Here is a 115,343-nt window from a genome sequence, read left to right as displayed (position 1 = left end):
AAGACGCATTAACCACATAGCCTCCCGGACACATACAGAATGAATATACACCTCTTCCATCCGGCAGTTTTGCAGTCAGCTTATAGGCTGCTGCCGGAAGAGATGCCTTTGCATCCCCATATTGGGAATGATCGATCAACTCCTGCGGGTGTTCTGCACGTACACCAACCGCAAAGGATTTTGCCTCCATCGGAACCTTTTTCTCGAAGAGCATCGCAAAGGTCTCCCGCGCACTGTGTCCCGGTGCCAGAACCAGCGTCTCCGTCTGTATTTCTTCTTTTTCTTTTTTCAGAAGATCTTCATATATGATCCCTCTGATCCGCCTTGTATTTTCTGTAAAAAGGACCTCTGTCATCTGTGTATGGAAATGGATTTCACCACCCCACACAAGGATTTTCTCCCGCATATTTCTGATCACAGTCCGTAGAATATCCGTTCCAATGTGTGGTTTATTCACATAAAGAATGTCTTTTGGTGCTCCGTTTTCCACGAAAATCTCCAGCACCTTACGATTGCGCCCCACCGGATCCTTGATCAGTGTATTTAGTTTTCCGTCTGAAAACGTCCCTGCTCCGCCTTCTCCAAACTGCACATTAGAATCCGGTTTCAGCACCCCCGTCTTCCAGAACTCCTCAACATCTTTCTGTCGCTCTTCTACCGGTGCCCCCTGTTCCAGAAGAACCGGCTGATACCCATATTCTGCAAGAAAATACGCACAGAAAAGTCCGGCAGGACCGCATCCGACAACTACCGGACGTGACTTCAATTTTTCGTTGCCTCCTGCCGGAAAAACATATGGCATTGCTTCATGGAGTTGCACATTGCCTGCACGCTTTTTTCGGGTAAGCATCTTCAAAAGCTGTTTTTCATTGTCCGCTTTTACATCCACAGTATAGACATAGAACAGCTCCGGCTTCTTTCTGGCATCCAGAGACTGCTTGATAATCTCATAGCTCTGTACCGCTTCTGTCCTGCACATCAGTGTGTGCACAATCTTTTTCTTCAAATCCTCTTCCGTATGCGTAACCGGAAGCTTCAGCTGACTGATTCTAAGCATTTGCCGCTCCTTTCCCTGCCAGATAACCACTGGTCCATGCCCACTGCAGATTGTAACCTCCGCAGATTCCATCTACATCCAGAATTTCTCCTGCAAAATAAAGTCCTTTTACAAGCTTCGACTCCATCGTGTCCGGATCAATCTCGCTTGTATCTACACCCCCCGCACAGATCTGCGCCTGTTCAAACGGATTTGTCTTATCAATATAAGTCCGGAAATGCTTACAGATCCGGCAAAGTCTTTCCAGATTCTCTTCACCAAGGTCATGCACCGGCATTGTTCCCGAAATTCCAATTCTCTTAAGCAGCGCACCGGCAAGCTTTTTGTGGAATAATCCATTAAAATACTGTTCCATCACAAAACCATCCAGCCTTATCTTCCGTTCCTTTAACATCTGCAAAAATTCTACATCTCCAAAATCCGGCATAAAATCCAGTTCTGCAAAAACTTCTTTCTTTTCATACAGACCTCTCGCCGCATAACGGCTGATCTGAAAGACCGGGATCCCGGAAATACCATAATCCGTAAGCTGCAGCTCGCCGATATCAGAAGCCGTTTCTGTCCCATCGATAAAAACCGTTACTTTTCCATGAGTACGCACGCCTGCAACTTGCCGGTACAGCTTTTCCCTGCACCGAAGCTGTACCAGAGCCGGGACAACCGGAACCAGCTTATGTCCCAGCATTTTTGCCAGGTCATATCCACTTCCGTCACTCCCTAGCTTTGCAGCTGCCTTTGATCCGGCCGCAAGGATCACAGCCTCACCAGAAATCATTCCTTTTTTCCCATCTTTTGAAAAACTGATCTGAAAACCATTTTTCTTTGGTATGATCCCAAATACGCGAACTCCGGTATGAATCCGGATCTTTGCCAGTTTCAGCGCAGACTCCAGTGCTTCCCTCACTGCCGAGGCTTGCTCAGACCAGGGATACAGATAGCCATTTTTATCCTTCGGATAAATTCCAAGATTTTTAAAAAAAGACGTTGTCTCAGGCTCAGAAAATTTTCCGATTGATTTCCATGCAAATCCGCTATTGTCGCTTCGATAGCAGGATGGATCCTGAAAACGATTGGTAAAGTTACATCTGCCATTACCCGTCGACAGTATTTTTCTGCCAATTATTTCATTCTGTTCCAGAAGCAGTACATCTGCGCCGTTCTGCGCCGCCGTAAGTGCAGCCATACTGCCAGCTGCTCCGCCGCCGATGATGATGACTCTTTTTTTCATTCTATAATTCCTTTACAATTCCTTTTTCATATAACTTCTGAAGAGACATTAAAATACCAAGTTTTGCATGCGCCCAGGTGAGACCTCCCTGAAAATATACTGCATACGGTTCTTTGATCGGTCCATCTGCACTCAGTTCGATGGACGATCCCTGTACAAATGCCCCTGCCGCCATAATCACATCACTGTCATATCCCGGCATTGCCCACGGTTCCGGTGTTACATAACTGTCAACCGGTGCTGCCGCCTGGATTCCCTGACAGAATGCAATTACACCTTCCGCACTTCCAAGTGTTACCGCCTGAATGATATCATGGCGTTCCTCTTTTCCGTCCGGTACAACTGCATAACCAAGCTTTTCATATACATTCGCCGCAAAAATAGCACCTTTTAATGCACCTGCAACAACAGTCGGTGCAAGGAAAAGTCCCTGATAAAACGACTGCATCACACCAAGTGAAGCACCCACTTCTTTTCCAAGTCCAGGAGAAGTAAGGCGGTAAGCACACTGCTCGATCAGATCCTTTCTTCCAGCCACATAGCCACCGATCGGGGCAAGTCCGCCGCCCGGATTCTTGATCAGGGAACCGACAACCAGATCCGCACCCACATCACTTGGCTCCTTTTCTTCTACGAATTCACCATAGCAGTTATCCACCATACAGATGACTTCCGGTTTGATCTTCTTGACAAATGCAATTGCTTCCCCAATTTGATCCACAGAAAAACTCGGTCTTGTCTGATATCCTTTGGAACGCTGAATCGTGATCAGCTTTGTTTTCTCGCCAATCGCTTTTTCAATCGAATCAAAGTCAAAGCTTCCGTCCGGCAGCAGGTCCACCTGGTTATAGATTACTCCATATTCTGCAAGGGAACCTGTGGATGGGCGGATTCCAATGACCTCTTCCAGTGTGTCATAAGGCTTTCCTGCGATGGAAAGCAGTTCATCACCAGGTCTTAAATTTGCAGAAAGTGTTAAAGCAAGTGCATGGGTTCCACAGGTAATCTGTGGTCTTACCAGCGCATCTTCGGTATGAAAGACATTTGCATACACCTTTTCCAGCGTATCTCTTCCGAAATCATTGTATCCATAGCCAGATGCATAGTTAAAGCATTCTGCATTCACCCTTGCTTCCTGCATGGCATGAATGACCTTCAGCTGGTTCAACTCTGCCATCTTATCGATCTTATCAAAACGTTCTTTCAGTGATTTTTCAATTTTTTCTCCAAAGTCATAAACTTCCGGTGAAATTCCGGTCTGTTCATATAATTTCTGTATTTTCTGACTGATATCCATTAGTCTGTAATCTCCTTTTCTTTCAGTATCGCAAGCATTGCTTGCAAAATCTTCTCTTCATCGTATCCGAATTCCTCTTTCTGGATCCAGTTCACATCCCGCTCTCTGCGGAACCAGGTCAATTGACGTTTTGCAAAATGACGGGTATCCCTTTTCAGGATCGTTACCGCTTCTTCAAGTGAATTCTTTCCATCCAGATAATCCAGAATTTCCTTATATCCAAGTCCCTGCATTGAAACCATTTCCCTTGTGCATCCTCTGATCTTTAAAGCAGTCACCTCATCTACAAGCCCCTGCTCCACCATCAGATCCACACGACGATCAATCCGCTCATACAAACGGCTACGCACATCATTCAGAACAAAATACGCAAACCGATACGGGGAATCCTTCTCCCGTTCTGCTTCATTATGTTCGGAAATCTTTGTTCCTGTCTCATGATAATATTCCAGAGCACGAATCACCCGTTTTACATTATTTGCATGAATTGCATCTGCCGATTTTGGATCCGCTTCCCGCAGCCTGTCATGGAGTGCCTGCGCACCATGCTCCTTTGCATACGTTTCCAGCTTCTTTCGATAGGCAGTGTTTTCTTCTCCCTTTTCAAAATCAATGTCATACAAAAGCGCCTGGATATAAAATCCCGTGCCACCTACAACAATCGGAATACGTCCTCTCTTATAGATCTCTACCATTGCATCTTTTGCCATCTTCTGAAAAACAGCTACATTAAATTCCTCTTCCGGATTAAGCACATCGATCAGATAATGTTTCACACCTTTCATCTCTTCCGGCAAAATCTTCGCGGAACCAATATCCATGTGCCGGTATACCTGCATCGAATCCGCCGAAATGATCTCTCCTCCAATTGCTTTTGCAAGGCCAATCGACGCAGCCGTCTTTCCGACAGCAGTTGGGCCTGTCAATATGATCAGTGGCTTTTTCTTCTCTGTCATCTGTGTCATGTTCTTCTCCTACACAATACGCTTAAATTTCTTTTCCAGTTCCCGCTTTGTCATCGCAATGATCGTTGGTCTGCCATGCGGACAATGATATGGATTATCCAGGGACAACAGTTCATTGATCAGTTCATCCATTTCTGCATAGGACAGCTTCATATTTCCTTTGACAGCCGCCTTGCAGGACATGGATGCAATCTTCTCATCAATCAGCTCTGGTTCCAAACTGGTCGATAACCCATCCGACAGGGAATCCAACATTTCAAGAAGCAGTTCCTTTTTGGCGATTCCAAACAGATTATCCGGAATTGCGCGAACTGCGTACTCGTCACCACCAAATGGCTCAATTTCAAACCCGATTGCCGTAAAGCGGTCTTTAAATGTCTCCAACACATCAATCTCCTGCATAGAAAGGCTCAGGATGATCGGTGGGCTCAAGTATTGTGAAGTATACTCTCTCTTCTTCATTCCTGCAAGGGTCCTTTCATAAAGGACTCTTTCATGTGCGGCATGCTGGTCTACAATATAGAGGCTGTCACGATACTGGATCAGCCAGTAGGTTTCAAAGACCTGTCCGATGATCCGGTATTCCTGTCTTGCCTCTTTCTTTAAAATCTGCTCTTCAAACAAATCTAACTGTTTTACTTTTTTTGCTTTCAAATCCTTCAAAAACAGATTTGACTCTGTTTTTTCCGGATCGCACTCTGTTTTTTCTTTGCTTTTATCAGAATGCGCTCTGTTTTCTATTCCTTTATTCTGGATATCTACAGCCGGATTTTCATCTAATGCAGCCATCTTTGACTCTTTAGCACCGATATTCTTCTCTTGCTCTCCTTTTGCTTCTGCAAGATGACTGGCATAAACCCGCTCTCTCATCTTCTGCATAAAATAATCCAGCTTTTCGTCACCGGTTGAGACTGTCTTTTCTGTACTTATCTGTGTCTGAAGTTCTGCTGACGGCATCTCTGACTGCGACCAGGATTCCGCTCGCTCTGCCCCCTCCTGAACGGAACTCTTTCGCATCTTGGGTAAAGTGCCATCTGTCCGATATGGATTCCCCGCATCTCTTATAACAGTTTTCTTTTCCTGTCTTTTTTCAGACATTCCCGGTACTTTGATCTCAGACATTTCCACTTCGGGAATCAACTCCGGCTCATGCAGACCCTTACTGATCGCCTCATAAAGCAGATTGTAAATCCCCTGCTGGTTACTGAACCTAAGTTCCATCTTGGATGGATGCACATTTACATCAATTTTTTCCGGATTGATCTCAATCTGGAATGCAACAAACGGATAACGATGCTGCATCGTAAAATCTTTGTATCCATCTTCAATCGCTTTTGCAAGAATACTGTTCCTTACATAACGCCCGTTGACAAAATAATTTTCAAAATTTCGATTTCCGCGGTTAATCACTGGCTTTCCCAGATATCCGGACAGCCTTACACCATCTTTTTCAAATTCCAGTGGGATCAGATTGTTCGCAATTTCCCGTCCGTAAATGTGGTAAATGACATCTTTCATCTTCCCGTTCCCGGAAGTATGCAGCTTTACCTGTCCATTGTTGATAAACCGGAAGGAAATATCCGGATGCGAAAGGGCAAGTCTGGTCAGCAGATCACTGATATGGCTTGCCTCTGTCATCGGCGTCTTCAGAAATTTGCGCCTGGCAGGTGTATTAAAAAACAGCTGACGCACCAGAAAGGTCGTCCCATCCGGCGCTCCGGTCTCCTCCGGCGTTCTTCCTTTTCCGCCTTCTATGATATATTTTGTCCCAAATACATCTTCTCTTGTCTTTGTGATCAGTTCCACTCTTGCAACTGCCGAAATACTCGACAACGCTTCTCCGCGGAACCCAAGAGAAGACAAATGTGTCAGATCCTCTGCACTGCGGATTTTGCTGGTCGAATGGCGCAGAAATGCATTTTCCACGTCCTGTTTCGCGATCCCACAACCATTATCCGTAATTCGTATCAGAGAAATCCCGCCCTCTTCAATCTCCACAGTCACCGCTGTAGATCCTGCGTCAATCGCATTTTCCACCAGCTCTTTCACAACAGAAGCCGGGCGTTCAATCACTTCCCCGGCTGCTATCTTATCAATTGTAATCTGATCCAGCAATTCTATATGCGGCATTCGATTCTTCTTTCCTTTCTCTTATGGATCAGCCTACCATCTGTTCCGCAGCTTATTCTGCAGCTGATACAGTTTGTTCATGGCATCCATTGGCGTCATATGGCTGACATCCAGTTCCTTTAACTCATTTAACACATCATCATCTTTTACAGTATCAAACAGAGAAAACTGTGTCAGATCCACCTCATCCAGCTTCTTCTGCGTTTTTTTCTTCGTCTCACTTCCCTGTACCGCAATATCCTTTACTTTTCCGGTAATATCCGCTGTCACCAGCTCTTCTACGATCTCTTTGGCGCGGTTAATGACCGGATCCGGCACTCCTGCAAGCTTTGCGACCTGGATACCATAACTCTTGTCTGCTCCACCCTTTACGATCTTACGCAGGAATACGATATCATCACCTTTTTCCTTGACCGCAATACAATAGTTGTTGACATTGCTAATCTTGCCTTCCAGCTCGGTAAGCTCATGATAGTGGGTTGCAAATAAGGTCTTTGCCCCAAGAAGCTTGCTGTTGCTGATATACTCGACAACCGCCCAAGCAATACTCAATCCATCAAAGGTACTGGTTCCTCTTCCGATCTCATCCAGGATCAGAAGGCTCTTGCTTGTCGCGTTTCGCAGAATATTTGCCACTTCGTTCATCTCCACCATGAAGGTACTCTGTCCGCTTGCCAGGTCATCTGACGCTCCCACACGGGTAAAAATGCGGTCCACAAGTCCAATATTTGCTGAAGACGCCGGCACAAAGGATCCCAGCTGTGCCATCAGTACGATCAGCGCAGCCTGACGCATATAGGTGGATTTTCCAGCCATGTTTGGTCCGGTAATGATGGAAATACGCTGTTTTTTATCATCCAGATAAGTATCGTTGGCAATAAACATATCATTCGGGATCATCTTTTCCACCACCGGATGTCGCCCATCACGAATGTCGATCACGCCCTTTTCATTGATCTTTGGCCGTACATAGTTGTTGCGCTCGGCAACCAGTGCAAGAGAAGCTATCACATCCAGCTTTGCAACTGCCTTTGCTGTTCTCTGTATCCTGGTTAACTCTGCTGCGATAGTATTTCTCACCTCACAGTAAAGCTCATATTCCAGTGCACAGAGTTTATCCTCTGCTCCCAGAATCGTATCTTCCAGCTCTTTCAGTTCTGGAATGATATAACGCTCCGCATTGGCAAGGGTCTGCTTTCTTGTATAATAATCCGGAACCAGATCTTTGAACGAATTGGTAACTTCCAGATAATAACCGAATACTTTATTATAACGGATCCGCAGGTTTTTAATCCCGGTCTTTTCCCGTTCCTTGGTCTCCAGATCAGCAAGCCAGTTCTTTCCTTCGGATTTTGCTTTTCGAAGACGATCCACTTCTTCATTATAACCGTCTTTGATGATTCCGCCTTCTTTCATGGCAAGCGGCGGTTCTTCCTGAATCGCCCGTCCAACCAGATCACAAAGTTCTTCCAGCGGATCCAGTTCTTCATAAATTTCTTTTAAAAGGTCACTCTCCATATCCTTTAATATGCATTTAACCGACGGGAGCATGGAAAGGGAACTCTGAAATGCAATCAGATCTCTTGGATTTGCTGACTGATAGGTGATTTTCCCGACCAGACGCTCCAGATCGTACACCGGATTCAAATATTCCCGGATTTCTTCTCTGCAAATAGCATTGTCCTTCAATTCCGCAACTGCATCCAGCCTTTTGACAATGGATTTCTTGTCGATCAACGGCTGTTCTACATATTTCCGAAGGGTTCTCGCCCCCATTGCCGTCTTTGTCTTATCCAGTACCCACAGAAGGGATCCTCTTTTCTGCTTTTCACGCAAAGTCTCAACCAACTCCAGATTACGCCTTGTAGCACTGTCCAGAACCATATAATTACCCGTTGCATAACGTGTCAGACGGCTCATATGAGACAGGGAATTCTTCTGCGTCTCTTCCAGATACTTTAAAAGCGCACCGGACGCGATCATCCCACATTCATAGTCCGAAAGTCCAATTCCTTCAAGAGAAGCCACCTTAAAATGTTCCTGCAAAGTTTCCCGGCAGAGCGCATCATCAAAATACCATGCTTCCAGTGAATAAATTGCCATATGCAGACGGTTTTTCAGATCATCCAAATCCAGTCCACTCATGTAAAATGCTTCATTGCAGACAATCTCAGACGGCATAAATTTGTAAAGCTCATCCATCAGTTTTGTCTGGGAATCCAGTTCTGTCACCAGATATTCCCCGGTTGTAACATCCGCAACCGAAAGTCCGTACCGGTCTGCCATATAGACAATACACATAATGTAATTGTTCTTTGTTTCATCCAGTCCCTGAGTATCCAGGTTGGTTCCAGGTGTTACTACACGGATAACTTCCCGTTTTACAATTCCTTTTGCTGTTTTCGGATCTTCTACCTGCTCACAGATTGCTACCTTATAGCCTTTGGATACCAGACGGTTCAGATAACTGTCAACTGCATGGTACGGGATTCCGCACATCGGTGCCCGTTCCTCCAGTCCGCAATTCTTTCCAGTCAGAGTAATTTCCAGCTCTTTGGATGCTGTGAGAGCATCGTCGAAGAACATTTCATAAAAATCTCCTAAGCGGTAAAAAAGGATACAATCCTTGTATTCCTCTTTTGTCTGCATATATTGCTTCATCATCGGTGTTAGTTCCCCAATCATATCAAAATCTCCTTATTTTACAAGGGTTTCAGCACTTTCTGTTTTTTTCTACACGGTTTTTACACGGTTTTCTAAACTTTCGTACTTTCTTCCCTAATAGCCTTTTGCATATTTATCCGCGTGTTTGTTATAATTATTCTCTTTTTTATCTGTCAGCCTACGAGAAAACCATCGTATCTTTGCTTCCTCGCAGGCTCAGTTATTTCCATTTGTAACTTCTAGGTATTTTACATTTTTTCTCGTATTTTATCAAATTCTTTATTCACAAAATTTTCCTCAAGGTGTGTATAATATTTCATCATTTTTATATGTTTATGCCCTATATAAGATTTACATCTTTCATACTCTCTTATATAGTTTTGTACAGTCCAAGGTTTCACTTTTCCAACCACATATAACTCCATCCACTCATCAAACCAATCATTTAACGTTTTTTTGCTGGCATCAGTCTGCAATCCTAGATTATATTATTCTAATATTTTTTCTCTCTTTTGTTTTACTTCTTCTAATCTTTTACTGGATGCATATATAGGTTTGTCATTTCCTTTAATATACACACGTGCTTGATAGGTTCCATTTCTCAGTTGAGTAATTCCTTTCCCCAACTCTTTCCCATTTAAGGCTTTAGCCATGATACTCATCCATCCTTTTTCTTCTTTCTAACAGACAGATGACTACCTATTTGCTTACCTGTTCCATCTTAACAAATTTTTAAATTCTTTTCAAGATAAGCTAAAAATTCAACATCTATCTGATAAGAAAATCTCATTTTATTTTTCGGTTCCCAGAATAACAAATAGTCCTTATTATCACTCCCTTCTGTTTGAATATGGCATAAAGCACAAAAATTGGAACCAGGTTCCAATTTTCGCACATAATCCTTTATTATTTTTATGTCATACCTTTTTCTGTACACAAATATATTAAGCCGAAACAAATCTAGCATTTATGCATACAAATCAAATATCTCCTGAATACAGTTTTTCATTACTTCATTGGGCAAATTTCTAATAAACTCTTGCTGCCACTCATTTCTTATTTCGTATTTATCCTGTAACACATATTTATCCATAGAATTTCCACATACTAAATTCTGCTCAACAATATCCGCAAGTTTCAGTAGCAGATCTTTATACTTCATTTCAAATACAAATTTATATTCTTCAAATCCAAACGCTTCCAGCAAATAAGTAATTCGCTCAAAATTATATAAATCCATTATTTTTTCATCACAAATTCTCTTTCGGTCTTCCAAACTACACATACCAAGGAATAACAGCCTTTGCTGTTCTGCACACTTTTCCATATCTTTCTCCATATTTGAACTACATTGTATCTAATCTTTGCTCTCTTGTTATGTTTATTATAGTCGAATATTCGGCAATATGTAAGGTAATTGAAAACCCTATAATTAAATATAGAACACGCATGAAAGAGGTGATACATTTGTTTACCTATGCCCCATTATGGCAGACATTAAAAGATAAAGGTATTTCTCAATATGAATTGATCAAAACCTACCATATAAGCACTGGAACTGTTTCAGATTGAACGCTGCCAGACGGACACCAACAGAAATCAAAATCGACTTCGCAGTCTTGCCAGTAACAAAATGTCAATAGTTTTTTAATCACTTTTTTCAAAAAGGCAAAAAAAATAGAACGTATAGATTATTTCCATACGCTCTATCTCACATTTCATATTAAATTTTTGAATTCTACAAACTGGAATTTCATGAATTATCGCTTGCCTTAAACTTGCTGACACAAATCATTTAGTTTCCAATCCACTCAAATAGAATTGATATAACAAATACACCAGAGAAAATATACCAATTAACAAATACGCCACATTTTCTTTTAAAGATACTAGATACGATGAGAATACAACAAAGCCAATAACCTTGATTACCGCTTTAATTTTTCGATTTTCAATCTTATCAATTTTACAACAGATAAAACGTACTCCAATAACCATAGGAGAAAATAAGATTGCAATCAAAATTAATATAATATTTTGCTTATTAAAAATAAGCTTTGATAACTGTTTTTTCTCATTATCCTTGATGTCCAAATACTGGTATAGCAATATAAGAGAGGCTTGGTCAGGAACACTTTTTCCCAATTCCCATTTCGAAATTGTCTGTCGCGTAACAAAGACAACATCAGCCAGTTGTTGTTGGGTTAAGCCCTTTTCAATTCTGGCTGATTTAATCAAATCTGATATTTCCATAGTTGTACTCCATTTATTATCTGTTTTTAATAGTGTCGCATAATGTTATTGCTAAACAAGCAACTATTACAAGAAAACTCATCTGATGTTTAATAACAACGCAAAATAGGCTAATTGCCAATAACATACCGATAAAAGCAATCATACTATACTTGTATATCCTAGGATGTTTTTGGGATAATGCATTCGATATTTTTACAATTACTGCTATCATAGGAATAATTAATACCCCCATAACACCAAATAAAATTCCAGTTGCAACAACACTCATTTTGTTTTTCTTTAATTCCTTCAACATAAAAAGAACCTCCTTTGTTTTTGATACTTTGATATTAAAAAAGAATTCTTTTTATGTCACGCAACGCTTGTGAAAACAGGCGCAACGGTAACGATTTTCATTCTGATCATCGAAAGCAAAATTCCGATTGAGATTTCACCTGTTTTAAGCAATTTAACAACTGTTATATTTTGTTATTAAATTCTCCGCAAACCCTTGAAAACACTGAATTTATCACAGGCGAGCTTTCCCTTATTGTTTCCCTTGTGTTATATCGTTCCACCAGTGTTTACGAACTCTGATAAGGGAAAATACAAGGGCACAAGAGGTCCGGTGGACCTCTGCTCTGTGCCGACCGAAGCGGCAGCGGAGACCAAAAAAATTATATAAAATAGTATAACATAAAATAAAAGTGACATGGTGAACTGATTGAAATGCTTCTGATTTTTGTAGCAAATAATTGATTGAACGATAAGGAGATAAGATACGATGAGAACAATATTTGCAGAATACAATCCCGGACGAAACAGCATTGATGTTTATACCTCTGTTGGCTATATGCTCCGCATTGACTGTTGGGAAGCTGAAAAGGACTTAAAAACCACATCAGGATCAGACTGTGCATTAAACGCACTCGCCATTGATGATCCTCTTGAATATGCAAGATTATATCTTGATGGAAATTTGCAGATGTGGGTAGATGCGGAAGACTCATTAGATATTTTTTAATTTTTAAACAAATACAACAGTTTAAATAACTATTAGCTACAATATTTCCGGAAAATTCATCATGGGATAAAGTTGGCTGGGTAATTTCAAATCTTTCCAAAAGTTTACACCCGCACTTTTCTCCATCCGACAGCATCTGTACAATTTCCAGCCGGTTCGCATCGCCCAAAGCCTTGCATATCAAAGCCACATCCATTGCATTCATATTGACACCTCACATTGATCATTGTCTATGTTCAATATAATATATACATAGATATTTGCCAATGTATGTGTTTTAAAAAAGAGAATCAAGTTTTTGATTCTCTTCATACATTCATTATAGCTTTTATCATCCATTTTATTTGCCCCAAACAGCCGCTGCATTTGACCTTACAAGCAGTTCTTCCACAGGCAGACCAATCGGACAAATATCATGACAAGATAACGACTTCCCGCATCCCTCAAAATATTTCTTCTTATATTCAGCAGAAATCTCATTCAAATGAGTGCTTTCCTGTTCTTCATTCAGAATCCGAAATGCGTTGACTGCAGCAACAGCGCCTGCGAAAGTCCCATTTGCAGAGAAGTTAGGACACACTTCAAGGCAGCAGCCACACATCAGGCAGCGTGCCGACTGGTATCTCGGTTCATGTGTCCACGAACTCATATAAGCTTCACTTTCAAGCCAAAGGTTCAGTTTTTTCAAATTTTCAAACAGATTTGACCGGTCAACGATCAAATCTCTTACAAGCGGAAATTTGCTTAAAGGTTCCAAGGTGATTGTAGAACCTTTTAACATATGTAGAAATGTAGAGCATGCCAGCCTCGGACGTTCGTTAATCAGCATGGCGCAAGCCCCACATTTTCGCACCATACAGCTACATTCCCAGCTGATGGGAGTAACTATAGTTCCTGAGTTATCTTTCAAAGGAGTTCTACTGTTCAATTCCTTTAGAACAGTGGCAACAGAGCTGTTTTTGCTTCCGTCAAACTCAAATTCCTGCCAATAACTGTCTGCTTTCTGACTCTCCTGCCGCCTGATTCTTATTTTATATACCAAGTGAATCACCGCCTTTCTGGAACAGGTACAAAGGAAATCTGTATCTGCTTTCCATCAAATCTGGCTACCGTTGTTTTAAGGTAATCATCGTCATTGCTCTTCGGATAATCCTCCCGCCAGTGTGCACCACGGCTTTCTTTTCTTGCAAGAGCACTCTTTAGAACTGCCATGCCAAGCAATGGAAGATTTCCTGTCAGCGCTTGTACCGTTTGAATCCCATTTAACAACGTATTCTCATTTCTGACAACGCCCATAGTCTCCTGCATCACTTTGTTTAATTGCTTTATTTCTGAAATTTGGGACGCTGGTGGAAAATCTATCTGTGTCGCACAAGATAGATCTACTACATCTGCCTGTTCGCATGCTGATTTTGCCGCAACACGTCCTCCGTATAACGCTCCTAACAGAGAATTTCCACCAAGACGGTTGGCACCATGATATTGGGCACAGCATTCTCCGGCAGCGTAAAGATTCTGAATCGGCGTTCTGTGCTGCTCATCCACCAGAATGCCTCCCATAAAATAGTGAATTCCCGGTAAAACAGACACCGGTTCCTTTCGTATATCTTTATGCAAATAGGTCATACAATCGTCTGCCAGACCAGATAGCTTATTTGAAATAATCTCCTCCGATATTTCCGTCATGTCAAGAAATACCTCTGATTCATGGCTGACCTTCCATATCTCTCTGGCGGTAATATCTCGTGGCATCAGATTTCCAAGCTCCGGGTATTTTTCCTCCATGAAATACCATTGTTTTTCATCTTTCATGGCAAACAACCTGCCACCTTCCCCTCTGGCCGCCTCGCTGATGAGCATGCGTTTTCCACCACATTTCACAGTTGTCGGATGGTACTGGATCATCTCGCCATTTGCCAGAGGAACACCAAGCCGGAACAATTCTGCGGTGACTTCTCCTGTATTGCTCAGCGAACCCGTTGTATTTCCAAACAATCCGTGCATACCACCGGTGGCAACAATAACCGCATCCCCCGGTAATTCCACAGTCTCCTGACTGTATTCATCCCTGATTACGCAGCCACAACAAATATTGCCACACAGACGAAGTGTTAGGAAAGAATGATGGCTGAACCGTTCTACCATACCAGATGCTTCTTTCCTGCGAACAGCGTCTATCATAGCTGTCATGATCTGCTTCCCGGTATCGCTCTGTGCAAAAGCAGTCCGTTTCTTTTTCTGCCCGCCAAAATTTCGCAGATCCACATCATCATAGCCACTCATGTTAAATTTAACTCCAAGTTTTAGCAGCCAGTGCACCAGCTCCGGTGCTGCCTGTGTCATTCCCCAAACTGCATTTGGATCTGCCAGACCACATGCTGCCTTTATTGTATCTGTAAAATGTTCTTCGGGACTGTCGTTTTCATCTTTTGTATTCAAAGCTGCGTTGATACCGCCCTCCGCCATAACAGACTGTGCCCGCTCTGACGGAAGGGAGGAAACCAGTTTTACATTGCATCCATTTTCCGCTGCCTGCAAAGCCGCTGAAAGTCCTGCCAGTCCAGCACCTATAATAACAATTGTCTTACTCATAGATATTGCCACCCAATATAATATAAAATAACCGCTCCCGCTATAAAAAGAAGAAGCACCGAAAGGATCAAATAAATATCGCTCCTTCGTTCTTTATAACTAATGATTCCCAGTGATACGAGCAATGGGCGTATATTGATAAAAATATGAACAAAGATTGCCGCTACGAACAAAAGCTGAGTTACCATCTTTACCGTTGTAAAAGGGAACAAAATATATGTCCCATTCTGCACCTTTCCAAACAAACCAATATGGAATAACAGCAGAATCAGTATTGCCATCCCACTGGCTCGTCTCGCCCAAAATATGGCGTTCTGTTTCAGATACATTTTTCCTGATTGCTTCGCTGTCTGTAAACTCTGAACTGTCAGGATGACACCAATCACCGTATGCACAACAAGAATACCAACACCAATCCATGCAAGAAGTTTTCCTGCACTACTTCCAACTCCGTTCAGCATAAAGCTGCCCATGATTCCATGAATCATAAAAATGAGAAGCATTAAAACAGACAAAATCGTATTCCATTTTCTCATAAATTCCCGCTCACCTCATTTCTTCGCTGTCCATGATCATATAGTCCATCTGTGTTAGCGTTGTAACGTCAATAAAATCATCCGATGCCAGGAATACATCATACTTTCCACTTACCACTCTTGATAGCATCATTGTGTTACTGTACTCTTTCAGATCTACGGAAAAACCGGCCTGTTTCAACCTGTCACAGAGTTTCTTAGCATAACTGACAAGCGGATAATCCGTCTCAGATACATATAACCGAAAACTAATGTCCGTTTTCATGAGATCTGTTTCATTTGTTTCCGAATCGTCCAGTGCCAATTCTTTTAATTTATTCCGGGTGTTCTCGTTGTCGAGACCATCTGACATCATATTAATACCGAGAACATAAGAGCCTTCCAACTGTGCGGCGGCTTGAGCCGCCTTTTTTGACTTCGGTGTTGCTCCTGTGACTGCATCAATCATAGAAGGCGGTGAGTGCAAAAGTGCACCGAAACCTGCAAGAAAAACAATTGTAACTGCTAACAGAATCAATTTCCGTTTCACATTGCCACCTCGTTTCTTATTTTTTCAAAATCCTCATTGCGTTCAAGACGGCAATTATGGTAACGCCTACATCACCAAATACAGCTTCCCACATTCCCGCAATACCAAAAGCGCCAAGAATCAGGAACACACTCTTAATCCCAAGAGCAATCACTATATTCTGCATGACAATCTGTTTTGTCGCTTTTGCTACTTCAATCGCGTCCACCAGCTTAGACGGTTCATCTGTCATCAGAACTACATCTGCTGCTTCAATAGCCGCATCCGAACCAAGCCCACCCATTGCAATACCAACATCTGCACGGGCAAGGACAGGAGCGTCATTGATACCATCACCAACAAAAGCCAATTTGCTTCCCGGTCTCTTTTTACTATCTAAAAGCTCAACCTTTTCCACTTTTTGGTCAGGAAGCAGCTGTGCATAATATTCATCCAACTGCAATTCTTCTGCAACGGACTTCCCAATTTTTTCATCATCACCGGTAAGCATGACTGTTTTTTCCACGCCGATATGTTTCAGGTCAGAAATTGCTTTTTTACTGTCCGGCTTCACTTCATCTGTTATCAAAATACATCCTGCATATTGACCATCTACAGCCAAATAAACTTTTGTACCTGCGTTTTCACAGGTTGTGTACTCTATACATTCTGTATCCATAAGTTTCGTATTGCCAGCAAAAACTTTCTTTTCCCCTGCCATTACACTGATTCCATATCCTGAAATTTCCTTATAATCAGAAATCACTGACTGATCAATTTCTTTTCCATAAGCAGCAAGAATGGATTTTGCAATAGGATGGTTAGAAAAACTCTCTGCCTCTGCCGCATACTCCAGAACCTGTTCTTTTGAAAATCCATTTGCAGGCAAAATATCCGTCACATTGAAAACACCTTTTGTAAGTGTTCCGGTTTTATCGAACACAATAACGCTGACATTATTAAGTGCCTCTAAATAATTGCTTCCTTTTACAAGAACACCTCGTTTAGATGCTGCACCAATGCCGCCGAAGAAAGTCAGCGGGATTGAAATAACCAATGCACATGGACAAGATACCACAAGGAAAACAAATCCTCTGCGAATCCACTCTGTCCAGCCTCCGCCAAGAATGATCGGTGGCAGAATCGCCAGAAAAGCTGCTAAGATTACAACCACAGGTGTATAATAACGTGCAAATGTAGTAATAAAATTTTCTGTTGGTGCTTTTCGGCTTGACGCATTTTCCACAAGATCAATAATCTTTGAAGCCGTAGATTCACCAAATGCTTTTGTTGTCTTAATCATTAAGACACCCGTCTGATTCATACAACCGGAAAGTGCTTCGTCTCCTTTATGAACACTTCTCGGAACTGATTCTCCTGTTAAGGCGCTTGTATCCAGCATAGAATCTCCATTCAATACCACACCGTCTAATGGAATTTTTTCACCAGGCTTTACAATAATAATCTCACCAATGGAGACATTTTCTGGAGATATGGTAATCAATTCCCCATTTCTTCTTACTGTAGCAGAATCTGGACGTATATCCATTAAGTCTGATATAGATTTTCTTGAACGCTTAACAGCCAATGACTGAAAAAATTCACCTACCTGATAGAATAGCATAACAGCAACTGCTTCTGGATATTCACCAATGACAAAAGCTCCAATCGTAGAAACACTCATCAAAAAATGTTCATCAAATACACGCCCCTTTGAAATGTTCCTCACAGCCTGCCATACAACATCTCCACCAAGAATAACATAAGAAACAATGAGAAAAGCTAACTCGATAGGCAGTGGCACTTTCGCAAAAACAGTCAATGCCATACCAATGGCATAGATTGCTGCACCAGTCGCTAAACGAACTGTCAACTTCTTATCCTCATTGTTATAGGATTCATTGGCCTCCTGCTTTTTTTCCGGTATATAAGATTCCTGTACAATTTCAGAAACTTCCACATCTGGCTCATGGCTATGAACAATCGTTTCAATCTGACTGGCTATCGTATCTGCGGCTGTCTGAGCAACATTGATTGTAAGCGTCTGCTTCATCAGATTTACCACTGAGGATTGCACTCCATCCAACTCTCCGACTTCTTTTTCAATTTTTGCGGAACAATTCGGACAGTCCAACCCTTTTAATAGAAATATGCGTTTCATGATAATCTCCTTATAATTTGTTTAATTGTTCAATTACTCAACTATAATATTAAAAAATATTATTTCTGCCAAAGATGCTCAAATCCCTTGTCAATAATCTCTTTCACATGATCATCTGCCAGCGAGTAGTAAACTATCTGTGCTTCTTTACGGAATTTTACCAGATTCGCTAGGCGTAATGCCTTTAACTGATGCGAAATTGCAGATTTTGTTACCCCCAGTAGCACTGCAAGATCACATACACACATCTCACTCTGTTCTAGAGCGTGTAAGATTTGTACTCTAGTTCCATCTCCAAATAGCTTAAACAAAGAAGCCAACTGGATATAATCATCTTTTGGCTGCATCTTGGATTTCACATCATTCACAATATCCTCATGAATTACATCGCAATTACAAATATAAGACGTTTTTGACATATATTCACCTCCAAATAATAATAGTTGAACAATTACTCAACTATCATTATACTTATTTTTAAATTTATGTCAATAAGCTGATGTTAGTTCCACATAAATTTTACAATTAAAACCAGCTCTTTATTCTTTTCTTAATCTTTTTTTCCCAATATACCGTTTTGGCTTTCTTGTCACACTTCCTGTAAATTCCGAGTTGTCTCTATCTTTATCTTTTAATTATACACAGGATTTGAATCTTTTTCTACTTATCTATAATCAAAAAATCCTCTTCCTTGTATTATAAAACCGCTTTCATAAAGTTTTTCTTCTTTTTCAGAATACCTGCGTATCACTACGAATATTCCGACTGTCAAAATCACTCCAAATACGATTCCTGCCAGAATTCCATTCGTCCCCATTCCATAACTCTCATTCAGATAATAAGATGGCAGGAAAGAAAGGATTGTTCCCACAACCGATGGCGGTATAAATCTTAGAAAATTCTTATAGCATAGGCACTTTACCATTTCCTTGTCTATCATTCCCAACATTCGCAAACTACAAACGACCCTGCTATTTTCTTCCTTCTCTGCCTGGATACGTGAATGAATTAACAGAAACTCAGCCATTATCATAAGCCCTATCACAAATGCCATCAAAAATAATAAAAATTGTCCTGATTTCTTTGCATCCTGGTATTTCTCCACTTTCGAAGACAATTCATAATACGTCTGCTCATCTTCATTCAACTGATTGCTTTCCTGCAGATATTCTTTTACTTCACATACTCCCGCATAAGAATCTTCCCAATTCTGAAACTGAAACAAGTTTGCGCTACCAGCACTACCTGTTATATCTGCACTTAATTTTTCGAAATCAGAATCGTTGATGATCAGTGTTTTATCTGCAAAGGTCGGATTTTGATTAAACAGTATCTTTACATCTGTTCCAACAGACTGCAGCTTTCTATCCCCGGGAATCGTTACAGTAGATACTGGCTGTATGTTATGTTCATACCCATCTTCCAGATTGTACTGAAACAAATTCAAAAACTCGCCTTCCTGAATCTGATAATCACATCCAAAATCCCGGTTTATTTCTGTCACAGGAAGGTAATTAAAAACATCATCTCTGATATAGGGAAGCTGAATGACCTGTTCTACAGTAACACCATTTTTCTCCAATATATGAAGGACATCCTGTACTGAAACCTGATTCATTCCATAGATTTCTGAGTACACCATGTCATAGGGAGAATAACTTTTTGCATCCTGTAGAAAAGCCGGATATAAAGTCACACATACCCCCGTAAGCATAACAGATACCGCTATTATGAGAGAGGCTAAAACATACCTACATCCCCATTCTTTCTTGTGTCTGCGGACAAATGACCATTCCACCAGATGAAACCTCATGTAGTTGGGTGCAAGTCTGCATAAGAACGTACCGATCTTTCCTGTTTTTTCTGCCCGATATTGTGCTTTTAGCAGGGTTCCGATTTTATCCAGCATAAGTCTCCCGGCATTCAGGATAAAGGCAACTGCCACCACTACTGTATATAGAACTGCTGTAAGCTTATATGCTTCCGGGCAAAACTGCCATTGCACTCCGTGAACATCTATTGCATAAATGATAACGGAAAAAAATAAAAATGACAGCACAGTTCCTGCCGCAAGTGCTATTGCTAATGCCAACACGGATATGATCACATTTTCAAAAAGTAAGTTTCTAAACGCTTCCTTCCGGCTCATGCCAAGAGAAAACATCACGCCGTATTCCTGTTTTCTTGATGCCAGAAATGCCTGACACGAAACAGGAAGAAAAAAAACCAGAAACACTGCAGACAGAAAAAATGGAAGATAAATGTTATTGGATATTGATGAATTTACAATCGACGCATTCATAAACGTCCTGTTTGTGGAAATAACTGCAAAACAACAGAATAATGCCGTTGCAGATAAATTGCATAGAAAGTACAATCGATATTTGTAAAAACCAGCTTTCAGCATCTTTCGGGAAATATCAAAAAAGGTCATCTTTTCCACCTCCCAAACCGCACAGCGTTTTCCATATATCTTCTCTGAAATTATCGGCAGTGTTCTCTTTCTTTACTTCTTTTTCCAGATTCCCATCCTGTAGAAAAAGTACCCGGTCACAAAAGGATGCCGTATAAGCATCATGTGTCACAAGCAGAAAGCTGATGCCAGACCGTTGATTCATCTGTTTCATACATCGCATCACATCCCCGGTGGTCTTTCGGTCAAGGCTTCCTGTTGGCTCATCTCCAAAAATAATATCCGGTTCATTGATCAGCGCCCTGCCAATCGCAACTCTCTGTTTCTGACCTCCCGATATTTCCGTAATTCCTTTGTCAGCTAATTTTTCAATGCCGAGCACATCCGCTATTCTTGAAAAACGCTCTTGCTGGATGTCTGCTTCTTTTCGTTCAAGAATGAGTGGTAACAATATATTTTCTTTTACCGTCAAACTCTCCAAAAGCTGGAAATCCTGAAAAATCATTCCCATATGCTTTCTGCGAAAAAATGCCTTCTCTTCTTCCGTAAGCTGTGAAAATGTTTCTCCTCCTATTACGATTTCTCCATCGTCCGGTGTGTCAACCCCGGTCAGCACATGGAGCAGAGTAGTCTTTCCACTGCCGGATGGTCCCATAATAGCAACCATTTCTCCTTTCATAACTTGCAGATTCACATTCTGCAAAATCCGCATAGTTTCTCCTGCAGTTTTATAACTTTTTGAAATATGATTTGCATTTAATACATACATCGAAGTTCCTCCTGATAATAAATTTTAAATTTGATTATCAGAAGTATTTAATCATCCATCCGAACCGATAGACTGCAAAGGGTAACTCCCGGTCTGAAAGAAAACTCACCTTGTCCGAGGTCTTTAAAGCCATCATATACCCAGAGCACCATTATTTCTATTTCACCGAAACATATACACTCATAGAAATGCAAACATATACTTTCGCTTATATCGTTTTCACTATTTGACTTTTCCAAGCATTCCATCTGCTGTATGACTATACTTTCCAAATCCCCTTCTGCATAATATCCACTCCAGAGTCGGAAATTTAGCGACAAAAGTAAAATCAACATGATGGAACTTAAAACCATAATAGCAGCAATTCTCTGTTTTTTTACTGAAATCATATGAATCAAACCCTATACTTCTGCTTTATCATCTGGAATTTATTTTAATAAATATTTTTCAAATGCTTTGTGCGTGTCAAAGTGAACCTCTTTGAAAAATAAAACGAGCCAAATAATAAAAGCCGGAATAGCCATATATGGTGTTAAAAAATAAGACAACACTGCTCCTACTAACATTATGCCAGCCCATGTAAAACACTGATTTTTTATATCACGAGAAATATGAGCTTTATCATACAATGCCTTTTCTTCTTTCGGTAATGAATTAAATCCCGAAACAAATTTAGCCGCTTTTTCTTTAAATATTGCAAATAACACTCCTATAATCACAAATGGAATAACCAAAACTCCACATAGCCAAAACCCTATATTCATAGTATATTCCTCCTTCACAAATACCGATTGAGATTTCACCTGTTTTAAGAAATTTAATAACTGTTATATTTTGTTATTAAATTCTCCGCAAACCATTGAAAACACTGGATTTGTCGCAGGTGAGCTTTCCCTTATTGTTTCCCTTGTGTTATATCGTCCCACCAGTGTTTACGAACTCTGATAAGGGAAAATACAAGGACACAAGAGGTCCGGTGGACCTCTGCTCTGTGCCGACCGAAGCGGCAGCGGAGACCAAAAAAATTATATAAAACAGTATAACACAAAATAAAAGTGACATGGTGAACTGATTGAAATGCTTCTGATTTTTGTAGCAAATAATTGATTGAACGATAAGGAGATAAGATACGATGAGAACAATATTTGCAGAATATAATCCCGGACGAAACAGCATTGATGTTTATACCAGTGCAGACTATATGCTTCGCATTGACTGCTGGGAAGCAGAAAAGAATTTGAGAACCACACCCGGATCAGATTGTGCATTAAACACACTTGCCATTGATGAACCACTAGAATATGCGAGACTGTATCTTGATGGGAATGTTTGATTACCGAATCTTCAATATTGATAATTCTTTCCATCTTCTCATTCCTCATATGATTCTCATTTTTACTAAAGTTAAAATCATTTCCTTTGTTTTCGATTATACAGTTCTGTATTGTTTCCTACTACTATTTTTCTAAAATAAATTATCACTATTTTGCAATTACATTTTTATCATTCTGCTATAAATGACGATCTGTATCTCTCGCACTATATATCAGTCGCCTTACTTCCATAACATTCCCGATAACCACATAATATACCACATAATTCCTCACATAAATCCGATAATATGGATACTCTCTCCTTTTTGCAGAACGATAAGGTTCAAACGCAAGAGGATTTTCCAGCCTTTTCAATATGGCACTTTCAATATCATCAACCAACCGATGTGCCGCATCTTCATTTTTCAAGACATTTGTAATGTAATTTACCGTACTTAGCAAATCAGTTTCAAATATTGGCAAGTAGCGAAGCTGATAAGATTTATTTTCCATGTATTGCACTCCTTGCATTTTTGAACACGCTTTCGTGAGAAAGTCTTTCATCGGTTCTCGCAGCCTGCCTGTCAGCTTCATCAAGCTTCATTTCGATATTATCAGTGAGGCTTGCATACTCTTCTAAACTTAAAACAACCATAGCTCCATATCCATTTTTAGTTAAATACACAGGATTTCCACTATTAACAAGAGTCTCAATTTCAGGAAATTTATTTCTGAGATCAGAAACTGGGCGAATTTGTATCATTTCCACCTCTCCTTTCACTTTTTGCTATCTTTATTTTATCCTAATTTTATCACAATTACAATAAACAGCAACACATTTCTCACAAATTCTACCATCCGCTTATACTGCATACTCATCAGTCATAACTATTTCTCTCAATATAATATTTTGCCGCTTCCTGTAAAGACATCCCTTTCTTTCTCGCTTTATCTCTCACACTGCTTACAGAGATACTTTTCATTCTACAAAGGGTTTTGTATAATAATATTCAACCGCCTCTACCCTACTCTTTTTTGTTCTCCACATGTAACCATAAACGCTCCTGACATTTATACCAAGATTGCGGCAGCAGTCACTCAAATCATGATAAATACTATCCCGGAATACAAATGTTCTGGAATCTATTTTTTGTCCTTCCTGCTTTTCAATACGATTGATATAAAATTTCAAAGCTTCTTCTCTGGATATTCCGTGCCGTTTTGCGTATGCCGACACATAAGATGCATTGCATCCAAATGCTCTGCAACATGATGTAAATGTAATATATTCCTGTCCGCAGAAATATATTTTTCTTTTATTATGATAATTCAAATAGCTGGAAAGCGCATGCCGCAGCAGAAAATGCTTTCTTTTTGCATATCGCCGGACGCAGATCGGTTTAATCTCATATGCCATGCAACATGCGGCGAAACTGTCATAAGTCACATGGTTATATGTAAAACGATTATATTTATAATACTGATAATAATGGCTGAGCGCCTCCTCTTTTGATATTTTATTTTTCTGCATATAAGTACATAGGGATTTATAGTTTATATTGTAATAATCGCAGCATTCTTTTAAATCTGTCCACCTCACTTTCCTCCTTTATTACAAAATATTGCAAAATGGTATAGAATCAAAAAATCCTTGCCGGACATCTCTGCCTGACAAGGATCTTTTTTTGATACTTTTTATTACTTCTTCTTTAAGAGGACATTTATTTGATTTATTCTCGAGAAACTTCTTACGCTTCTCTTTCCATTCCCATTCCTTCTGCAAGCTTCTTGCTGAAAGCGAGTACGACTGCACCAAGGATAGCTACAACCGCACCGATTCCGATGAAGAACGGTACTTCGTTTCCTTCTTTATAGAAGTTAACGAGGATCATGTTAAGAGCAGCTCCTACTGACTGAGACATTGACCATACTGTCATCATCTGTGTTACAAAGGCTTTTGGTGCTGCTACTGCTGTAATGGAGTAACCGATCGGGCATGTAAATCCTTCAGCAACCATCAGTACTGCATAGAACAACACGATCCACCATGCATTTACTTTTGCATCGCCTGGGTAGATGACATAAAGGAGTGCAATGATCATTGCGCCAAGTCCCCATAAAATCGTTCCGAATCCCATCTTTGTTGTTCCGAACGGCTGTTTCTTGCCAAGTTTTGTCCAAAGCATAGTAAGAATACTACCGAAGCAAACGGCAAAAATTGCCGGGATTGTCTGGAAGGAAGCTGCCGGAATTTCTACTCCGAAGATCACACGGTTTACTTTTTCTTCATAGAAGATAGCAAGGATTGAAATTGTCTGTGTCCAGATCAAAAGTGTAACGGCGTTACAAATAAATGGCGGAAGCAGGCAAAGTACTTTCTTTTTCTCATGCTTTTCTGTCTTCTTGCTTGAGTAGATGAAGACAAGATAAGCAAGCGGGATAAAGATGGAAATAGTACTTACTACGTTTGCAAAGGAAGATAAAAAGAGTTTGGTTTCCCACGACTCTTTTCATCTTAATTTCATCATTTTTCACATATAAAAAATGCTTAAGTCCCTTTTACAACACATGAAACTCCGGCTTTTCCTCCCCATATACACCCCAGAGCACCACTCCTCCAAGCACGATCGCCAGGCACAAAAGTCCTGAAAACATCACCACAAATGGCAGACAGATCTGACCACACAGTTGGAACGGCTGATCCCGGTAATCCCAGATCCCGATCTTCAGCCATTTATTACAGATAATCCCCGTCACAAATTCCAGGGATGTCAGGAAAAGCACTGCCCGGATAATCTGAATCCACATCGGCTCAGACCAGTGCATTACCTCGCCCTGAAAACTACAAAATGTCAATGTAACTCCCCCAAGCACAAACATGGTCCAATGAGAAAATCCACGAAACCAGATCTCGATCAGATAATAGATGCTTCCCCCTGCTGCTATCAGAAAGACTATCTCACTTACCCTTTTACTCACTCTTTTCACCATAAAAAACGCCCTCACTATGCAAATCTCTTACATAGCATGAGCGTTTCTTTTGGATTTTATCACAAATCATTGGATTTATTTACAGAGTTCTCCCATATAATAGAAACCTTTTGCCTCTTTTAAGTAAACTGTCACGATCTTACCGATCATGCTTTCATCTCCCGGGAAATGTACCAGGAGGTTGTTGCTCATTCGTCCTGTCACCAATGACGGATCATGATCGTTGACACTTTCTACCAGCACATCCTGTGTGGTTCCCTGATGTACAGAGCATACTTCCGCTGAAATCTGCTGCACCTCTTTTAAAAGGCGATCAAAACGGTCTTTTACCACGTCGTCAGGAACTTGATCTTCCATTGCTGCCGCAGGGGTTCCTGTTCTCTTGGAATAGATAAAAGTAAAGGCACTGTCATAACGCACCTGTCTTACAATATCCAGAGTATCCTGGAAATCTTCCTCTGTCTCCCCAGGGAATCCGACGATGATATCCGTTGTAAGGGAAATATCCGGCACTGCTTCGCGGATCTTTCTTACCACCTCAAGATAATGCTCCTTGGTGTAATGGCGGTTCATCTTCTGCAGGATCCTGCTGCTTCCTGACTGAACCGGAAGATGCAGATGCTTGCAGATTTTCTTGGAATGTGCCATTACATCAATCAGTTCATCTGACAAATCCTTTGGATGGGAAGTCATAAAGCGGATTCTCTCCAGTCCTTCAATCTTCTCAATCTCCTGAAGAAGCTGTGCAAATGTCATCGGCTCTTCCAGATTCTTTCCATAAGAGTTTACATTCTGACCAAGGAGCATAACTTCTACCACACCATCTGCCACAAGTCCTTCAATCTCGCGAATGATATCTTTTGGATTACGGCTTCTCTCACGTCCACGCACATACGGTACGATACAGTAGCTGCAGAAATTGTTACATCCGAACATGATGTTAACACCGGATTTGAAGGAAAATTTACGTTCGCTCGGAAGATCCTCCACAATCTTATCGGTATCCTTCCAGATATCGATCACCATTCTCTCAGATTCAAATCTTGTCACGATCAGTTCTGCAAATTTATAAATATTGTGAGTTCCAAAGATCAGGTCAACAAACCGATAGCTCTTCTTGATCTTCTCTACAACAGTCGGTTCCTGCATCATACATCCGCAGAGTCCGATGAACATATGCGGATTCTTTTTCTTCTTTGCACCAAGCTGTCCCAGACGTCCGTAAACACGCAGATTCGCATTTTCACGGACAGTACAGGTGTTGTAGATAACGAAGTCTGCTTTCTCTTCATCCGGCTCTTCCTTGTATCCGATCAGTTCCAGAACACCGACCAGCTTTTCGGAGTCACGAGCGTTCATCTGACAACCGAAAGTCGTCACGCAAAAAGTCAGATATCTTCCGATCTCCTGTGCTTTTTCGCTTACATACTTCCGCGCTTTGGCAATGTAATAGTACTGTCTCTCCGGCTCAGTGACCGGAGCTTCTTTGGTAAGATCTATTGCATCAAAATCAATATTATTCATATGTTATTAACCTCTCTATACAAACTGGTTCAGCCCTGCATCATATTCATAATCAATGGATGCCAGTTTCTCTGTCAGTTCTTTTTTCTCAATCTGCATCTCCTGGCAAAGAGTATCCAGATCTGCATAAAAATCCCGTAATTTTGTATTGACCACACTCAGAAGAATCATTGGATCCTTTGGTAAATCTGCCATGTTTTTATCCTCTTTTTCTAATAATCTCTCGTTTTCAACACGGTATTCCGGATATAATCAAAAGTTTTCTCTTCCCCGTCTGCCGCGAGCATATAGAGAAGTTCTTCCAGAAGTGCCCTGGTATCCTTATGCATCCAGTCCCCTGCAATACCGTGAAGATAATATTCAAGCGGTGACGTATCCGTATATTTATCTTTCATATAAATCTTGGATGCTGCGATCCGATCCATTAACATCTCGACCACATACTTTTTCGGCATCTTCATCCCGGTAAGCATTGGTTCCCCTTCCAGTCCGTAGTCAATCCAGTATTCATAATGATGTTTATTGCGCCCTTTATGGTGCAGCCATGCCGAAGAATAGCCCTTTTCTTCTCTTTCTGCGTTATTCGGACTCCGGTTTCCCTGGAAATACCTGCACCCAACCCAGAACTCCGCCGGAGAGTACTTCGACATATCATGCAAAAGTCCCTGTCTGTAAAGTCCTACCTTAAAGCAGTTCTTCATAACCAGATATTTGTGATGTGTTATGGTGCAAAAATGTTTCCAGATTTTCATTCTTTAGCCCGCCTTCCAACAAAAACTTTGATCGTTCGCTCCTCCAGCTGAACCTTCTTATCTTTTACCGGAACTGCTTCTTTTTCATCCAGGACTCCTTCTTTTGTCCCTGCCATGCACACCCATTCCATTCCTTTTGGAAGGGAAGGAAGTGCAAATGAATGAGAAAGCCAGTGCATATTATATGCAATATAAAAGTCCTTCTCTGTACTTTCTTCATGATAGAATACACCAAGCTGTCTGCTTGCACGCCCTGCCGGCATCTGCCACGCATCCTCCCCATGATAGGAAATCTGAGGGATTCCGCTTCTGCCCATCGTGTCTTCTGATTTTTTCGCTATCTGCTTCATACAGGCTTTACGAAGTGCAATCAGTCGACATACAAATGTATATAATTCTTCCTGTCTGGAAAGCTGGTTCCAGTCAAGCCATGATATCAGATTATCCTGACAGTATGCATTATTATTCCCTTTCTGGGTATTCATAAATTCATCCCCGGAAAGGATACACGGCATTCCCTGTGCAAATAAAAGTAAAAAGAACGCATTAAATATCTGATTCTTCCGTAACTCGTTAACCACCTTTTTCCGGCTGTTCCCTTCTGCCCCACAGTTCCAGCTGTAATTGTAATCCGGACCATCCAGATTATTCTCACCATTTGCTTCGTTGTGCTTTCCATCATAGGAAACTACATCACAGAGCGTAAATCCGTTGTGGCTTGCAATATAATTATACAGCTGTGTATCCTGATTCTTCAGCTGGCAGATCACATCCCGGATCATGCCCTCATCTCCCTTTAAGAAACGGCGCATCACATTCTGGAATCCGTCTTCTTTTTTGAGGATCTTACTTTTCGCAAGCACAGGATCCTTTGCAAGTTCATCCGGATTGCAGATATATGGATTCACAATAAATCCATCCACATGATACTGCATCACCCAGTAACGCAGGCAATCTAAAATCAGAGAAAACGTAGTTCCCTCTGTGAAAGGCATCTCAAGAATAACTTCAATCCCTGCAAGATGCATCTGACGAACAAGTGACTTCATCTCATTCACCGGATCTCCTGCTGCATATGATGCTTTTGGTGCAAAGAAATATGCTTTTCCATATCCCCAGTAATTCACATGCCTCTGATTCTCATCAAATTCATAAACCGGCATCAGATGGATCTGGTTAATCCCCAATTTTTGAAGATAGGGCAGTTTCTCCGTAACTCCGTCAAACGTTCCTTTGTGTGCGACTCCGGACGAACTGTGTTTTGTAAATCCACGGACATGAAGACTGTAGGCGATCACATCTTCCTTTTTCAGATGTGGAAATTGCGACTTTCCCCAGTCAAATGTATCTGTTACGATCCGGGTACGCAGTTTTCTCTTTTCCTTTCCCTTTGACACAGACCAGTGTTCTCTGCCTGAAAATGCTTTTCCATATGGATCCGGAACTATCTTTCCACCGATTTTATAACAATATTCATAATCTTCCGGTTGTTCCAGCACCACGGAGAGAAAGTGCAGATTTCCTGCCACATCAGAGTATGGCATCTCCTGTGAAAATGCTGAAGCCCTGGCACCTTTTTTATAAATGATCAGTTCACATGTCTGTCCTTCCGGAACTGCTACCGAAAAATTCGCTGTCTGTCCTTCCACAGTACATCCCTGTGGAAACGGAAATCCCACTGCTGTCTTCATATCCACTGTTCCCCCTGTTACTGCCATCCGTCAACTCCATACATATCTACATTCGAGGCATCAATAAAAAATACATCCAGATACGTTGTCTTTTCATAATCATCCCCGTTTAAAATAGCAAAACCGATTTTGGCCGATTCTTTTCCGAGTTTGATCGGTGATTGCGCACTTGTTCCGCGAATCAGGGAATCCGTCTTCTGAAGTTCTTTTTTCAGATCTGGAGAACCATCTACCCCGTAAATCTTTACATCAGTAAGACCGGCTGTTCTTGCTGCAACCAGTGCCCCAAGCGCAATCTGGTCGTTCCCGCACATTACTGCCGTAACATCCTTATTCTCTGCAAAAATCTTGTTAGCTGCTTCTCTTGCCTCGTTCAAATCTCCACTGACATCTGCTCTTCCTACAATCTCAAATCCCTTTCCGGCAATTGCTTCCTCAAAGCCTGTAATTCTCTCTACAATAGAATTCTGTGTAAGACCTTCAAGAATTACAATCTTTCCACCATCCGGACTCTGCTGTATCAGATCTTCTCCACAAAGCTGTCCGGCAGCTTTATTATCCGAACCAATAAAAGCTTCAATATAATCCGTATCCTTAACTTCCGTATCAATATTGATGATCTTAACATCGGCTTCCTTAAGCTCTTCCAGAGCAGGTGTGATCGCATCTCTTGATACCGGACACAGAAAAATGGCATCCAGTCCGTCTTTGATCATCTGATGGATCTGCTCGATCTGGGTGTCTACATTCAGTGCCGGATCTTTTGTCACCAGCGTACTTCCCTGTGCTTCGACTGCTTCTCTCAGTGCCTGCTCAAGTGTAATATAGTATGGATTTTCCATGGTAATACAACTAAATCCAAAACGATAGCTTTTTGCCTCTTCCTTGCTGTCATCGTCCTCTTCTGCTATTGCATTGTCCTGGCTTGTCCCAACATTCTTCTTACAGCCTGCAGTCATGCCAATACAGAGAACCATCACAAGAAAGATAGAAAAAATCTTTTTCTTCATATAGATAAACCTCCCTGAAACCTTTCTTTTATTGTATCTTTTTTACCGCTAATGTCAATACTTTTCCCCTTGCAAATATCCCCATACTCTGTTAGAGTGATAGTATCAGATTGAAAGGAGAACTGAACAATGGAAAAGGAACATAATCTGCTTGAATCCGATGTTGTCACACTGACACTTGATGACGATGTGGAAATCGAATGCGCCATTATCACAACTTTTAATATGGATTCTACCGAATACATTGCACTTCTTCCGCTTGATGAAGACGGTGGAAATGAGGACGGAGACGTATGGATCTATCGCTTTATCCGTGATACCACAGGCGGCTCCGATCATGATCTTCAGAATATCGAAGATGATGATGAGTATGACCGCGCTGCGGATAAGTTTGATGAATGGCTTGATACACAGGAATTTGAAGGCTTTGATATTGAAGAATAATTATTTTATTCTCTGACCTAAAAGCTCTTCCACAAAACGGGACGGTTTGATACTGTTCCCGTTTTTTTGTGTAATATAGGAAATACAGAGATTATTCTTCGCACGGGTTAATGCTACATAAAAAAGTCTTCTCTCTTCTTCAATCTCGTCTTTCTTTTCTGCCTTCTGATGCGGAATCTCACCCTCATTGGCATGGATCACAAATACATCCTCAAATTCCAGTCCTTTCGCTGAATGGATCGTCATCAGCTGTACCTTATTCTCCCGCTCTCCTTTGATCTTCCTTGCCTTTGCCTGCTGTTCTTCCAGCTCCTGCGTATATTTTGCAATATGGATTTCCCATTCATCATAGGATTTGAAGTTTTTACTCCTCTCCTCAAGCTCTGCCATCACATCCATCAGCTGCTTCCACGAAATCTGATGTTTTTCGGCATATTCCTTCAGAAAATCATCATATCCGATCTTTTTCCGGATATACTGGATTGCCGCATAAGGTGCCATATTCTTCATCATACGGACATCCACATCAAACTGGTCAATAATATCCAGCATCCAGTCCTTATCGCAATAAAATTTACGCAGATCCTCAAAATTTACCTGCCGGTTCTCCATACTGTTCCGTGCCAGATACCTGAGTGGTCGGTTACAGATTGTCAGGAAAAGCGACCTGTCCCGCTTTCCTGCTGCCAACTGCAGATATGCCATCATATCTTTTACAATAAAATGCCTGTAAAAATTTGTCACATAATCTCGCATTTCAAACGGGATACGGTGTTCGCTTAATATTTCCGAAATCATTCGCGCCTGGACTGCTGCCCGGAAAAGTACAGCAATTTCTCCCGGCTTTATTCCCTGGTCCAGTTTTTTCTGGATCTCTTCCGTTACATACTGCGCCTCTTCCTGTTCATCCAGGACTTCCTGCACATGAACATTCTGTCCTCTTCCCCGAAATGACTGTACACGCTTATAAAAACGGGTATCATTATGCAAAATCACTCTTGCCGCTGCTCCGGTAATAAATTCGGTAGAACGATAATTCACCGTCAGCGAAATGGTCCGAAGTGACGGGAATTCCTGCTTCATATAAAGCATCAGCTCCGGCTTTGCTCCACGAAATCCATAAATGGACTGATCATCATCCCCGACTACAAACAAATTGTACCTCGGTGCTGCAAGCATCCGGATCACTTCATACTGCACACGGTTGATATCCTGGAATTCATCGATCAGGATATACTGGAAACGCTTCTGCCATCCTTGCAGAATCTCCGGCTTTTTCCGGAAAAGTGCATAACACTGTACCAACATATCATCAAAATCAAATTTTTTCAGTTCTTTTTTCTGATGCTCATAGCTGCGGAACACTTCTGCAAACTCATCTTGTGTAAGATACTTACTGTGAAAATCTTTCAGATGACAAAGTCCGTTCTTTACCATGCCGACTTCCCGCAGAAGTTCTCTCACCAGTTCCTCTTCATCTTCTACCTCAGGTGTTGATTCGATATCGGTCTGGTCTAAGACCTCCTGTAAAAGTACAGAGGACTCTTTTTCAGGCATCAGATTATTCGCACCAATCCCATAGGCACATTTTAGAATCCCATAAAAAATACTGTGAAAGGTCCCAAACGTTACCGGATAATTTTTTCCGGCAGTCAGCCTTTCAAAACGTTCTTTCATTTCACGTGCTGCATATCTTGTAAAAGTAATTACAAGAATCTGATCCGGGCGTACTCCGCTCTCCTCAATCAGATAACGGGTACGTTCTGTGACAATAAGCGTCTTTCCCGAACCCGGAGGTGCCAGCACCATACACGGTCCATTCCCGTGCTTTATCGCTTCATCCTGTCCTCTGTTTAGTTTCATGAACTCCCCTTCTCATATGTAATACAACAGAACGGATTCCTCTTCCGCATTACGCGAAAAAAGAAATCCGTCCCCCATGCATACTTTTATATCTGTATATTATCTGCTTAATAATTCTATTGCATTCTTGATTCTTTCTACAGATTCTGCCTTACCAAGAACTTCCATGATCTCAGTCGCTCCACCCGGAGTATTCTGCTTTCCTGAAACTGCAGTTCTTACCGGCCACATCACATATCCGTTCTTATAACCTTTTTCTTCTGCAAATCCCTTCAGCAGCCCGAATAATGCGTCATTACTGTAATCATCCCATGCTTCCAGTCTTGGAAGAATTTCTTTTAATACTTCCAGAGAAGTCTCTTCGTTAGTCTTCATCTTCTTATGGCAATACATTGCAGTATCATATTCCGGAACAGCTTCAAAGAAATCAATCTGGTCTTTGATATCAGGAAGGATTTCGATACGGCTCTTGATCAGAGACGCAATCTTTTTCAGATCATAATCCTTTGTGATCACTTTCTTGATATACGGCTCTGCAAGTTCATAGAATTTATCAAAATCCATAGCCTTCAGATATTCCCCGTTCATCCACTTCAGCTTATTGATATCAAATACAGCCGGTGATTTGCTCATATGATGATAGTCAAATGCTTCAACAAGTTCCGGCAGTGAGAAGATCTCTCTGTTATCCTGCGGACACCATCCAAGAAGTGCCACATAATTTACAATTGCTTCACTTACAAATCCCTGATCCAGAAGATCTTCGTAAGAAGAATGTCCACATCTCTTGCTGAGCTTTTTGTGGTTCTCATCTGTAATCAGCGGGCAATGTACATAGACCGGTACTTCCCATCCAAATGCTTCGTAAAGACGGTTGTACTTCGGTGCTGAAGAAAGATATTCATTCCCTCGGACAACGTGTGTAATATTCATCAAATGATCATCAATAACGTTCGCAAAATTATAGGTCGGATATCCGTCTGATTTGATCAGGATCATATCATCCAGTTCCGCATTCGGAACGGTAATATCTCCATAAATTTCATCATGGAAAGTTGTGGTTCCCTCTGTCGGCATATTGATACGGACAACATATGGCTTTCCGGCTGCAAGGTTTGCTTCTATCTCTTCTTTACTCAGATGCAGACAATGCTTGTCATAATTCACAATCTGTGTTCCATCCTCTGATACAGAAGTCTTCAAAGATTCCAGACGTTCTTTATCACAGAAACAGTAGTATGCATCTCCCTGTTCAATTAACTGCTTAGCATACTTCATGTAAATTCCTGAAGCCTGTCTTTCACTCTGAACGTATGGTCCGACACCGCCATCTTTATCTGGGCCTTCATCATGAACAAGGCCTGTCTTCTCCAGTGTTCTGTAAATAATATCCAATGCACCTTCTACATATCTTTCCTGATCTGTATCTTCAATACGGAGCATAAAATCTCCGCCTTCATGTTTTGCGATCAGGTATGCATATAATGCAGTACGCAAATTACCGACATGCATTCTACCTGTCGGACTCGGTGCAAATCTTGTTCTGACTTTTTTCATTTTAGTGTTCCTCTCTTTAACTTCTGTTTTATTTTCACTGTGAAAATAAACTATTCACAGTTCTCTATGACATTCAAATATATGTTCATCTTTATAATACTAACACATTCCCTTTTTTACTTCAAGCATTCCGAAGCCACTATTTTTCCCGTTTTTCTGTATTTTGCGGTTTCTCAGCTCCAGGAACGATCTTTCGGACATACTTCATGGAATTCTGCTTCCACTCACTCTTCTGAAAAGCCTGGAAAAAGGTATCCACGACAAAAATTGCAAGAGAGATCACGCCTGCGATCTCCAATGTCTGGATCAGATAAAATTCGGACATCGCCTCGTTCCCGTCGATCAGATAATGAACCGTCTGGTACATCCCGTTTCCGGGAACAGTCGGAAGAACCCCGGCAATCAGAAACAACGTAACCGGTGTCTTATAAACTCTCGCAAAAATATGCGAAACAACCGCAGCTGCAACTGCTGAATATAAAGATGCCATCACATCTCCCCTGCCAAAATGTATTGCAAGCAGATAAACAAATCCACCAATTGCTCCTACAATACCAGCCTGAAGAACAAAGCGGCGCGGAACCTGAAGGAGAACCGCAAAACTGTAAATAGATAAAAACGCTCCAAATACCCGGATGATCATTTCAAAAACAGTACTGTTCATTTTTTGCTCTCCTTCCTGCTAAAAAATCTTTGCGCAAAGCGCCAGCCCAATACCAATTCCAATTGCAATCCCAAGTGCTTTTAAGAAAGCTTCCATCACTCTTGCACCACCGGAAAGATAATCCCCCCGCAAGGTATCCCTGACAGCATTGGTGATTGCCATTCCCGGTACAAGAGGCATGAAACTTCCTATCATAACAGTATCCATATTCATCTGATCACCCAGACCTTCTTTTAGAAGGCAGCAGGCAAACGCAACACCAAATCCTGCGAAAATATCCTGAATAAATGGGTGAAATTTCAGATCCTGTCCCGCTGATACAAAGGCAACAAGAAAAAGTCCTACAACGATGGCTGCCCCGGTATCTGCAATGGATCCACCAAAAAAAATTGTAAATCCCACACCAACCCCCATCATTGCCAGGTTAGTTGTCTTGCGGCTGAACTCGAACTGTTTTAACGTCGAAAGCTTCTCATATGCCTGCTCTAGTGTCAGATCATCTCCACAATACTGCCTGGAAATCTCATTAACATTTACGACGAGCTTTAGATTGGTATCCCGTTCTTCTACTCTCTTTGTAACAGTAACTGCCTTTTCGTTCTCCAGTTTGATCGTCGCGGAAATTCCGGTCATGATCACCAGAACTTCTGCCATCTCGATGTGATCCGCCGTCTTCAGTATATGATGCATGGTATCTTCCACACGATACGTTTCCGCTCCACTTCGCAGCATTATTTCACCGGCAAGCATCGCCGTTTTCAGTAATAATTGCGTATCCATGACTTTCTCCCTCTCACTTTTTCGGATTTATAACTGTCATGATACTATTTCCTATTCTAAAAATCAACCAAAAATTTTTCGTCCACAAAACAGTACAATCATTACCGTTCACAGTATCTGTGACAAATAATGTATAATCTTTCTGCAAAAACAGTTTTTCGCAAGGAAAAAGGCTTCCCGGTCTTATGACCGGAAAGCCCATCTTCCTGAATTAGAGTGAGAGTGTTTATAAAAAGGCAGATTTTATTAGTTAATATATCCGCTCTTTTTCAGTTCTTCCTCAGCTTTTGCGAGGTTTGCGTCTGATACACGGATGATTGGTCCTGTGCATCCCATTCCGCTTTCTGCGTAAATGCCGAGTTTCCACAGTACTTTAACTGCGTCTTCCAGATCCATAACTTCAATTCCAGGGATCTGTGCTGTTACGATTTCCTTCGGTGGCTCTTTAACTTCTTCTTCAGCCACTGCCGGTTTCTGTGATGCTTTATGTTCATCCAGGATTTCTTTTAATCCTGCTTTCTTAACAGCTGCAAATTCTTCTTTTGCTACCTCAAATACTTTTCCTCTTACCAGCTGCGCTGCGTAACGGATCGCATTTGCGATAACCGGTGCTCCGGATGCTCTGGATACGATCATAACAAGCTGTTCATATCCTTCTCCGATTCCAGGTCCGTATCCGAATCCTGTTGCTTCAAAGCTTCCACCTGTTGTGAAAGAAGAAAGCATCTTCACCATGATATTTCCGGTAAGGGAATCTGTTACCATGATGTCCGGGGATGCCTGAAGGACGTCATTTCCTCTCATAACGCATCCGCCATCTGCTCTTCCTGATTCTGCAAATTCGATCGGATACCCGTTCTCCTGCAGTTTCTTCAGAGCTTTCTCTGTCTGACGTGCACCGTCTACATTCAGGATACCAACGGTCGGATTCTTCTTACCACAAGCTTTTGCAGCGATGATTCCGTAGATCGCATTTTTGATCATTCCTTCAATACGGTCTGTGCTGGATGTTCCTGTTGTATTAGCGATGAACATTTCTTTTGCAGTTGCCGGTGTTACACAGCGTCCTACTGTAGATACACCGATCGGGAATGGGAAGTGCATGGTTACTGCTGCATCTACTTCTCCATTCTTCAGCATTTCTTCCATCTTATCATGACCTTCTTCATCGTTAGCCACTTTAACAGTTGTAACGCCTTCTGCTTCTAATGTTCCGATATAATATACATCAATTCCGTCTTTTGCCGCTTCAATTGCCGCTGCCATAGAGTTTTCTTCTCCATGTTCGCTTCCCATTCCGGTCAGTGCAACTTTCGGGCGCTTTCCGAAGCTTCCTGTCTCCAGTCCCTGCGCCATCTCCATAAAGGTGTCGGCAATCATTCTTTCAATTCCATTTGCCATTTTGTTTGTCCACCTTTCTTATTCTTCTGTTGCCATTAATGATGCTGCAAAATCTTTCATTGCTTTTGCGATCAGTCCTTTTACTTCTTCTTCTGATACGCCGCTGTTATCTTCTGCACCAGTATTTGCCTGGATTACGAAAGATACACCGTCGAAGAGGTTGGTCATACGTCCAAGGAACAGACTTCCTTTTCCGATGATCATGGCTTTATTGATCTTTCCTGCAAGGATATCTTCTCTTGCAAATCCGATGTACGGTACACCTGAAGGAATATGTCCCTGAGTCGGAGCCCATCCTGTCAGTCCGTGTTCTCCTGCAAAACTTGCAAGTTCTTTTCTATCAAGTTCGCCTCTCTTAACTGCGAGAGCTGCAATCATCTTGTAGTTAGCAAGCGGTACATCTCCAGCTCCTGCCGGTTTTGTGATATCCGGGTTCTGCATTTCCGGAGAGAATTTATCGATATCTGTGATCTTAAGTCCTGCTCTTTCCAGTGGATCAGCTACAAGGCTTCCGATTACGTTCTGCGGAGCACTTCCTGTTCCTACTGTATGGCGTCCAAGGATATCCAGGTTGATTTCCGGGTTTACGCCATCGTTTTCTGCGATGATTACACAGAATCCACCAAGGCAGTCTTCCAGGATCGGAAGGCCTTTCTTTACATGGTCTTTACCGTTCATACCAAGTTTTGCTGTACAACCACCAGCTGTTACAGCTACACATTTGTATGCGCCTGATTTTACGAGAGCTGCTGCTTCGATCAGTGCGTGAGATGGTCCGGCACAGAATCCACGTGAGTCAGAACCTGTTGCGTTCAGAAGTCCTGCAACTTCAGCTGCTGCTTTTGCGAAGTTACCGCCACCACGCTGGTTCATATCACCACAAGCTTCTTCTGCACAGTCGATGACATACTCAACGTCTGTCTTTTCGATTCCTGCGTTTCTTACACCATAGAGGAGGGCGAGCACGCTGGATGCCTTACTCATAATGTTTTCATGCATAACATGAGCTGAAAGGTTTGCATCAATGTCATGCGCTCTCTTTACACAGCCTACCAGTTTGTTTTCATGATACAGACCTTCAGCATGCTCTTCATTTACAAAATGTTCGATTTCTGAGATTTCAAATCCCTCGATTACTTTTTCTACGATATCATCTGTGATGATCGGATCTGCTGCAAATTTCTCCTTTGTAGCTGCTACAAATCCTTTCTCAAGCATAACAACTTCGAACATATCGCAAGCCTGAGCTAAAAGAAGGAATTCGTCTTCCGGCATGATTTCACCGTATTTTCCGTAACGCTCTGCGCCTTCTTTTACTTTGTCGTAGTATGGAAATTCAACCTGGGCAAGATCGTCCGGTGTTGCATTTCCGATATATACCTGATTCGGCCAATAATTTACACATGTTTCATATGACCGAAGATGATCTCTAAGTTCTTTTAAATATTCTGATTCCGGATTAACAACTCTTTCTGTTGTCTGTGTTGTTCCGTTGTAAACTACCATTTCCGGGGTATGTACAAGTACATATCCTGCTCCTTTAATTACACTGTTCATCGCTGGTTTCCACCTTTCCTGACATTCTCTTTTTACGAATGTCACCATCATTCATTTCTCCGTGATATGCGCGTATAATCTACCTGCCTGATTTAAAAGAATTTTGGCAGAATGCGCTAAACAAGCTTTTCATCAGAAGTGTATCACTGGCACACTTCTGATCTGCTAGGCAACTCACTAATGCAACACCAGCACGTTCCCGATATGCCTGGCAATAAAACAGGCGACAGGAAGAATCCTGCCGCCTGTACCTCTATCTCAGATATTCCGCTTTGAAGGTATACCTCTCTTTATCTTAGAGGTATTTGCAATATTCGTCGCGGATTGCTGACATTTCGTCTACGATATCATCAACATCAAGGACCATTTCCATCATGCCTACCTGTTCATCGTAAACAGCCGGGTCAAATTCTTCTTTTAACTCTGGTTCACATACGTGATAAGTTGTGAGTCCAAGCTGGACCCCTGTCAACGGACCTGCGAATGTCGGGTCTCCTGCTGTAACGGTTTCTGCAGCAAGTCCTGCTGCTTCTCCCTCAGCTGCGCCTACGATTACGACTACGTTTTCCGGGCCGTACTCCTCAGCAAATTCTTTTACCCTTTTCTGATTCTCCAGATCCATTGCGCCTGCGCTAGTTCAGACGAAACATTCTGTTGAAGAAAAAACTACATCTCCGCCAGCTGTCTTTACGCATTCTGCGATTGCTGGTCCCGGTACACCGTCACGGTCACCGATAATAACAACTTTTTTATCTTTTAAAATTGCCATGATGTCTTTTCCTCCTTCCTTTCTTTTAAAATTTTGTTTTGTTAATAGTTTTACACGCTTTACGCGATTATATATTGTGAGCACACAGACAGCTCTTTGCCGCCTGTGCGCGGCTCACCGAATTAAATTGGTTTAATGATTAGATATATTTCTTAATCATTGCTTCGATGCTTTCCTGTGTAGCATCATCTTTTACTACTTCTTCTACTTTTTCGCCATCTTTGTAAATAGCCATAACCGGAAGTCCAAGGATCTTCTGTCCGATAGCAAGACGACGAGCTTTTGTTGTATTCAGAGATGTGAATTTGATCTTATCTCCGTATTTATCTGCCATTTCGTGTACGAACGGCATCAGAGCCTGGCACGGAACACATCCATCACCAAAGAAATCTACGAATACATAACCTTCTGCTTTTAAGACTTCGTCTTCGAATGTTTTCTTATCTACTTCTAACATGTCAAATGTCCTCCTCACTCTATTAAAAAGTGTTTATTATTTTAATTCGTTAATATACTTTTCTGCCTGTGTAGCTGCGATTGCTCCATCAGCTGCAGCTGTAACAACCTGTCTTAAGCTCTTAACGCGGATATCGCCTGCTGCGAATACGCCTGGGATATTAGTGTGCATATCTGCATCTGTCGGAATATATCCTCTTTCATCCATCTCAAGACCTGTTCCTTCATAGATCTTTGAGTTTGGAAGTGTTCCGATAAATCCGAATACACCAAACATTCCGTCATCTTCATCAGCTACGATCTTAGTGAGTTCACCTGTTTTCACATTTTTAACAGTCATCTCAGAAAGGATTCCGTCACCGCCAACTTCTTCTACAACCGTATCCCACATAAAGTGAAGTTTTTCGTTCTTGAAAGCTTTTTCCTGGATGGATTTTGCTGCACGAAGCTCATCACGTCTGTGAATAATGGTAACTTTTCTTGCAAATTTTGTAAGGTACATAGCTTCTTCTACAGCAGAGTCTCCTCCACCTACTACGTATACTTCAAAATCTTCAAAGAAGTTTGCATCACAGGTAGCGCAGTAAGAAACGCCCTTGCCCATGAACTCTTTTTCACCTTTGCATCCGATCGGTCTTGCAAAAGCTCCGGTTGCGATGATAACCGTCTTTGACTGATATTCAGCCTTCGCACTCTTCAGTACTTTGATATCGCCGTCCAGGTGTACTTCGTTAATTACATCTGAGGCTCTCTCAACGCCGAATTTTTCACACTGCTGTGTCATTCTTGCGATAAGAGAAGGACCGCTTTCCCCTTCTACGATCTGTCCAGGATAATTTTCGATGTCATCTGTGATTGCGATCTGTCCGCCATCTTTACCTTTCTCAATAACCAGTGTTGAAAGACGGCTTCTTCCTGCGTACAGACCTGCAGCTAAGCCTGCAGGTCCCGCACCCAGGACGATCACGTCATAAACTTTGCTCATAACGTTCTCTCCTTTTTTAATAAAATTACATGACCTTCTAACTAAGATTTAGTTGTCAAAGATTGTCTGTCCGTCTACTTCTGTTGTAAGAGCTTTCAGAGCTTTTTCAACAAGGCCCTTACGAAGAGCATACTCTTCATCTTTTTCAAGAGCCGGATTTCCAAGTGGATGAGGAATAGCAATCGTAGGAACGATTCTGTTCGCACCAACTGTCATGGAAATCGGAGTTACTGTACACATATGAACTACCGGGAGTCCAGCTGCTTCAATTGCTTTTACCATTGTTGCACCGCAACGTGTACAGGTACCTCAAGTAGAGGTCATGATAACTGCGTCAACACCGTCTGCTATAAGTTTCTGAGCATATTCCTCAGCGAAAGCTTTTGCAGAAGCTACGGCTGTACCGTTACCAACTGTTGTATAGAATTTGTTGTGAAGTTTTCCGATAACGCCTTCTTTTTCGAATTCACGCATAACGTCTACAGGAAGTACACGGTCTGCATCTTCGTTTGCATATACCGGATCATATCCACCATGAGCTGTTTCGTATGTATCTTCTGTAAGATCCATAACGCCTGTGATGTCATATTCTCCGTAGTGAGAAGCATTTGAACTTTCGATGTGGTCCGGATTTCCTTTCGGAACGATTCCACCTGAAGTACAAAGTGCGATTGTAGCCTTGCTAAGATCTTTGATAGCTGGCTGTGGATCAACACGGTCGAATGTTGGCATTGGATACTCTGTCTCAAACGGCTTGTCTGCCAGTTTCTTAAGGAGCATCTTAACAGCTCTCTTAGATCCACGTTCTTTTTCGAAGAAGTTTACACGAACTCCGTTCGGCATGTAACCTTCCTGGCAAGAAGCACCGATTTTTTCGCCTTTAGCGATCTTAAGAGCAAGAGGAGCAAGTTTCTTAACTGCATCTCTCATACCAGCTGCGCTGTTCTTTGTAGATACTGTGTAAACTTTGTTCTTGAACATATCAGCACCTGGGTTTTCAACGTACATACCAGTTACTGCCGGGATTCCGAGTTCTTCCTGTACTGCATCACAGATAGTTCCGCATGCAACACCGTAACGTCCAGCATTGAAAGCAGGTCCAGCGATAAAGATATCAGGATTCTGGCTCTTAACCATTTCAAGAATATCAGCTTTTGCTTTGTCAAGGTTTTCATTGAAGTAAGAGTCACCGCAAACGATTGTAGCTACGATCTCTGCTTCTTCTCCAAACTGCTGTGTCAGAGCCTGTCCAGGTCCAACGATTTCGCCTACGCGAAGTTCAGCAGGATAATCAGCTTTTTCTTCTCCACCAATCTGAGCGAAGAACTGATTGATATAATGTACAACTTTAATTTTACTCATTATCTTTACGTCCTCCATTCCTAGCGTGCACTCAGATATCCAAATCCGGTTTCATTTGTAGCACCGGTAATGGCCTGAATTTCAACTTCGATTGTTCCATCTTCACGATGAGAATGTTCATTACCACCAGCAATGATTGTAACGAAATCTTCTGTTCCGATTACTTTATCCATCTTAGGAAGTACGATTACCTGGTTAGCATTTCCACCGGTTACAACTGCGTCTGCAGCCGGATCAGCATCTGCCAGTGACTGAGATTTTCCGTCACGTCCGGCATATTCGTCTGTAATGATTACAGTCTTAACGCCTTCAGCTTCGATCTTCTTGCAGTTCATGATAAGGTCAGTATCCGGGTTACCGAATCCTTCCTGAGATACGATAACTGCATCAAGGTCTAACAGACGGCACATCTTAGCTGTCCAGTCAGATGAACGCATCTTATCAGCAAGGTATACGTTTTCGTTTGTAAGAATCTGGCAAACGAAGTTGATTGTTTTTCCGTGTTCTTCGAACAGGTCATGTACAACCGGGTTGTTTTCATGAACATATGTTGGGTTCTTATCGCAAGCGGATACACAGTTACCAGATACGATAGCTCCGTCCATAACTTCTGTCGGGTTCATGATTGTAGAGAGTGTTCTCTTAGCATCAACACCGTATACATATGTGTCATGGAGAAGTCCCTGGCTCTGAAGCATCTGTACATAAGCAACTCTCGGAAGGTTCGGGAATTTTTCTTTTCCTTCCATGATTCCGTATGTTTCATAAACTTTTGTTTCATCAGGTGTAAGTTCACGAGCAAGTTCTCCAAGGTAAACTGCTACTCTGAATCCAGCAAGACGAACAGCTTTTTCATATTCATGCTGTTTGATTCCTTCAACTGGTTCGCAAACAACTACTAAGTTGTTAAGTTTAGAGAATGGTGTATATTCTGCACCCGGGCCAGACATATCGATGATACCTTCCTGGAATCCCACGATCTTACCAGCTGTTACAACAGCCATTCCTTTTAATGCATATGTCTTACCACTACCTACAGTGTCAACTTTTGCGATAACGCCTGGGAAGACTCCCCCTCTTCCTTCAACTTTAACACGTGGTTCAATAACATCTTTAACCGGAGTGATACGAACGCTTTCACCTGGTTTTGCGATATCAAATTTAACACCTTTGATTTTTTCGTCCTCGAGAACGATTGCCTTTACAGCTTCTTCGTCAACATAAAGAACACCATTTTCGATCTTTGATTCAGATGCGAACTGAATGTCGTTAATAAAAATGTGACCTACTTCTAATTTCACTGTAAATTCCCTCCTTTTTTGAATGTGTTTGTTGTATGCTCAAAAGTACACCAAACCGCATGTACTTCTACAGCCTTTTTTAGCGCCAGCTTTCCGCTGACGGCAGAGCACTTGAGATCAATGTGTAATCTACAAGCTGAAAGTCTGCATAAACCTGAGGTTTATAAAGATCAGACTTAAACTGAAATTTACCGCATGCCTGAATGGCGCTTGCAATGATCTGCATCGCCTGCGCATCCAGACCTTCCGGCGTTTCTGAGAGCATAACCGACTTATATGGAGTCTCATTCGGTTTTACGCTTCCGGACAGCGGATGTGTCAAAAGGCGGTATCCCTGAAAGATCATCTTCTGAACTTTTTTAAGTGTGTCCTCATAAGAAAGTTCTTCGTATTCCACATGATAATCTTCCCCCAGTTTTTCTTTTACCAGTGGATTATTTGTGATAATCATAAATCCAGTATTCATAGCCGCTTCTTCCTTTCGTCCCCTGTCCGTTTATGCGGTCTTTTTTGACTCCCTGTGTCTGAAATACTCCAGATATTTTTTTAACATATATCTGGTATCAAAAAAGGACGCCAAAACAACTTCTCTGTTTTAAACGTCCTTTCTGTCTCCTTGTAAATTCGGTAATTCCGGATTCAGAGTGTAGTACCTTTCCCGATCCTTTTGCCTGAAAGTTTCACCATTCAACGAGCTTTACTGCTCTACGGTTTGCATCTTCGGCGACCATTTATCAAATATCTTTATAAATGATTCTCTCGCAGGAAATATCAACCTACTATCTAATTGACTGCATCTTTTTATTCATTTTGCAGCATCTTTCTTGCTGACATGATTACTATAACACACATTTATACAAAATGCTAGTCTTTTTATAGATTTTTTTGTATATTTCTTATTGTTTTTTTCTATAACTATTTTTCAGTTATTATGTAAATTATCTATTTGCCTTTTTTCTGATTTGGCAGAAAATTATTATAGTAATCGTCATGCGTCTTCTTAACAAGACCACTGAGTGCTACCAGTGCAATCGCATTCGGGATAACCATCATACTGTTAAAGCAGTCTGCCATATTCCACACAAGTTCTACTTCCTGAAGCGATCCAAGCACTACACAGATACATACAATGATTGAGTAAATTTTAACAGCTTTTGCTCCAAACAGATAACGGATGTTTGCTTCACCGAAGAAATACCATCCGATGATCGTTGAGAATGCGAAGAATAACATACAGATCGCGATAAAGATCTCACCGAACTTACCATATAAAGTAGAGAAAGCATACTGGCTAAGTTCTGCGCCTGTAAAACCACTTGTTCTTGATCCTGTTGTAATAATAACAAGTGCTGTCAGGTTAAGAATTACGAATGTATCAATGAACACACCGATCATAGCTACAAAGCCCTGTTCAACCGGATGGTTTACTTTTGCTACTGCATGTGCGTGTGGTGTAGAACCCATACCAGCTTCATTGGAGAAGAGACCTCTTGCCACACCTTTCTGTACTGCAAGCTTCAAGGTTGCGCCCATTGCACCACCTGCTACTGCTGCCGGTTTAAACGCACCGATAATAATGTCATGGAATGCTGCCGGGATTGCTGTAACGTTTGCAAAAATTACGATCAAAGAACCTAATATATAAAATGCTGCCATGATCGGCACGATCAGTTCAGTAACTTTTGCGATTCGCTTCATACCACCTGTGAATACAAACAGGGAAACAACTGCTACAAAAATACCCATTGCAATCTTCGGAATTCCGAATGCAGTGTTCCATGATGCTGCGATCGAGTTAGACTGAACCGCATTGCCCATGAACCCAAGTGCAAAGATTATCAGGACTGCAAAAATAGCTGCCAGAACTTTTCCGAACGTTCCTTTAAATGCCGCTCGTATGTAATATACCGGACCACCTGTTACGGTTCCGTCATCACTGACCTGTTTGAACTTCTGAGCCATAACCGCTTCTGCAAAGATCGTTGACATTCCGAGGAATGCGCTGATCCACATCCAGAAGATTGCTCCCGGACCACCGACTGCAATTGCAGTTGCAGCTCCGGCGATATTACCGGTACCAACCTGAGCAGCGATCGCCGTTGCAAGTGCCTGGAAAGAAGACATTCCGTCTTTTCCGGCATCCCCTTTCTTACTAAAAAGACCTCCAAAGGTTCTGTTCCATCCATCTTTAAAACCACGGATCTGGATAAATCCAAGCTTAAATGTGAACAGCAAGCCAATACCTACAAGTGCTATGATCAGCACCGATCCTGTTAGGACATCATTTACCTTTAATACTAAATCGTTAATACTCATACATTAACCCTCCTTTTTAATAGACATCCCTTATAGTTTTTATCTGTTGAATCTATAATAACCTATTTATAGTTTTTATGCAATATTTTCAGTTAACTTATTTATTTTTTGTGTATTATCACCATGTTATTGCGATAACATAATAAATTTGCTCTAAATAAGTGCCTTTTTTCGCGCTTTTCTATGTTTGTCAAAAACTCAGTTTTCATATTTTTCGTCAAATTGTCTAATTAATGACGATTTAATATCTATACATTTCCATGGGATTTATAGATTCCTTCAGATGAACGCATTAATTCTTTACTATATTGATATTTCAAAGAAGTTAATTTCAGACCATGAAACATAAATAAAAAGCAGGAAACAATCTTCCGTCTTACCCGGAAATCTGCTTCCTGCTCTTCCATTCTGTTTATTCAGTTATTCTATACATTGATCTCTGCTTTTACACCAAGCAGCTCTTTATTTTCATCCAGGATCGGCCGGATCACATTCTCAAGGAATGCTTCGACCTGTTCTTTGGAACGTCCTACATATTTGGATGGATCCATTGTTTTCTGAAGATCTTCCAGACTCAGATTAAATGCATCATCTGACGCGATCAGTTCAAGAAGGTTGTTGTCCAGACCTTTTTCTTTAACATTCTTTCCTGCTTCCATTGAAAGTTCACGGATTCTTTCATGCAGTTCCTGACGGTCTCCACCAGCTTTTACTGCATCCATCATAATATTCTCTGTTGCCATGAACGGAAGTTCAGACATCAGACGTTTTTCAATTACTTTCGGATATACAACCAGTCCGTCAACGACATTCAGGCACAGATCCAGAATACCGTCAATCGCAAGAAAACCTTCCGGTACACTCAGGCGCTTGTTCGCAGAGTCATCCAGAGTACGTTCAAACCACTGTGTAGCAGAAGTGATCGCCGGGTTCAGTGCATCAATCATCACGTAACGGGACAGAGATGCGATTCGTTCGCTTCTCATTGGATTTCTCTTATATGCCATTGCAGAAGATCCGATCTGTGTCTTTTCAAACGGCTCTTCCACTTCTTTCAGATGCTGGAGAAGACGGATGTCATTGGAGAATTTGTGTGCACTTGCTGCAATTCCGGCAAGAACATTCACAACTCTTGTATCCACTTTACGGGAATAGGTCTGTCCGGATACCGGATAGCATGCTTCAAATCCCATCTTCTTAGCAATCATTGGATCGATCTTATCAATGGTCTCCTGATCTCCCTCAAACAGTTCCAGGAAGCTTGCCTGTGTACCGGTTGTTCCTTTTGATCCAAGAAGTTTCAGGCTTCCAAGCACATAATCAAGATCCGCAAGATCCATAGAAAATTCCTGCATCCACAGAGTTGCTCTCTTTCCAACCGTTGTCGGCTGTGCTGGCTGGAAATGAGTAAATGCAAGTGTCGGAAGATCTTTATACTGATCTGCGAACTTTGAAAGTTCATCCAGAACATTAACCAGCTTTTTCTTAACAAGTTTCAGAGCCTCTGCCATGATAATGATATCGGTATTATCACCTACATAACAGGAAGTTGCTCCCAGATGAATGATCCCTTTTGCTTTCGGGCACTGCTGTCCATATGCATATACATGAGACATCACATCATGGCGCACTACTTTTTCACGTGCTTTTGCGACATCATAATTGATATCCTCTGCATGCTCTTTCAGTTCTGCGATCTGTTCATCTGTAATATTGAGCCCCAGCTCTTTTTCTGTCTCTGCAAGTGCGATCCAGAGTTTTCTCCATGTCTTAAATTTCATGTCCGGAGAAAAAATATACTGCATCTCCTTGCTGGCATACCGCTCTGAAAGCGGACTTACATACTTGTCGTATCCCATAGTCTTATCCTCCCTATTCTTCTGACTCAAACGCGTGGGAAATATCTTTTCCCGGAACGCGCATCGGGTAATTTCCTGTAAAACATGCATCGCAGTATCCAAGATCTCCAACCATGTCTTTCAGCTTATCTATTTCCATATATCCAAGAGAATCTGCTCCGATCATTTCACGGATCTGCTCCGTTGTATGTGAATGAGCAATGAGCTGATCATTCGACGGTACATCTGTACCAAAATAACAAGGATGTAAAAACGGCGGCGAACTGATTCTTACATGAACTTCTTTTGCTCCTGCTTTCTTGAGCATCTTGATGATATTTGCACAGGTCGTTCCACGGACGATGGAATCATCTACCATGACAATACGCTTGCCCCGTACAACCTCTTCAATAACATTCAGTTTGATCTTCACACTGGACTCTCTCTGGCTCTGCTTCGGCTTGATAAAGGTTCTTCCTACATAACTGTTCTTGTGGAATGCCATACCGTAAGGGATTCCGGAATATTCCGAATATCCTTTTGCCGCAACCAGTCCGGAATCCGGCACACCGACAACCAGATCGGCCTCTACCGGATAAGACTGTGCAAGAGCCTTTCCTGCAACAATCCTTGCATGATATACATTGATGTTGTCGATCACGCTGTCCATACGTGCAAAATAAATGTACTCAAAAATACAACGTGCCTGCTTTTCAAGTGGAATCTGCATACTTTTGTCCGAAGATACTCCATGCTTTGTAAAGCTGACAATCTCTCCCGGTTCCACGTCACGGATAAAGTCTGCACCAACTGCTGCAAGGGCACAGCTTTCCGATGCCAGGAACCAGGTATTATCTCGCTTGCCGATACAGAGTGGTTTGAGACCAAATGGATCTCTCGCTCCAATCATCTTACGCGGGCTTGATACAACCAGTGCATATGCGCCTTCAATTTTCTTCATTGCATTCCTGACCGCATCCTCTGCCTTTGAAACCTTCAGACGCTCTCTTGCAATATGATAGGCAATCACTTCCGAATCAATCGTTGTCTGGAAGATTGCTCCGGTATATTCCAGTTCATGACGAAGCTCGATCGCATTCGTCAGATTACCATTATGGGCAATCACCAATGTACCTTTCACATAATTCAGAACCAGTGGTTGTGCATTTTCCGCACGAGTTCCCCCTGCTGTCGAATACCGCACATGTCCGACACCAAGGTTTCCCTTTAATTTGCCAAGTTCTTCCTCATCGAATACTTCATTGACAAGTCCTAGTCCCTTTCTGAAATGAACTTTCCGCTTGCCATAGGTATCTGTCACTGCAATTCCGCAGCTTTCCTGCCCTCTGTGCTGAAGGGCAAACAAACCATAGTACACTGACGGCGCAACATCGCCACCATCCATATCATAGGCACCGAATACACCACATTCTTCACCTAAACCAGTCTCTACTCTTTCAAGTTCGCTCATCGTTTTGTCTTCTCCTATTTGTTGTATCCGCTTAATTTTTACATAGAGAGTATAATACATGATTTTCCGAAAATCAATACACAGCCTTGAACTTTCTCCCGTACACTATGCTCTTCTGTACTCTTTTTTCCATTCTTCAAACAATTCCTTTGACGGTTCGATGTTGATATTTTCTCTCACTTTTTCTATCTTTTCTGTAAGTTTGTTGTCAATTTCCAAAAGGATTTCATTGCCCATGACCATCTTCTGATATTCATCCTGCGGCATGTATCTGGAACTTGCATACAGGTAACCTTCGAGCATTTTATTATCTTCACAGATCTTATACGCCTTCTCATACATTCTCGCCGACTCTTCATACAGAAATGCTCTCCCATATGCTCCGGCAAGGCACGCAGACACGCGACCATAAAAACGCTTATCTACTGAATCATCCTTTTCTCCGTTGACGATCGACATGTAAACCAGGATTGCCGATTCCAGTTCTCCACTTTCCATCAGCTTATCTGCTTTGTATTTCTGACGTTCTACTTCTTTCTGGTTCTTGAGTTTCTCCAGAACATTCTGGATGTGTGCCATTTCACCCGGTGTGTAGATTCTGGATTCATGTAGCACAAGAACCACAAATTTCTCCACGGAACCATGATTCCGGATCAGTTCCACCAGCTTTACTGCAAGATCCTGCATTTCCAGTTCATCTGCGATCCATCTGCAGAGCTGCTCATTCATGATCGTATAATCGATCAGATACAGATTGTTGCACAGATAATAACACAGCTCTTCCAGTGTACTGATCCTTGTATGGATCCTCGAAATTTCATAGGGATGTTTTGCCTTTTTCTTATGACAAAGAATTAAACTGCCCATTGCTGCCTCCTAATTCAATGATCTTCTCCAACCGAAATCCTGATGGCGCAAAAAATTCGCCAAATCCCATATCTTCAAAAATAATATGACAGGTCTTTTCATCCGAGAAGAATGTACTAATTTTCAGACGAAGCGCATAGTTTTTCCGGTCCGGCAAACCTTTCAAAGAAACCGACTCCACAAGATGCCTGCCGGTCACCAGAGAATCTACATGGATCTCAATATCCTCTGTATCACCAAGAAGCACCTCGATCTGTCTGTCTGATTCGTACCAGTGATTGCCCCAGGATACCAGTGGGTACCAGCCTTCTTCTCCATTCACGCGCATCCGCACGGAAATCTGCTCGGTCAGTTTTGTCTCATCCAGGTAGACTGGCGCATCTGACTGTTCCTCTTTTCTGCGCTGCGCTGTATAACACGCTCCTTTACTGTACAGATTATTTCCCATAAACGCACGGCGTCCGTTACAGAGAACGCGCAGAGAATTCGGATACCAGTTATTTTCAAATCCATCTCCTGTCAAAAAGACAGAAGAGATCATCTTCTTGTTGAATACACTCTGGATAAAACGTTTAAAATGCTCATCTGCCGCTTTTGCCTTCTCAACATGCAGCACCGGATAAACTGCTTCCAGTTCTTCCATACGTGCATCTGCCACCTTGTCCACCGTCACAAAGCTTTCTCTGCTTTTCTGCGAACTGTTCTTCAGTTCCCGCAACATATATGCCCGGATCACATCCTCGTCACAGTAAAAAAGTGCCGCTTCATACTGCCATAATTCTTTCGGCTGGTTAAACATATAATGACAGAAGCTTTCCTTGTAGTCCTGAACATAAATATTTTCCTTTGCCACTCCGAGTTTCTGTCCGATTCCCTTCAGCAGGACGCGGATGTCTTCGTTTTTCTCCGGGACTGTAAACGTGATGCTTTCAATTTCTTCAAATCCATTCAACGTGTACTTTACAAAATCCGCCAGCAGCTGGACGCCTTCATATTCCTGTCCGTCTACCTCAATTTTCCTATTGCCAAGCGCACACTCCCAGATCCCTTCCACGCAGATACTGTCCCTTACCGTAGACATCCTTCTTGCCTGTCTTCCGTAAGTCCAGGTCTCTTTATAATAGTTCATCACCAGAGGAATCTGATTGTTCTCTTTTTCAATTCCGGTATCCACCGTCTCCGGTTCCTGTGTTTTTTCATTATAATAACTGATCTGACACATCTTTGCATTGATGTCATATCCTATAATACTTCCATGTGTCATGAAGTATTTCCTCCTTTAGTAAGCAACAAAAATATCCTCAGCAAGCTGTTTTTCTGTTGCAAATTCCTTCATCGCGATTGCCAGTGCTTCATTCTTCAGTGATGTCATATCATTCAGTCTTCCAAATTTTCCGATTGGTCTCACCTCACGCGGCTTATAGTCACTTTTTTCCGTAACCGTCACCTTATCCTTATTCGTCTCTGTAAAATAATAACGCAGAGATTCATCACCAAACAAAATAAAGCTCTTGATATAAGTGTCTTCATATGCCGGAAGCAGTATTTCTTCCTGATAATTCATATTATCACTTTCGCCTTTCCGTATCTGGTAGGAAATTGCCACTTTGCTTCCAGGTTTTGCGTGATATTCAATCATCGTCTTATCATAAAGCTGCACTTCTCTGAGCCAGTTCTCCGGATACTTCAAATAGAAAGAAAAATACAGCTGTTTTTCACACATTTCGCGCAGGAATTCCCGTAGCATCGGTTCCAGTTCCTGATGCACTTCCCTGCTGGAATAATATTTTAGCAGGGCGATCTTACAGATATCCGGAAGATCTTCCTCTTTGCGGTATTCATTTGCGATGATTACAAAAATACATCCTTTTACCTGGCGTCCATTCACCACATATTCTCTTGAAACATAAGCAAGATATGCTCTCTTTAAACGGAAATACGTTCTTCCTTCATAATAATCCGCAAAAATTTCTTCCTCACCAAACATAGTTTCCGAGAAAAGCATCTGCGTAATGATTCTTTCTGAAAGCTTGTAGGTTGTAATATCATAATCTCTTGCCACATGCCAGAGTTTCTTCATATTACGGGTCGATCCACAATAATACTCAGCAAGATAAGACAGCGTCTGCTTATCATACTGATCTTTCAGAAACAGTTCAAAGCATAATGCCAGAAGAAAATCATCCTCCTCCGTACCTTCTTCACGCAGGCGCATACTGCACATTTTAAACACTTCTTTTTCATCTGTCATCTCCAGCCCGTGCTCTCTAAGCATATCCCAGGTCAGTTCTTTTTTCTCTTTCTTCCGTTCCTCTTCCTCATGCTCTTCCTGATATTTTTTGCAGATTTCCATATACCGGTTCTCATAGAACATCCTCATAGTCTCATATGGAATGGAATCAATGTAATGGCGGCCGTCTTTTGATTCCCAGACAATCCGTGCGTCTTTATTGTATAAATATACAATCACTCCATCCGCACTGTACTGTACCTTCTGACTGATCGTTCCGTCAGGCTCGATCACCATGACAAACGCCATGTTCTTTACCGTTGTCTTAATCTCATAAGCATGGCAGATATCATAAACTGCCCGAATTCTTTCTGGTGTCATATCCCGCTCAGTACAGCAGCGTTTGTAAATAATATGCAGAATATCATTGATCCTTCGATTCTCAAGCTGCATCCAGGCAAACCGCTCCATCTGCTCTCTGTAAGCACTGTAAAGCTCACTGCTTTCTTCCTCACAGTTAATCAGATTTGCATACAACACCGCTGCTTTTTTATATTCCAGTGTATTTCCATGCCGGAAGTAAAGTAATACGGATTTTGGAAACTGTCTGTCCAGATATTTGTCATCCACAGTCATCATATAATATTCAAAAAGCTGCGCAATCTTCAGATCTTCTTTTACTGCCAAGGCATACCACTTGAAGCATTCCGGTGTTGTCCGATTGCCACGGATCAGATGGGTACAAATTGCTGTCAGAATCTGTGGATCCGGGAAAATCCGATAAACCTTCCGCATCACAACATCCAGATTCTTATCATAAGTCCGCTGTTGGGATGCAAGATTCGCCATATAAAGCGCAATTTCCTTTGTCAGAACTCCGTGCTTCTGCGCAAAATTGAGAATCTGTACTTCAAATGCCGAGAGCTTTTTCAGACAGGTTGGCTTCTCCAGAAAACACCGGTATGCCTGCCAGTACAGAATTACCTGGTTCGCACCGTTGCTGCAGTGGCGTTCCAGAACCTGTAATTTTTTGCTGTAGTTTTTATATTCCGGATCAATGTCAATCAGCATACACACAAGCTCCCATGAAGTTGGTTCTTTCATATATGCCTTATTCAGTTCTTCAATTGCTTTGTTAACCTGGCTGCCTGATTTTCTCAAAAGCGCAGTCAGATACAGATAATACGATGAAATGACCGAATCCTTATTCACTGAGAAACGGCTGTAATTGTAATCATCCAGAATATCACTGGCCTTGTCCGGCTCCTTACAGAGCAGATTAAGATGTGCATCAAACAGTGGATAAACATCTCCGTCTTCTGAATATATATCCAGTCCCTTCAGTTTTTCTCTTGTTGCGTCCGCCCAGGCTGTCAGATCCTTTCCTTCCGCATTGCACGCAAGGAAATCCTTTATGATTGATGCAATCGTCTTATCTGCCACACGTCTGTTTTCTGCATGATCCTTGTGATTGGCCAACATTACCTCATAGGTCAGCGATTCATACGGACTTTCAAAAACAATCTGTCCATAATTATTTCCCGCATGAGCCTTTTCCGGATGAATGATATAACTGAAATCAAACAGATTTCCCACAAAATCGTCCGTTGTAAAGTTATCCCTTCCAATCTGGATAAAATCACCGCTCACATGCACCTTCACAGGCATAAATCCCCAAGTATTCTTTGTAAAATGAATAATCTCACGGGTTGCTTCTTTTAAATTGCGGAAGGTTCTCTGATTCCGTCCCATTGTCAGGAAAATACATTCTTTCTGTTTGATTCCGACCAGAAATTCTTCCATCGCCTGCTCACCGAGAGACCATTTCCTAATATTATCATAAAGTGCCTTTATCCTTGGCTCTTCATACTTTATCACGTCATAAAAATCGCGTGATCTGAAAAGGCGGTGTGCCTCAATAAAGTTCTCCATCGCCAGCCTTTTAAAATCACGGATATTCTGTACTCTTCCACAGGAAGTCTCGACTGATGGTTTTTCAATGATCGCAGTAAAGTTTACCTCAAATTCTCCACCATTACATACAATCGTAAACTTTCCCTGTTCAACATGCCCGGGAGCAAGTCCGCTTCCATCATAAGTAAAACGGAGCTCCACCGGGTTGCCCTCAAATCCCTGTTCTTCTAAATGTATACGAAAAGAAGAAGAATATACAAGTCCTCTGATATCTCCTTCTTTCCTGTTCTTCAAAATGAAACTTCCCTGGCAGGACTCTCCTTCCCCGATCGTCATCTCAAGATTCGTTACCGGCAGTACAATCTCCGGATGAACGGTTCGAAAATCTCCTTTGGAAAATTTTTTTATTTTATTCTTCAAGCTTGCCACCTACTTCTGCATTGCATTTTTTCAAAAAGACATTATAATAAATTATAGCATTATTCTGCATATCAGGCAATGCGGAATACCCGTTTTTTTTAATTCACAGATTTTTGTTATACACAAAGGAGAATACTATTTATGGAAGCAAAACCGCAGTTTCATGGAAGTGACACCGCTGCTGTCGCCGCATTTTATCATGTACCGGTGGACGAGATCGTCTGCTTTGGAGCCAATGTCAACCCACTTGGATTATCCAAAAACCTGAAAAAAGATCTTGCTGCACATCTGGATCTTCTCAGTAGTTATCCGGACCGAAATTACACTACTTTGAAAAAAGTGATTGCCGATTACTGCCAGATTTTACCGGAACATGTAATCGTCGGAAATGGTTCTACCGAGCTGATCTCTCTCCTGATCCAGACACGGAAACCACAAAAAACACTGGTTCTTGGACCAACTTATTCCGAGTATGGACGTGAACTGGATCTGGTGGGAAGTTCCATCCATACTTACCTGTTAAAAGAGTCAGATCAGTTCCATCTTGATATCCATGCCTTCTGCGAAGAAATCAGGAAAGGCTATGATCTGGTGATATTATGTAACCCGAACAATCCGACTTCGTCCGCTCTCAAAATGCCTGAGATCCAGACCATTCTGGACTGCTGCCGGGAGGCTGGCTCTTTCTTGATGATCGATGAGACTTACGTTGAATTCGCACCGGATATTAATGAAATTTCTTCCATGTCTCTGATTAGCAGTTTTGATAATCTGATGATTCTCCGTGGCGTATCCAAATTTTATGCCGCACCTGGTCTCCGCCTCGGCTACGGTGCAACCAGTAACAGCCAGTTTCTTCAGGATCTTCTGCTGATGCAGAACCCATGGAGTCTGAACAGCCTCGGCGCTTACGCTGGTGAGAAGATGCTCCAGGATCAGGAGTATATCCGGAAAACACGGGATCTGATCCTCTCCGAGCGAGACAAAATGTGCACTGAAATCTCCAAAATCAATGTGCTGACTGTGTATCCTGCTTATGCGAATTTTGTACTGGTAAAGATTGAAAAAGAGGGAGTTACTTCTGCGGATGTGTTTGAATTTCTGATCAAGCAGGGTCTGATGGTGAGAGACTGCTCCAGCTTCAAAGAACTGGGCGGGGAATACTTCCGGTTCTGCATTATGGCTCCGGAAGATAATAAGAGACTGCTTCAAGGAATACAGGATTTCTTTGCATAATGTTTCCTATCCCCACAAGAAGACCATTCACTAAATCACCAACTCTTATTTCTAAAAATTTTGAGCAGCACAGGATCCCGGCGCAAATGATATTGAATCGTTGCGACTAAGAGCACACAAAAATAGGGGTGGTGTCCGTGTTCACACGAACATCATCCCCTTTTTTGTACAAGTTTCGGAGTTGCCATGCATCCGTATGAAACTGCCAGTGACAGTTTCATAGGTGACGATCAATATCATTTGCGCCGGGATCCGTCCCTCTTCACACTATTCTTTCAAAATAAGCGCCACAAACACAAGATCTTCTTCCCCCGCATTCTTGATGCCATGTCCATTTCCGTCTGCGCAGAAAGTCACATCACCAACTTCTACCGGATATTCTTTGCCATTATCATTGTAAATGCCTGCCCCTTTTGTCAGATAGTAAGTCTCAGTCTCTCCATGATGCTCATGATATCCGATCTCACATCCAGGTTTTAACGTTACTTCATTGAACATCTTGCAGTACGCGCCGAGCTGTTCACCTTTGATCAGTTCTTCCTTCAGGATATAGCCTGCGCCACCCGCTACATTTTCTGCTTTGATTGGTTGTCTTTCTGATTTCTTTGTCATGACTCTTTTCCTCCTGTCTGATCAGATTTCTTTATCTGTCATTGTGACACGATTATTGAATTGCGTCAAGTGCCGCAGAAATATCTGCAATCAGATCCTCTTTATCTTCAAGTCCCAGACTGATACGAATCAGTTCTGCCGGAACTCCTGCTTCTTTTAACTGCTCATCATTCATCTGGCGATGTGTGGATGTTGCCGGGTTCAGGCAACAGGTTCTCGCATCTGCCACATGGGTTTCAATCGCTCCAAGCTTCAGATTCTGCATGAATACGGAAGCAGCTTCTCTTCCACCTTTCAATCCGAAAGATACCACTCCACAGCCCCCGTCTGGCATGTATTTCTTTGCTCTTTCATAGTATTTGTTAGATGGAAGTCCTGGATAATTGACATAAGCAACCTTTGGGTGCTGCTCCAGAAATTCTGCGACAGCCTGTCCGTTCTCCACGTGTCTTGGCATACGCACATGAAGAGATTCCAGTCCGAGATTCAGGATAAATGCATTCTGTGGTGCCTGGATCGATCCGAGATCACGCATCAACTGAGAAGTACATTTTGTGATAAATGCGCCTTCTTTTCCGAATTTCTCAGCATAGGTAATTCCATGATAGCTTTCATCCGGTGTGCAAAGTCCGGGATATTTATCTGCATGAGCCATCCAGTCAAATTTACCACTGTCTACGATTGCTCCACCGACTGCTGCTCCATGTCCATCCATATATTTTGTAGTCGAATGTGTCACAATATCTGCTCCCCATTCGATCGGATGACAGTTGACCGGTGTCGGGAAGGTATTATCCACGATCAGCGGTACACCATGCGCATGTGCAACCTTTGCAAAAAGCTCAATATCCAGAACAGTAAGTGCCGGATTGGCAATCGTCTCACCAAACATCAGCTTTGTATTTGGCTGGAATGCCGCATTTAATTCTTCTTCTGTTGCATCCGGAGAAACAAATGTTGCGTCAATTCCCATTTTCTTCATTGTCACACTGATCAGATTGAAGGTTCCACCATAAATCGAAGATGAAGCCACAATATGATCTCCTGCTTCACAGATATTGAACATAGCAAAGAAATTCGCTGCCTGTCCGGAAGAAGTCAACATTGCAGCTGTTCCGCCTTCCATCGCCGCGATCTTTGCCGCTACGTGGTCGTTAGTCGGATTCTGCAGACGGGTGTAGAAATATCCGGATGCCTCCAGATCAAATAATTTTCCCATATCTTCACTTGTATTGTATTTGAATGTCGTAGACTGAATGATCGGAACCTGTCTCGGCTCTCCATTTCCAGGTGTATATCCTCCCTGCACGCATTTTGTTCCCATATGATAAGTATTCATGAGAAAGTTCCTCCTTTTTCTTTTACACATTTCCTCTAATGTATATTCATTAAGTATGTTTTCTATTATAGCAGAAAACGGGAGATTTTGTTTAAAAATCTCCCGTTTGTTTTATATTTTTCGCAGAATATGCAGTTTTTCTTTTATTTTCCTCTTACGGTTTACATCTCCCACACGGGCTATACCCCTCTTTAATCAGTTCTTCTCTTGAACCAGTAAATGTTTTTTTATTTCCTTCTTTGATATCTTTTACTCCTGAACACTCCGGCGTATGGAACTTCTTTGTATTTTCATTCAACACATACGTCTTTTTCTCTGTATTTCCACTGGTTTTTCCCGTACCCGCTGACGCATCCTCATCGGAAAGCACTGCCTTTCCCGTTGCATAATCAATCGTAATTCCCGGCTGTACATTATAGACATACACATTAAATTTCACACCTTCTCCATGATCCTCCACTGATTCTGCTTCCATTAAAACTCCGGATGCAACCAGATTCTCCCCTTCAAATACCGGTGTGACACGATACATTACATGATTATCTGTCTCTTTGATGTAGTCGGCAACCATATTTTCAAATGGCAGCATTCCATCCACATTCATATAGCGGGTTCCTGTAATCAGATTCTTTTCGTTTGCATTTTCTGCCGTCAGCTGATAGCCTATCAGATGACAACGGTTGTAAAGATATTTTCCATCCACATTGTCAAATTTTATTGTCTGCCATCCGGACGGTTTCACCTGTCCAATCTTTCCTCTTTCCCCGGTCGGCATCAGATCTGTCCCAATGTTGGACGCGGCAACACCGCATCGTCCCAACTCATCCAGATCACTGTAGCTTTCATAAGACTGATCTGTCAGCTCATCTTCGGTAAAATCCGGTTCATTATCGTCAATCACTACATACGGTGTTCCGCTGTATACCGGAATATTATCCAATGTAGCGCTCACCGGATCCTGGCTGCCACCTGCTGTCGATTCATTTTCTCCGCTACCTGACTGTTTTTCAACTACTGCTGCCTGACTGTTTCCATATGATGCACTTTGCGCATCTGCTCCACCTGTGCCACACACTGTCAGAAACAATGCAAACGTCAGAAGCAGCACACCTCTCATTTTTCCAATTTTCTTCTTCATAGCAATCCCTGCCTGTTGTAAATTTCTTTTGTAATCTTCTCATGGGAGTAACCGGAAAAATCTTTTCTCTCTTCCAGTCTCCACTTGCTTAAATCTACCTCAAAAAATACATCTGCCGGATAATCCCGGTTCCATTTATACAGAACAATCTCTGTAATCTTCCCCTCATATCCAGCCAGATTCTCCCCCTCAACAAAACAGAAATCCTCTTCTTCTGCCTTTTCCAGAAAATTCCGGTCAACCTTCCACATTTTTTCATCCTCCAGGTACCCTGCGTCCTGTATTTTCTTCCCAGTCCCAGTTTCCTGGCATACCTCTTCTTTTGCTTTAAAGACTTCTTTAAAAAGCTTATCTGCCTCCGGCGCCATCCAGAGCACATTCCCTCTCGTCATCTCAAGAATATCCTCTGACACTATCCGGTCCCGGCTCACTCTCCTGCCATTAAAGCATATCCCCATCCGATTATCCACACATACAATAGTTTTCACACTACAAAACTCCTTCCCCGCAATTCCGACCAATATCCGAAATTCTCTACACAGCTTCACATTCTTTTGCCACTGTAGCGTCCGTCTCGTCCCTGCATTTTCCATAACACAAACAGGCAGAGAATCCAATCCCTGCCTGTCCGTATTCATAACATCTTATTCAACTTTCGCAATATCAATCAGTGTAAGCTGACGGATATCTGTATTTTCCAGACTTGTCACAAGTGCTCTTGCAGTATCCATAGCTGTCAGTACATTGACACCTGTCTCGATTGCATTACGACGGATTACAAATCCATCTCGTGCATGATCTGCTCCCTGTGGAGGAGTATCAATTACAAGGTCGATCTCGTGTCCAAGGATCAGATCCATCAGGTTCGGTGATTCCTGCTCAATCTTATTGACCGGAATTGCTTTTACGCCACCTTCTTTTAATGCATCAGCTGTACCGCGTGTTGCAAAGATGCGGTAGCCAAGTGCCTCAAATCTGCGTCCGATCTCGACAGCTTCTCCCTTATCCTCATCACGAACAGTCATGATCATGTTCTTATATTTTGGAAGGTTGATTCCAGCTCCAAGGAACGCTTTGTAAAGTGCCTCGTTAAATGTAGTTGCAATTCCCAGACACTCACCTGTAGATTTCATTTCCGGTCCAAGGCTGATATCTGCACCACGGATCTTCTCAAATGAGAATACCGGCATCTTGATTGCAATATAATCAGCTTCTTTCTGAAGTCCCGGTGTGTAACCCATTTCTCTGATCTTATGTCCGATGATTGCTCTTGTAGCAAGCGGAACGATCGGGATACCTGTTACCTTACTGATATAAGGAACGGTACGACTTGAACGTGGGTTTACTTCGATGACATAAACATCTTCGCCACATACGATGAACTGGATGTTGATCATACCAATTACGTGAAGGGCTTTTGCAAGACGCTTTGTATATTCTTCAATTTTACGCTTTGTCACTTCAGAAATGCTCTGCGCAGGATATACAGAAATACTGTCACCAGAATGGATTCCGGCACGCTCAATATGTTCCATAATACCAGGGATCAGAATGTCTGTTCCGTCACATACTGCATCGACCTCAATTTCTTTACCGACCAGATATTTATCAACCAGAATCGGGTGATCCTGTGCAATACGGTTGATGATTCCGATAAATTCATCAATATCATGATCGTTGATTGCAATCTGCATTCCCTGTCCGCCAAGTACATAAGAAGGACGAACCAGTACCGGATATCCGAGACGGTTGGCAACCTCTTTTGCTTCTTCAGCGGTAAATACTGTATCTCCCTTCGGACGTGGAATATTGCACTGTGCAAGGATCTCGTCAAAGAGCTCTCTGTCCTCTGCAGCATCTACATCTTCTGCGGAAGTTCCAAGAATCGGCACTCCCATCTTCATCAGGGATTCTGTTAATTTGATCGCAGTCTGTCCACCAAACTGAACAACTGCTCCGTCCGGTTTTTCCAGGTCTACAATGCTCTCTACATCTTCCGGAGTAAGTGGTTCGAAATACAGCTTATCTGCGATATCGAAATCGGTACTTACAGTTTCCGGGTTGTTATTTACGATAATAGTCTCGTATCCTTCTTTTGCAAATGCCCATGTACAATGTACAGAACAGAAGTCGAACTCGATACCCTGTCCGATACGGATCGGTCCTGATCCAAGTACTAGAACTTTCTTTTTGCCGGAAGTCTCTTCTACTTCGTTCTGGCTTCCGAATACAGAATAATAATATGGGGTCTCTGCCGCGAACTCAGCCGCACAGGTATCAACCATCTTGTATGCTGCAACGATTCCGTTTGCATGACGCATATCGTGGATTTCTCTCTCATCTTTTCCGGTCAGTCGTGCAATAACATTATCCGGGAATTCAATACGTTTTGCTTCTTTCAGAAGTTCCGGTGTGAGTTCCTGTGTCTTCAGAGCCTGTTCCATCTCAACAAGGATCGCAATCTTGTCGATGAACCATTTGTCGATCTTTGTGATCGCATGAATCTCGTCATAAGAGATTCCTTTGCGGAGTGCTTCTGCGATCATCCAGATTCTGCGGTCATCTACGATTTCCAGTTTTTCCAGAATTTCTTCTTTGGAAAGTGCTGAGAAATCATAAGAAAGCAGGCAGTCTACATGCTGCTCTAGAGAACGGATTGCTTTCATAAGAGCTCCTTCAAAGTTATCGCAAATACTCATAACTTCTCCGGTAGCTTTCATCTGTGTCGTCAACGTTCTCTTTGCACTGATAAATTTATCGAACGGAAGTCTCGGCATCTTAACAACACAGTAGTCAAGCATTGGCTCGAAGCTTGCATAAGTTTTCTTTGTAACTGCATTCTTGATCTCGTCCAGTGTATACCCAAGGGCAATCTTTGCAGCAACTTTTGCGATCGGGTATCCTGTCGCTTTGGAAGCCAGTGCAGAAGAACGGCTTACACGCGGGTTTACCTCAATTACACAATATTCAAAAGAGTCTGGATGTAATGCGTATTGTACGTTACATCCACCAGTAATATTCAGTTCTGTAATGATATTCAGTGCCGAAGTACGCAGCATCTGATATTCTTTATCTCCAAGAGTCTGGGAAGGTGCAACAACGATACTGTCACCGGTATGAACTCCGACCGGATCAATATTTTCCATATTACATACAGTAATACAGTTTCCGGCACTGTCTCGCATTACTTCGTACTCGATTTCTTTCCATCCTGCAATGCAGCGCTCTACAAGAACCTGTCCTACACGTGACAGACGGAGTCCGTTCTCAAGGATTTCTTCCAATTGTTCCTGATCATGTGCGATACCACCACCGCTTCCGCCGAGGGTATATGCCGGACGAAGAACAACAGGATATCCGATCTTATCTGCAAACGCAACACCATCTTCTATATTTTCAACGACCAGCGAAGCTGCAACCGGCTCACCGATCTTTTCCATGGTATCTTTAAATTCCAGACGGTCTTCTGCTTTCTTGATGGTTTCCGCCGTTGTACCGATCAGTCTCACATTATGTTCCTTAAGGAATCCTGCTTCTTCCAGTTCCATTGCAAGGTTCAGTCCGGCCTGGCCTCCAAGGGTAGGAAGTACGCTGTCCGGTTTTTCTTTAAGGATCAGCTGTTCTACAACTTCTACCGTAAGTGGTTCGATATAAACGCGGTCTGCAATATCTTTGTCCGTCATGATCGTTGCCGGGTTCGAATTCAGAAGTACAACTTCAAGTCCTTCTTCCTTCAGTGAACGGCATGCCTGTGTTCCGGCATAGTCAAATTCTGCTGCCTGTCCGATTACGATTGGACCGGAACCAATAACTAATACTTTCTTTATGTCTTTATTTCTTGGCATTATTTTGTTCCTCCCATCATATCCATAAATCTGTCAAACAAGTAACCAGAATCCTGTGGTCCCGGGCAAGCTTCCGGATGGAACTGTACTGTGAAAATATTCTTTCCAACGTATGACATTCCTTCGTTTGTATTGTCATTTACGTTCACAAATGCAGGTACTGCAACGCTTTCCGGAATGCTATCAGCATCTACAGCATAACCATGGTTCTGGGAAGAAATATAAACTCTTCCTGTCTGCAGATCTTTTACCGGATGATTTCCGCCCCTGTGTCCGTATTTCAACTTATAGGTCTTACCACCGTTGGCGAGTGCCATCAGCTGATGTCCCAGACAGATTGCAAAGATTGGGATCTCTGAATCGTATAATTTTCTGATTTCTTTAATAATGGAAGTGCAATCCGCCGGATCGCCAGGTCCGTTCGACAGCATGATACCGTCCGGATTTGCGGAAATGATCTCTTCTGCAGGTGTATTTGCCGGGTAAACGGTAACTTCACATCCACGATCATTTAAAGACCTTGCAATGTTGTTCTTAGCACCAAAGTCCATCAATGCAACTTTTGGTCCATTGCCTTCTAAGACATATTTTTCACTGCAAGTTACTTTGGAAACTACATCTCCTACTTTGTATGCATGAAGTTTCGGAAGTACCTCGTCCAGATTGTAATTTTCATTCGTTGTGATCATACCATTCATTGTACCCTTTTCGCGGAGGATTTTGGTAAGTGCTCTGGTATCAATTCCTGCAATTCCCGGAATATCCTGTTCTTTCAGGAAATCCTGAATTGTACCTTCACAACGGAAGTTGCTTGGCATTCTGGACAATTCTCTTACAATATAACCATCCGGCCACGCCTTCTTGGACTCCATATCCGGTGTAATACCATAGTTTCCGATCAGCGGATATGTCATGACAACGGCCTGTCCGGCGTAAGAAGGGTCTGTCAGCACCTCTAAGTATCCAGTCATTGAAGTATTGAATACAATCTCACTAATCATATCTTTTGTTGAGCCGATGCTTGTGCCTTCAAACACAGTTCCGTCTTCTAAAATTAGAAACGCTTTCATATGTTCACCTTATCCCTTCGTAATACTCTTTTATTCTCAAAAAAGGGGCACTCTTGGAGTCTTTTCAATTCCAGAGCGCCCACACTTTCTCAAATTGTAAAAAGTTTACCATATCTGGTTACAGATTTCAATACCTATTTTTTATGTTTATTTTAAAGTGTAATTTTTTTAAAAAAGAGTTGCTTTTATTCAAAAATTTGATATAATATAATTCGTGACTGCGAAAGCAGTACGAATGCTGGAATAGCTCAGTCGGTAGAGCACTTCACTCGTAATGAAGGGGTCGTCGGTTCAAGTCCGATTTCCAGCTTAGTGATCAGAGAAAAAGGGAGTGCCTGTTTATCAGACATTCCCTTTTTGTATCCGGCAGAAATGCCTGTGATACCTTCACTGACTGTCCTATCGACCGGACATCTGTTTTTCCTGTTCTTCGATCATTTTCTTGACCATATAACCTCCGACAGATCCGTTCTGTCTTGAAGTTAAGTCTCCGTTGTACCCGTCTGATAACGGTACTCCCAGTTCGCTTGCAACCTCGTATTTAAATTTGTCCAGTGCACCTTTTGCTTCTGGCACGGCTGCTCTGTTTGATGAACGACTTGCCATATTCATTTCCTCCTTTTTTGTAACATTTTGTTTTGTGTTACGCTCCTAGTATATGGAGAATAAATTCAGATTACACTGGGAGGTTTTGTTAATTTTAGCATTTTTTATTTTGCAGTAATCTGCACCAGATGAGTATGAAACATTTTAAACTGAAGCATGACGCATTTGGTATTCTTTGCATAAAAGCAGACTTTGGGAGAAAACTTAGATCATAATATAAAATCCAAGTCAGGACAATTCTGCAATTCTGGATACACCTACATAAATTTCGGAAATTTTATACCATGTACGGTAATCAACAGTTCCGGTTACCGGAAGCCCGAACACCGACTGGAATTTTCTGACGGACGATGCTGTTGCCGGACCATAAATACCGTCAACTGTGATTTTCGGAATTGCCGGGTATGCACCGGCAATGACATTTAGCTGTTCCTGCATTTGCCGGACTTTTGTACCAGAAGAGCCCTGGGAAAGGGTATACCCTGGCCATGAAGACGGAATGCCTGAAATTTCTTCAGCGGTATTGATGTAAATATCATCTCCGTAATAATAGCGGAGGATTTCCGACGGAGAATACCCCTGATCACCAAGTGCTTTAGAACCCCATTGGGTCATCCAGTTCGGACACTGAACCTGTCTTCCGTCACAGTATTGTGTCAGAATCGGCTGCCTTACATTCGGTCTGGAAAGATAATCTGCAAACAGTTCGTCCACCACTGTAGAAATGGAGTCAAAAACATTTCGTTCCGGAATCCATTTGTGATCAAAAGCCGTAGAAGATGTAATTGTGAAATCATAGCCCTGATTGCGATACCCTTTCGTTAACGGTCATTCGTGGTTGGGGACAAAAGTGGTCTAAATCCACTTTGAAACGAATCACCACTGTATCATCTGTAATATCAATCCGTTCAATCAGCTTATTTACCAGTACCCGTTTTGTTGCGACATCTGCATTCATAAAGATATCTTGCCACGTTGGCAAATTATGATATAAATTTTCCCAATCCTCCTGACTCACTGAAAGATTTTTTATATTTGTTTCCAATTCCTCAACAACTGTTTTCTGTTTCGATGCTTTGTCTTTTTGCTTTTCAATACTCTTTGCAAGGTCTTCCAACGATAATGGGTATGTACCTGTAATCGCATTTGGAATTGCATCATTCAGAATATCAATATTTTTTTCGATTTCCTGTAAGTTTCGTTTCTCACGTACAAGAATCTGTTCCTGTCGCTTCTTTTCAAAAGACTGATTCTCCAAAATCTGTTCAAATATATTTTCATCTTCCTGTAATCGTCCGACATACTCAGATAATTTTTTAAATACGATTGGTTCTATTTTATCCGCACGAATCTGCTTCATTTTTTCATGTGGAACACCTTGCCACACATTTTGGCACTTATAAATACTTTTCTGAGAACTTCTACGTTCCCCTGTTCCTTTAATTGTCCAATAATCATACTTTGTACCGTTAGTCAGTTTTCGCCCACAGTAACCACAATAGGCTACATCAATCAAAGCTAGATTCCCATCATTTCGGGAAATAATAGTTGCTTTTTCATTCCATGGCTGTTTTTGATATTTTGTTCTGCGTTTCTGACGACTTATTTGAACTTTTTCCCATAATTCAGGATTGATAATTGTAATCTCTTTATTTTGTTTTTCGGCAATAATCCAATCCTTTCTATCTAAACTATGTGACATCCCATTTTGGGTTTCCCGTCTTTTGTATGCAGTATATCCTGCATAAATAGGATTGGTAAGAATGCTTGTAATTGTTCCGCTTTTCCATACATCATTTGGTGCTAAATTTTTATATCTGCTATCATTATTTAAAGAAGATGCAATTTTTCCAGAGCCAAATTCTTTATAAAATGATAACTCATAGATATACTTTACCACTTCTGCTTGTTCTGGTGCAATAACCAGATGTTTCAATGCCCTTTGATGTTTGCTATATTCTCCCGAATACTCTAATTTATATCCATAAGGAGCTTTACCTCCCATAAATTTTCCCTGTTGCACAAGTTTTTGGGCAGTGTCCTTTACTCGCATACCAGTATCAGAACTGCTTTTTTCTGCCATTGCATATCGCATGGATAACATCAGCATTCCCGTGATTTCTCCAAGGTCAGGAGTCAGCAGTCCATCTTTAACGGTATAAACATCTACTCCAAACTGTTTTAAGGACATAATATACATTGGAATCTCTAACATTCTTCTTCCAAGTCGGTCATCTTTATAAGCTAACAAAATATCATATTCTTTGTTTTCTGCATCACGTAAAGCTTCTTGTAAAACATCTCTGTCAGCTACTGAATTTTTATAACCACTGTTACTTCCCTCAAAATATTCTTTTGAATCTAAAATCCACTCCTCATGTTTCTTCACTTCCTCGACAACAATCTTGCGCTGAATAGATAAATCCCCATCAGCTTCCAACTGTTGATCAGAACTTACACGGAGTAAAATTCGTACTATCTTTTTGGTATCTTCTTTCACATCTTTCATTTGATTCTCCTCCTCGATCTAAAAATAAGACCATCTGTATTACATTTTCTAAATTGTATTAATATGCATCTCCGTATCAGAACTGCTTTTTTCTGCCATTGCATATCGCATGGATAACATCAGCATTCCCGTGATATCTCCAAGGTCAAGAGTCAGCAGTCCATCTTTAACGGTATAAACATCTACTCCAAGCTGTTTTAAGGACATAATATTCATTGGAATCTCCAACATTCTTCTCCCCAGTCGGTCATCTTTATCTGACACTAAAATGTCATATTCTCTGTTTTCTGCATCACGCAAAGCTGCCTGTAAAACATTTATGTCGGTTACTGAATCTTTATCCCCCACGTTATTTCCTACAATATATTCTTTTGAGTCTAAAATCCAATTTTGATGTTTCTTTACCTCCTCTATAATAAGCTCACGCTGAATAGATAAACTTTCATCCATCTCTGACTGATAGGTTGAATTTGCACGAAGTAAAATTCTTACTGTTTTTTTAGTGTTTTCTTTCATATTTTTCATTTGATTATCCTCCTTAGATATCTGAGTACAGTAATCTGTATTTCTTTATAAATCTGTTACATTTTCTGTGTTGTCTGTTCCTTTAGAAGCGTTAACATAATTTGTTTTACTTCTTTCAACTGTGTTTCTTCCATCTCGCAATTGTTTTGTTTAGGAAAATCCAATATAACTTTAAAACCATTTGCTTCTGTTTCAAAACATTTACGTGACACGTTCTTCAATTTTGCCTCCATAAATATATTACTTGTTACATCTTTATTTTCAGCAGACTTGTCACATTCCTTAGATGTAAATGTGTTTATTATATGTTCTTTCCCAGAGTGATTAAAAGATGGGAATTTAGAAATTTCCTGTTTCATATAGGTACCTCCAATAAATTCATATTGTTGATGCCTTTATTTTTCGAGAAAAGTTTCCTCACGGAGAAAGACAATCTGAATAATCCGCTTCATCTTTTGAATCATCGTAAAAGTGAATACCATTCGGAATTTTTTAATCTTGTAATATATATCTATCTGAAATCACTTTGTTTTTTTCTTACGCTTAAAAGCAGTATCATAATATTCAAGTAAATTATTTTCGGGATTCAGACTAGTCTTTACATCCTTCCTGTCTGAACTGTAGTCAACGACCTCGTCATAGTCATCCTTTGAAAATTTATATTCATGATGTTTCATTATTTTTAATTCTTGTAATTTGTACCAATTTTGTCTTAATGCATTTAGCTGTCGATTAAAACGAATGGTTTTGGGATAAAAAGTAATACCAATAATTGGCTCTCTGCCATCAGAAAAGCTACGAAAAAACTGTCCACAGCAGTGGCAAAGATAAAAGTAATTACCATCCAGTAAAAAATCTTTATTTAAAATTCCACACACAGGACATATTTCAACGTCGATATACATTATTCTTTTCATACACACTCACTCTCCAATCGGAAAATATTTGTTGAATTTCTTTCTCGAGCTGTCGTTGCCTTCCTGAAAATTGACTTATAAACTCCATGAAGTCGGATTGCATTTCTGAAAAGAACGGATAAGATGCCAGTGAGTAAAATGACAACCACCCCCTTATCACTTGGCAAATTTTTCCTATCTTTTCTTTTTCACTAGAAATAGATTCGTCCAATAAAATGTCTTTTGCCTTTTTCTTCAGCGATTCAATCGCCTTAGGAGCAGGAAAACATTTTATCTCTCCATTTTGTTTACAGATTCTCCATCCCAGAAAAACAAATCCATCCGTAACTTTGCACAGGGCTGTTTTTCCTTTTGAGAGCTTCAACCCTCTGGTAGAAAGAAAATCATCAATTTCCGGAAGCAACTTTGCTCGCAGGACAAAAGTCGCATATACATTAGTAGTAAAGAGAAAATCATCAGCATAGCGTATAAGAATCCCCCGTACATCAGAACCAATAGGCACAATATCTGCACCGAAAGGCTCAGCATCTATGCCGAAAGGAACATCAATGCCCGAAAGGGCACTTTTGCGGTTACTAACGCCGCATAAAGCTTTCCATTGATAAAGTCTTTCTCGACAAACACCCTCAATACCATCCAATGTCCAATTGCATAAACAACTGGATACACTGCCACCTTGCGGTATTCCTTTCTTTGAGGTATGGTAAGAGTTATCTTTTATGAATCCTGATTTCAAAAACTTTCGAAGAAGTTCTGGCTTTATTGGAAAATTTTCCAATAACCATTCGTGACCAATGTTATCGAAACAAGATTCTATATCTGATTTCAATACATATTCACAATCAGGATTTTTAGATAAATACTCTGTTAGCTTTGACACTGCACTTTTAACACTACGTCCTTTTCGGAAACCATACGAATGTTCATCGGCATGTAATTCAACAATTGGCTCTATTGCGAATTTATAAAGAACTTGCATTGCACGATCTTTATAAGTCGGAATTCCAAGAGTTCGATACTTTCCATTTGGCTTTTTGATATAAACTCGTTTCAGTGGACGTGGTTTATATCCTCGTAAACGTAAACTGAAAATTGCATTGAATTTATCAGTATCCGTCAGCCATAGAACATTATCTACACCTGCTGTTTTTTTGCCTTTTCTTGAACATACATGCTTGACAGCACAGGCTCTTGCATAGAACGAGTGAAACATGAATTCGGTCAAAGTTTTCCATTTACGGGTGTTGCCTTGTACATAAGCGACGTAAATTCGTCTTTGCAGCTTTTTAACTGACTTTTCCGCAACAGCGAAATCAATTTCACTCCAACAGGTAGGTCTGTTAGTAGAAGCATACGTTTTAGCGTTCATTTTGCTATCTCCTTTCAAAAGTTCTACAAGTACGAAAATATGAGAGTAAATATTTTATGGCATAGTTACCACCTCCTTTGCTTGAGATATATTTAGTTGTAATTTCATAAGATGATTTTTCACATCTCATGTAATATAACCATTGAGATAAAAATGTTCACTTTAGAAACTTCTGGGTTGAGCATTTTATGGCATAGTTTTCCGACCCCCTTGGTCTGAGCTTTATTTAGTTGTAGTTTTATGAGATGTTTTGCATCTCATGTAATATATAACCCGAGAGATAAAAATGTTCACTTTAGGAACTACATCCGGGTTGAACATTTTATGGCATAATTTTCCGCCCCCTTTGCTTGAGATATATTTAGTTGTAGTTTTTAAGAGATGTTTTTGTATCTCTTGTTATATATAACCCTAGTAATAAAATTATTCACTTTAAGAACTGATTGATGTATAATGCAATTATCAAGAGTTTTGCAAATGCAAACAGGCTGATGCTTGAATATTTTAAGACATAGTTTGCCCCGCCCCTCTTGAGGGATATTTTTTGGTGTTTTGTAAGATATTTATTTTTTATATATACTCTATAAAGATTAAGTGGAAATCATTCACTTTAAGAACTTATCAGTGTTTACTGCAATTACGAAAGAAAGTTGAGGATATAATATGGACTGGACTGAATTTAATAAACGTTTTCCAACGGAAGAAAGTTGTAGAAACTATCTTTTCAAAAAGAAATGGACAGATGGCTTTTTTTGCCCTAAATGCGAATGTAAAAAATATTGGCTACTTGATCCATATAAATATAAATGTCAGCAATGTGGATATCAGTCAACAATAACTACAGGAACTGTTTTTGAGCATACACATTTATCTATGCGTCAATGGTTTGCCGCAATTGAATATGTCGGCTCATGTGGTAATTCTGCAACAGCTTCTGGTTTAAATACTGAATTGAAAAATATAGATTTGGAAATAGGAAGTAATCGTACTCGTTTGAATATAATGAAAACGATTAAACCTGAACTGTTTACACACGATAAGAAGCAAATAAATCGCCCGCTTCGTGGAAAGATTGATATATATGTTGATAAAAATACCAATATTATAACAGCAGTAGAGGTTTATGACGGAAAAATCGACCATATTCGTTTATGTGAATTACCAGAATATACGAAAAAATATTATGACGAATTCATTCTGAGTAATATCAAAAAAGGAAGTATTCTAAAACGTGCATGTGGACTTTATACCGTTAGTTCTCAAATAGACGGATATATTACAAAATTTCGCGGAATTGAAAGTTATAATGCAATTTATGCTCGAATGGTTTATGAACATTTTCAAACAGTAACACATGAGAAACCAAATGAATCGTCACATTACATTGAAAATTACTGTAACTATATCAACGCTTTTACGGATTCCATCAGTTTCGATGAACTATTTGACAATATGTTAAACTGCAAGCCTAGAAAAAATCCACGAAAAGCAATAATAAAACAAATTAGACTAACAAACGGCAGAATGGGAAAATAGCCATAGTGAGAGAAAGAATTACCATTGATTTTGCAAATTTTGTTATCTAATGCATATAATTCCCCCTAAAAAAGCGGAGAGCAAAAATCTCTCCGCCTGATATCTGATTAACATACCACTCATTATTTATTGCACCGTATCAACAGAATACACAGTTCCATCAATGGTTACAGACAACATTCCATCCTCTTGTTTCTCAAAGCTCATATCATGCCCTGTCGTATCATAAAGAATCCCTAAAATCTGTTCTATATCTTGTGTAGAAAATATAGCTTTTTTTCTTTTGTCTAGTTCCTGAGTTGAATAAATCCTGGATTTGACTCTTTTCATAAATAACATCTTCCTTTCCTGATGTAAATTGATTATATTCTCAATCATATAAATAGAAGGTATTTCAGAAAATTTATGAAAATCTGACATCTAAGGTGGCTGACTGGTTCATTGCACCATTTTACCAATAGACTGGTAAAAGAAATGGAGAAGACCTTTGTCCTCTCCAAAAACCTATACATCATTTAAACTGTATCATGATTTCTATATTTCTTCTTTTCTTTTTTGATTTACCAACATAAATACTTTGCTCTGTTCAATGCAGATATACTGTTGTTCTTCGCTTAAAGAACGGAATACTCGCAACAGCTCATTTTCCTGACGGGTAGAACATTCTTTTACTGAATGATCTAACAGATAATCTGTAGAAACATCAAAAAAATTTGCAAACATTTTCAATGTGGCAAAATCAGGTTCACGCACATTCTGGACATAACTCCCCAATGTAGATGGTGCAATGTTTAATTTCTTTGCAAGTTCTTTTTGGGTAATGTCTCTTTCTTCAATTAAAGCACGTAGGTTATCTCCAAAACTCATAGTATTCTTCCTCCATATTCCAATACTATATGAAGAACTCTTTCTATTTCTTATAATACGCAAATAGAGTTGACAATACTCATAATGCGTTTTAAACTTAGCTTATACATATACAGAGAAAGGAGGATTGCAATGTCTTACAGTAATCAAATGATAGTTCATGCCGTTGATACAATGGAAAGCTATTTGAATAATAAATTGCCTGAAACAAAGCTATGGGAACATTCATTTATCAAGAAGCAGATTGACAGGCGAGAATATCAGGAAAATTTCACTATTGAAGACCATATTCGTGGAATGGTTTATTCCATGTTAAGTTCAGGTGCTAAATGGGACAGAGTTGTTGATGGGATCGATGATTCAACCGGAAAAATCACTCCTATAGATGAACTGTTTCATAATTACAACATGGAATATATTTTATCCAGTTCATCTGATTTCTTTACTGAAAGAATAAAGGAAATCTGTGGAGCAACACAAAGTACAAGAAAGCAGATGGAGGCTTTAATTAAAAACAATATTCCATTATTGTCCAAGATTGAAAATCAGTATGGTAGTATTGATTCTTGTTATAAAAAATACATAGCCGAAGATTCTACTTTGAAAGGGTTAATTGAAAAACTGTCTTCTCCAGAATCCTTTTTCAAAATGAATCAAATGGGAGAAGCACTCAATGCGGAGTATTTAAGAAATGTTGGGTATGATATTGCAAAACCTGACAGACATATCCGACGAATTCTCGGAAGTAAAATCTTAGGCTGTTCAAAATATGAAACTGTTCCAATATATGAAGCTATGGATATTATCCAGTCAATAGCTGAACAAATGGGAAAGCATTGTGCAGAAGTTGACTATCTCCTCTGGATGTATTGTGCAAACGGATATGGAGAAGTTTGTACTGTAAGGAATCCTAAATGTGATATATGCGTAATTAGAAACATTTGTAATTCAGAAAGGACGATTTAAAATGGCAAGTTTATTTGAAAAAGGATTTAACAAATTCGCAGATATGGGGAACGCACTAAATAAAGAAGCAAACAAATTAGTTGGAAAAGAAGTTTTTGGAGAAATCAAAAAAATCGAAGAGCCAAAAGTTTTTCCACCATTTGAAAGCTATCCACCTTGTACTGTTGAAGAACCCGAACAATGGACTGCTCTTACAGGAAATAGCAAGCAGTTTGAGTTGGATGGAAATATAATTAACGTGTCACAAGAATTAGATACCTGTTTCCAGTATAAAGATTTATTCAAACAATCCGCTCAATATTATGCAAATCGCTTTGAATTTAGATATCATCAGTGTGTAAAAGATTATGATACACTATTACATTATTTTGAAGACATGTACATGGAAGGATTGGCTCCGATGTTGGAACGTGCATACAGTCTATTTCTTGTTTTTGGTGTCTTTAATGTTGATAAACAGACTTTTTATAATTATCAATTAGATACATACAATCGTGCTGTCACATCATACAGTACTATGTTGGGAATAACATTAGAAAAGAAACAATCCGCTGATTCCTTTGGAAACAAATTAGGCAATTCTGTTCGATTACAAGGTGGTGGGTTTGGATTAAAGGGTGCTGCAAAAGGAATCGCAAAAGCAGAAACTTTTAACTTTGGAATGAGTGCACTTGGAAAATTTGTCTCTCATCAGTTACAAATGTCTGATGAAGAAAAAGCACAAATTTTTTCTAAATTTAAAGAAGATGTATTTTTTAAAGAAGTTTATAACGACTATCTTTGCACATTCTTCTCAATGATTCAGTTTCTTGCTGATAATGGAATATTAAAACAAATATATACTAAAACTGGAAATGAATATAATACGATGATAAATAATTTGAAAAATCCTATGTTCCCGAAAGATAGAGTAGGACAGCTTCTTGCAGACATGATTTCCAAATATCCATTTGCTCAGGCTGAATATGAATTACTTATAAATGTTTATGGAGAAAATGACGAAACCAGAGAAATTATCAATTATTTTAATTTTTCAATGGATTAATGGAGGGATTGAATAAATTATGTCAAGACAAGAAGAATTGGAAAATCTTACAACTGCGTATTATTTAGAGGATACGCTACTAATTCTTAATCGTGATTTAAACGAACTTAACCATAATATTCCAAAAGCACCTAGACAGCCTTTGAAACCAACAGAACCTATGGAAATGACACCACAGAAAGTGCAACTAAAGCAATATCCACAAATTCAACCGCCATATATAAAAACACCGTCAAATTGGAAAAAGGGAATTCCCCTTTATATTATCGGTATAATAATTGGCTTAATAAAAGAATCCTTTATATTTATCGGAAGTGTAATAGCCATTTGTGGTATTGTATACTCACTTCGTTTACTATCTAAAGACCGTGCATGGGTTAAGCAACAAAAGAAAGAAGCTGTTGAAAATATAAGAAACTCTGCTGATTATCAGAAAAAGTGTAAAGAAATAGATTCTGAAAATGAGAAAAGACAGCTAGCTGAATCTAATCGGGTGCATGAGGAATATCTGAAAATGTATGAACGTTATAAAAGTGAATGCAAAGACTATAATAATGCGTTAGAACAGTATAAAAAGGACTATGACCATTACCAGACCTATACCATGGCTACATATAATAGCAAAAAAGAAGAACTAAAGAATGTAATTGCTCAAACCCATGATACATTAGAGGAAGTATATAAGAAAAATATTATCCCTGCACAATATCGTGGAATTGGGTCAGTTGCATATTTAGCAACTTTTATGGGAACTTCTGATTATGATTTAAAATTTGCAATAGAAAGATATGATCAGGACGTATCGCATCGCTATCAACAACAGCAAGTTGATATTGCAAATCAACAGTTGAACGCTATGCGTACTCAAACTCAAATATTGAACGATGTTCTGCAAAATCAGCATTATGCCACTTATCTTAATGAACAGGTACTTGATATTCAAGAACATGGAAATAAACTTTTAAGAAGTATCAGTAACTGGCAGAAAGCAGATATACTTATTAACGAACATAGATATCAAAAAAGACAGCAGGCAATTAAAAAGGCTAAACAATAGTATATCCCCCATAAAAGAAAACATCTCTTTTCCTTTATGGTTATTTCCATTCAAAAAATATCTGTAATCCAATGTGATTATGGATATTTTTTGCATATATCATAAAAGAAATTTAACCCACCGTTTCTTTTATGTTTTGGGTTGAACAGCAAATTATTACGAAATTATTAACGGATTTCAGAGGGGTTGAATGTAACATAGTATCATCTTACAATATAAATAATCAATCGACGTCGAAAGAGAAAACACAAAGGAGATGATTTCTATGAATGAAAACTTATTTTTGCTTTATAACCATTATGGAATAAAAGAAACTTTCACAGATTCGCAAATTATTTTCCATGCAGTTAATCGTTCCTATCGTGACTTTTGGCGACAGATACACTTTCATGGCAAGAATGTGTTTAATCAGGATACCAAAAACGAGTATAAATCAGAATTTTTTCTTTCTGAAAATCTGCCACGTTTGTTTGAATCAGAAACCCAACAGGATTTTGATAAAACACATTATGCTTTATGTAATACACTCATTCATATGTACGATGGAATATGCAAATGGTCATATGGCATTGCTCAAAGACTAATCAATCAGACACTTGTTCATCTGATAGTAATTGAGTCCAATCTCCAAACAAGATACTGGGATATCAATTCTGCAAGAAGATTTTTCCATGTACCTGTAGAAACATATACGTTACAAATGGCTACTGCTTACGGAAGAGATACTTACAAACATGTATTACATTTAAAATGTGCACCTCTTGAAGATGTAACCAACCACTACCATATGAACTACTATAATATTGAAAAAGTATTGCCTTTTGAGAAATGGGAGTTTCCAGAATATATAGAATATCAGACAGCATTACGAAAGACGATAGAAGAATCTTCCTATGCTGACCCTGTTGATTGGTGGTTTCAGGCGTTTGCAGAGGTTGCCGGTATAAGATTTACACACAGCTCAAGGAGTGAATGCAAATGATATACGGATACGCAAGATGTTCCACTAATGAGGATTTACAGGATATTGAACGACAGGTAAGAGAACTAAAACAGCAAGGTGCTACTGATGAAACAATCTACAAAGAATATGAAAGTGGAACAAAAACCAATCGTGCAGAATTAGATAAACTCTTAAATATCGTGCAATCAGGCGATACAATTATTGCTACTGAGGTCAGCCGATTTACACGAAGCACCATGCAATTATGCGAAATCATAGAATTTGTCAAAAAGAATCATATCAAATTGGTGCTTGGAACTTTTGAAGTAGACTGTAGCAAAGAACTTGATCCAATGACTGAGGGAATGTTAAAAATGATGGGTGTATTTGCAGAACTGGAACGTAACATGATAAGCCAACGTGTAAAAAGCGGAATGGAAAATGCCAAAGCAAAAGGTAAGACAATCGGAAGACCTGTAACAACCATTGATAATATTCCATCCGTTTTTTATCATTACTATCCTCAATACAAAAATAAAAAAATAAACAAATCTGAGTTAGCACGCCTTTGTTCTCTTTCAATCCCAACGGTGTACAAGTATTTGAAAATTATTGAAGAGCAAAATTAACATTATAGATGGTGTTGCACCCAGTTAATTCCATGAAAGAGAGGTTATTTTCATGCAGGTAAGTATTTATTCCAGACAGGCGATTGAAACGCTTATCAATGGAGATTTTCCGAAAAATTCAGCTGTTATCAGTTTTCTTGACCCATCCGATAATTATCACAATAAAAACTCTGCCCCAGTTGACTATAAAAATAAGGCAGAGCGAATATTTTATGTTGCCGTACATGATATTGATTTATCCGTTCTGCCTAAATTTAATTTGAGCTATGACAGCTATTTTCCTGAAGCTGACCAACTGGCAGAATTTATCTTTGATGCAAAAAATGACGGACTGGATATCATCTGTCAATGTGAATATGGAGAAAGCAGAAGTTCTGGCTGTGCGGCTGCCATTCTTGAATATTTCTACAAAACAGGAATTTCTGTTTTCACAGATTATAGATATTATCCGAATCAGGTCATCTATCACAAAGTTTTTGACGCTTTATCCAACTACCCAAAAAGAATGCATGTCCCTAAATGCTAACATCTTCCACATTCTTTCAGCTGAATGACTAATTCATTAAGAAAGATACTTTTGCAACCGTGAATGACCTTATACGAAGTGACCATTCGGTGTAAACCCGGTTCAGCGTAAAAGACATGATTGCCAGTACATTTGCCCGGATCGTATTTTCCGGCCAGGTTGCATAGATTTCACTGGAAGCAACATTTTTGATATAATCTTTATATTTTACATAATAATTCTGTGCGGTAGAATCGCGTGGTGAGCCATTGTGAACAACAATGTATTCCGGCACGACAACTCTGCTTAGCACAATCTCACCGGTTTCGTTTACCGGCTTGATCTCGTTTTCCGGGATTTTCGGCGGATACACACCGTACAGAGTATGTGCAGGAATCACAAAGATTTCCGGGGTCTGGTCTTCCGTGACAAGTGGACGCAGACGAATCTTCTGAATTGCCGTCACACCGGCCAGTATTTCCGTTCCTGCGATGTTGACCGGCTCGAATCCCGGAGCGTTTACTTCCAGGGTATATTCCGCATATGGCTGTTCTTCATTTGTTACATCCAGGCTATACTCCACAGGCGGTGCGTCAAGCTCAATGGTTTCACTTTGTCCGGAGCTATCGGTTGTCAGTTCTTCCAGTGTGTTTTCAGGAATACCTGTATAGGAAATACGGATTGACGCATCTGGAACGGGAAAAGAATCAATAGACGAAGTAATCTGTATCTGCAAATTTCCCCGATCAGAAGTCTGCATGGCTTTCAAAAATCTCATATCTGATATCCTCAAGGCTTTTTATACTGTCAGAAACATTATATGTAAAAAATGCCCGTGTTGTGCAAAAATGAAGGGTATGTTATGATGAAACATACAGATGAGTATTTGGAGGAATTAAATAGATTATGCGAAAAAAGATGCATCAAACAGGGAAATTTTTTTCGTTCATTCTTTTGGGACTTGGCTGTCTCTGTCTTATATCCGGAGGAATCCTGATCGGCAGACAAATGTCAGCCACTCCGAAAGCAGAGAGTTCCGCGCCGGAAGAAGTTCCTTATGAACAGGAAAAAATTACGGATGCAGAGGTTACCGGAGAATTCTACTATGAACAGCTTTCTGATGAAGAGCAAACGGTTTACCGGGAAATTCTTCAGGGTATCCAGGAAAATAAAAAAGAAATTTATCTGCATTGCAGCAACGCGAATACTGCAAATGAAGTATTTCAGAATGTGTTAAATGACAGACCGGAAATTTTCTGGTGTGATGGAAATGCGACTTCCACAGAATATTCTCAGTCCGAAGGACAGAGCCGATATGTAGTAATAGAGCCCAATTATCTTTATGAGGGAGAAGAAAAAGAACAACGGAATCAGGAGATTGAATCGGCAAGAACCTCCTGTCTTTCTGGCATTTCAGACCTTTCAGATGAATACGAAAAGATAAAATACATTTACACCTATCTCATAGATAACGTAGATTATGATCTTGATGCACCGGATAACCAGAATATTTACAGTGCTCTTGTCGGAAAAAGATCGGTTTGTGCCGGCTATGCAAAAAGCTGCCAGTATCTGCTGCAACAACTGGGTATTTACTGTATCTATGTAACCGGACAGACTACAGATCCAAATGGAGGCATCGCAGACCATGCATGGAATATTGTTCAGTGCAATGGTCAATATTATTATGTAGATGCAACCTGGGGAGATCCGATTTTTCTCGGCGAAGATAATGGCTATCAGATACCGAACCTGATTGCTTACGATTATCTCTGCTGCAGTGAAAAAGAGCTAGAAAAAACACATATGATCAGCACGGACTATGTATATCCATCATGTCAGTCTGAAAATCTGAACTATTATCAGCTGAACGGCATGTATTATGATACCTATGAGCCTGGTATGCTGCGAGAAGTGATCGACAGATCGATTGAGAGCCAGGAGGCTTATACGATATTTAAAATGTCAGATGATGCAGTCTATCAGGAGGTCGTGGATGAAATGCACGAAACCCTCATGGAAGAAGGTGCAGGATACCTGGGTGAGCTATATGGACTTTGGCAGGTTTCTTATTCATACAGTGAAGAAGCATCCCTTAACAAATTTATTATTTACTGGTTTTATGAATAAAAAGATAGTGGGCAGAACAATTTGCCCACTATCTTTTTATCTACAACGTCGTTTCCAGATTGTTTCCCGAAATGTATGCCGCAAGCTTTTCACCAAGCAGTTTATATTTTTCGCCTTCTAACAGTGGATCTTCCCTCAGGATTTCCCCCGATGCTTCTCCTGCTTTTTTCAGAAGCTCCGAATCCTGGAACACATCTCCGATCCGGAAATCCATTAATCCGCTTTGCCGGATTCCAAAAAGATCTCCTGGTCCCCGAAGCTTCAGATCTTCATTCGCAATAAAAAATCCATCATTGGATTTGTTCAGGATCTCAAGTCGTTTTTTTGTCTCTTTCGTCTTCGAACCACTCATAAAAATACAATAGGACTGGTGTCTGCCACGTCCTACACGCCCGCGGAGCTGATGAAGCTGTGCCAGCCCAAAACGCTCAGCATTCTCCACCATGATCACCGTAGCATTCGGCACATTGATACCAACCTCAATAACTGTTGTCGACACCAGGACCTGGATCTCATTCTTTGCAAATGCTCCCATGATCTCGTCTTTTTCTGCCTGTTTCATCCGCCCATGAAGCGCAGCGATCCGGATCTTGTCACCCATCTCACTTTGCAGAAGCTGCGCATAGTCAAGAACATTCTCTGCATCCATTGCCTCGCTCTCTTCTACCATCGGACAAATCACATAGCACTGTCTTCCTTCGGCGACCTGCTTCTGCATAAAGCGGTAAGCAGTCGGTCGGTAACTGGTATCCACCACACAGTTCTTGATTGGCAGACGGTTTGCCGGAAGTTCATCAATCACCGAAATATCCAGATCTCCATATAAAATGATTGCCAGTGTTCGAGGAATCGGTGTCGCACTCATTACAAGAATATGAGGAATTTGTCCTTTCCCGGCAAGTGCCTCTCTCTGACGGACACCAAATCGGTGCTGTTCATCGGTAACAACAAGTGCCAGATTCTGGTATTCCACCTTCTCCTGGATCAGTGCATGGGTTCCCAGAACAATCTGCACTTCTCCCGCAGCAATCCTCTGATAAGCTTCCCTTTTTTCCTTTGCTGTCATCGACCCGGTCAAGAGCTCGGTTTTCACCGGAATCTGATACTTTTCCAGCATCTCTATGACTGATTCGTAATGCTGCTTGGCCAGAACTTCTGTCGGAGCCATCATTGCGCCCTGATAACCGTTCAGTGCCGCCAGAAGAAGAGCCAGAAGCGCTACTATTGTCTTACCAGAGCCAACATCCCCCTGGATCAGGCGTGACATCACTAGCTTTCCGCACATCTCCTCCTGGATCTGTTCCCAGACTCTCTTCTGTGCTCCGGTCAGTTCATATGGCAGATTTGCAAGAAAGCGGTCGATTTCCGACCGCCTTTTTATCACAAATCCATTTTCGGCACGCTCATTTCGCTCCCTCGTCCTGCGAAGAGCAAGCGCGAAAACTAAAAATTCTTCAAATACAAGTCTCTCTCTTGCATGGTAAAATTCTGCCTTATCCAGTGGAAAATGTATCCCGCGGATCGCATAGTTATACTCAGCCAGATGATATCGAAGGCGCAGATCTTTCGGTAGATCATCAGAGACGAGATCCAGATATTCCATCGCACCTTTAACCGCTTTTGCTACCGCATTGTTCGTCATACCGGCAGTTAACGGATAAATTGGCTGAAGAGTTCCACACTTTTTATCGTAACTATCCGGTGGTGAAAATAACTCTGGATGCTCCATAATCAGCTGATCCTTTTTTGAAACTACCCGTCCTCTTATGATAACTGGCATTCCCTGCTTCAATGTATTACGCAGAAATGGCATACGAAACCAGATCACCTTCAAAGTACCAGTCAGATCTTTTACGTATGCTGTCGTAATCTGCATACGCTTTCCTCCTCCAACCTGTACTCTTCCGTATATCACACCTTTTACCGTGCTGATCTTTCCTTCTTCCAGCTCTCCTACGCTTACCGGCTCTTCATATACATCATATCCTCTGGGATAATAACGGAGCAGATCGCCGATGGTAAAAATTCCCATCTTGTGAAACAGTTCCTCGGTTTTTGCCCCGATTCCTTTCAGATTACGGATTTCTGACTGCTCATTCATAAGTCTATTCTACCGCCAACACATAGTAATAAATCGGCTGTCCGCCCATGTGTGCATCTACGTCCATATCCGGATATAATTCTTCAATCTCTGCTGTCAGCTTTTCTGCTTCTTCTTCGGAAACTTCTTCTCCATAATAGAGACTGATCAGTTCAGAATCATCATTTACCAGCTGTGCCAGCATGTCCTTTGTAGTACCATCGACAGACTTACCAACTGCAAGGATACCTGCATCACCAATTCCCATGATATCACCTTCATGGATTTCTTTATCATCGATGTGGGTATCACGGACAGCATAAGTCACCTGACCTGTCTTTACACATTTGATCGCTTCCAGCATCGTCTCTTCATTTGTATCCACATCTTCTTCTGCATTGTAATTCAGAACTGCTGTGATTCCCTGCGGAACGGTCTTTGTCGGAATTACGATAATATCCTTGTCTTCTGTCAGATCACGCGCCTGATTTGCAGCCATTACGATATTCTTATTATTCGGAAGAATGTAAATATAGTCTGCATTTACATGATCGATCGCTGTCAACATATCCTCCGTACTCGGGTTCATGGTCTGACCACCTTCGATAATGTAGTCCACGCCAAGTTCTTTGAAGATTTCATTTAATCCTTCTCCGATCGAAACAGCAATAAATCCGACCTTTTTACGTGGCTCTTTGGCTTTTTCTTTCTCTTTCTGGGCTGCTGCAAGCTTTTCTGCATCTTTGATCAGCTTTTCCTGATGCTCTTCACGCATATTATCAATCTTCATACGGGATAACTGTCCATAAGTAAGTGCTTTCTGGATTGCAAGTCCCGGATCATTCGTATGAACATGAATCTTAACAACGTCTTCATCAGCTACACATACGATAGAATCCCCAATGGATTCCAGATAAGCCTTAAATTCTACTTCATCCTTTTCTGTAAATTCTTTGTCCAGGAGAATAATAAATTCGGTACAGTAACCAAATTTGATATCCACTGTACTCTCATTTTCAACCTTTGTTGCATTAACAGCCGGAGAAGCCGGTGCAAGTGCACTATAGTCAATCTCTTTGTCGAGGAATGCATCATATGCCCCACGCAGCACCTCCAGAAGTCCCTGTCCGCCGGAATCTACAACACCTGCCTCCTTTAATACAGGAAGCATATCCGGAGTCTTTGCCAGAACAGTCTCTGCCTCTTCAATCAGCTTCGGGAGAAATTCTTCCAGATCATCTGTCTCCTCTGCAAGTGTCTGAGCCTTTTCAGCCACTCCTTTTGCAACGGTAAGAATCGTACCTTCCTTCGGCTTCATAACAGCCTTATATGCTGTCTCTTTTGCACGTACAGCTGCTCTTGCAAGTGCAGGTACATCAATTTCACTTTCCGTCTTGATGGATTTTGTGAATCCACGAAGCAGCTGAGAAAGAATAACACCGGAGTTACCTCTTGCACCACGGAGAGAACCGGATGAAATTGCCTTCGCAAGAGAAGCCATATCCATGCCTTCCAGTGCAGTTACTTCTTTTGCTGCCGCCATAATTGTCATAGACATATTGGTTCCTGTATCACCATCCGGTACAGGGAACACGTTCAGTTCATTGATATATTCCTTTTTTGCTTCTATATTCTGTGCGCCTGCAAGAAACATCTTCGCAAGCAGTTCTACATCGATACTCTTTGTTGCCACAACAAGTTCCTCCTTAATTAATCGATCACGCGGACGCCTTCGATATAGATGTTGATCTTATCGACGCTCATACCTGTAAATTCTTCAACTTTATACTTCACGTTGCTGATCAGATTGTCTGTTACTGCTGAAATACTTACTCCGTAAGCTACGACCACATGAAAATTAAGTGTAATCTTATTCTCATCAGAGATTCCGACCTGGATTCCCTTTGTAAGGCTTTCTTTTTTCAAAAGTTTTACCAGACCATCTTTCATGCTGACAGCTGCCATACCGACAATTCCAAAACATTCAACTGCTACAGATCCTGCATATTTTGCGATCACTTCCGGATCGATCGTGATGATTCCTAAATCAGTACTCATACTTCCCTTCATATGCCATCCTCCAATTCTCAAAATTCATATCAATAAATCTATTTTTAAACGTTGAAAATATTATACTCTATTTCCAATGCTTTTACAACCAATGCAGCCCGATAATCAGGCATGCTGACACCTGCCTGATTATACGGCAGCTCACTTAACAGTTCACTGTCGTACATTCGCCAAATACAGATCCAATCAGATTTTTGTGCGAGCACAAATCTGGACAATTCCGTATTTGTCTCATCGTATACGCAAAAAACCGAAGCTTAAAAGCTTCGGTTCTCATCATTCCGCTCAGATTAAGCTCTTTCAACGCGTCCGGATTTCAGGCAGCTTGTACATACGTACATTTTCTGTGTTCCGCCGTTTTCCGTTTTAACTCTAACGGATTTTACGTTAGATTTCCACATCTTAGATGATCTTCTATGAGAGTGACTTACGTTATTTCCGAAATGAGCACCCTTTTCACAAATAGCACATTTAGCCATGATTGCACCTCCTAACGATCTGAAATGTCCGCTTACAAATCTTGCAGACTCACAACAATAGTTATTTTAACAGAAACTTTTAACAATTGCAAGTGTTATTTTCACTTTTATGCATTTTTTGTTTCTTCATTATGTCCATAATAACCCTCATACTTCTGTGAGCCATAATATTTGTTATAATATCCCTTCTGGTTCTTACGCTCTACCTTGTTAAGGACAACGCCAAGAACGGACACTCCCGAATTTTCCAGCTGGTCTTTTACATTCTGCACCAGACGGTATTTGGTCTTACCTGCTTCGACAACAATGATCGCGCCATCACTCTGATGTCCGATGATTGCCGCATCAATAACAAGACCAAGCGGCGGACAGTCAATGATAATATAATCATAGACATTCTTCATGGACTCCAGCATACCGGTAAAACGTTTGGATTCCAGAAGCTCTGTCGGATTCGGAGCCTCCGGTCCGGAAAGAAGAATATGAAATTTCGGAATATTTGTCGCCATAATCACATCTGCAAGCACACACTGTCCGGAGAGGAAGTGTGACAGCCCTTTATCTGCACCGGTAATCTGAAGTTTCGATGCCATAACAGAATTCCTGATATCCGCATCAACAAGAATAACAGATTTTCCCATGTCTGCAATTGATTCTGCCAGCGCAACAGAAACAGAGCTTTTCCCCTCTCTCGGCACACAGCTTGTTACAAGAATGACTCTTTTATCATCTCCGCAAAACTGCAGATTGGTACGCAATGTCCGGATTGCTTCACGCACCCCGTAGCTTTTCTTTTCAATCGATAAATTAACCTTTTTCAACAAAACACCTGCTTTCTTCCCCACGCGGGGCTATCTGAATCTCTTTATCTGCTCTTCCATATCCGTCTTGGATTATCTACAAAAATCTCTTCCGCATAATCCTGTCCCATCTTTTTTCTGACGTAAGTGGCACACTTCCCGAGGTTCATCTTCCGCCCCTCCAGATTGTGTGCATCTGATCCTATAAAATCCACAAGATCATCTTTCATCAGGCCGGCACAGAACTTTTTAATCGTATGTCCTTCATATCCCAATACGGAATCTGCATTTATCTGGATCTGTGCTCCAAGTTTTTTCAGTTCCTGGATTCTCTCCGGTTCCTGACAGCAAAAATACCTTTCAACATGTGCAACGATCGGTCGATATCCCTTGGTGATCAGCTCATAAATGTAATTACGGACCGTGACAAAACTGTCATTGGTTGAAAACTCTGTCAAAACATATCTGCTTCCAAGCATCGTCGGCCGAAGCTTCTTATCAAGATGCCGGATCATCTGCTCATTCCGGTAATACTCGCAGCCAAGCCTCAGTCCAATTCCAACTTCTTCAGCATAATCGCGAAGTTCATGGTATACTCGGATCACCTTTTTCATGGAAGGCTCAAACATCTCCGGTCTGTAATGCGGAGTCGCAATGATATAACGTACTCCCTGCTCATAGGCATCCCGTATCATTGCTCTGGAAGTCTCCATATCCGGTGCTCCATCATCTACTCCCGGAAGAATATGACAATGAATATCTACCAACATCAAAACGTATCTCTCCTGTCAAAAAGAAAACGCCCCTCACGGTGACTCCCGCCACAAAGAAGCGTTTTCAACATATGTTTGTATTATCTAACAGCTTTCTTTTTAAGACCGAATGCTACTGCTACTGCTGCCAGTCCAAGTACTGCAACTGCTGATACAGCTGTTGCGCTTGTAGCCGGTGAAGTAGCTGTTCCTGTAGCGGATGTAAGAGTTGTCTTGTCAACAACAAATGCAACCGGTGACAGTGAACTAAATGTACCTGTTACTGTTCCATCTGCAACAGTTGTATCAATCTTCTCCCAAGCTGATGCTGATCTATTGTAATGCAGAATCTGAACTTTAGAAGAAGCTGTTACGCCTTTCATTACGAATGTGATCTTAAGTGGGAATTTAGCTCCTTCCGGCGCTGTAACTTCCTTAACATCAGCAACTGTCATATTCACATTAAAATCGCTCCCAATTACTTCTTTCAATTTTGCTTCAGTCTTAATGTCTGCAACTGCCTGTGTGTATTCTGCCGGGATCTCAGATGTGATAGAAACATTCACTGCATTACCATCTGTATCTGTTGCGCTGCTTACAGCTGTAACAACTGTAGAAGCTGCCGGGCTTGGTGCTGCAAATGCCGTCATTCCGATGCAGGATACCATAGCTGCAATAAGACCAACTGTCTTTAAGATTCTTGACTTCATTTTCTTTGACCTCCTCACATAGTTTATTTGATATTCGCTATATCAAGCTATACTATACTACAATTACATTATTTTGTAAAATATTTTTAATATTATTTTTTTTAATTCTTTATTGTCTACCAGATACTGCGCATGTCCGTCTTTCTCAATAATCTCACCCGGAACTTTCACGGTGTCCTCTGCAATCTTATAATCTGTCAGCTCTTCCATCTCATCCGCAGTCATGTTTGTTGTCATATAATCCTCCAATTTCTGGTACAGAGAAAGATACTCTGTTTCGCTTTGAATACTCTGCATCTTCTCGATCAGAGCATCCATAAACTGTGACTGACGTTCCATGCGCTGATTGTTACTGTCAAGGACTTCAATATCTCTTTTACGGACATATTTTTCAGCAAGTTCCCCATTAAGAGTAACTTCTGCACCTTTTTCAAATGCAGGATCAACAGCTGTATAATCTTCTGGCACGGTAAGAGTAATTCCTCCAACCGCATCGGTTGCTGCAACCAGCCCCTCCAGCGTCAGTGAAAAATAAGAATCTACATTCACGCCATACATAAGTTCTGATACCTTCTCAGATGTCAGACGGCAGCTCTCTTCTGCCCCGTCCCCATATGCGTACTGAAGTGCGATCTGCCCATTTTCCGTCATCAGCCTGTTACCTGTCACATCATAAATATCGATTCCCACCATAGAATCTCTGGAAATCTGAATGATCTGTGCCGTCTTCTCTTCTTTATTAAGGACCAGAAGATTCAGGCTGTCGCTCTGTCCGTTTTCTCCCGGGTTATTACCAAGATCTGCTTTTTCTTTCTTGTCAACACCCATGAACAGAACGGTCTTGATATCCGGGTTGAGTTTGTATTTCTTTCCGTCTTCTTCGATGATTCCGGACTGTGATTCCGTTTCGTCTGCACCCGCTTCTGCCGATGCCTCCTGTTTTTTCTGCGTACCGCTTTTCCCTTTTGTAACCGTATAAACGACACCTGCCAACAGCCCTGCGCAGATAATTGCAAGTATCACGATTACCAGATTTCTATTCTTCATTTGTCAGAACCGCCTCCACAAGAAGTCTATGGTTTGATTCTCCCGTCACACAGGTACTGAGCGACAGGATCCGGTCTTCTGTTCCTACGCTTTCGATATCACTGTAACGGCTTCTCAGGTCTCTGGAATCCTGAAGTGAATCCAGGAAAGCCTGTCTCTGGTCATCCATTACATAATTGAAAGAGTTGATCAGATGACGGTCATCATAAATAACTGCCGCGAAAATCCGGTAAGTCAGAACATGATCTGGTGTATAAATGATCACATTTGGATATTTTTCAATATATCCTTCTTCCAGATAACGATCCAGTGTATGAAACATGGTATCTACACCCTCACCCATCTGATGTCCGTAAATAACCGTATTGAAATCTGTAAAATTCTTACTGTTGCATGCCTGTGTAAAAATAGCACCATCCGCCGCTTCTACGCGTTCCCAGGTATGAGATAGATAATAATTATCATCCTCATTATTCTGGCAAACCGGATAATCAACGGTTGTTCCATCAATCTTAATCCATGCGTAAATATCCGGGTTTTTTTCCTGAAGGGATGCAAAATCAATCGGTATCTCCGGCTTTGTCTGCTCTCCGTCATCACTATCTGCTTTTGACGGTGTCACATTTTCCGTTGCCAGCTTTTTTGCATCATCATACGACTGCTTCGTCTTTGCCGCCGTGGCGTAATACCAAATCAGATAACCTGCACAGCAGACTGCTATCACAAGCAACACCGCAACAATAATCTTTCTTGTCCTGTCTTTCAAATCGATTCCCTCTTTTCTGTCGGAATCGCTGCAAGCATATGAAGTCCAAGATATTTTTTAATATCATCTTCATTCTGGACTGTATCGTTAACCAAATATTTAATCACAATAATTCCTATAGCCAAAAATGCAACCGCCAACGCTCCAATTATTGTATTTTTCATCGTATTCGGTGATGAAGCTTTTTTAGGTACCACCGCTTCCTCCACAATCTTAGGTTTATCACTAGACATAACATACGCTACTCGTTCTGCTGTCACTTCTGCAAGTTCATTTGCAATTGCCTTTGCCTCTTTTGCATTCTCATCAATTACCGTAAAGCGCAAAATTCGTGTATCAGTCTGATTATCTGTCTGAATCATTGCCACAAGCTCATCATACGAATATTTCAATTTTAACTTTTCAATCACCTCTTCTATAACTGGGCGGCTCGTCGCAAAAATTTCAAAATCAGCTGTAAGCTGCGATCCCATCTGGATATCTGCAAGAGATGTCACACTGGTTGTCTTCGTTAAAATATAAATCATCGATGAAGCTGAATATTTCGGAGTAAGGAAGAGTTTTGTCCCACTAAACGCAATCACTCCACCTACGATAAAGCACAGAATAATCACCCATAATTTATTCAACAACAAATGAAAGATCTCGCCAAGATCAATCTCGATCTCATCATCTCTCTGTGCCTCTAACTGTTTTAATTCATTCATATTTTTCTTTCCTCTTCTGCTTTTTTACTTCCGGGATTCATTTAATTCCACAGTTTTTTCGGATAAACGCCATCCTCTGTCATCTTCTTGAATCCGGCCTGTGCAAGTTCTGTATCTTCTTTATAAGTAATACCGATCCATTTATCGTGTGTTTCCAGAACCTTTACATCCACATTTCCTTCTTTTAAAAGATCTCCTACAATATTTGGAAGAAGATATTCTTTTTTCAAAGGATCTCCTGCTTCATCTTTTAAAAATTCTGCAAATCTCTCATCCAGAACCTGAATGAAATCCGGATAACCAGCCCACATATTCATAGATACATTAGAATCTGGTGTGATCCACTTCTGAACCTCTTCGCTGTCGCAGTGAACCCCGTCAGCCTGGATACTGATTCCGGTTGTCTCATGAATCTGTTCAAGCATTCCATTTTCATCTACCACGCATACGCCACGGGTAACTGTTCCATTCTCACTGACCGTATTCTTCAGAATAAATCCAGCCATGCCCATCTGCATCTTATCTGCTGTCTCTGCGTGCGCAATCAAGTAATCATGGAGAAGCTTAAACGCTTCCTTTCCATAATAATCATCTGCATTGATGATCACAAACGGTTCTTTTACTACATCTTTACAACACAGGACTGCCTGACCGGTTCCCCAAGGTTTGGTACGTCCCTCCGGAACTTCAAAACCAGCTGGAATATCTGCAAGATCCTGATATACATATTCCACCTCGATCTGATCTCCGATACGATTTCCGATTACAGAACGGAATTCTTCTTCAATATCTTTTCTGATAATAAATACAACCTTGTCAAAACCAGCTTCTTTTGCATCATAAATAGAGTAATCCATAATGATCTCCCCATTCGGAGACATCTTGGCGAGCTGCTTGATTCCTGTTCCAAATCTTGAACCGATTCCTGCTGCCATAATAATCAGAGTAGTCTTCATAATAAATTCTCCCTCACTAAAAAACTGTCAATCTACATTATATACACTGTTTTTCTCCGTCAAAACATTACATTTTAAACGCTTTATTCAAAAATCTTACATAAAAACAGCTATTCGTAATTATACTTCAATTTTTTCACAATGTCTACCACCTATTACGAAATTAAGGAACTCCCCTCTTCCTATCCATAACATTTTGATATGAATATAATTCATTATTGCTATTTTACGTTATCTTTTACTCATGATATGATGAACCCAGTTAAAAAAATAACAAAAATGAATTAGAGAAAGAGAGAGGTACTAAAATGGAAGACAATAAATTATGTCTTGAAAAGCAGCCATTATCTGATGAACTGCTCAACAAAATGAATGCCTACTGGCGTGCTGCCAACTATCTGTCAGCCGGTCAGTTATACCTTCTTGATAATCCGCTTCTGAAAAAGCCATTGACCATGGATCAGATCAAGAAAAAAATCGTCGGACACTGGGGAACCGTACCTGGACAAAACTTCATCTATGTACACTGCAACCGTGTCATCAAACGTTATGATCTGGATATGATTCTTCTTTCCGGTCCGGGACATGGCGGAAACTTCCTGATCGCCAACACTTATCTGGAAGGTTCTTATAGTGAAGTTTATCCGAACATCAGCCAGGATGAGGAAGGCATGAAGAAAATGTTCAAGCAGTTCTCATTCCCATGCGGAGTTCCGAGTCACTGTGCTCCAGAAACACCAGGTTCTATCAATGAGGGTGGAGAACTTGGATATTCAATTGCTCACGGCTTTGGTGCTGTTCTGGACAACCCAGATCTTATTGCTACAGTTGTTGTCGGTGACGGTGAAGCTGAAACAGGGCCGCTTGCTACTTCATGGCAGTCCAACAAATTCCTGAACCCGATCACAGACGGTGCTGTTCTTCCAATCCTTCATCTGAACGGATACAAGATCAGTAACCCGACCATTTTCTCACGTATTTCTCATGAGGAAGTGGAAAACTTCTTCAAGGGCTGCGGATGGAAACCTTACTTCGTAGAAGGTGACGATCCGATGACTATGCACAGAAAAATGGCTGAGACTATGGATGCCTGCATCGAAGAAATCAAAGCAATCCAGAAAAATGCCCGTGAAAACAATGATCCTACCCGTCCGTTCTGGCCAATGATCGTTCTTCGTACTCCAAAGGGATGGACAGGACCAAAGGTTGTTGACGGACTTCAGATTGAAGGATCTTTCCGTGCACATCAGGTACCGCTTTCTATGGAATCACCAGAACATCTTGACCTTCTGAAAGAATGGTTGGAAAGCTACCATGCAGAAGAACTCTTCGATGAAAAAGGACGTCTGATTCCGGAACTTGCAGAACTCGCTCCAAAGGGAGATGCCCGTCTTGGTGCAAACCCGCATGCAAATGGCGGACTTCTTCTGAAAGACCTTCGTCTTCCGGATTTCCGCTCATACGGAATCGAAGTAGAACCTGGCAAGACAAAAGCACAGGATATGATCGAACTTGGCGGATACATCCGCGACATCTTCAAATTAAATGAAGACAGTAAGAACTTCCGTATCTTCGGACCAGATGAAAGTATGTCCAACCGTCTGTACAAAGTATTTGAAGAGCAGAAACGTGACTGGCAGGCAGACTTGCTTGACACTGATGACTGCCTTGCAAGAGACGGACGTATCATGGACGGTATGTTAAGTGAACATATGTGTGAAGGATGGCTGGAAGGATATCTTCTGACAGGACGTCATGGATTCTTTGCAAGCTATGAAGCATTCATCCGTATCGTTGACTCTATGGCAGCACAGCATGCAAAATGGCTGAAGGTCTGCAACCAGCTTTCATGGAGACAGCCGATTGCTTCGCTGAACTTTATCCTGACATCTAATGTATGGCAACAGGATCATAACGGATTTACACATCAGGATCCAGGATTTCTGGATCACATTGCCAATAAAAAGGCAGACGTTGTCCGCATGTATTTACCACCGGATACAAACTGCTTACTCTCATGCTTCGACCACTGCATCAAGAGTAAGAACTATGTCAATGCAATCGTAGCATCTAAACATCCAAGCTGCCAGTGGCTGACTATGGAACAGGCTGTAAAGCATTGTACACAGGGTATCGGTATCTGGGAATGGGCAAGTAATGACTGCGGTGAAGAACCAGATGTTGTTATGGCTTGCTGCGGTGACACTCCTACTCTTGAAGTTATGGCTGCTGTTACTATCCTTCGTGATGAAATGCCAGAGCTCAAGATCCGCGTTGTCAATGTAGTTGACCTGTTCAAACTGGAATCAGACCACAAACATCCACACGGATTAAGTGATGCAGAATACGATGCAATCTTCACAAAAGATAAACCGGTTATCTTTGCATTCCACGGATATCCGACACTGATTCATGAGCTGACATACGAACGTCACAACCACAACATTTCTGTTCATGGATATCAGGAAGAAGGTACAATCACTACTCCATTTGACATGCGTGTACAGAACCAGATCGACCGTTTCAACCTTGTAAAAGATGCAATCATGCATCTGCCACAGCTTGGCAATAAGGGATCATTCCTGATTCAGAAGATGAACGACAAACTGGTTGAGCACAAGCAGTACATCGCTGAATACGGACAGGATCTGGAAGAAATCAGAAACTGGGAATGGCATAAATAATATCAATCGTTTTCTAATCCAAAATTCTACTTTATAACTTTATACTTACAAATATAAAAATGCTCCGGAACTTTATGATCCACACATAAAAAATTCCGGGGCATTCTCCTTATATTTTTCTTTGCAGATACACATCCCGGCTGCAAAGGATACCGATTTGTACAATCCACTTTGAAAATCTATTTCTTCTTTAGTTCTTCTGACTGCTCAGAAACTTCTGAAACTCCTTCGATGCAATACTCTGAGGATACTCAGTATCATAGATCAGAATAATATTTCTGGTCGGAAGCTTCTCTTCCACTTCGATTTCAAATACATTTTCCGCCTTCTTCTCTTCTTCGGCAAATTCTTCCGGGACAAATCCAATTCCAAGATTGTGACGGACTGCCGGCAAGATCAGGTCTGTCGTCGCAAGCTCCATATCCGGCAAAAACTGCAGACCATGATCTGCAAAATAATTATTCAGGAATTTTCTTGTCAGTGCCTCCGAAGTCAGGCTGATCCAAGGATAAGCCGAAAGCTCCTCCAATGAAATCTTTCTTCCTTTTAATTCTATGTAACGACTGCCGCCGATCAACACCTCATGGTATTCCCGCAGTTTCTTCATCCTGAGCGGCTTATTTACCTGCAGATCCGTTGACACAAATGCAAGATCTACCTTTCCCTCTTTTACCGCGTTGACCGAGTCCATGGTACTGTTATTTAAGATTTTGAAATGTACGTTCGGATAAATGCTGTTGAACTCTCCCATTGCCCGGAACAGGAAGCAGTGCAAGGCTGTCTCAGTCGCACTGATATAGATTGTCCCGTTCTCCAGACTGATCAGATTGCTCAGATCATTTTCCCCTTTAAAAAACTGGGCACACCCTGCCGATACATAGCTGTAAAAGGTTCTTCCCTCCGGTGTCAGCTTCATGCCGGATTTGCTTCTGGTAAATAACCGGCATCCCAGTTCATTTTCCAGGTTGTGTATCGTTCTCGTCACCGCCGGCTGGCTCGTCTTCAGAACGCTGGATGCCTTTGTAAGGTTCTCATACTTCGCCACATAATAAAAAACTTTATAATATTCAAAATTAGAATTCATGTGCCTCTCCTTTGTTGTCTTATCCTGTCAGTTTTTCATCTGCCGTAAGTATAGCATGCTTTTTTAGTTCTTACAATTGGAATCATAGCTTACTGAACATTCCGATGCTCTATGCAGCAAATACTTCCACGCTGGTCAATATAATGAACAAGCTTCTGGAACTGGTCACTTCCACACTAAAAAGGAACTGTCGACACTTTTTATCGTGCCGCCAGTCCCTTATTTGCTCAACAATTTTCGATTATAATTGTTCAGACGCCTGCGCTTCGATCTTTCTTTTTGTCCTCATCCTCGTTCATCTCTTCCTTCTGATTGACTTATTTTTATCACATTTTACAAATCTGTTGTTTTTTTCTTCGGAAGGCAGAGACTTAAGATCAATGACACCACAAACACCCCTGCAACTGCATTTCCATTAAAGATATCTCCTACCTCCTTCGGAAATGCGGAAAAGAAGTTTCCGGAAGTCTGTGTCAGTCCAACACCAATACAGAATGCCAGTGATACGATGATCATGGTTCTGTCATCAAACACACACTCTTTGAGCATCTTGATCCCTTCATACATGATCGATCCGAACATCATAACCGTACATCCTCCAAGTACCGCCTGCGGAAGCGAATTGAAAAAAGCTCCAAGCGGCGGGAACAGAGAAGCAAGGATCAAAATCAAAGCCCCCATCAGAATAGTAAAACGATTGATAACTCCTGTCATAGTGACGAGCCCGATATTCTGACTGAAAGAAGTAAGCGGCAGACAGCCAAAGCATCCTGAAATCGCACTGGAGAATCCATCCACAGCAAGAGACCCCTGCAGTTCCTCCATCTTGATATCCCGCCCCAACGCACCGGTACACACTGCAGTAGTTGCACCTGTTGTCTCTGCTGCCGATACCAGAAAGACAATTGCAATAGTAAAGAACGCTCCCAGATCAAAAACCGGTTTATGGGAAGTAAAAAATACAAGCTTTGGAAGGCTGAATACACCGACCTGCTCGATCGTCTTTGTAATTCCTGAAAAATCGACCATCGGTGCAATCCCCGCCACAGTAAATACAATGGACAGAAGATACCCACAGACCAGACCAACCAGTACGTTCAGGTTCTTGTATACACCTTTTAACAGATAGCGGGCAGCCAGACACACAACCAGTGTGAAAAATCCGACCAGAAGATGATACCACGCCCCAAAATCTTCTGCCCCGTTTCCACCGCCCCAGGAATCCATTCCTACCGACAAAAGGGAAAGCCCAATCGCAATCACCACACATGCCGATACTACCGGCGTCAGGAACCGTTTCCAATATTTGGCACTCATTCCTACCAGTCCCTCAAAAATACCTCCGGCGATCACCGCACCAACCATTCCTTCATATCCAAGTTCCGGATTGGTACAGATCATCAGCAGACTGCCAAGAAAGGTAAAACTGACTCCCATAACGATCGGAAGCCTGGAGCCAATCTTCCATACCGGGTAAAGCTGCAGACAGGTCCCAATCCCCGCTGCAAACATCGCACACTGCAGAAGCTGCGTAATTTCCGCAGGACTTAAGTGATTCTCCGATCCTCTCACAAATGCCGCACTGCACACGATCAGCACCGGTGCCAGATTCGACACAAACATTGCCAGAACATGCTGGAGTCCGAACGGAATCGCCTTTTTTACCGGCACTCTTCCATTCAGACAGTAAATATTTTCCTCACTCACTGCTTCTGTATTTTTCTCTTTATCCATTTTCCTTTTCCCTCATTCTCTTTTTTATTCTGTCCTAAGCGCTGTCACCGGATCGCTCTTTGCTGCTTTCCTTGACGGAATAATTCCACCGAGCAGGGTAAGCCCGATACTCAAAAGAATCAGCACAATTGCCGGAAGCACTGGTAAAAATGCATTGATTTTGTTATTATCTGCCACCGCATGGATGATCATATTTCCAGGGATCAGAAGCAGCAGTGACAGTCCGATTCCGATCAGTCCGGCACACAGACCAATGATAACGGTTTCTGCATTAAATACCTGCGATACATTTCTCTTAGATGCCCCGATCGCGCGCAGGATTCCAATCTCCTTCTTCCGTTCCAGTACACTGATGTAGGTGATAACCCCGATCATAATTGAAGATACTACAAGGGAAATCGCCACAAACGCAATCAGCACATAGCTGATGATATCCACGATATTTGTCACGGAAGACATCAGTGTTCCGACTATATCGGTATAAGTGATGATCTGTTCCTCTTTTCCTTCTTTTTCCATCCGGCTGTTATAAGAATCCAGGATTTTCACCACTTTTTCCTTGCTCTCAAAATCCATCGGATATATGGAAATCTGACTCGGGTTCGCAAAATCCACGTATCCAAGCTTCTGCAGATTATTGTCATAGGAAGCAGTCGCGCTCATTGTCATGGATGTCATCAGCTCTTTCAGATCATCTTCTGTCATATTCATCTGAAATGCCTTTGCAAATGCATCGGTATCAATCTTCATCGAACTTCCAAGCATGTTCTGTAGCTGGGTTCCCACATTTCCCATGGCAGCCTGCATGGCGTTCCCGATTTCTTCTGTGATCTGAGTGACGATCTGATTCATTGCCGAAGTGATCTGTGTCTCAAGCACATCCGAAATTGCTCGGGTATAAGTTCCCATTGCCTTTGCCATGTAACTTCCCATTGTCGCACTTAACTGGCTCTCCAGCTGATCCATATCGATCACCTCGGAAAGCCCATTCATCAGACGCTGTTTTCCATCTGCTGTAGCAAGGTAGTTCAGAAAATAATCTCCCATTTTGGTCGGATCTGCTTTTCCATTCGCCGCAGCATATGCCGGATAACTACTCGCCAGTTCTTTTGTCAGTTTTTTCAGCTGGTCAGAAGTAATATTTATCACCGTATCTCCAAAAATCTCCTGCTGCCAGGCATTCATAATCTCTTTTGCTTCCTCGGTCTGTAAATACTCCGCCAGGTATTCTCCAAATTTATCCGGATCTGTATATCCTTTTTCCGCAGCATACTTTTGATATCCTTCCATCACACGCTGTACAAGCTCCTGCATCTGATCAGTTGTAATCTTAAACCCACCGGTGCTCTCAATGATCTCCTGCAGATTATCTTTCAGGATCTTCTGCGCTTCATCCGTCATCAGGTAATCCATAAAATCTCTTGCCAGATTTGAATAATCTGCTTCCGGATGGAATTTTACATACTCCTGATAACCTTCCATAACACTCTCGGACAGCTTCTGCATTCCACCCGGTTTTACGGTAAGATTCAGGCTTCCGATCATATCGCCAAGATTCATCTGTGGCATACCGGACACGTCAAGACTGATCCGATCCAGATTTATCATCCCGGACAGATCCAGAGAATCCCCACCCATCCGGAATGCATTTTCCAGGTTCAGGGAATCTGCTGACAACATATCACCGGAAAATCCACTGGAAAGTACACTGTTATCAGAACCAAATGCTTTCTGAAGTGCATCCTCATCGACCGTAAACAGGCTGTCCGCATCCAGTCCATTCTTCTCTTCTGTCGTCCCGAACGGTTCTCCAGTAAATACATTCTTTGACGGATTTTTCAGCTGATCCTTTACAATCTCACTTTTTGCAGCCTCTTTTGCGACATGCTCAGTAAGTCTCTGCGGATAGCCAATCCCCGGTGTCAGAGCGGAAGCATTTGCATCTTCCGATGCCTGTACGATTCCGACGATTTTAAGTTCTTCGCCCTGATCCACAAGTTTCTTCATATATTCCTTATTATCGGATTTATCCTTCCAGATCTTGTACTGGCTGTCATATTCGTAGCAGTCAGACACATTGACCAGTTTAAAAGTTTTTCCAATAATATCCTCATAGGTATATGTTCCGATATTTGCCGGAGTGTTCACATCTTCTTCATTGATAAATTCCTGGATCATTTCGTCCAGTTCCATCTGATCCCGCAGTCCCAAAGTATAAAGGAGAAAATCACTCATGCCTCCGTCCGAAGTCAACACCAGTACACATTCATTATAATTCTGCGGCCAGCGTCCCGCCTTCACATCATACTGGTTCTCATAAAGCCCCTCCGTCTTAGGCATTTCATAAAAAACATTCGTACTCATCATCGATGACATCAGACTGTTGGTACTTGCGCCAGAGCTGATTCCAAGCGACTCAAAGGATTTGTCCGGATTCACCTGGCGAATGGAACCATCCTTGTTCTGCCGATAGATTCTTGGTGAAATATTATAAGAATATTCAACGGCACTGGTATAGTCCTCAATTCCACTTTTTCCTCCATCCAGATATTCTTTTAAAGACTTCAGGTCGTTGGAATCCATCGTGGAAAACATATTGGTCATCATCTGCATAACCTTGACTTCCCCGTCTTTTTTTGTCTCCTTCTTATCCGAACTGCCCGAATCACTGTCCATATTACCTACCATCATCGATGTCATATCAAATCCGGTACTCTGGATCTGAAGCGGATACTCGGAAAGAGTCTCTTCTTCAATTGACTTGATGTAGGCATTGACTCCGTTGGAAAGTGCCAGTATCAGTGCAATCCCGATAATTCCAATAGAACCGGCAAAAGATGTCAGAAGAGTCCTTGCTTTCTTCGTCTTTAAGTTATTAAAGCTCAGGGAAAGAGCCGTCAGAAATGACATGGAAGCTTTCCCCATATTCTTATGCTCCGGCTCCTTCATGACCGCTTCATTGACATAAAATTCGTCCGTATCCGAACGGATCTTTCCATCCTTGAGCGTTACGATACGGGTCGCATATTCTTCAGCAAGCTCTGGGTTATGTGTAACCATTACAACAAGCCGGTCTTTTGCCACTTCTTTTAAAAGTTCCATAACCTGCACACTGGTCGCCGTATCCAGCGCTCCTGTCGGCTCATCAGCAAGCAGGATATCCGGATCATTGACCAGCGCACGGGCGATTGCCACCCTCTGCATCTGTCCGCCTGACATCTGGCTCGGTTTTTTATGCAACTGCTCCCCAAGACCAACTTTTTTCAGAGCCTCAATCGCTCTCTTTTTCCGTTCTTCCTTCCCGATCCCAGAAATAGTCAGTGCCAGCTCCACATTGGCAAGCACCGTCTGATGTGGAATCAGATTATAACTCTGAAATACAAAACCAATTGTATGATTCCGATAGGAATCCCAGTCTCTGTCTTTATATTTTTTCGTAGAAATCCCGTTGATGATCAGATCACCACTATCGTACCGGTCCAGTCCACCGATGATGTTAAGAAACGTCGTCTTTCCCGAACCACTCGGTCCCAGGATCGCAACAAATTCATTGTCCCTGAAATTCAGGCTTACATCATCCAGTGCCTTCTGTACCAGCGTACCTGTACGGTATTCTTTGCAGATATGTTGAATTTGAAGCATAAAAATTCTCCTTTTAAGTTGTAACTCATGAAACGCATATGTTTCATTGTACACCCTTAAAAGGAGAAAATCATGTCTTTTAGAAAAATTTTATTCTTTATTTTCTGAGAAGTTCTTTTCCCGAAATACCTGGCTCTGTCATATTGACCGGATCCAAAACGGTTTCCATCTCTTTTTCACTTAAAAGCCCTTCTTTGAGGATCAGATTACGGATGGATTCTCCGGTCTTCATTGCTTTTTTCGCAATCTCCGCTGCTTTCTCATAGCCTACATGCGGACAGATTGCAGTAATTACGCCGATGCTGTTCTCTACCAGCTGACGGCATCTCTCTTCATTGGCTGTGATTCCTGTCACACAATTGTCAACAAAAGTCTGCACTGCATATGCAAGTGTATCGATCGACTGGAACAGACAGTAGAATACGATCGGTTCAAACGCATTCAGTTCCAGCTGTCCACCCTCTGCTGCCATCGTGATCGTCACATCATTTCCAATGATGTTAAATGCGACCTGGTTCACTACTTCCGGGATGACCGGATTCACTTTTCCCGGCATGATCGAAGAACCATTCTGCTTTGCCGGAAGGTTGATCTCACCAAATCCGGCTCTTGGTCCGGATGACATCAGACGCAGGTCATTGGCAATCTTGGAAAGTGTGACTGCACACGCTTTCACTGCACCGGATACTGCCACAAACGGATCCAGGTTCTGGGTTGCATCGATCAGATCAAAAGCCTGGACAAACTGAATATCAGATATTTTTGAAAGATTCGGAACAATACGGCTTACATAGGCTTCATCTGCATTGATTCCGGTTCCGACTGCCGTTCCACCCATGTTGACGGTACGCATCTCGTCCATCGCATTATCCATACGGTGGATATCACGCATGATGGCATCGGAATATGCCTGAAATTCCTGACCCAGACGGATCGGAACTGCATCCTGCATTTGGGTGCGTCCCATTTTGATCACATGGTCAAATTCCTCTGCCTTTTTGCAGAGCGCTCCATGAAGTCTGAGCAGTTCTTTTTTCAGATTCTGAAGAAGTCTGAGTGAAGTCATCTTGCCAGCTGTCGGAATAACATCATTTGTGGACTGTCCGCAGTTTACATCATCATTCGGATTTACTGCTGAATATTCTCCCTTTTTTCCGCCAAGGATCTCAATCGCACGGTTGGCAATGACTTCGTTTGCATTCATGTTCAAAGAAGTTCCCGCACCTCCCTGGATCGGATCTACGATAAAGTACTCATGCAACTTTCCTGCAAGGATCTCATCACATGCCTGTACGATTGCTTTTGCCTTTTTCTTTTCCAGAATCCCACTCTCGCAGTTGGTGATCGCAGATGCTTTCTTTATGTACGCAAGACTGTTGATGATCTCCGGATGCATATTCAGCCCGGTAATACGGAAATTCTCCGCAGCACGCAGTGACTGTACCCCGTAATATACATCTCCCGGAATATCTTTTTCCCCTATTGAATCCTGTTCTACACGATAACCTGTCTTGTTTTCTTTTCCATTTTCCATCTCAAAATCCCTCGATTTTCCATTTTTCTCTGGCGTATTGCCTTTGTTGTTTTCATTATATCTCTGTGTTACAATATAATCTAATACATATATTTTTATAGTAACTATAATTTTAAAACTATGTCAAAGGAGAATACCTATGTTTCAGGGAATGGAATATGTCTATGAAGTTTATCTGGAAAAAAGCTTTTCCAAGGCGGCTGAGAAGTTATTTATCTCACAGCCTTCACTCAGTGCCAACGTAAAGCGTGTCGAGCATCACATCGGATATCCGATCTTTGACCGGAGTACCAAACCACTTTCCCTTACCGAATGTGGGGTACAGTATATCAAAGCGGTAGAAAAAATAAAAAGTATCCAGAATGAATTTGAAGGATTTGCAAACGACTGGGGCGACCTAAAAAAAGGAACACTCACCCTCGGAGGAAGCAACTTGTTTTCCTCCTGGATCCTGCCTTCGCTGATCGCGGATTTTGCCCGCAAATATCCTCTGATCCAGATCAGCCTGGTTGAAGAAACCACTGCCAATCTTGCCCGTATGCTGCGACACGGGCAGCTGGATCTGATGCTGGACAGCAGTGTTCTGGATGCCACCATCTACGGCTACCGTAAATTTCAGGAAGAGCACCTGATCCTTGCTGTTCCGAGAGCATTCCCGATCAATAATACGCTACGCTCCTATCAACTTCCTGTAGAAGATATCCTGAGCAAAAAATTTCTGGAAGAATCCTGTCCTCCCGTTCCTCTGACACGCTTTAAAAGTGAGCCTTTTATTATGCTGAAACCGGAAAACGACACTGGAAAACGTGCCCGTATGATCTGCCAGAACAATCTCTTTGAACCAAATATCATCCTGGAAATGGATCAACAGATGACTTCTTACAACATCACCTGCTCCGGCATGGGGATCTCTTTTATCGGAGATATCATGCTCTCAAAAGTACCTCTTACCTCTGATGTGGTGTACTATAAGCTTCCTGCAGGCGAAAGCAGCCGTGACATCCGGTTCTACTGGAAAAATGGTCGCTACCAGACAAGGGCAATGGAAGAATTTTTAAAAATGGCGTGCCAGTAAGGCACGCCACTTTCCTGTAGAACAGATACTATCTATTTATCTGCAATCTTGGATCCGACAAATATTTCTTCTCTACATGAACCTACTCACTTCTGAGTGCATCGATCGGATTCATGTTCGCCGCCTTCACCGACGGAAGGAGTCCGAAAATAATTCCGATCAGTGTGGAAAATACTACTCCGACCAGAATAGACACTCCGCTGATTGCCACCGGAACTGCCGAGACTGCGGAAATAATATAGGCAAGCGCAATTCCTCCTGCCACACCGATCAGACCTCCGAGAAGGGTAAGCACTGCCGCTTCCGTCAGAAACTGCGTCAGGATCCTTCTTTTTCTTGCCCCCAACGCTTTTTTCAGACCGATTTCTCTCGTTCTTTCTGTCACAGACACCAACATGATATTCATAACACCGATCCCGCCAACCAGAAGTGAAATGCTTGCAATCCAGAGCAGCTGCTGGTTCGTTGAGCTGCTGATCTCCTGAATCTGGTTTGCCTGTTCCAGAAGATCTTCCCCTTTATACTTTATCGTCTCATCAGACACAGTCAGATAACTGTTCAGGATATCTGCCGCCTTTTCTCCTGCCACGGTCATCTCATCTGTGCTTGTCGCGCGGACAACCAGATTCTGCGGTTCATCGTACTGATAAATAATCGACCACAGTGTATCCGGAATACAGATCGTTCCGCTTCCATCTGTGGATACATAACGGTAATAGTCTTCCATCGAATTGATCACCGGCTGCGAATTTTCTTTTCTCGCCATCATACCGATCACGGTAAATGGCTCCCCTTTAACCTCAATAATCTTTCCGATCACATCTCCATCCGGGAATAGAGCTGTGGCTGTCGTTTTATCAAGTAGCACAACTTTCCGGTTTGCAGTAAAATCTTTTTCGGAAAAGCCACGCCCTTTTGTGATCTGAAATCCATAGGCATCCAGATAATTGGAATCTATCCCAAGAATATTACAGCTTGCCAGCTTCTGACTGCCTGCATATACAGCATCATATTCATTCCGTCTGTGATAAAGGGATGCACTTTCCACCTCATCCAGCGCCTGGATCTCACCAAGTGCCTGATCTGAAATCTCCGGTATTCCATCCGGAACCTCCTGATAAGACAGATCCAGTGTCCAGTCTCCCTGATAAAGCTGGATATTGACCGCATTATTTCCCGCACCAACCAGATTTTTCTTGATCTGCTCATTGGTTCCTTTGATCGTTGAAACAATTGCAATGATCGATCCGATTCCGATAATAATACCAAGCATCGTCAGCGCAGACCGCAGCTTATGGCTCCAGATTCCCTGAAATGCCAGCCTGATATCTTCAAGCATCTCCTCACCCCCTCGTTAATTATAATCATACAGTGAATCCACTGTCTTTGTCTTCGCACCCTCTTTTACATTTCTTCCATACGGAAATGCAATCTCATCCTCCATGGTAAGTCCGGAAACGATTTCAATGGAACCGTACATATTTTTTCCAACCTCTACATACTGCTTCTCCAGCCTTCCATGTTTTCCTTTCTTGTATACATAGGAGCGGTTTCCGTCTTCTCTTATGAACATCTGTTCCAGGTAAATCGAATTCCCACTGTCACCCGAAAGTCCGTCTACGGAAATACTGACACCCTCACCAGATGAAAGGTCTGCATCTTTCTCAACCACTGCAGTAAACGGATAGTAGGACATATTAGGATTCTCGCTGCTCTTCATACTTTCAACCGGTGAATTACCGATACTGGTGATCGTTGCCTCATAAGAGTTCCCCGTATTCCAGGAAGTCACCATCACAGTCATACCCTCTTTTAATTTATCATAGCTGCTTTCGGCAATCCCTCCGATTACATAGCAACCATTTTTTCCGGTCACAGATATAACCGGTTTATTCTCCAGCTTTGCCTCTTCTTCGTCAAGTACAGATTTTACCGTTCCCTCTACTGTACTTTTTACAACACCATTATTTACTTTTTTATCCAGCTTTTTCAATTCCAGTTGCGCTGTTCGCTTTTCCAGATCCAGGTCCTTGATCTTCTGTTCTTTTTCCTGGATCTGCTTTGCCTGCTCTTCCCTGGTCATTCCATCTGCGTCTCCTGGATCCGGTTCTTCATATCCACCAGGGTTATCCGGTTCGTCCGGAATTATCGGCTCTTCCGGTGTCCCCGGCTGCTCCGGATTTTCGGGCTTTATCACCTGTCCGGTCTTTCCGTCCAGCGTCCAGGAGTATAAAAGAAGCGTCGGTTCCTTCTCCTGATCCACTACATCAAAGATACAGACCGCCCTCTCTTCCAGCATTTTCAGCATGAACTCCGCATTTACCGTTGCTCCCGGCGCACAAAGATAGCGATACGGCTTTTCTTTTGTTCCATCTCCATCTTCATTATAAGGAGCAGCGTCCTTTGTAATCTCTTTATAAATGATCTTATCCTTCAGTTCTTCCGGAAACGGCTTCCCGATTGATGGTTTTTCCGGTCCTTCCGGATTTTCTGGTGTCTCCGGCTGCTCAGGATTTTCGGAAGTATCCGGATTTTCCCATTCATTTTTCTTTGCATCCGCAGTCCGTATTATTCCAGGTCTGGTTCCTTTTGCAGTCATTTTCCGCAGCTCATCCTGGCTTCTTTCAACAGACGAAACAATCTTTGCATTTTTCAGCTGCTCTAATTCTGCCTTTTGATTCTGAATATTCAGTTCAATCCCCTGAATCTCCATCTGCTTCATTTCCTGCTCAAGTCCTGCAAGCGTAGTATCATAGGCAACCAGACGATCGCCGATCTTCACCGTATCCCCTGATTTGACATAAATCTCCTTGATCGTAAGGGTATCATCATGGTAAATGTCCTGGCTCGCACCTGCCTGCACCTTCGCATAATCATAAATATCCGATTCTGAATACCATCCACCATTACTCATACTGGCTACCGGTGCAACCTTGACCGCTTTTTCACTTTTTTTCATTGCAAATATAATGCCGCCTCCAATGAAACATACACAGACAACCAAAGCAATCCCAATCTGAAGAATTTTTTTCTTATTTCTTTTTTGAAAAGTCATCCTTTATTCCCCCTCTTCCATGCCTCCTGCCTGTACATTTTCGTTCTTCTGAACGGCTGCTCCTTCTTTACATTCTCCATCCGGCCAGACAATATAATCCGTCTCTTTCAGTCCTTCCGTGATCTCCCATGTATCCTGCTCCTCATCATAGGCACCAAGCTTTACCTTTCTCTTTTCCAGTCTGTCCTTTTCATTTGCTACCCAGACATAAGGTTCTTTCCCGTCTGTATCTACAATATAAGCAGTCATCAGATGTAATCCCTCTGTATTTACTCCGTTTCCGGGCTCGATATATACATGCTGTCCCAGCATCAGACCATCACTGGTTTCAAGCGTTACATAAAATGGATACTTAGTTGCCCGGGCAGAAGAATCCGAACCGGAATACATCTCGCTTTGTGAACTGTTCTCCGGTTTTTCTGTGTCGATCACATCCACAGATCCCTTCCAGATTTCCTCCTGGTTATTCCTTGCCCGCACCGTCACATCCATTCCCGGCTGAAGCTCACCGATATTCTGTTCACTGATTTTTCCCTTAATTCGGTATTTTCCGGTAGAAAGAATGCTCATAAATGCCTGCTTTTCTCCACTGTAATCATCATAACCAGGATCTGGATTGATCTCCTGGATAATTCCTGCAATCGTGGATGTCACCGTGGATGATTCCAGACTCTTCTTCGTCCGGTTCACTTCCAGTTCTTTTACTTTATAATTATATTCTTCCTGTTTTACATTCGTCTGCAGCTCCTGGATCTGCGTTGTATAAGAAAGCTGCTCACCTGCCGGTGCATTCTTTTTCTCTGTCGTTAAGGCCGCAATCTGTGAATTCAGATTGGAAATACTGTTTCCTATCTTTTCCAGTTCCAGATTTCCCTGCTCCAGTGTCATCGCAAGCTCCTCTGTATCATATTCAAAGAGTTTCGTCCCAGGCTCCACTTCCTGCCCTTTTTCCACGAAAATCTCTTTCACTTTCTGTCCTTCTGAAAGTGAGATTTTCAAAGTATCCTGCGCCTCCACAACGCCTGCAAAGCGGTTCACGGTTCCGCTTCCGTTTCCGGTGATCACGCTGACCTTATCCGCGTAGAGGATGTTCTTCGCGGAATCCTTCCCCCCTCCTGAAACCATGTGCAGGATTGCGGCAATCAGAGCGACTGCAAAAATAAAGCATACAATAAAAATCACCTTTTTCTTCCCCATCAGATTGTCTTTGAAACTCCTATTTACATTCATTTTCATTCCCTCCTCATCATTCTACTTTTAAGGTGTAAAAGTTTGTTGAAGTTAGTCCGACAAAGTGTATATAGAAAGTGCTGCGGCTTCCCTTCGGCAAACCATTCCGAGGAACCTCTGAAAGCGGGAATCGTGTTCAGCAAAGGCTTCCACGATTCCTGAGTTTCTTCTCCATTGCCTCAATAAGGAAGCCGCAGCACTTTCTATATACACTTTGTCCCTCTAAGTTATCGCACAATACCATCGCCCCATAACTTAAATTCCGATGTCCAATCATAGCTTCAGTATACTGGAAAACAGTGGAGAATACTATTTATATTTTCTTAATTTTCATTCATTTTTATATCGCTTGATTTTTTGACTGAATTTTCATTCTTTTTAAATATACATGTAATGCCCCATAATAGCAGTCCCACTACTTTTTTGAACATTGAACACCCAGAAGGGCAAAGCCAGCAAAGTAGAATGGGTGCGACATAGAAAAGTAATCCCGTAGATTCACTTTTTGCGCAATGGAGAGGAAACCCAGGAATCGTGGAAGCCTCTGCTGAACACGATTCCCGCCCCAAGGGGTTCCTTGGAATGATTTGCGCAATGGAATCTACGGGATTACCTTTCTATGTCGCACCCTCACAACCTCCCCTCCATGCCCTTCGTCCCCCCTTCTACATCCACCAAAAATACACCGCAGGATTTCCCCATTTCCTGCGGTGTTTTCTTACATACTCTATTCTTCTACCATATGACAAGCTACTTTATGCCCCGCCTTCACTTCTCTGAAAACCGGTGCTTCCTGTCTGCATTTTTCTGTCGCATTCGGACAGCGTGTGGAGAACGCACAACCCTTAAAATCTTCGGTTCTGACCGGCTGTTCTCCGGAAAGCTCTGAAAATCCGTCCCGCTCAATATACGGATCCGGCACAGAAGCAAAAAGTCCTTTCGTGTACGGATGGAGTGGATTTGCAAACAATTCTTCGGTATCGGTTTCTTCTACCAGTGTTCCCAGATACATAACCCCAATACGATCTGAGATAAAACGGATAACACCGATATCGTGTGAAATAAATAAAAGGCTGAGTCCCAGTTCCTTCTGAAGCTGCATCAGCATATTCAGGATCTGTGCCTGAATCGATACGTCAAGCGCAGATACCGGTTCATCACAGACGATCAGCTTTGGTCCGATAACAAGGGCACTTGCAATACCAAGACGCTGTACCTGCCCACCGGAAAGCTCGTGCGGAAAACGGAAATAATGGTCTTCGGAAGTCTAAAAAAGGACATTCGCAATCCGCTTTGCTACTTGCTCATAACAAAAATGAGATTGCAAAGCAATCCCATTTTCGTTAAATTCTTTTGTGAACTGTTCGATTATGCGTTCATCTGAGCTGCAACTTCAGCTGCGAAATCTTCATTTTTCTTTTCAAGACCTTCACCTGTCTCGAAACGAACGAATTTCTTCAGAGTGATAGTTGTTCCGTTAGCTTTTCCAACTTCATCAAGGTATTTAGCTACAGACTGTTTTCCGTCTTCAGCTTTTACATATACCTGATCTAACAGACAGATTTCCTTCATCTCTTTGTTGATACGTCCAGAAATCATTCCCTGGATAACCTTTTCCGGTTTCTGAGATTCTTTCGGGTCGTTCATGATCTGAGCAAGAAGAATTTCTTTCTCATGTGCGATGTAATCAGCATCTACATCTGCCTGGCTTACATACTTAGCATTTAAAGCTGCTACCTGCATAGCTACGTTTTTCAGAGCTTCTTTAACAGCATCGTTAACAACTGCTGTATCAGCTTCTACAAGAACACCGATACGTCCGCCACCGTGAATGTAAGATACTACACAGCCATCTGTAACGATCTTTTCGAATCTTCTGATGCTGAGCTTTTCTCCGATTACAGAAATCTTTTCTGTAAGTGCATCGTTAACTGTCTTAGAAGCATCTTCGTTCCAAGCTTCAGCCATGAATCCTTCCATATCTGTAGCTTTTGTAGTAAGTGCCTGATTAACAACTGCTTTTACGAATGCCTGGAAATCAGCGTTCTTAGCAACGAAGTCTGTCTCAGAGTTAACTTCTACGATAGCTGCTGTCTTATCTTCTTTAACGTCTGCCATAACAATACCTTCAGCTGCGATACGTCCGGCTTTCTTAACAGCCTTAGCTTCGCCATTCTTTCTGAGGTATTCGATTGCTGCATCCATATCTCCGTTAGATTCGTTCAGAGCTTTTTTGCAGTCCATCATACCAGCGCCTGTCATTTCTCTTAATTCTTTTACCATGCTTGCTGTGATTGCCATGATTTTTTCCTCCATCTTTCAATATGATCTTTTGGATTGTTCGAATTATTCTTCTGTTGTTTCTTCAGCTGTTTCTACGTCTTCGCCTTCGTAAACTTCTTCTGCTTCGCCCTGGTTTGCTTCGATTACAGCATCAGCCATCTTGGATACGATAAGTTTTACAGCTCTGATAGCATCATCATTTCCTGGAATTACATAATCAAGTTCTTCCGGATCACAGTTTGTATCAGCAATACCGATCAGCGGGATTCCAAGTGTGTGAGCTTCCTGAACACAGATTCTTTCTTTCTTAGGATCTACTACAAAGATAGCATCCGGGATTCTCTTCATTTCTTTGATTCCGCCAAGGTTCTTTTCAAGCTTTTCCCATTCTTTCTTGATTTCGATAACTTCTTTCTTCGGCAGTACATCGAATGTTCCGTCTTCTGACATAGCTTCGATTTCTTTCAGACGAGCGATTCTGCTCTGGATTGTCTTGAAGTTTGTAAGCATTCCTCCAAGCCATCTTTCGTTAACATAGTACATTCCGCAACGTTCTGCTTCTGTCTTGATAGCGTCCTGAGCCTGTTTCTTTGTTCCTACGAAAAGGATCTTTCCACCTTCTGCTGCAATGTCAGATACTGCCTGGTAAGCTTCATCTACTTTACCTACAGATTTCTGAAGGTCGATGATGTAGATACCATTTCTCTCTGTGTAGATGTACTCTGCCATCTTAGGGTTCCATCTTCTTGTCTGATGTCCGAAATGAACACCTGCTTCTAAAAGTTGTTTCATTGAAATAACGCTCATGTTTCTTTCCTCCATTGGTTTTTTACTTCCGTGTGCTTATGTCCGCGAACCATGCTTGTCAGCTTTGGCACCACCGGGATAAACCACACACGTGTTTTTTTGCAACGTTAGCATTGTATCACAAAAGCCCTGCGTACGCAAGGCTTTTTTCAGGGTTTCCCCTGCAGGTTCTCATATTTTTTCAAAATCAGCAGCAAAAAAGCTGATATCCGACAAGGAGGCACAGCAGAACGATCAGAATTCCGATAAATATGCTCGGAATGAACATCATGATCACCATACCAAGTGCTACAAAAAACAGTGCAAAACCAAATACCCGTTTCATCTTCGTTCCTGCTTTTTCCTCTTTTACAATAAATATATGCCAGAAACCTACGTCTATTCCTGATTTTCCGGAGAATCTGCTTCATTTAACAGATCTGCCACATCCTCTTCGGTCATTTTATCCTCAGATGGGGATTTAAAACGGTCGATCACATCCGGGACCATATCCAGGATCTTGGTCATGGTATCCTGATTCTTGATGTTGACCAGTCTAGTTGTTCCGTTCTGGATCACAAGCACTGCACTTGGAATCATCTTGCCGCCAAGTCCGCCGGCTCCTCTGTCCTTTTTGTCCGCATGAAATGCCCCTGCCCCGATTGCAAAAGATACATCAACAAGCGGAAGAATGATCGTATCTCCGATGTGGATCGCATCTCCTACAACGGTTTTGGATGATACCACGCCGTTCATCCCTTTAAACAATGCATCTACTGTCTCTTTAAACTGATTATCTACTGCCATTTTTTCGATTCCTCCTGTTATTTTCTATCGAATGCTTTACCATTTAAACTCCCTGATATCATGATAAGTGCTGCGAATATTCTTATCCAGCAGCATCTTTGCTGCAAATACTGCCATATGAACTGTTCTTAGTCTTCCTTTTACATAAACGGAACCTTCCAGTACCCGCTTTTCAAAATCCGGTTCCAGATCCATATTTTCTCCGATAAATGCATAAAACATTCCACAAAGTGCCAGTACCTGTCCGGTATGGTAAGGATCTTCAAAACCGAAATGCAGTTTTACGCGAAGCTTTTTCGGCTTCAGAAAATGCTTCACCCAGACCAGTTCCTTTTTGCCACGTGCAAAAGCTGCTTTATGATTTTCCTGTTCCAGGAACTCCAGAATTTTATCTTTTTTATCTGCGATATTTTTTATTTTATCACATAAATTCTTCCATGTACATTTGATCTTTTCCAGGATTTCCCGAAGCTTCTGACTGAGCTTCCGGATCAGTTTTCCAAATGCTTTGACCGGTTTCTTCCGTTTTCGTGGAGTTTTGTGAGCCTTTCCGGATCCTCTCTCGTCATGAACATCCTTTTTTTCTCTGGATTCACTTTCCTTTTCCGGTGTAGCATTCTCTTCTTTTTTTTCTGAAAATGTTTTCACCTTCGTGTCAGGACTTCCCTGTGTTTCTGTTTTGGACTTCTCATCTTTCACGTCCGCATGCTCTGGCTTTGCATACGTTCCGCTTTCGGCTCTCTTTTCCGGCAGCGTCTGCGGCTTCTTTACATCTGCCGCATCATTTCTTTCTGCCGTTCTCTCACTGGCATTCTCCGCACCGGCTTTTTTTCCGCCATCCGGCTTTCTCTCCTTCTTTCTCGCCGGTTTATCTTCCGCTTCCAGAACATCTCCCAACTTCTTCCAGGCAATCCGCCCCTGCCATTTCACATCACCGTTCCGATACTCCACTCTTCCTGCAATCAGATGAAGCAGCCATGAAATCTTAAGATTCCCCTCTGCATCTTCCAGCTTTCCCGGAAACTCGGCACGCAGTTCATACCTCAGCGGTACAAAGAGAAGGACACCGATCACAAGTAGCAGGATTCCAAGAATCACCAGAAGAAGAATCCCGATAATCTTCAAAATCAATCCAATGATATGTAGAATCATTCTTCTTCCCTCTCCTGCTTTCTGATGTAGGACCGGATATCCAGATCCCCTGTTTTTTCATAAACTTCCTTTGCGATCTCTTCTACCAGATACAGCGCATCATCATATCCGCTTGCAAGACCAACTGCGAAAATATCATCATCGATCACACTTCCCTGGCGGAACATCAACGTCGAATAAAATTCCAGCTGATTTTCCCCTTCTTCGATCAGTGCGATCACATAAGTTTTCAACGGATATTTTTTTTTATTCAGTTTTGCAATCACTTTTTCTTTCTTTTTTGCCATGCTCTCACTGACATAAAGATTTTTGTAAAACCTCATGTGCGCTGTCTCCCCGACCTTTAATTATTATAGTAAGAATCAAACACCTGCTTTGCGACACTGACACCAGTAATGGTCGCTGTATCTGCATCCTCGACACAAACGCTGATCGCCAGCTCCGGATTATCCACATTGGAAAATCCGACAAACCAGGAATGTACTGTATTTCCATCTTCACTGACCTCGGCAGTTCCGGTTTTCCCTGCCACTGTATAAGACGCACCTGAAAGCGCAGCTCCGGTACCATAATCCACAACCGCCTTCATGTATTCCGTAAGCTGTGCAGCTTCAGATGATGTCATAAGCTCTTTGTAGCTTTCCGGCATATATTTCTTCACCGTTGTGCCTGCATAATTTGTAATCTTGTCCACCAGATACGGCTTCATCAGCTTTCCACCATTTGCGATCGCCGAAACGATCATCGCCATATGGTACGGACTGACCTGTGTCTCTCCCTGACCAATTGCAGTCATCATCGTATCTGCATCTCCTGCATCTGTTTTCAGGCGGAAACTGCTTTCATTATATTTCACATCACCCGGAAGCTTGCTGTTAAACAGCATCTGTTTGGCAGTCTTTCTCCATTCTGCCTTATCCAGCTGCAGCCCGATATTTGAAAACGAAGAATTGCAGGAATTTGCAACCGAATCCGTCAGATTCTCTTCCCCATGGGCAGTGCTGTTATAACAGTGGATCGTCGCCCCATTCTGTGAAAATTCTCCATTACATTCAAACGAATAATTATTATAATCTGGATTCTGCCGCATAAAAGCAAGTGTTGTCACCAGCTTGAATGTCGACCCCGGTGTATACTGTCCAAGTGTAGCCCTGTTAAGAAGCGAACTGTTCTCGTCATTGTTCAGTGCATCCCAGTTTTCCGAAACATTATTCGGATCAAAAGACGGCTTCGATACCATTGCCAGAATCTTCCCTGTACTTGGCTCCATCACGACAACTGCACCTTTGTTATCTCCCAGTGCATTATATGCTGCATTCTGCAGGTTCGCATCCAAGGTTGTGACCACCGTATCTCCCGTATTCTTCTGGTCTTTAAATTCATTCGCCAGCTTTTCCAGGAAAAAGGCATTTGAAGTCAGAAGATTGAAATTCTGTGAGGATTCCAGTCCGGATTTTCCTTTTGCGGCATATCCGACAACATGTGAAAACACTTCTCCATCCGGATATTCCCGTGTTTCCGATCCATCGTCATTTGTCACAGTCTGTGCAAGCACTTCTCCATTTTTATCTGTAATACTGCCACGCAGCACACGGTCCGCAAGAAGATCCTGACGGATATTGTACGTGCTGTTGACAACCTCTTTACTTTTTACCACATTAAAATAAACCAGATATCCCATCAGTACCAAAAACAGTGTTACAAAAATATAAGTAACTCTCGTCAGTTCTTTATTGGTCATCTGCTTCTCTTTTTTCTTACTGGCTCCGCTTCTTTCTGCCTGTGCTTCTTTCGGACGCCGCTGTCCGTTTTTTAGGCTGCTGCGTTCGGCCTTTTTCTTCGGTTCGCCATCCGTTCGTCTGCTGCGGCTTTTTCCTTCTGCCTTCTTCTTTTGGTCGTGATACCCGCTCTCGTCTGGCAGGCTCTCCAGCTGCTGATCCAGATCTGGAAGTTCGTCTTCTCTGTAATTTTTTTCTTTCAATGTCTTCTTCCTCGTCTTCTCTTAATACATACAGTCCCTGAATGATCGCAAACATAATGATCGTACTGAGAACGGAGGTTCCACCGTAGCTTACCAGCGGAAGTGTCACTCCGGTAGACGGAATGAACTTTGTCACACCTCCGATCGTCAGAAATGTCTGAAAAATATAACAGGTTCCAAGTCCCAGTGCCACCAGTTTATAAAAGCTGTCCCGAAGCTGCATCGCAATATTCAGAAACATCATATAAACACTGACACATACCAGTATCAGACCAAGTGCAAAAATCAGTCCCATTTCCTCCGCAATTGCCGAAAAAATGAAATCTGACTCTGCAACAGGTATCTGATCTGCCGCCCCTTGAAAAAGTCCCATTCCAAACCAGCTTCCTGTGCCGATCGCCATCAAGGATTGTGCCACCTGATAACCACCTTCATTGTAAACGGTAAATGGATTCTTCCATACCAGTACACGCACACGGACGTGGTTAAATAATTTATATGCCACAACTGATGCCCCACTTCCTGCAATCAGCCCGACAAGTACATAAAGTGGCTGTCTGCTTGCCACATAGAGCATCACCAGATATACAGCAAAAATGATCAGCGCCGCACCAAGGTCTTTTGATACAACCAGGATCAGCACATGCATTGCTGCCACTGCCGTTGTGATCACAATATTCTTAAATGAAGTATCAGTCTTCAGACTCGCCGCAACGAAAAATACAAAAATGATCTTCACAAGCTCAGATGGCTGAAGGGTAAAACCTCCGATTGCAACATTCAGCATCGCTCCTCCAGTCACACGTCCTACAATGATAACGACCCCAAGCATTACAACACCTGCAATTGCATAGAATATTTTCCATTCTGACAGAGCTTTTACCTTCCGGATGATGACCGGGATCACAAGACTTATCGCTACAGATGCACTGACAATGAGAAACTGCTTTACCGCAAGCGAATACGAAAGTCTGGTGATCATAATAAAGCCGATTGCCATCAGCATACACATATTATTTACAACCAGTCGCGACACCCGCGGGTAAATTATTGTATACAGCAAAATGATCGCCAGAAACAGTACCACCTGCATCCCGTAAAATCCGATCATTTTTGTTTCATTTGTCTGCAGATACATCACCAGAAATGCAATCATATGAAGCAGAAACATCAGCACATTCTGCTTTCTGAAAATACTTCTCTGTGTATACTCATCTGCGTAATTAAATACTGCAAAACATTCAAATGTATAGACCAGCATCAGGGCTATCATCAGATATTTTGACAGCTCTACAATTATATTGATCAAAATTCCACCTACTTTATTCCTCTTTTCCAGTGTCCCCTGGTGTACGTTCCCTCCGGAAGCTCTTTTCCTTCAAAATACGCACTTAAAATCTGCCTTACCTCCTGCTGCCTTTCAGTAGTAAACATCAGTCGGATCCGCCCAGGGCCGATCTGATATACCTCTTCCATCCGGTCTCCCAGATATAATGGTACATAATTGTAAAGGATATTATAACAGTAATCACATTCATTTTTTACCACAAATGGATTACGATATCTGTCAGTTATTGTCGTCTGTCCGGATTTTTTCAGACATCCTCTGGTCGTTTTCTGAATACATCCTGCAGATATCATCATCGGAAAATAACCATATACGATCACTTCTCCATCCTTTACCCGGAGATCCTGGAGTTCTCTTTCTGTCAGTTCCACGGGCGCTGTAAATTCAAAAACTCCCTTTTCCTTCCAGAATTTCCTGCTTTCCTGATTAAATTCATACAGATTGTAATCGGTCATAATCCTTCCGGTATAACCATGCTCTTTCAGAAACGCAAAACTTTCATAATTGGCGATCAGAATGCCGTCCCATCCGGCTCCGAATATCCGGTTATATGCAGCTTCATACTGTTTTCGGGTTCTTTCCCGGAAAATATACGGCATGACCAGATAAATTTCTTTCCCTGTTGCATGTACTTTTGTAATCCACTCCACATAGCTATCCTTCTCCCAGATGCAAGGGAACA

Annotated in this window: 104 protein-coding genes, 1 tRNA gene, 5 pseudogenes and 1 riboswitch (2 of these 111 cut by a window edge); of the genes and pseudogenes, 15 read left to right on the top strand and 95 right to left on the bottom strand. The window is 41.6% G+C overall.

The genetic code is table 11. The annotated features are described in order from the left end of the window. The 10 genes from PG766_RS02250 to PG766_RS02205 form a co-directional block, all read right to left on the bottom strand. Window positions 1–1,057: the 5' portion of an NAD(P)/FAD-dependent oxidoreductase gene (locus PG766_RS02250; protein WP_118198280.1), read on the bottom strand. The gene continues 596 nt to the left of window position 1, outside the view; the window shows 1,057 of its 1,653 coding nt (coding positions 1–1,057); its start codon is at window positions 1,055–1,057; its stop codon lies beyond the left edge, outside the window. Further along, window positions 1,050–2,285, bottom strand: a complete 1,236-nt coding sequence (locus PG766_RS02245; RefSeq protein WP_270541347.1) for an aminoacetone oxidase family FAD-binding enzyme — start codon at window positions 2,283–2,285, stop codon at window positions 1,050–1,052. Before PG766_RS02245 ends, PG766_RS02250 begins: the two co-directional genes overlap by 8 nt. Before the next feature lies 1 nt (window position 2,286). Next, the gene (locus PG766_RS02240) at window positions 2,287–3,582 is read right to left on the bottom strand and encodes a methionine gamma-lyase family protein (RefSeq protein WP_117558327.1); all 1,296 of its coding nucleotides are present in this window, start codon (window positions 3,580–3,582) and stop codon (window positions 2,287–2,289) included. Next, window positions 3,582–4,547, bottom strand: coding sequence for a tRNA (adenosine(37)-N6)-dimethylallyltransferase MiaA (gene miaA, locus PG766_RS02235; RefSeq protein ID WP_182438560.1), 966 nt, complete (start codon window positions 4,545–4,547; stop codon window positions 3,582–3,584). Before miaA ends, PG766_RS02240 begins: the two co-directional genes overlap by 1 nt. Window positions 4,548–4,556: 9 nt before the next feature. Further along, window positions 4,557–6,677: a DNA mismatch repair endonuclease MutL gene (gene mutL / locus PG766_RS02230; RefSeq protein WP_118198282.1), complete on the bottom strand. Its 2,121-nt coding sequence runs from the start codon at window positions 6,675–6,677 to the stop codon at window positions 4,557–4,559. A 33-nt stretch (window positions 6,678–6,710) separates the two neighbouring features. Further along, window positions 6,711–9,362 (bottom strand): DNA mismatch repair protein MutS, encoded by a 2,652-nt coding sequence (mutS, locus tag PG766_RS02225; protein ID WP_330428577.1) that lies wholly within the window; start codon window positions 9,360–9,362, stop codon window positions 6,711–6,713. A gap of 467 nt (window positions 9,363–9,829) precedes the next feature. After that, on the bottom strand, window positions 9,830–9,994 hold the full coding sequence (locus PG766_RS02220) for a hypothetical protein (RefSeq protein ID WP_182438561.1): 165 nt from the start codon (window positions 9,992–9,994) through the stop codon (window positions 9,830–9,832). A 314-nt stretch (window positions 9,995–10,308) separates the two neighbouring features. Then, window positions 10,309–10,668 carry a hypothetical protein gene (locus PG766_RS02215; protein WP_147356962.1) on the bottom strand — a complete coding sequence of 120 codons (360 nt, stop codon included), beginning with the start codon at window positions 10,666–10,668 and terminating at the stop codon, window positions 10,309–10,311. Between the two features lie 464 nt (window positions 10,669–11,132). Continuing rightward, the gene (locus tag PG766_RS02210) at window positions 11,133–11,594 is read right to left on the bottom strand and encodes a helix-turn-helix transcriptional regulator (RefSeq protein ID WP_007887521.1); all 462 of its coding nucleotides are present in this window, start codon (window positions 11,592–11,594) and stop codon (window positions 11,133–11,135) included. A 16-nt stretch (window positions 11,595–11,610) separates the two neighbouring features. Beyond that, on the bottom strand, window positions 11,611–11,892 hold the full coding sequence (locus PG766_RS02205; protein WP_007887522.1) for a hypothetical protein: 282 nt from the start codon (window positions 11,890–11,892) through the stop codon (window positions 11,611–11,613). Between the two features lie 468 nt (window positions 11,893–12,360). Here PG766_RS02205 and PG766_RS02200 point away from each other — a divergent pair, with 468 nt between their 5' ends. After that, window positions 12,361–12,600: a DUF6061 family protein gene (locus PG766_RS02200; RefSeq protein WP_005608569.1), complete on the top strand. Its 240-nt coding sequence runs from the start codon at window positions 12,361–12,363 to the stop codon at window positions 12,598–12,600. Between the two features lie 61 nt (window positions 12,601–12,661). On the opposite strand, the pseudogene PG766_RS17030 reads toward PG766_RS02200, so the two are convergent. From PG766_RS17030 to PG766_RS02145, 11 genes and pseudogenes are all read right to left on the bottom strand, one after another. Then, a pseudogene (locus PG766_RS17030) lies at window positions 12,662–12,805 on the bottom strand (ArsR family transcriptional regulator); the annotation flags it as partial. Between the two features lie 135 nt (window positions 12,806–12,940). Further along, a complete protein-coding gene (locus tag PG766_RS02190) occupies window positions 12,941–13,651 on the bottom strand; it encodes a succinate dehydrogenase/fumarate reductase iron-sulfur subunit (RefSeq protein WP_330428578.1) in 711 nt (236 codons plus the stop codon). Then, window positions 13,648–15,192: an FAD-binding protein gene (locus PG766_RS02185; RefSeq protein ID WP_270590330.1), complete on the bottom strand. Its 1,545-nt coding sequence runs from the start codon at window positions 15,190–15,192 to the stop codon at window positions 13,648–13,650. Before PG766_RS02185 ends, PG766_RS02190 begins: the two co-directional genes overlap by 4 nt. Then, on the bottom strand, window positions 15,189–15,728 hold the full coding sequence (locus PG766_RS02180; RefSeq protein ID WP_025579815.1) for a hypothetical protein: 540 nt from the start codon (window positions 15,726–15,728) through the stop codon (window positions 15,189–15,191). Before PG766_RS02180 ends, PG766_RS02185 begins: the two co-directional genes overlap by 4 nt. A 10-nt stretch (window positions 15,729–15,738) precedes the next feature. After that, the gene (locus PG766_RS02175; RefSeq protein WP_118198289.1) at window positions 15,739–16,257 is read right to left on the bottom strand and encodes a DUF6921 family protein; all 519 of its coding nucleotides are present in this window, start codon (window positions 16,255–16,257) and stop codon (window positions 15,739–15,741) included. Between the two features lie 16 nt (window positions 16,258–16,273). Beyond that, window positions 16,274–18,397: a heavy metal translocating P-type ATPase gene (locus PG766_RS02170; RefSeq protein WP_270590328.1), complete on the bottom strand. Its 2,124-nt coding sequence runs from the start codon at window positions 18,395–18,397 to the stop codon at window positions 16,274–16,276. A gap of 59 nt (window positions 18,398–18,456) precedes the next feature. Beyond that, the gene (locus PG766_RS02165; RefSeq protein WP_015512809.1) at window positions 18,457–18,816 is read right to left on the bottom strand and encodes an ArsR/SmtB family transcription factor; all 360 of its coding nucleotides are present in this window, start codon (window positions 18,814–18,816) and stop codon (window positions 18,457–18,459) included. Window positions 18,817–19,061: 245 nt separating this feature from the next. Then, window positions 19,062–20,699 carry an FtsX-like permease family protein gene (locus PG766_RS02160; RefSeq protein ID WP_270590327.1) on the bottom strand — a complete coding sequence of 546 codons (1,638 nt, stop codon included), beginning with the start codon at window positions 20,697–20,699 and terminating at the stop codon, window positions 19,062–19,064. Window positions 20,700–20,817: 118 nt separating this feature from the next. Next, the gene (locus PG766_RS02155) at window positions 20,818–21,579 is read right to left on the bottom strand and encodes an ABC transporter ATP-binding protein (RefSeq protein WP_118198292.1); all 762 of its coding nucleotides are present in this window, start codon (window positions 21,577–21,579) and stop codon (window positions 20,818–20,820) included. Window positions 21,580–21,626: 47 nt separating this feature from the next. Continuing rightward, the gene (locus PG766_RS02150; RefSeq protein ID WP_055247372.1) at window positions 21,627–21,977 is read right to left on the bottom strand and encodes a hypothetical protein; all 351 of its coding nucleotides are present in this window, start codon (window positions 21,975–21,977) and stop codon (window positions 21,627–21,629) included. A 30-nt stretch (window positions 21,978–22,007) separates the two neighbouring features. Then, window positions 22,008–22,343, bottom strand: coding sequence for a DUF3784 domain-containing protein (locus tag PG766_RS02145; RefSeq protein WP_117836062.1), 336 nt, complete (start codon window positions 22,341–22,343; stop codon window positions 22,008–22,010). Window positions 22,344–22,711: 368 nt separating this feature from the next. Between PG766_RS02145 and PG766_RS02140 the strand changes: the two genes are divergently transcribed. Then, window positions 22,712–22,912: a DUF6061 family protein gene (locus PG766_RS02140; protein ID WP_117558203.1), complete on the top strand. Its 201-nt coding sequence runs from the start codon at window positions 22,712–22,714 to the stop codon at window positions 22,910–22,912. A gap of 178 nt (window positions 22,913–23,090) precedes the next feature. Here the strand turns inward: PG766_RS02140 and PG766_RS02135 are convergent, their stop codons facing one another. The 10 genes and pseudogenes from PG766_RS02135 to PG766_RS02090 form a co-directional block, all read right to left on the bottom strand. Then, a complete protein-coding gene (locus PG766_RS02135; protein WP_117558205.1) occupies window positions 23,091–23,405 on the bottom strand; it encodes a type II toxin-antitoxin system RelE/ParE family toxin in 315 nt (104 codons plus the stop codon). Next, a complete protein-coding gene (locus PG766_RS02130) occupies window positions 23,395–23,655 on the bottom strand; it encodes a type II toxin-antitoxin system Phd/YefM family antitoxin (RefSeq protein ID WP_117558181.1) in 261 nt (86 codons plus the stop codon). Before PG766_RS02130 ends, PG766_RS02135 begins: the two co-directional genes overlap by 11 nt. A gap of 216 nt (window positions 23,656–23,871) precedes the next feature. Further along, complete coding sequence (locus PG766_RS02125) at window positions 23,872–24,492, bottom strand: hypothetical protein (protein ID WP_118198294.1); 621 nt, start codon at window positions 24,490–24,492, stop codon at window positions 23,872–23,874. 148 nt (window positions 24,493–24,640) lie between these two features. Next, window positions 24,641–25,354: pseudogene (locus tag PG766_RS02120) on the bottom strand (POT-type proton-dependent oligopeptide transporter); the annotation flags it as partial. Between the two features lie 97 nt (window positions 25,355–25,451). After that, window positions 25,452–25,883 (bottom strand): putative ABC transporter permease, encoded by a 432-nt coding sequence (locus PG766_RS02115; RefSeq protein ID WP_118198295.1) that lies wholly within the window; start codon window positions 25,881–25,883, stop codon window positions 25,452–25,454. Window positions 25,884–25,958: 75 nt separating this feature from the next. Continuing rightward, entirely contained in the window at window positions 25,959–27,407 is a 1,449-nt protein-coding gene (gene miaB, locus PG766_RS02110) for a tRNA (N6-isopentenyl adenosine(37)-C2)-methylthiotransferase MiaB (RefSeq protein ID WP_118198296.1), read from the bottom strand. Window positions 27,408–27,422: 15 nt separating this feature from the next. Further along, window positions 27,423–27,602: a DUF4250 domain-containing protein gene (locus tag PG766_RS02105; protein ID WP_008375347.1), complete on the bottom strand. Its 180-nt coding sequence runs from the start codon at window positions 27,600–27,602 to the stop codon at window positions 27,423–27,425. A gap of 17 nt (window positions 27,603–27,619) precedes the next feature. After that, window positions 27,620–28,159 carry a DUF5662 family protein gene (locus tag PG766_RS02100; RefSeq protein ID WP_008375346.1) on the bottom strand — a complete coding sequence of 180 codons (540 nt, stop codon included), beginning with the start codon at window positions 28,157–28,159 and terminating at the stop codon, window positions 27,620–27,622. Further along, on the bottom strand, window positions 28,156–29,877 hold the full coding sequence (locus PG766_RS02095) for an alpha-amylase family glycosyl hydrolase (protein ID WP_243014310.1): 1,722 nt from the start codon (window positions 29,875–29,877) through the stop codon (window positions 28,156–28,158). Before PG766_RS02095 ends, PG766_RS02100 begins: the two co-directional genes overlap by 4 nt. Then, window positions 29,868–30,860: a sugar ABC transporter substrate-binding protein gene (locus PG766_RS02090; protein ID WP_117558217.1), complete on the bottom strand. Its 993-nt coding sequence runs from the start codon at window positions 30,858–30,860 to the stop codon at window positions 29,868–29,870. The genes PG766_RS02095 and PG766_RS02090 overlap by 10 nt, the downstream gene beginning before the upstream one ends. 129 nt (window positions 30,861–30,989) lie before the next feature. On the opposite strand from PG766_RS02090, the gene PG766_RS02085 reads away from it, so the two are divergent. Then, window positions 30,990–31,304, top strand: a complete 315-nt coding sequence (locus PG766_RS02085) for a DUF1292 domain-containing protein (RefSeq protein ID WP_008375343.1) — start codon at window positions 30,990–30,992, stop codon at window positions 31,302–31,304. Here PG766_RS02085 and PG766_RS02080 read toward each other — a convergent pair whose 3' ends face one another. The 18 genes from PG766_RS02080 to PG766_RS01995 form a co-directional block, all read right to left on the bottom strand. After that, window positions 31,305–33,167 carry an ATP-dependent helicase gene (locus PG766_RS02080; RefSeq protein WP_118198297.1) on the bottom strand — a complete coding sequence of 621 codons (1,863 nt, stop codon included), beginning with the start codon at window positions 33,165–33,167 and terminating at the stop codon, window positions 31,305–31,307. Window positions 33,168–33,266: 99 nt separating this feature from the next. Continuing rightward, complete coding sequence (gltX, locus tag PG766_RS02075; protein WP_055157834.1) at window positions 33,267–34,724, bottom strand: glutamate--tRNA ligase; 1,458 nt, start codon at window positions 34,722–34,724, stop codon at window positions 33,267–33,269. Window positions 34,725–34,863: 139 nt separating this feature from the next. Beyond that, window positions 34,864–35,388 (bottom strand): threonine/serine exporter family protein, encoded by a 525-nt coding sequence (locus PG766_RS02070; protein ID WP_243014312.1) that lies wholly within the window; start codon window positions 35,386–35,388, stop codon window positions 34,864–34,866. An 18-nt stretch (window positions 35,389–35,406) separates the two neighbouring features. Beyond that, on the bottom strand, window positions 35,407–36,168 hold the full coding sequence (locus tag PG766_RS02065; RefSeq protein WP_118198298.1) for a threonine/serine exporter family protein: 762 nt from the start codon (window positions 36,166–36,168) through the stop codon (window positions 35,407–35,409). Between the two features lie 246 nt (window positions 36,169–36,414). Then, window positions 36,415–37,569, bottom strand: coding sequence for a glycine/sarcosine/betaine reductase complex component C subunit alpha (gene grdD / locus PG766_RS02060; RefSeq protein ID WP_117558225.1), 1,155 nt, complete (start codon window positions 37,567–37,569; stop codon window positions 36,415–36,417). Window positions 37,570–37,587: 18 nt separating this feature from the next. Next, entirely contained in the window at window positions 37,588–39,126 is a 1,539-nt protein-coding gene (gene grdC / locus PG766_RS02055) for a glycine/sarcosine/betaine reductase complex component C subunit beta (protein WP_118198485.1), read from the bottom strand. 295 nt (window positions 39,127–39,421) lie between these two features. Continuing rightward, window positions 39,422–39,895 (bottom strand): glycine/sarcosine/betaine reductase complex selenoprotein A, encoded by a 474-nt coding sequence (gene grdA / locus PG766_RS02050; protein ID WP_117558227.1) that lies wholly within the window; start codon window positions 39,893–39,895, stop codon window positions 39,422–39,424. A gap of 139 nt (window positions 39,896–40,034) precedes the next feature. Beyond that, entirely contained in the window at window positions 40,035–40,352 is a 318-nt protein-coding gene (gene trxA / locus PG766_RS02045) for a thioredoxin TrxA (RefSeq protein WP_008375313.1), read from the bottom strand. 36 nt (window positions 40,353–40,388) lie between these two features. Further along, entirely contained in the window at window positions 40,389–41,336 is a 948-nt protein-coding gene (gene trxB, locus PG766_RS02040; RefSeq protein WP_008375312.1) for a thioredoxin-disulfide reductase, read from the bottom strand. A 48-nt stretch (window positions 41,337–41,384) separates the two neighbouring features. Then, complete coding sequence (gene grdB, locus PG766_RS02035) at window positions 41,385–42,698, bottom strand: glycine reductase complex selenoprotein B (RefSeq protein WP_118198300.1); 1,314 nt, start codon at window positions 42,696–42,698, stop codon at window positions 41,385–41,387. 20 nt (window positions 42,699–42,718) lie between these two features. Next, window positions 42,719–43,999, bottom strand: coding sequence for a glycine/sarcosine/betaine reductase component B subunit (locus tag PG766_RS02030; protein ID WP_118198301.1), 1,281 nt, complete (start codon window positions 43,997–43,999; stop codon window positions 42,719–42,721). 79 nt (window positions 44,000–44,078) lie between these two features. Continuing rightward, window positions 44,079–44,465: a GrdX family protein gene (locus tag PG766_RS02025; protein ID WP_022220909.1), complete on the bottom strand. Its 387-nt coding sequence runs from the start codon at window positions 44,463–44,465 to the stop codon at window positions 44,079–44,081. 183 nt (window positions 44,466–44,648) lie between these two features. Then, window positions 44,649–44,773: riboswitch (glycine riboswitch) on the bottom strand. A 168-nt stretch (window positions 44,774–44,941) separates the two neighbouring features. Beyond that, window positions 44,942–46,315, bottom strand: a complete 1,374-nt coding sequence (locus PG766_RS02020; protein ID WP_118198302.1) for an alanine/glycine:cation symporter family protein — start codon at window positions 46,313–46,315, stop codon at window positions 44,942–44,944. A gap of 425 nt (window positions 46,316–46,740) precedes the next feature. After that, window positions 46,741–48,174, bottom strand: a complete 1,434-nt coding sequence (purB, locus tag PG766_RS02015; RefSeq protein WP_117823614.1) for an adenylosuccinate lyase — start codon at window positions 48,172–48,174, stop codon at window positions 46,741–46,743. A gap of 13 nt (window positions 48,175–48,187) precedes the next feature. Beyond that, window positions 48,188–49,624 carry an amidophosphoribosyltransferase gene (purF, locus tag PG766_RS02010; RefSeq protein WP_022220912.1) on the bottom strand — a complete coding sequence of 479 codons (1,437 nt, stop codon included), beginning with the start codon at window positions 49,622–49,624 and terminating at the stop codon, window positions 48,188–48,190. A gap of 105 nt (window positions 49,625–49,729) precedes the next feature. Next, window positions 49,730–50,491, bottom strand: a complete 762-nt coding sequence (locus tag PG766_RS02005) for a hypothetical protein (protein WP_008375292.1) — start codon at window positions 50,489–50,491, stop codon at window positions 49,730–49,732. Beyond that, window positions 50,466–51,755: a DUF5716 family protein gene (locus tag PG766_RS02000; RefSeq protein WP_118198303.1), complete on the bottom strand. Its 1,290-nt coding sequence runs from the start codon at window positions 51,753–51,755 to the stop codon at window positions 50,466–50,468. Before PG766_RS02000 ends, PG766_RS02005 begins: the two co-directional genes overlap by 26 nt. 15 nt (window positions 51,756–51,770) lie before the next feature. After that, complete coding sequence (locus PG766_RS01995) at window positions 51,771–55,064, bottom strand: DUF5717 family protein (RefSeq protein ID WP_270590324.1); 3,294 nt, start codon at window positions 55,062–55,064, stop codon at window positions 51,771–51,773. A 132-nt stretch (window positions 55,065–55,196) separates the two neighbouring features. Between PG766_RS01995 and PG766_RS01990 the strand changes: the two genes are divergently transcribed. Continuing rightward, window positions 55,197–56,291, top strand: a complete 1,095-nt coding sequence (locus PG766_RS01990; RefSeq protein ID WP_055297027.1) for a pyridoxal phosphate-dependent aminotransferase — start codon at window positions 55,197–55,199, stop codon at window positions 56,289–56,291. Between the two features lie 267 nt (window positions 56,292–56,558). Here PG766_RS01990 and PG766_RS01985 read toward each other — a convergent pair whose 3' ends face one another. From PG766_RS01985 to PG766_RS01960, 6 genes are all read right to left on the bottom strand, one after another. Next, window positions 56,559–56,903, bottom strand: coding sequence for a cupin domain-containing protein (locus tag PG766_RS01985; protein WP_008375282.1), 345 nt, complete (start codon window positions 56,901–56,903; stop codon window positions 56,559–56,561). Between the two features lie 52 nt (window positions 56,904–56,955). Beyond that, entirely contained in the window at window positions 56,956–58,242 is a 1,287-nt protein-coding gene (locus tag PG766_RS01980; RefSeq protein ID WP_117558238.1) for an O-acetylhomoserine aminocarboxypropyltransferase/cysteine synthase family protein, read from the bottom strand. 154 nt (window positions 58,243–58,396) lie between these two features. After that, a complete protein-coding gene (locus PG766_RS01975) occupies window positions 58,397–59,380 on the bottom strand; it encodes a DNA/RNA non-specific endonuclease (protein WP_243014314.1) in 984 nt (327 codons plus the stop codon). Beyond that, entirely contained in the window at window positions 59,377–59,868 is a 492-nt protein-coding gene (locus PG766_RS01970) for a ribonuclease Z (protein ID WP_118198305.1), read from the bottom strand. Before PG766_RS01970 ends, PG766_RS01975 begins: the two co-directional genes overlap by 4 nt. A gap of 156 nt (window positions 59,869–60,024) precedes the next feature. Then, the gene (carB, locus tag PG766_RS01965) at window positions 60,025–63,225 is read right to left on the bottom strand and encodes a carbamoyl-phosphate synthase large subunit (RefSeq protein ID WP_008375273.1); all 3,201 of its coding nucleotides are present in this window, start codon (window positions 63,223–63,225) and stop codon (window positions 60,025–60,027) included. Further along, on the bottom strand, window positions 63,225–64,295 hold the full coding sequence (locus tag PG766_RS01960) for a carbamoyl phosphate synthase small subunit (protein ID WP_117558244.1): 1,071 nt from the start codon (window positions 64,293–64,295) through the stop codon (window positions 63,225–63,227). Before PG766_RS01960 ends, carB begins: the two co-directional genes overlap by 1 nt. Window positions 64,296–64,532: 237 nt before the next feature. On the opposite strand from PG766_RS01960, the gene PG766_RS01955 reads away from it, so the two are divergent. Continuing rightward, window positions 64,533–64,605, top strand: a tRNA-Thr gene (locus tag PG766_RS01955). A gap of 89 nt (window positions 64,606–64,694) precedes the next feature. Here the strand turns inward: PG766_RS01955 and PG766_RS01950 are convergent. From PG766_RS01950 to PG766_RS01920, 7 genes and pseudogenes are all read right to left on the bottom strand, one after another. Next, the gene (locus PG766_RS01950; protein WP_022220917.1) at window positions 64,695–64,901 is read right to left on the bottom strand and encodes an alpha/beta-type small acid-soluble spore protein; all 207 of its coding nucleotides are present in this window, start codon (window positions 64,899–64,901) and stop codon (window positions 64,695–64,697) included. A gap of 228 nt (window positions 64,902–65,129) precedes the next feature. Continuing rightward, a pseudogene (locus PG766_RS01945) lies at window positions 65,130–65,723 on the bottom strand (peptidoglycan-binding protein); the annotation flags it as partial. Further along, a complete protein-coding gene (locus PG766_RS01940; RefSeq protein ID WP_270590323.1) occupies window positions 65,695–67,410 on the bottom strand; it encodes a recombinase family protein in 1,716 nt (571 codons plus the stop codon). The gene PG766_RS01940 and the pseudogene PG766_RS01945, both read right to left, overlap by 29 nt. A gap of 48 nt (window positions 67,411–67,458) precedes the next feature. Beyond that, window positions 67,459–67,935, bottom strand: coding sequence for a recombinase family protein (locus PG766_RS01935; protein ID WP_118198307.1), 477 nt, complete (start codon window positions 67,933–67,935; stop codon window positions 67,459–67,461). 56 nt (window positions 67,936–67,991) lie between these two features. Next, window positions 67,992–68,294 (bottom strand): hypothetical protein, encoded by a 303-nt coding sequence (locus PG766_RS01930; RefSeq protein ID WP_118198308.1) that lies wholly within the window; start codon window positions 68,292–68,294, stop codon window positions 67,992–67,994. A gap of 162 nt (window positions 68,295–68,456) precedes the next feature. After that, window positions 68,457–68,852 carry a hypothetical protein gene (locus PG766_RS01925; RefSeq protein ID WP_118198309.1) on the bottom strand — a complete coding sequence of 132 codons (396 nt, stop codon included), beginning with the start codon at window positions 68,850–68,852 and terminating at the stop codon, window positions 68,457–68,459. Further along, entirely contained in the window at window positions 68,824–70,221 is a 1,398-nt protein-coding gene (locus tag PG766_RS01920) for a reverse transcriptase domain-containing protein (protein ID WP_118198310.1), read from the bottom strand. Before PG766_RS01920 ends, PG766_RS01925 begins: the two co-directional genes overlap by 29 nt. Window positions 70,222–70,884: 663 nt before the next feature. On the opposite strand from PG766_RS01920, the gene PG766_RS01915 reads away from it, so the two are divergent. Further along, window positions 70,885–71,757 carry a transposase gene (locus tag PG766_RS01915; RefSeq protein WP_118198311.1) on the top strand — a complete coding sequence of 291 codons (873 nt, stop codon included), beginning with the start codon at window positions 70,885–70,887 and terminating at the stop codon, window positions 71,755–71,757. Window positions 71,758–71,883: 126 nt separating this feature from the next. Here the strand turns inward: PG766_RS01915 and PG766_RS01910 are convergent, their stop codons facing one another. Further along, entirely contained in the window at window positions 71,884–72,087 is a 204-nt protein-coding gene (locus PG766_RS01910; RefSeq protein WP_118198312.1) for a hypothetical protein, read from the bottom strand. 204 nt (window positions 72,088–72,291) lie between these two features. Then, complete coding sequence (locus PG766_RS01905; protein WP_118198313.1) at window positions 72,292–72,624, bottom strand: helix-turn-helix domain-containing protein; 333 nt, start codon at window positions 72,622–72,624, stop codon at window positions 72,292–72,294. Between the two features lie 132 nt (window positions 72,625–72,756). Between PG766_RS01905 and PG766_RS01900 the strand changes: the two genes are divergently transcribed. The 6 genes from PG766_RS01900 to PG766_RS01875 all read left to right on the top strand — a co-directional run bounded on the left by PG766_RS01900 (window position 72,757) and on the right by PG766_RS01875 (window position 77,790). Then, window positions 72,757–73,590 carry a hypothetical protein gene (locus PG766_RS01900; RefSeq protein ID WP_182438563.1) on the top strand — a complete coding sequence of 278 codons (834 nt, stop codon included), beginning with the start codon at window positions 72,757–72,759 and terminating at the stop codon, window positions 73,588–73,590. Window position 73,591: 1 nt separating this feature from the next. After that, window positions 73,592–74,635 (top strand): hypothetical protein, encoded by a 1,044-nt coding sequence (locus PG766_RS01895; protein ID WP_118198315.1) that lies wholly within the window; start codon window positions 73,592–73,594, stop codon window positions 74,633–74,635. A 19-nt stretch (window positions 74,636–74,654) separates the two neighbouring features. Beyond that, complete coding sequence (locus PG766_RS01890) at window positions 74,655–75,692, top strand: hypothetical protein (RefSeq protein ID WP_118198316.1); 1,038 nt, start codon at window positions 74,655–74,657, stop codon at window positions 75,690–75,692. A 265-nt stretch (window positions 75,693–75,957) separates the two neighbouring features. Beyond that, complete coding sequence (locus PG766_RS01885) at window positions 75,958–76,674, top strand: hypothetical protein (protein WP_118198317.1); 717 nt, start codon at window positions 75,958–75,960, stop codon at window positions 76,672–76,674. Beyond that, entirely contained in the window at window positions 76,671–77,264 is a 594-nt protein-coding gene (locus tag PG766_RS01880; protein ID WP_182438564.1) for a recombinase family protein, read from the top strand. Before PG766_RS01885 ends, PG766_RS01880 begins: the two co-directional genes overlap by 4 nt. Window positions 77,265–77,316: 52 nt before the next feature. Next, window positions 77,317–77,790: a hypothetical protein gene (locus tag PG766_RS01875; RefSeq protein ID WP_118198319.1), complete on the top strand. Its 474-nt coding sequence runs from the start codon at window positions 77,317–77,319 to the stop codon at window positions 77,788–77,790. Between the two features lie 82 nt (window positions 77,791–77,872). Here the strand turns inward: PG766_RS01875 and PG766_RS01870 are convergent. After that, window positions 77,873–78,547: pseudogene (locus tag PG766_RS01870) on the bottom strand (carboxypeptidase-like regulatory domain-containing protein); the annotation flags it as partial. A 128-nt stretch (window positions 78,548–78,675) separates the two neighbouring features. Between PG766_RS01870 and PG766_RS01865 the strand changes: the two are divergent. Further along, on the top strand, window positions 78,676–79,899 hold the full coding sequence (locus tag PG766_RS01865) for a transglutaminase domain-containing protein (protein ID WP_270590319.1): 1,224 nt from the start codon (window positions 78,676–78,678) through the stop codon (window positions 79,897–79,899). Between the two features lie 40 nt (window positions 79,900–79,939). On the opposite strand, the gene recG is transcribed toward PG766_RS01865, so the two are convergent. The 12 genes from recG to PG766_RS01805 all read right to left on the bottom strand — a co-directional run bounded on the left by recG (window position 79,940) and on the right by PG766_RS01805 (window position 90,266). Then, window positions 79,940–82,000 carry an ATP-dependent DNA helicase RecG gene (recG, locus tag PG766_RS01860; protein ID WP_270590318.1) on the bottom strand — a complete coding sequence of 687 codons (2,061 nt, stop codon included), beginning with the start codon at window positions 81,998–82,000 and terminating at the stop codon, window positions 79,940–79,942. Window positions 82,001–82,004: 4 nt separating this feature from the next. Continuing rightward, window positions 82,005–83,672, bottom strand: coding sequence for a DAK2 domain-containing protein (locus PG766_RS01855; RefSeq protein ID WP_118198323.1), 1,668 nt, complete (start codon window positions 83,670–83,672; stop codon window positions 82,005–82,007). 17 nt (window positions 83,673–83,689) lie between these two features. Next, window positions 83,690–84,049, bottom strand: coding sequence for an Asp23/Gls24 family envelope stress response protein (locus tag PG766_RS01850; protein ID WP_008375262.1), 360 nt, complete (start codon window positions 84,047–84,049; stop codon window positions 83,690–83,692). Between the two features lie 44 nt (window positions 84,050–84,093). Then, the gene (locus PG766_RS01845; protein ID WP_264472185.1) at window positions 84,094–84,216 is read right to left on the bottom strand and encodes a hypothetical protein; all 123 of its coding nucleotides are present in this window, start codon (window positions 84,214–84,216) and stop codon (window positions 84,094–84,096) included. Window positions 84,217–84,339: 123 nt separating this feature from the next. Continuing rightward, window positions 84,340–84,528: a 50S ribosomal protein L28 gene (rpmB, locus tag PG766_RS01840; RefSeq protein ID WP_022219990.1), complete on the bottom strand. Its 189-nt coding sequence runs from the start codon at window positions 84,526–84,528 to the stop codon at window positions 84,340–84,342. A gap of 107 nt (window positions 84,529–84,635) precedes the next feature. Further along, a complete protein-coding gene (locus tag PG766_RS01835; protein ID WP_022219989.1) occupies window positions 84,636–85,349 on the bottom strand; it encodes a CpsD/CapB family tyrosine-protein kinase in 714 nt (237 codons plus the stop codon). 44 nt (window positions 85,350–85,393) lie between these two features. Continuing rightward, window positions 85,394–86,098, bottom strand: a complete 705-nt coding sequence (locus PG766_RS01830) for a CpsB/CapC family capsule biosynthesis tyrosine phosphatase (RefSeq protein ID WP_117558305.1) — start codon at window positions 86,096–86,098, stop codon at window positions 85,394–85,396. Window positions 86,099–86,181: 83 nt separating this feature from the next. After that, window positions 86,182–86,790, bottom strand: coding sequence for a hypothetical protein (locus PG766_RS01825; protein ID WP_270590315.1), 609 nt, complete (start codon window positions 86,788–86,790; stop codon window positions 86,182–86,184). 63 nt (window positions 86,791–86,853) lie between these two features. Continuing rightward, window positions 86,854–87,837, bottom strand: a complete 984-nt coding sequence (locus PG766_RS01820) for an LCP family protein (protein ID WP_118198324.1) — start codon at window positions 87,835–87,837, stop codon at window positions 86,854–86,856. Further along, the gene (locus PG766_RS01815; protein WP_118198325.1) at window positions 87,827–88,603 is read right to left on the bottom strand and encodes a class B sortase; all 777 of its coding nucleotides are present in this window, start codon (window positions 88,601–88,603) and stop codon (window positions 87,827–87,829) included. Before PG766_RS01815 ends, PG766_RS01820 begins: the two co-directional genes overlap by 11 nt. Further along, the gene (locus PG766_RS01810; RefSeq protein ID WP_270590314.1) at window positions 88,600–89,310 is read right to left on the bottom strand and encodes a YveK family protein; all 711 of its coding nucleotides are present in this window, start codon (window positions 89,308–89,310) and stop codon (window positions 88,600–88,602) included. The genes PG766_RS01815 and PG766_RS01810 overlap by 4 nt, the downstream gene beginning before the upstream one ends. Window positions 89,311–89,351: 41 nt before the next feature. Continuing rightward, a complete protein-coding gene (locus tag PG766_RS01805) occupies window positions 89,352–90,266 on the bottom strand; it encodes a nucleotidyltransferase family protein (protein ID WP_118198327.1) in 915 nt (304 codons plus the stop codon). Window positions 90,267–90,574: 308 nt separating this feature from the next. On the opposite strand from PG766_RS01805, the gene PG766_RS01800 reads away from it, so the two are divergent. Continuing rightward, window positions 90,575–92,950 carry a phosphoketolase family protein gene (locus tag PG766_RS01800; RefSeq protein WP_117823593.1) on the top strand — a complete coding sequence of 792 codons (2,376 nt, stop codon included), beginning with the start codon at window positions 90,575–90,577 and terminating at the stop codon, window positions 92,948–92,950. A 190-nt stretch (window positions 92,951–93,140) separates the two neighbouring features. Here the strand turns inward: PG766_RS01800 and PG766_RS01795 are convergent, their stop codons facing one another. The 4 genes from PG766_RS01795 to PG766_RS01780 all read right to left on the bottom strand — a co-directional run bounded on the left by PG766_RS01795 (window position 93,141) and on the right by PG766_RS01780 (window position 100,944). Continuing rightward, window positions 93,141–94,034, bottom strand: coding sequence for a LysR family transcriptional regulator (locus tag PG766_RS01795; protein WP_055157867.1), 894 nt, complete (start codon window positions 94,032–94,034; stop codon window positions 93,141–93,143). A 333-nt stretch (window positions 94,035–94,367) separates the two neighbouring features. Further along, entirely contained in the window at window positions 94,368–95,768 is a 1,401-nt protein-coding gene (locus PG766_RS01790) for a uracil-xanthine permease family protein (protein ID WP_118198328.1), read from the bottom strand. A gap of 24 nt (window positions 95,769–95,792) precedes the next feature. After that, a complete protein-coding gene (locus PG766_RS01785; RefSeq protein ID WP_118198329.1) occupies window positions 95,793–99,410 on the bottom strand; it encodes an ABC transporter ATP-binding protein/permease in 3,618 nt (1,205 codons plus the stop codon). Between the two features lie 97 nt (window positions 99,411–99,507). Then, entirely contained in the window at window positions 99,508–100,944 is a 1,437-nt protein-coding gene (locus tag PG766_RS01780) for an aspartate ammonia-lyase (protein WP_118198330.1), read from the bottom strand. A 139-nt stretch (window positions 100,945–101,083) separates the two neighbouring features. Here PG766_RS01780 and PG766_RS01775 point away from each other — a divergent pair, with 139 nt between their 5' ends. After that, entirely contained in the window at window positions 101,084–102,019 is a 936-nt protein-coding gene (locus PG766_RS01775; RefSeq protein ID WP_118198331.1) for a LysR family transcriptional regulator, read from the top strand. Window positions 102,020–102,101: 82 nt separating this feature from the next. On the opposite strand, the gene PG766_RS01770 is transcribed toward PG766_RS01775, so the two are convergent. The 14 genes and pseudogenes from PG766_RS01770 to PG766_RS01705 all read right to left on the bottom strand — a co-directional run. Further along, complete coding sequence (locus tag PG766_RS01770) at window positions 102,102–103,358, bottom strand: ABC transporter permease (protein ID WP_118198332.1); 1,257 nt, start codon at window positions 103,356–103,358, stop codon at window positions 102,102–102,104. A 15-nt stretch (window positions 103,359–103,373) separates the two neighbouring features. Next, a complete protein-coding gene (locus tag PG766_RS01765) occupies window positions 103,374–105,074 on the bottom strand; it encodes an HlyD family secretion protein (RefSeq protein ID WP_118198333.1) in 1,701 nt (566 codons plus the stop codon). A gap of 3 nt (window positions 105,075–105,077) precedes the next feature. After that, window positions 105,078–106,304 (bottom strand): efflux RND transporter periplasmic adaptor subunit, encoded by a 1,227-nt coding sequence (locus PG766_RS01760; RefSeq protein WP_118198334.1) that lies wholly within the window; start codon window positions 106,302–106,304, stop codon window positions 105,078–105,080. Window positions 106,305–107,031: 727 nt separating this feature from the next. Beyond that, a complete protein-coding gene (locus tag PG766_RS01755) occupies window positions 107,032–107,412 on the bottom strand; it encodes an oligopeptide/dipeptide ABC transporter ATP-binding protein (protein ID WP_243014318.1) in 381 nt (126 codons plus the stop codon). Window positions 107,413–107,463: 51 nt separating this feature from the next. Next, window positions 107,464–107,535, bottom strand: a pseudogene (locus tag PG766_RS17025) (hypothetical protein); the annotation flags it as partial. Between the two features lie 137 nt (window positions 107,536–107,672). Beyond that, window positions 107,673–108,605 carry a translation elongation factor Ts gene (tsf, locus tag PG766_RS01745; protein WP_044999250.1) on the bottom strand — a complete coding sequence of 311 codons (933 nt, stop codon included), beginning with the start codon at window positions 108,603–108,605 and terminating at the stop codon, window positions 107,673–107,675. A 45-nt stretch (window positions 108,606–108,650) separates the two neighbouring features. Then, the gene (rpsB, locus tag PG766_RS01740) at window positions 108,651–109,394 is read right to left on the bottom strand and encodes a 30S ribosomal protein S2 (protein WP_044999249.1); all 744 of its coding nucleotides are present in this window, start codon (window positions 109,392–109,394) and stop codon (window positions 108,651–108,653) included. 187 nt (window positions 109,395–109,581) lie between these two features. Next, window positions 109,582–109,719: a hypothetical protein gene (locus PG766_RS01735; protein ID WP_008375213.1), complete on the bottom strand. Its 138-nt coding sequence runs from the start codon at window positions 109,717–109,719 to the stop codon at window positions 109,582–109,584. A gap of 53 nt (window positions 109,720–109,772) precedes the next feature. After that, window positions 109,773–110,180, bottom strand: a complete 408-nt coding sequence (locus PG766_RS01730) for a GerW family sporulation protein (protein WP_055155563.1) — start codon at window positions 110,178–110,180, stop codon at window positions 109,773–109,775. A gap of 36 nt (window positions 110,181–110,216) precedes the next feature. Beyond that, window positions 110,217–111,332 carry a DUF2953 domain-containing protein gene (locus PG766_RS01725; RefSeq protein WP_118198335.1) on the bottom strand — a complete coding sequence of 372 codons (1,116 nt, stop codon included), beginning with the start codon at window positions 111,330–111,332 and terminating at the stop codon, window positions 110,217–110,219. Continuing rightward, the gene (locus PG766_RS01720; RefSeq protein WP_118198336.1) at window positions 111,329–111,655 is read right to left on the bottom strand and encodes a hypothetical protein; all 327 of its coding nucleotides are present in this window, start codon (window positions 111,653–111,655) and stop codon (window positions 111,329–111,331) included. The genes PG766_RS01725 and PG766_RS01720 overlap by 4 nt, the downstream gene beginning before the upstream one ends. 20 nt (window positions 111,656–111,675) lie before the next feature. Beyond that, window positions 111,676–113,013 (bottom strand): peptidoglycan D,D-transpeptidase FtsI family protein, encoded by a 1,338-nt coding sequence (locus PG766_RS01715; protein ID WP_118198487.1) that lies wholly within the window; start codon window positions 113,011–113,013, stop codon window positions 111,676–111,678. 76 nt (window positions 113,014–113,089) lie between these two features. After that, window positions 113,090–114,622 (bottom strand): FtsW/RodA/SpoVE family cell cycle protein, encoded by a 1,533-nt coding sequence (locus PG766_RS01710; RefSeq protein WP_118198337.1) that lies wholly within the window; start codon window positions 114,620–114,622, stop codon window positions 113,090–113,092. 8 nt (window positions 114,623–114,630) lie between these two features. After that, window positions 114,631–115,343, bottom strand: the final stretch of a protein-coding gene (locus PG766_RS01705; RefSeq protein WP_118198338.1) for a U32 family peptidase. It continues 1,702 nt past the right edge of the window; the window shows 713 of its 2,415 coding nt (coding positions 1,703–2,415); its start codon lies beyond the right edge, outside the window; the stop codon is at window positions 114,631–114,633.

Origin of the sequence: Coprococcus sp. LG101-27, assembly GCF_027695515.1 — a bacterium.
Lineage (GTDB): Bacteria > Bacillota > Clostridia > Lachnospirales > Lachnospiraceae > Allocoprococcus > Allocoprococcus comes.
Note: the sequence above shows the minus strand (reverse complement) of the source record. Positions and strands in the feature narration are given on the sequence as shown.

What these genes read in the sequence shown, in the direction of transcription:
- PG766_RS02160 (WP_270590327.1), bottom strand. Translation starts at nt 20,699, where the DNA reads ATGAATGCGTCGATTGTAAATTCATCAATATCCAATAACATTTATCTT.
- PG766_RS01885 (WP_118198317.1), top strand. Translation starts at nt 75,958, where the DNA reads ATGAATGAAAACTTATTTTTGCTTTATAACCATTATGGAATAAAAGAA.
- grdD (WP_117558225.1), bottom strand. Translation starts at nt 37,569, where the DNA reads ATGGCAAATGGAATTGAAAGAATGATTGCCGACACCTTTATGGAGATG.
- PG766_RS01725 (WP_118198335.1), bottom strand. Translation starts at nt 111,332, where the DNA reads ATGATTCTACATATCATTGGATTGATTTTGAAGATTATCGGGATTCTT.
- PG766_RS01845 (WP_264472185.1), bottom strand. Translation starts at nt 84,216, where the DNA reads ATGTACGACAGTGAACTGTTAAGTGAGCTGCCGTATAATCAGGCAGGT.
- PG766_RS02130 (WP_117558181.1), bottom strand. Translation starts at nt 23,655, where the DNA reads ATGATACAAATTCGCCCAGTTTCTGATCTCAGAAATAAATTTCCTGAA.
- trxA (WP_008375313.1), bottom strand. Translation starts at nt 40,352, where the DNA reads ATGTTAGAAGTAGATAAGAAAACATTCGAAGACGAAGTCTTAAAAGCA.
- grdC (WP_118198485.1), bottom strand. Translation starts at nt 39,126, where the DNA reads ATGAACAGTGTAATTAAAGGAGCAGGATATGTACTTGTACATACCCCG.
- miaB (WP_118198296.1), bottom strand. Translation starts at nt 27,407, where the DNA reads ATGAATAATATTGATTTTGATGCAATAGATCTTACCAAAGAAGCTCCG.
- PG766_RS02145 (WP_117836062.1), bottom strand. Translation starts at nt 22,343, where the DNA reads ATGAATATAGGGTTTTGGCTATGTGGAGTTTTGGTTATTCCATTTGTG.
- PG766_RS01730 (WP_055155563.1), bottom strand. Translation starts at nt 110,180, where the DNA reads ATGGCAGTAGATAATCAGTTTAAAGAGACAGTAGATGCATTGTTTAAA.
- purB (WP_117823614.1), bottom strand. Translation starts at nt 48,174, where the DNA reads ATGGGATACGACAAGTATGTAAGTCCGCTTTCAGAGCGGTATGCCAGC.
- gltX (WP_055157834.1), bottom strand. Translation starts at nt 34,724, where the DNA reads ATGAAAAAAGTCAGAACAAGATTTGCACCGAGTCCGACAGGTAGAATG.
- PG766_RS01960 (WP_117558244.1), bottom strand. Translation starts at nt 64,295, where the DNA reads ATGAAAGCGTTTCTAATTTTAGAAGACGGAACTGTGTTTGAAGGCACA.
- PG766_RS01775 (WP_118198331.1), top strand. Translation starts at nt 101,084, where the DNA reads ATGTTTCAGGGAATGGAATATGTCTATGAAGTTTATCTGGAAAAAAGC.
- PG766_RS01800 (WP_117823593.1), top strand. Translation starts at nt 90,575, where the DNA reads ATGGAAGACAATAAATTATGTCTTGAAAAGCAGCCATTATCTGATGAA.
- PG766_RS01985 (WP_008375282.1), bottom strand. Translation starts at nt 56,903, where the DNA reads ATGACAAAGAAATCAGAAAGACAACCAATCAAAGCAGAAAATGTAGCG.
- tsf (WP_044999250.1), bottom strand. Translation starts at nt 108,605, where the DNA reads ATGGCAATCACAGCAAGCATGGTAAAAGAATTAAGAGAAATGACAGGC.
- PG766_RS02155 (WP_118198292.1), bottom strand. Translation starts at nt 21,579, where the DNA reads ATGTATGTATTAAATGCAAATCATATTTCAAAAAGTTATAAAACTGCA.
- PG766_RS02205 (WP_007887522.1), bottom strand. Translation starts at nt 11,892, where the DNA reads ATGTTGAAGGAATTAAAGAAAAACAAAATGAGTGTTGTTGCAACTGGA.
- PG766_RS01830 (WP_117558305.1), bottom strand. Translation starts at nt 86,098, where the DNA reads ATGTTGGTAGATATTCATTGTCATATTCTTCCGGGAGTAGATGATGGA.
- PG766_RS02215 (WP_147356962.1), bottom strand. Translation starts at nt 10,668, where the DNA reads ATGGAAAAGTGTGCAGAACAGCAAAGGCTGTTATTCCTTGGTATGTGT.
- PG766_RS02135 (WP_117558205.1), bottom strand. Translation starts at nt 23,405, where the DNA reads ATGGAAAATAAATCTTATCAGCTTCGCTACTTGCCAATATTTGAAACT.
- PG766_RS01875 (WP_118198319.1), top strand. Translation starts at nt 77,317, where the DNA reads ATGCAGGTAAGTATTTATTCCAGACAGGCGATTGAAACGCTTATCAAT.
- PG766_RS02140 (WP_117558203.1), top strand. Translation starts at nt 22,712, where the DNA reads ATGAGAACAATATTTGCAGAATATAATCCCGGACGAAACAGCATTGAT.
- PG766_RS01770 (WP_118198332.1), bottom strand. Translation starts at nt 103,358, where the DNA reads ATGCTTGAAGATATCAGGCTGGCATTTCAGGGAATCTGGAGCCATAAG.
- PG766_RS01890 (WP_118198316.1), top strand. Translation starts at nt 74,655, where the DNA reads ATGTCAAGACAAGAAGAATTGGAAAATCTTACAACTGCGTATTATTTA.
- PG766_RS01935 (WP_118198307.1), bottom strand. Translation starts at nt 67,935, where the DNA reads ATGAAAAATATGAAAGAAAACACTAAAAAAACAGTAAGAATTTTACTT.
- PG766_RS02070 (WP_243014312.1), bottom strand. Translation starts at nt 35,388, where the DNA reads ATGAACAGTACTGTTTTTGAAATGATCATCCGGGTATTTGGAGCGTTT.
- miaA (WP_182438560.1), bottom strand. Translation starts at nt 4,547, where the DNA reads ATGACACAGATGACAGAGAAGAAAAAGCCACTGATCATATTGACAGGC.
- PG766_RS01785 (WP_118198329.1), bottom strand. Translation starts at nt 99,410, where the DNA reads ATGCTTCAAATTCAACATATCTGCAAAGAATACCGTACAGGTACGCTG.
- PG766_RS02005 (WP_008375292.1), bottom strand. Translation starts at nt 50,491, where the DNA reads ATGGGCAGTTTAATTCTTTGTCATAAGAAAAAGGCAAAACATCCCTAT.
- PG766_RS02115 (WP_118198295.1), bottom strand. Translation starts at nt 25,883, where the DNA reads ATGGTGAAAAGAGTGAGTAAAAGGGTAAGTGAGATAGTCTTTCTGATA.
- PG766_RS02165 (WP_015512809.1), bottom strand. Translation starts at nt 18,816, where the DNA reads ATGTCAAAAACGTCTTATATTTGTAATTGCGATGTAATTCATGAGGAT.
- PG766_RS02210 (WP_007887521.1), bottom strand. Translation starts at nt 11,594, where the DNA reads ATGGAAATATCAGATTTGATTAAATCAGCCAGAATTGAAAAGGGCTTA.
- PG766_RS02100 (WP_008375346.1), bottom strand. Translation starts at nt 28,159, where the DNA reads ATGAAAATCTGGAAACATTTTTGCACCATAACACATCACAAATATCTG.
- recG (WP_270590318.1), bottom strand. Translation starts at nt 82,000, where the DNA reads ATGAATGAGCAGTCAGAAATCCGTAATCTGAAAGGAATCGGGGCAAAA.
- rpmB (WP_022219990.1), bottom strand. Translation starts at nt 84,528, where the DNA reads ATGGCTAAATGTGCTATTTGTGAAAAGGGTGCTCATTTCGGAAATAAC.
- PG766_RS02025 (WP_022220909.1), bottom strand. Translation starts at nt 44,465, where the DNA reads ATGAATACTGGATTTATGATTATCACAAATAATCCACTGGTAAAAGAA.
- PG766_RS01735 (WP_008375213.1), bottom strand. Translation starts at nt 109,719, where the DNA reads ATGAAACGGGTATTTGGTTTTGCACTGTTTTTTGTAGCACTTGGTATG.
- PG766_RS01795 (WP_055157867.1), bottom strand. Translation starts at nt 94,034, where the DNA reads ATGAATTCTAATTTTGAATATTATAAAGTTTTTTATTATGTGGCGAAG.
- PG766_RS01895 (WP_118198315.1), top strand. Translation starts at nt 73,592, where the DNA reads ATGGCAAGTTTATTTGAAAAAGGATTTAACAAATTCGCAGATATGGGG.
- PG766_RS01975 (WP_243014314.1), bottom strand. Translation starts at nt 59,380, where the DNA reads ATGAAGAAGAAAATTGGAAAAATGAGAGGTGTGCTGCTTCTGACGTTT.
- PG766_RS01850 (WP_008375262.1), bottom strand. Translation starts at nt 84,049, where the DNA reads ATGAAGGGAAGTATGAGTACTGATTTAGGAATCATCACGATCGATCCG.
- PG766_RS02245 (WP_270541347.1), bottom strand. Translation starts at nt 2,285, where the DNA reads ATGAAAAAAAGAGTCATCATCATCGGCGGCGGAGCAGCTGGCAGTATG.
- PG766_RS02180 (WP_025579815.1), bottom strand. Translation starts at nt 15,728, where the DNA reads ATGAGAAAATGGAATACGATTTTGTCTGTTTTAATGCTTCTCATTTTT.
- mutL (WP_118198282.1), bottom strand. Translation starts at nt 6,677, where the DNA reads ATGCCGCATATAGAATTGCTGGATCAGATTACAATTGATAAGATAGCA.
- PG766_RS01880 (WP_182438564.1), top strand. Translation starts at nt 76,671, where the DNA reads ATGATATACGGATACGCAAGATGTTCCACTAATGAGGATTTACAGGAT.
- PG766_RS01825 (WP_270590315.1), bottom strand. Translation starts at nt 86,790, where the DNA reads ATGAAGTCAAGAATCTTAAAGACAGTTGGTCTTATTGCAGCTATGGTA.
- carB (WP_008375273.1), bottom strand. Translation starts at nt 63,225, where the DNA reads ATGCCAAGAAATAAAGACATAAAGAAAGTATTAGTTATTGGTTCCGGT.
- PG766_RS02020 (WP_118198302.1), bottom strand. Translation starts at nt 46,315, where the DNA reads ATGAGTATTAACGATTTAGTATTAAAGGTAAATGATGTCCTAACAGGA.
- PG766_RS02080 (WP_118198297.1), bottom strand. Translation starts at nt 33,167, where the DNA reads ATGAAACTAAACAGAGGACAGGATGAAGCGATAAAGCACGGGAATGGA.
- PG766_RS01950 (WP_022220917.1), bottom strand. Translation starts at nt 64,901, where the DNA reads ATGGCAAGTCGTTCATCAAACAGAGCAGCCGTGCCAGAAGCAAAAGGT.
- PG766_RS02105 (WP_008375347.1), bottom strand. Translation starts at nt 27,602, where the DNA reads ATGGCAGATTTACCAAAGGATCCAATGATTCTTCTGAGTGTGGTCAAT.
- PG766_RS01820 (WP_118198324.1), bottom strand. Translation starts at nt 87,837, where the DNA reads ATGAAGAATAGAAATCTGGTAATCGTGATACTTGCAATTATCTGCGCA.
- PG766_RS01810 (WP_270590314.1), bottom strand. Translation starts at nt 89,310, where the DNA reads ATGAATGAATTAAAACAGTTAGAGGCACAGAGAGATGATGAGATCGAG.
- PG766_RS01900 (WP_182438563.1), top strand. Translation starts at nt 72,757, where the DNA reads ATGTCTTACAGTAATCAAATGATAGTTCATGCCGTTGATACAATGGAA.
- PG766_RS01905 (WP_118198313.1), bottom strand. Translation starts at nt 72,624, where the DNA reads ATGAGTTTTGGAGATAACCTACGTGCTTTAATTGAAGAAAGAGACATT.
- PG766_RS01790 (WP_118198328.1), bottom strand. Translation starts at nt 95,768, where the DNA reads ATGGATAAAGAGAAAAATACAGAAGCAGTGAGTGAGGAAAATATTTAC.
- PG766_RS01980 (WP_117558238.1), bottom strand. Translation starts at nt 58,242, where the DNA reads ATGAATACTTATCATATGGGAACAAAATGCGTGCAGGGAGGATATACA.
- PG766_RS01720 (WP_118198336.1), bottom strand. Translation starts at nt 111,655, where the DNA reads ATGAGGTTTTACAAAAATCTTTATGTCAGTGAGAGCATGGCAAAAAAG.
- trxB (WP_008375312.1), bottom strand. Translation starts at nt 41,336, where the DNA reads ATGAGCAAAGTTTATGACGTGATCGTCCTGGGTGCGGGACCTGCAGGC.
- PG766_RS01765 (WP_118198333.1), bottom strand. Translation starts at nt 105,074, where the DNA reads ATGACTTTTCAAAAAAGAAATAAGAAAAAAATTCTTCAGATTGGGATT.
- PG766_RS02000 (WP_118198303.1), bottom strand. Translation starts at nt 51,755, where the DNA reads ATGACACATGGAAGTATTATAGGATATGACATCAATGCAAAGATGTGT.
- PG766_RS02200 (WP_005608569.1), top strand. Translation starts at nt 12,361, where the DNA reads ATGAGAACAATATTTGCAGAATACAATCCCGGACGAAACAGCATTGAT.
- rpsB (WP_044999249.1), bottom strand. Translation starts at nt 109,394, where the DNA reads ATGAGCGTTATTTCAATGAAACAACTTTTAGAAGCAGGTGTTCATTTC.
- PG766_RS02220 (WP_182438561.1), bottom strand. Translation starts at nt 9,994, where the DNA reads ATGGCTAAAGCCTTAAATGGGAAAGAGTTGGGGAAAGGAATTACTCAA.
- PG766_RS01920 (WP_118198310.1), bottom strand. Translation starts at nt 70,221, where the DNA reads ATGAACGCTAAAACGTATGCTTCTACTAACAGACCTACCTGTTGGAGT.
- PG766_RS02185 (WP_270590330.1), bottom strand. Translation starts at nt 15,192, where the DNA reads ATGAGTAAGACAATTGTTATTATAGGTGCTGGACTGGCAGGACTTTCA.
- PG766_RS01990 (WP_055297027.1), top strand. Translation starts at nt 55,197, where the DNA reads ATGGAAGCAAAACCGCAGTTTCATGGAAGTGACACCGCTGCTGTCGCC.
- PG766_RS02090 (WP_117558217.1), bottom strand. Translation starts at nt 30,860, where the DNA reads ATGAAGAAAAAGATTTTTTCTATCTTTCTTGTGATGGTTCTCTGTATT.
- purF (WP_022220912.1), bottom strand. Translation starts at nt 49,624, where the DNA reads ATGAGCGAACTTGAAAGAGTAGAGACTGGTTTAGGTGAAGAATGTGGT.
- PG766_RS01780 (WP_118198330.1), bottom strand. Translation starts at nt 100,944, where the DNA reads ATGGAAAATGGAAAAGAAAACAAGACAGGTTATCGTGTAGAACAGGAT.
- PG766_RS02085 (WP_008375343.1), top strand. Translation starts at nt 30,990, where the DNA reads ATGGAAAAGGAACATAATCTGCTTGAATCCGATGTTGTCACACTGACA.
- PG766_RS02065 (WP_118198298.1), bottom strand. Translation starts at nt 36,168, where the DNA reads ATGGATACGCAATTATTACTGAAAACGGCGATGCTTGCCGGTGAAATA.
- PG766_RS02170 (WP_270590328.1), bottom strand. Translation starts at nt 18,397, where the DNA reads ATGAAACGCATATTTCTATTAAAAGGGTTGGACTGTCCGAATTGTTCC.
- PG766_RS01715 (WP_118198487.1), bottom strand. Translation starts at nt 113,013, where the DNA reads ATGGGATATCTGGTTTATTTTAATGTGGTAAAAAGTAAAGAGGTTGTC.
- PG766_RS01755 (WP_243014318.1), bottom strand. Translation starts at nt 107,412, where the DNA reads ATGCTGATGCAGCTTCAGAAGGAACTGGGACTCAGCCTTTTATTTATT.
- PG766_RS01915 (WP_118198311.1), top strand. Translation starts at nt 70,885, where the DNA reads ATGGACTGGACTGAATTTAATAAACGTTTTCCAACGGAAGAAAGTTGT.
- PG766_RS01910 (WP_118198312.1), bottom strand. Translation starts at nt 72,087, where the DNA reads ATGAAAAGAGTCAAATCCAGGATTTATTCAACTCAGGAACTAGACAAA.
- PG766_RS01805 (WP_118198327.1), bottom strand. Translation starts at nt 90,266, where the DNA reads ATGAAGACTACTCTGATTATTATGGCAGCAGGAATCGGTTCAAGATTT.
- PG766_RS01925 (WP_118198309.1), bottom strand. Translation starts at nt 68,852, where the DNA reads ATGAAAAGAATAATGTATATCGACGTTGAAATATGTCCTGTGTGTGGA.
- PG766_RS01865 (WP_270590319.1), top strand. Translation starts at nt 78,676, where the DNA reads ATGCGAAAAAAGATGCATCAAACAGGGAAATTTTTTTCGTTCATTCTT.
- PG766_RS01760 (WP_118198334.1), bottom strand. Translation starts at nt 106,304, where the DNA reads ATGAATGTAAATAGGAGTTTCAAAGACAATCTGATGGGGAAGAAAAAG.
- PG766_RS02095 (WP_243014310.1), bottom strand. Translation starts at nt 29,877, where the DNA reads ATGGCAGTAACAGGGGGAACAGTGGATATGAAGACAGCAGTGGGATTT.
- mutS (WP_330428577.1), bottom strand. Translation starts at nt 9,362, where the DNA reads ATGATTGGGGAACTAACACCGATGATGAAGCAATATATGCAGACAAAA.
- PG766_RS01940 (WP_270590323.1), bottom strand. Translation starts at nt 67,410, where the DNA reads ATGAAAGATGTGAAAGAAGATACCAAAAAGATAGTACGAATTTTACTC.
- PG766_RS02240 (WP_117558327.1), bottom strand. Translation starts at nt 3,582, where the DNA reads ATGGATATCAGTCAGAAAATACAGAAATTATATGAACAGACCGGAATT.
- PG766_RS01930 (WP_118198308.1), bottom strand. Translation starts at nt 68,294, where the DNA reads ATGAAACAGGAAATTTCTAAATTCCCATCTTTTAATCACTCTGGGAAA.